The 115,343-nt window shown below is 55.6% G+C and carries 80 protein-coding genes, 2 tRNA genes and 9 pseudogenes (1 of these 91 only partly in view); 34 read left to right on the top strand and 57 right to left on the bottom strand.

The genetic code is table 11. The annotated features are described in order from the left end of the window. Positions 1 to 1,201 carry the 5' portion of a glucose-6-phosphate dehydrogenase gene (zwf, locus tag AC4PCC_RS09265; RefSeq protein ID WP_492127179.1) on the bottom strand. The gene continues 275 nt to the left of window position 1, outside the view, so 1,201 of the gene's 1,476 nt are visible here — the first part of the coding sequence; it begins with the start codon at positions 1,199 to 1,201; its stop codon lies off the left edge, out of view. 382 nt (positions 1,202 to 1,583) lie between these two features. Here zwf and AC4PCC_RS09260 point away from each other — a divergent pair, with 382 nt between their 5' ends. Both AC4PCC_RS09260 and pyk read left to right on the top strand, forming a co-directional pair. After that, a complete protein-coding gene (locus tag AC4PCC_RS09260) occupies positions 1,584 to 2,444 on the top strand; it encodes a MurR/RpiR family transcriptional regulator (RefSeq protein ID WP_492127178.1) in 861 nt (286 codons plus the stop codon). Positions 2,445 to 2,555: 111 nt separating this feature from the next. After that, complete coding sequence (gene pyk / locus AC4PCC_RS09255; protein WP_492127177.1) at positions 2,556 to 3,998, top strand: pyruvate kinase; 1,443 nt, start codon at positions 2,556 to 2,558, stop codon at positions 3,996 to 3,998. Positions 3,999 to 4,090: 92 nt separating this feature from the next. Here the strand turns inward: pyk and lpxM are convergent, their stop codons facing one another. The 3 genes from lpxM to znuA all read right to left on the bottom strand — a co-directional run bounded on the left by lpxM (position 4,091) and on the right by znuA (position 7,475). Beyond that, on the bottom strand, positions 4,091 to 5,059 hold the full coding sequence (lpxM, locus tag AC4PCC_RS09250; RefSeq protein WP_067701156.1) for a lauroyl-Kdo(2)-lipid IV(A) myristoyltransferase: 969 nt from the start codon (positions 5,057 to 5,059) through the stop codon (positions 4,091 to 4,093). 129 nt (positions 5,060 to 5,188) lie between these two features. Next, positions 5,189 to 6,514: a murein DD-endopeptidase MepM gene (gene mepM, locus AC4PCC_RS09245; RefSeq protein WP_492127176.1), complete on the bottom strand. Its 1,326-nt coding sequence runs from the start codon at positions 6,512 to 6,514 to the stop codon at positions 5,189 to 5,191. A gap of 13 nt (positions 6,515 to 6,527) precedes the next feature. Next, the gene (gene znuA, locus AC4PCC_RS09240; RefSeq protein ID WP_492127175.1) at positions 6,528 to 7,475 is read right to left on the bottom strand and encodes a zinc ABC transporter substrate-binding protein ZnuA; all 948 of its coding nucleotides are present in this window, start codon (positions 7,473 to 7,475) and stop codon (positions 6,528 to 6,530) included. Positions 7,476 to 7,552: 77 nt separating this feature from the next. Between znuA and znuC the strand changes: the two genes are divergently transcribed. Then, positions 7,553 to 8,305: a zinc ABC transporter ATP-binding protein ZnuC gene (gene znuC, locus AC4PCC_RS09235; RefSeq protein WP_492127174.1), complete on the top strand. Its 753-nt coding sequence runs from the start codon at positions 7,553 to 7,555 to the stop codon at positions 8,303 to 8,305. Beyond that, the gene (znuB, locus tag AC4PCC_RS09230) at positions 8,302 to 9,087 is read left to right on the top strand and encodes a zinc ABC transporter permease subunit ZnuB (RefSeq protein WP_492127173.1); all 786 of its coding nucleotides are present in this window, start codon (positions 8,302 to 8,304) and stop codon (positions 9,085 to 9,087) included. The genes znuC and znuB overlap by 4 nt, the downstream gene beginning before the upstream one ends. A 161-nt stretch (positions 9,088 to 9,248) precedes the next feature. Here znuB and ruvB read toward each other — a convergent pair whose 3' ends face one another. From ruvB to aspS, 6 genes are all read right to left on the bottom strand, one after another. Continuing rightward, positions 9,249 to 10,253 carry a Holliday junction branch migration DNA helicase RuvB gene (gene ruvB / locus AC4PCC_RS09225; RefSeq protein WP_067701141.1) on the bottom strand — a complete coding sequence of 335 codons (1,005 nt, stop codon included), beginning with the start codon at positions 10,251 to 10,253 and terminating at the stop codon, positions 9,249 to 9,251. Positions 10,254 to 10,261: 8 nt separating this feature from the next. Then, positions 10,262 to 10,879, bottom strand: a complete 618-nt coding sequence (gene ruvA / locus AC4PCC_RS09220; RefSeq protein ID WP_067701137.1) for a Holliday junction branch migration protein RuvA — start codon at positions 10,877 to 10,879, stop codon at positions 10,262 to 10,264. An 87-nt stretch (positions 10,880 to 10,966) separates the two neighbouring features. Beyond that, positions 10,967 to 11,491 carry a crossover junction endodeoxyribonuclease RuvC gene (gene ruvC / locus AC4PCC_RS09215; RefSeq protein ID WP_067701134.1) on the bottom strand — a complete coding sequence of 175 codons (525 nt, stop codon included), beginning with the start codon at positions 11,489 to 11,491 and terminating at the stop codon, positions 10,967 to 10,969. A 43-nt stretch (positions 11,492 to 11,534) separates the two neighbouring features. Further along, positions 11,535 to 12,278, bottom strand: a complete 744-nt coding sequence (locus tag AC4PCC_RS09210; RefSeq protein WP_067701131.1) for a YebC/PmpR family DNA-binding transcriptional regulator — start codon at positions 12,276 to 12,278, stop codon at positions 11,535 to 11,537. A gap of 89 nt (positions 12,279 to 12,367) precedes the next feature. Further along, entirely contained in the window at positions 12,368 to 12,814 is a 447-nt protein-coding gene (gene nudB / locus AC4PCC_RS09205) for a dihydroneopterin triphosphate diphosphatase (protein WP_492127172.1), read from the bottom strand. Next, the gene (gene aspS / locus AC4PCC_RS09200; protein ID WP_492127171.1) at positions 12,815 to 14,614 is read right to left on the bottom strand and encodes an aspartate--tRNA ligase; all 1,800 of its coding nucleotides are present in this window, start codon (positions 14,612 to 14,614) and stop codon (positions 12,815 to 12,817) included. It lies immediately after the preceding gene. Positions 14,615 to 14,896: 282 nt separating this feature from the next. On the opposite strand from aspS, the gene AC4PCC_RS09195 reads away from it, so the two are divergent. The 8 genes from AC4PCC_RS09195 to AC4PCC_RS09160 all read left to right on the top strand — a co-directional run bounded on the left by AC4PCC_RS09195 (position 14,897) and on the right by AC4PCC_RS09160 (position 21,259). Next, positions 14,897 to 15,460 carry a hydrolase gene (locus AC4PCC_RS09195; protein WP_492127170.1) on the top strand — a complete coding sequence of 188 codons (564 nt, stop codon included), beginning with the start codon at positions 14,897 to 14,899 and terminating at the stop codon, positions 15,458 to 15,460. 88 nt (positions 15,461 to 15,548) lie between these two features. Beyond that, a complete protein-coding gene (locus AC4PCC_RS09190) occupies positions 15,549 to 16,373 on the top strand; it encodes a DUF72 domain-containing protein (protein WP_492127169.1) in 825 nt (274 codons plus the stop codon). Positions 16,374 to 16,478: 105 nt separating this feature from the next. Beyond that, complete coding sequence (locus tag AC4PCC_RS09185; protein WP_492127168.1) at positions 16,479 to 16,874, top strand: MAPEG family protein; 396 nt, start codon at positions 16,479 to 16,481, stop codon at positions 16,872 to 16,874. Positions 16,875 to 16,991: 117 nt separating this feature from the next. Continuing rightward, a complete protein-coding gene (gene cmoA / locus AC4PCC_RS09180; RefSeq protein ID WP_067701113.1) occupies positions 16,992 to 17,732 on the top strand; it encodes a carboxy-S-adenosyl-L-methionine synthase CmoA in 741 nt (246 codons plus the stop codon). Then, positions 17,729 to 18,697, top strand: a complete 969-nt coding sequence (gene cmoB / locus AC4PCC_RS09175; protein ID WP_492127482.1) for a tRNA 5-methoxyuridine(34)/uridine 5-oxyacetic acid(34) synthase CmoB — start codon at positions 17,729 to 17,731, stop codon at positions 18,695 to 18,697. The genes cmoA and cmoB overlap by 4 nt, the downstream gene beginning before the upstream one ends. Before the next feature lie 248 nt (positions 18,698 to 18,945). Then, entirely contained in the window at positions 18,946 to 20,043 is a 1,098-nt protein-coding gene (locus AC4PCC_RS09170) for a glycerol dehydrogenase (RefSeq protein WP_492127167.1), read from the top strand. Between the two features lie 347 nt (positions 20,044 to 20,390). Then, positions 20,391 to 20,924 (top strand): hypothetical protein, encoded by a 534-nt coding sequence (locus AC4PCC_RS09165; RefSeq protein WP_492127166.1) that lies wholly within the window; start codon positions 20,391 to 20,393, stop codon positions 20,922 to 20,924. A gap of 179 nt (positions 20,925 to 21,103) precedes the next feature. Next, positions 21,104 to 21,259, top strand: a complete 156-nt coding sequence (locus AC4PCC_RS09160; protein ID WP_492127165.1) for a hypothetical protein — start codon at positions 21,104 to 21,106, stop codon at positions 21,257 to 21,259. A gap of 164 nt (positions 21,260 to 21,423) precedes the next feature. Here the strand turns inward: AC4PCC_RS09160 and AC4PCC_RS09155 are convergent, their stop codons facing one another. Both AC4PCC_RS09155 and cutC read right to left on the bottom strand, forming a co-directional pair. Further along, positions 21,424 to 22,233, bottom strand: coding sequence for a hypothetical protein (locus AC4PCC_RS09155; protein WP_492127164.1), 810 nt, complete (start codon positions 22,231 to 22,233; stop codon positions 21,424 to 21,426). Positions 22,234 to 22,446: 213 nt separating this feature from the next. Beyond that, positions 22,447 to 23,202 carry a copper homeostasis protein CutC gene (gene cutC, locus AC4PCC_RS09150; RefSeq protein ID WP_492127163.1) on the bottom strand — a complete coding sequence of 252 codons (756 nt, stop codon included), beginning with the start codon at positions 23,200 to 23,202 and terminating at the stop codon, positions 22,447 to 22,449. A 100-nt stretch (positions 23,203 to 23,302) separates the two neighbouring features. On the opposite strand from cutC, the gene AC4PCC_RS09145 reads away from it, so the two are divergent. Beyond that, complete coding sequence (locus tag AC4PCC_RS09145; protein WP_492127162.1) at positions 23,303 to 24,451, top strand: MalY/PatB family protein; 1,149 nt, start codon at positions 23,303 to 23,305, stop codon at positions 24,449 to 24,451. A gap of 3 nt (positions 24,452 to 24,454) precedes the next feature. Here the strand turns inward: AC4PCC_RS09145 and AC4PCC_RS09140 are convergent, their stop codons facing one another. Next, a complete protein-coding gene (locus tag AC4PCC_RS09140; RefSeq protein ID WP_492127161.1) occupies positions 24,455 to 25,015 on the bottom strand; it encodes a VOC family protein in 561 nt (186 codons plus the stop codon). Positions 25,016 to 25,324: 309 nt separating this feature from the next. Between AC4PCC_RS09140 and AC4PCC_RS09135 the strand changes: the two genes are divergently transcribed. Then, a complete protein-coding gene (locus AC4PCC_RS09135; protein ID WP_492127160.1) occupies positions 25,325 to 25,453 on the top strand; it encodes a hypothetical protein in 129 nt (42 codons plus the stop codon). Between the two features lie 203 nt (positions 25,454 to 25,656). Continuing rightward, positions 25,657 to 27,387: an arginine--tRNA ligase gene (argS, locus tag AC4PCC_RS09130; protein WP_492127159.1), complete on the top strand. Its 1,731-nt coding sequence runs from the start codon at positions 25,657 to 25,659 to the stop codon at positions 27,385 to 27,387. Between the two features lie 89 nt (positions 27,388 to 27,476). Here the strand turns inward: argS and AC4PCC_RS09125 are convergent, their stop codons facing one another. The 16 genes from AC4PCC_RS09125 to flhC form a co-directional block, all read right to left on the bottom strand. Then, the gene (locus AC4PCC_RS09125) at positions 27,477 to 30,320 is read right to left on the bottom strand and encodes an RHS repeat domain-containing protein (RefSeq protein ID WP_492127158.1); all 2,844 of its coding nucleotides are present in this window, start codon (positions 30,318 to 30,320) and stop codon (positions 27,477 to 27,479) included. 405 nt (positions 30,321 to 30,725) lie between these two features. Then, the gene (flhE, locus tag AC4PCC_RS09120) at positions 30,726 to 31,160 is read right to left on the bottom strand and encodes a flagellar protein FlhE (RefSeq protein WP_492127157.1); all 435 of its coding nucleotides are present in this window, start codon (positions 31,158 to 31,160) and stop codon (positions 30,726 to 30,728) included. Further along, a complete protein-coding gene (flhA, locus tag AC4PCC_RS09115; RefSeq protein WP_492127156.1) occupies positions 31,160 to 33,241 on the bottom strand; it encodes a flagellar biosynthesis protein FlhA in 2,082 nt (693 codons plus the stop codon). The genes flhE and flhA overlap by 1 nt, the downstream gene beginning before the upstream one ends. Next, positions 33,241 to 34,386 (bottom strand): flagellar biosynthesis protein FlhB, encoded by a 1,146-nt coding sequence (flhB, locus tag AC4PCC_RS09110; protein WP_492127155.1) that lies wholly within the window; start codon positions 34,384 to 34,386, stop codon positions 33,241 to 33,243. The genes flhA and flhB overlap by 1 nt, the downstream gene beginning before the upstream one ends. Positions 34,387 to 34,737: 351 nt before the next feature. Continuing rightward, complete coding sequence (cheZ, locus tag AC4PCC_RS09105; RefSeq protein ID WP_492127154.1) at positions 34,738 to 35,382, bottom strand: protein phosphatase CheZ; 645 nt, start codon at positions 35,380 to 35,382, stop codon at positions 34,738 to 34,740. Between the two features lie 9 nt (positions 35,383 to 35,391). Continuing rightward, the gene (gene cheY, locus AC4PCC_RS09100) at positions 35,392 to 35,781 is read right to left on the bottom strand and encodes a chemotaxis response regulator CheY (RefSeq protein WP_067701075.1); all 390 of its coding nucleotides are present in this window, start codon (positions 35,779 to 35,781) and stop codon (positions 35,392 to 35,394) included. A gap of 42 nt (positions 35,782 to 35,823) precedes the next feature. Continuing rightward, positions 35,824 to 36,873 carry a protein-glutamate methylesterase/protein-glutamine glutaminase gene (locus tag AC4PCC_RS09095; protein ID WP_067701072.1) on the bottom strand — a complete coding sequence of 350 codons (1,050 nt, stop codon included), beginning with the start codon at positions 36,871 to 36,873 and terminating at the stop codon, positions 35,824 to 35,826. Next, positions 36,873 to 37,745, bottom strand: a complete 873-nt coding sequence (cheR, locus tag AC4PCC_RS09090) for a protein-glutamate O-methyltransferase CheR (protein WP_492127153.1) — start codon at positions 37,743 to 37,745, stop codon at positions 36,873 to 36,875. Before cheR ends, AC4PCC_RS09095 begins: the two co-directional genes overlap by 1 nt. 84 nt (positions 37,746 to 37,829) lie before the next feature. Then, positions 37,830 to 39,383 carry a methyl-accepting chemotaxis protein gene (locus tag AC4PCC_RS09085; protein ID WP_492127152.1) on the bottom strand — a complete coding sequence of 518 codons (1,554 nt, stop codon included), beginning with the start codon at positions 39,381 to 39,383 and terminating at the stop codon, positions 37,830 to 37,832. A 46-nt stretch (positions 39,384 to 39,429) separates the two neighbouring features. After that, entirely contained in the window at positions 39,430 to 41,109 is a 1,680-nt protein-coding gene (locus AC4PCC_RS09080) for a methyl-accepting chemotaxis protein (RefSeq protein WP_492127151.1), read from the bottom strand. A 153-nt stretch (positions 41,110 to 41,262) separates the two neighbouring features. After that, entirely contained in the window at positions 41,263 to 42,930 is a 1,668-nt protein-coding gene (locus AC4PCC_RS09075; protein ID WP_492127150.1) for a methyl-accepting chemotaxis protein, read from the bottom strand. A gap of 202 nt (positions 42,931 to 43,132) precedes the next feature. Then, a complete protein-coding gene (gene cheW / locus AC4PCC_RS09070; protein WP_067701057.1) occupies positions 43,133 to 43,630 on the bottom strand; it encodes a chemotaxis protein CheW in 498 nt (165 codons plus the stop codon). A gap of 24 nt (positions 43,631 to 43,654) precedes the next feature. Continuing rightward, on the bottom strand, positions 43,655 to 45,649 hold the full coding sequence (cheA, locus tag AC4PCC_RS09065) for a chemotaxis protein CheA (RefSeq protein WP_492127481.1): 1,995 nt from the start codon (positions 45,647 to 45,649) through the stop codon (positions 43,655 to 43,657). Between the two features lie 10 nt (positions 45,650 to 45,659). Continuing rightward, positions 45,660 to 46,700 (bottom strand): flagellar motor protein MotB, encoded by a 1,041-nt coding sequence (gene motB / locus AC4PCC_RS09060; RefSeq protein ID WP_492127149.1) that lies wholly within the window; start codon positions 46,698 to 46,700, stop codon positions 45,660 to 45,662. Next, positions 46,697 to 47,584 carry a flagellar motor stator protein MotA gene (gene motA, locus AC4PCC_RS09055; RefSeq protein WP_067701049.1) on the bottom strand — a complete coding sequence of 296 codons (888 nt, stop codon included), beginning with the start codon at positions 47,582 to 47,584 and terminating at the stop codon, positions 46,697 to 46,699. The genes motB and motA overlap by 4 nt, the downstream gene beginning before the upstream one ends. 133 nt (positions 47,585 to 47,717) lie before the next feature. After that, the gene (flhC, locus tag AC4PCC_RS09050) at positions 47,718 to 48,248 is read right to left on the bottom strand and encodes a flagellar transcriptional regulator FlhC (protein ID WP_492127480.1); all 531 of its coding nucleotides are present in this window, start codon (positions 48,246 to 48,248) and stop codon (positions 47,718 to 47,720) included. On the opposite strand from flhC, the gene AC4PCC_RS09045 reads away from it, so the two are divergent. Continuing rightward, positions 48,216 to 48,299 (top strand): helix-turn-helix domain-containing protein, encoded by an 84-nt coding sequence (locus AC4PCC_RS09045; protein ID WP_492127479.1) that lies wholly within the window; start codon positions 48,216 to 48,218, stop codon positions 48,297 to 48,299. The two genes, flhC and AC4PCC_RS09045, sit on opposite strands and share 33 nt — an antisense overlap. Here AC4PCC_RS09045 and flhD read toward each other — a convergent pair. The 6 genes from flhD to AC4PCC_RS09015 all read right to left on the bottom strand — a co-directional run bounded on the left by flhD (position 48,296) and on the right by AC4PCC_RS09015 (position 54,604). Beyond that, the gene (gene flhD / locus AC4PCC_RS09040) at positions 48,296 to 48,649 is read right to left on the bottom strand and encodes a flagellar transcriptional regulator FlhD (protein ID WP_492127148.1); all 354 of its coding nucleotides are present in this window, start codon (positions 48,647 to 48,649) and stop codon (positions 48,296 to 48,298) included. The two genes, AC4PCC_RS09045 and flhD, sit on opposite strands and share 4 nt — an antisense overlap. A gap of 930 nt (positions 48,650 to 49,579) precedes the next feature. Next, positions 49,580 to 51,004 (bottom strand): alpha,alpha-trehalose-phosphate synthase, encoded by a 1,425-nt coding sequence (otsA, locus tag AC4PCC_RS09035; protein ID WP_492127147.1) that lies wholly within the window; start codon positions 51,002 to 51,004, stop codon positions 49,580 to 49,582. A 31-nt stretch (positions 51,005 to 51,035) separates the two neighbouring features. After that, entirely contained in the window at positions 51,036 to 51,788 is a 753-nt protein-coding gene (gene otsB, locus AC4PCC_RS09030; RefSeq protein WP_492127146.1) for a trehalose-phosphatase, read from the bottom strand. A 602-nt stretch (positions 51,789 to 52,390) separates the two neighbouring features. Further along, entirely contained in the window at positions 52,391 to 53,572 is a 1,182-nt protein-coding gene (locus AC4PCC_RS09025; protein ID WP_492127145.1) for an HD-GYP domain-containing protein, read from the bottom strand. 135 nt (positions 53,573 to 53,707) lie between these two features. Then, positions 53,708 to 54,307, bottom strand: a complete 600-nt coding sequence (locus tag AC4PCC_RS09020; protein WP_492127144.1) for a helix-turn-helix transcriptional regulator — start codon at positions 54,305 to 54,307, stop codon at positions 53,708 to 53,710. Positions 54,308 to 54,316: 9 nt separating this feature from the next. Then, the gene (locus AC4PCC_RS09015; RefSeq protein ID WP_492127143.1) at positions 54,317 to 54,604 is read right to left on the bottom strand and encodes a hypothetical protein; all 288 of its coding nucleotides are present in this window, start codon (positions 54,602 to 54,604) and stop codon (positions 54,317 to 54,319) included. Between the two features lie 709 nt (positions 54,605 to 55,313). Here AC4PCC_RS09015 and umuD point away from each other — a divergent pair. Then, entirely contained in the window at positions 55,314 to 55,733 is a 420-nt protein-coding gene (gene umuD / locus AC4PCC_RS09010) for a translesion error-prone DNA polymerase V autoproteolytic subunit (protein WP_492127142.1), read from the top strand. A gap of 2 nt (positions 55,734 to 55,735) precedes the next feature. Beyond that, positions 55,736 to 56,998, top strand: coding sequence for a translesion error-prone DNA polymerase V subunit UmuC (gene umuC, locus AC4PCC_RS09005; RefSeq protein ID WP_492127141.1), 1,263 nt, complete (start codon positions 55,736 to 55,738; stop codon positions 56,996 to 56,998). A gap of 66 nt (positions 56,999 to 57,064) precedes the next feature. Here umuC and AC4PCC_RS09000 read toward each other — a convergent pair whose 3' ends face one another. Beyond that, positions 57,065 to 59,449, bottom strand: a complete 2,385-nt coding sequence (locus tag AC4PCC_RS09000; protein ID WP_492127140.1) for a beta-glucosidase — start codon at positions 59,447 to 59,449, stop codon at positions 57,065 to 57,067. 252 nt (positions 59,450 to 59,701) lie between these two features. Here AC4PCC_RS09000 and AC4PCC_RS08995 point away from each other — a divergent pair, with 252 nt between their 5' ends. After that, positions 59,702 to 60,010, top strand: a complete 309-nt coding sequence (locus AC4PCC_RS08995) for an EthD family reductase (RefSeq protein WP_492127139.1) — start codon at positions 59,702 to 59,704, stop codon at positions 60,008 to 60,010. Positions 60,011 to 60,150: 140 nt separating this feature from the next. Here AC4PCC_RS08995 and hemB read toward each other — a convergent pair whose 3' ends face one another. Further along, positions 60,151 to 61,128 (bottom strand): porphobilinogen synthase, encoded by a 978-nt coding sequence (gene hemB, locus AC4PCC_RS08990; protein WP_416248481.1) that lies wholly within the window; start codon positions 61,126 to 61,128, stop codon positions 60,151 to 60,153. A gap of 398 nt (positions 61,129 to 61,526) precedes the next feature. Here hemB and AC4PCC_RS08985 point away from each other — a divergent pair, with 398 nt between their 5' ends. Next, positions 61,527 to 70,046 carry a glycoside hydrolase family 94 protein gene (locus AC4PCC_RS08985; RefSeq protein ID WP_492127478.1) on the top strand — a complete coding sequence of 2,840 codons (8,520 nt, stop codon included), beginning with the start codon at positions 61,527 to 61,529 and terminating at the stop codon, positions 70,044 to 70,046. Between the two features lie 126 nt (positions 70,047 to 70,172). Here the strand turns inward: AC4PCC_RS08985 and AC4PCC_RS08980 are convergent, their stop codons facing one another. Further along, a complete protein-coding gene (locus AC4PCC_RS08980) occupies positions 70,173 to 70,649 on the bottom strand; it encodes a YciE/YciF ferroxidase family protein (RefSeq protein WP_067701013.1) in 477 nt (158 codons plus the stop codon). A 445-nt stretch (positions 70,650 to 71,094) separates the two neighbouring features. Here AC4PCC_RS08980 and AC4PCC_RS08975 point away from each other — a divergent pair, with 445 nt between their 5' ends. Next, the gene (locus tag AC4PCC_RS08975) at positions 71,095 to 72,474 is read left to right on the top strand and encodes a cation:proton antiporter (RefSeq protein WP_492127477.1); all 1,380 of its coding nucleotides are present in this window, start codon (positions 71,095 to 71,097) and stop codon (positions 72,472 to 72,474) included. 4 nt (positions 72,475 to 72,478) lie between these two features. Continuing rightward, the gene (locus AC4PCC_RS08970; protein ID WP_492127138.1) at positions 72,479 to 74,662 is read left to right on the top strand and encodes a putative bifunctional diguanylate cyclase/phosphodiesterase; all 2,184 of its coding nucleotides are present in this window, start codon (positions 72,479 to 72,481) and stop codon (positions 74,660 to 74,662) included. 6 nt (positions 74,663 to 74,668) lie between these two features. On the opposite strand, the gene exaC is transcribed toward AC4PCC_RS08970, so the two are convergent. Together exaC and AC4PCC_RS08960 are read right to left on the bottom strand one after the other, a co-directional pair. Further along, complete coding sequence (exaC, locus tag AC4PCC_RS08965; protein WP_492127137.1) at positions 74,669 to 76,189, bottom strand: acetaldehyde dehydrogenase ExaC; 1,521 nt, start codon at positions 76,187 to 76,189, stop codon at positions 74,669 to 74,671. A 213-nt stretch (positions 76,190 to 76,402) separates the two neighbouring features. Further along, positions 76,403 to 77,125, bottom strand: coding sequence for a glutamine amidotransferase (locus AC4PCC_RS08960; protein ID WP_492127136.1), 723 nt, complete (start codon positions 77,123 to 77,125; stop codon positions 76,403 to 76,405). Between the two features lie 293 nt (positions 77,126 to 77,418). Between AC4PCC_RS08960 and AC4PCC_RS08955 the strand changes: the two are divergent. Further along, positions 77,419 to 78,243, top strand: a pseudogene (locus tag AC4PCC_RS08955) (CoA transferase); the annotation flags it as partial. 103 nt (positions 78,244 to 78,346) lie between these two features. Here AC4PCC_RS08955 and AC4PCC_RS08950 read toward each other — a convergent pair. From AC4PCC_RS08950 to AC4PCC_RS08940, 3 genes are all read right to left on the bottom strand, one after another. Further along, positions 78,347 to 78,901: a TorD/DmsD family molecular chaperone gene (locus tag AC4PCC_RS08950; RefSeq protein ID WP_492127135.1), complete on the bottom strand. Its 555-nt coding sequence runs from the start codon at positions 78,899 to 78,901 to the stop codon at positions 78,347 to 78,349. 49 nt (positions 78,902 to 78,950) lie between these two features. Continuing rightward, complete coding sequence (gene ghrA / locus AC4PCC_RS08945; RefSeq protein ID WP_492127134.1) at positions 78,951 to 79,892, bottom strand: glyoxylate/hydroxypyruvate reductase GhrA; 942 nt, start codon at positions 79,890 to 79,892, stop codon at positions 78,951 to 78,953. A gap of 89 nt (positions 79,893 to 79,981) precedes the next feature. Then, a complete protein-coding gene (locus tag AC4PCC_RS08940) occupies positions 79,982 to 81,448 on the bottom strand; it encodes a peptide MFS transporter (RefSeq protein WP_492127133.1) in 1,467 nt (488 codons plus the stop codon). Positions 81,449 to 81,677: 229 nt separating this feature from the next. Here AC4PCC_RS08940 and AC4PCC_RS08935 point away from each other — a divergent pair. Next, positions 81,678 to 81,765 (top strand) — tRNA-Ser (locus AC4PCC_RS08935). A 113-nt stretch (positions 81,766 to 81,878) separates the two neighbouring features. Then, a pseudogene (locus AC4PCC_RS08930) lies at positions 81,879 to 82,016 on the top strand (IS256 family transposase); the annotation flags it as partial. A 142-nt stretch (positions 82,017 to 82,158) separates the two neighbouring features. Here AC4PCC_RS08930 and AC4PCC_RS08925 read toward each other — a convergent pair. The 4 genes from AC4PCC_RS08925 to AC4PCC_RS08910 form a co-directional block, all read right to left on the bottom strand. After that, entirely contained in the window at positions 82,159 to 87,165 is a 5,007-nt protein-coding gene (locus AC4PCC_RS08925) for an RHS repeat domain-containing protein (RefSeq protein ID WP_492127132.1), read from the bottom strand. Between the two features lie 141 nt (positions 87,166 to 87,306). Next, the gene (locus AC4PCC_RS08920; RefSeq protein WP_492127131.1) at positions 87,307 to 87,744 is read right to left on the bottom strand and encodes a hypothetical protein; all 438 of its coding nucleotides are present in this window, start codon (positions 87,742 to 87,744) and stop codon (positions 87,307 to 87,309) included. A 23-nt stretch (positions 87,745 to 87,767) separates the two neighbouring features. Next, positions 87,768 to 89,042, bottom strand: a complete 1,275-nt coding sequence (locus tag AC4PCC_RS08915) for a TULIP family P47-like protein (protein WP_492127130.1) — start codon at positions 89,040 to 89,042, stop codon at positions 87,768 to 87,770. Positions 89,043 to 89,052: 10 nt separating this feature from the next. Next, positions 89,053 to 90,618 carry a TULIP family P47-like protein gene (locus tag AC4PCC_RS08910; RefSeq protein WP_492127129.1) on the bottom strand — a complete coding sequence of 522 codons (1,566 nt, stop codon included), beginning with the start codon at positions 90,616 to 90,618 and terminating at the stop codon, positions 89,053 to 89,055. Between the two features lie 948 nt (positions 90,619 to 91,566). Here AC4PCC_RS08910 and AC4PCC_RS08905 point away from each other — a divergent pair. Continuing rightward, a tRNA-Ser gene (locus tag AC4PCC_RS08905) sits at positions 91,567 to 91,654 on the top strand. Positions 91,655 to 91,713: 59 nt separating this feature from the next. On the opposite strand, the gene phoH is transcribed toward AC4PCC_RS08905, so the two are convergent. From phoH to efeU, 4 genes and pseudogenes are all read right to left on the bottom strand, one after another. Continuing rightward, on the bottom strand, positions 91,714 to 92,502 hold the full coding sequence (phoH, locus tag AC4PCC_RS08900) for a phosphate starvation-inducible protein PhoH (protein WP_492127128.1): 789 nt from the start codon (positions 92,500 to 92,502) through the stop codon (positions 91,714 to 91,716). A 450-nt stretch (positions 92,503 to 92,952) separates the two neighbouring features. Continuing rightward, positions 92,953 to 94,239, bottom strand: coding sequence for an iron uptake transporter deferrochelatase/peroxidase subunit (gene efeB, locus AC4PCC_RS08895; protein ID WP_492127127.1), 1,287 nt, complete (start codon positions 94,237 to 94,239; stop codon positions 92,953 to 92,955). A gap of 6 nt (positions 94,240 to 94,245) precedes the next feature. Next, positions 94,246 to 95,356, bottom strand: a pseudogene (gene efeO, locus AC4PCC_RS08890) (iron uptake system protein EfeO). Between the two features lie 53 nt (positions 95,357 to 95,409). Next, on the bottom strand, positions 95,410 to 96,243 hold the full coding sequence (gene efeU / locus AC4PCC_RS08885) for an iron uptake transporter permease EfeU (RefSeq protein ID WP_492127126.1): 834 nt from the start codon (positions 96,241 to 96,243) through the stop codon (positions 95,410 to 95,412). 1,430 nt (positions 96,244 to 97,673) lie between these two features. On the opposite strand from efeU, the gene AC4PCC_RS08880 reads away from it, so the two are divergent. Beyond that, entirely contained in the window at positions 97,674 to 99,155 is a 1,482-nt protein-coding gene (locus AC4PCC_RS08880; protein ID WP_492127125.1) for a pyocin-S2/colicin E7-DNase domain-containing protein, read from the top strand. A 1-nt stretch (position 99,156) separates the two neighbouring features. After that, positions 99,157 to 99,417: a bacteriocin immunity protein gene (locus tag AC4PCC_RS08875; protein ID WP_492127124.1), complete on the top strand. Its 261-nt coding sequence runs from the start codon at positions 99,157 to 99,159 to the stop codon at positions 99,415 to 99,417. Between the two features lie 149 nt (positions 99,418 to 99,566). Here the strand turns inward: AC4PCC_RS08875 and AC4PCC_RS08870 are convergent. The 5 genes and pseudogenes from AC4PCC_RS08870 to tnpA all read right to left on the bottom strand — a co-directional run. After that, a pseudogene (locus AC4PCC_RS08870) lies at positions 99,567 to 99,848 on the bottom strand (transposase domain-containing protein); the annotation flags it as partial. A gap of 39 nt (positions 99,849 to 99,887) precedes the next feature. Further along, positions 99,888 to 101,205: pseudogene (locus AC4PCC_RS08865) on the bottom strand (transposase). A 52-nt stretch (positions 101,206 to 101,257) separates the two neighbouring features. Continuing rightward, positions 101,258 to 102,559, bottom strand: a pseudogene (tnpC, locus tag AC4PCC_RS08860) (IS66 family transposase); the annotation flags it as partial. Positions 102,560 to 102,578: 19 nt separating this feature from the next. Next, positions 102,579 to 102,926 (bottom strand): IS66 family insertion sequence element accessory protein TnpB, encoded by a 348-nt coding sequence (gene tnpB, locus AC4PCC_RS08855; protein ID WP_492127123.1) that lies wholly within the window; start codon positions 102,924 to 102,926, stop codon positions 102,579 to 102,581. After that, positions 102,923 to 103,450: pseudogene (tnpA, locus tag AC4PCC_RS08850) on the bottom strand (IS66-like element accessory protein TnpA); the annotation flags it as partial. The pseudogene tnpA and the gene tnpB, both read right to left, overlap by 4 nt. Before the next feature lie 18 nt (positions 103,451 to 103,468). Here tnpA and AC4PCC_RS08845 point away from each other — a divergent pair. The 4 genes and pseudogenes from AC4PCC_RS08845 to AC4PCC_RS08830 all read left to right on the top strand — a co-directional run. Beyond that, positions 103,469 to 103,945: pseudogene (locus AC4PCC_RS08845) on the top strand (recombinase family protein); the annotation flags it as partial. 112 nt (positions 103,946 to 104,057) lie between these two features. Then, the gene (locus tag AC4PCC_RS08840; protein WP_492127122.1) at positions 104,058 to 106,124 is read left to right on the top strand and encodes a lipase family protein; all 2,067 of its coding nucleotides are present in this window, start codon (positions 104,058 to 104,060) and stop codon (positions 106,122 to 106,124) included. Then, positions 106,108 to 106,872 (top strand): hypothetical protein, encoded by a 765-nt coding sequence (locus tag AC4PCC_RS08835; protein ID WP_492127121.1) that lies wholly within the window; start codon positions 106,108 to 106,110, stop codon positions 106,870 to 106,872. Before AC4PCC_RS08840 ends, AC4PCC_RS08835 begins: the two co-directional genes overlap by 17 nt. A 131-nt stretch (positions 106,873 to 107,003) precedes the next feature. Then, positions 107,004 to 107,444: pseudogene (locus tag AC4PCC_RS08830) on the top strand (Tn3 family transposase); the annotation flags it as partial. Between the two features lie 393 nt (positions 107,445 to 107,837). On the opposite strand, the gene putP reads toward AC4PCC_RS08830, so the two are convergent. Then, complete coding sequence (gene putP / locus AC4PCC_RS08825; RefSeq protein WP_492127120.1) at positions 107,838 to 109,322, bottom strand: sodium/proline symporter PutP; 1,485 nt, start codon at positions 109,320 to 109,322, stop codon at positions 107,838 to 107,840. Between the two features lie 418 nt (positions 109,323 to 109,740). Between putP and putA the strand changes: the two genes are divergently transcribed. Continuing rightward, positions 109,741 to 113,691: a trifunctional transcriptional regulator/proline dehydrogenase/L-glutamate gamma-semialdehyde dehydrogenase gene (gene putA / locus AC4PCC_RS08820; protein ID WP_492127119.1), complete on the top strand. Its 3,951-nt coding sequence runs from the start codon at positions 109,741 to 109,743 to the stop codon at positions 113,689 to 113,691. Positions 113,692 to 114,142: 451 nt separating this feature from the next. After that, positions 114,143 to 114,505: a hypothetical protein gene (locus tag AC4PCC_RS08815; RefSeq protein WP_492127118.1), complete on the top strand. Its 363-nt coding sequence runs from the start codon at positions 114,143 to 114,145 to the stop codon at positions 114,503 to 114,505. Positions 114,506 to 115,343: the final 838 nt, after the last annotated feature.

Below are 115,343 nucleotides of genomic sequence, written 5' to 3'. Positions count from 1 at the left end.
TTTGCAGGTTATGCTTATGATCAAGCCCTGGCACCTTGTTGAGGATCTGAATATCCACGCCCTCATCGGGCTGCAAACGGATGGTCAGCTTGTTCTGCGGCAGTTCCTGCCAGGACTCTTTGAACAGGTTCAGCGCGGGGTTTTTAAAATAGACCACCACTTCAGAGCACTTGGTCGGCAGACGCTTACCGGTACGCAGGTAGAAAGGCACGCCTGCCCAGCGCCAGTCGTCGATATCCACGCGGATAGAAACGAAGGTTTCGGTGCTGCTGGATTTGTTAGCATCCTCTTCTTCCAGGTAGCCAGGCACTTTTTTGCCCTGCACAAAGCCGGAGGTGTACTGGCCCCGCACGGTTTTCTCGCGCACGTTAGTATGATCGATGCGGCGCAGCGAGCGCAGAACTTTCACTTTCTCGTCACGAATGCGGTCAGCCGAGAGATCGGCCGGCGGCGACATGGCAATCATCGTCAGGACCTGTAACAGGTGGTTCTGGATCATATCCCGCATCTGGCCAGCTTTGTCGAAATAGCCCCAGCGCCCTTCTATCCCCACTTCCTCCGCCACGGTGATCTGCACGTGATCGATGGTGCGGTTGTCCCAGTTAGACGCGAACAGCGAGTTGGCAAAGCGCAGCGCCAGCAGGTTTAAAACCGTCTCTTTGCCCAGGTAGTGGTCAATACGGAAGACCTGGTTTTCCTCGAAATATTCGCCAACCTGGTCGTTAATTTCGCGTGAGGTCTCCAGCGACGTCCCCAGCGGTTTTTCCATTACCACGCGAGCGGGCTGGGCGTTGAGCTTCGCGGTGCCCAGGCCTTTACAAATCGCCCCAAAGGTACTTGGCGGCATGGCGAAGTAGTTGATGGTGACGCGGTTTTTCTGGTCGAGCATTTTACCCAGTTTAGGAAAATGCGAAGAGTCATTAACGTCAAGGTTGCAGAAGTCCAGACGATTGCTGAGCTTGTCCCACAGCGCCTCGTCAATTTTCTCCTTCATGAAGGTTTCAAGCGCTTCGCGAACCACCTTGGTATAAGCGGCCTTATCCCAGTCGGCGCGACCCACGCCAATAATGCGCGACTCCTCATGGATCTGCCCGGCTTTTTCCAGCTGATACAGGGAAGGCAATAGTTTCCGGCGCGCGAGATCGCCTTTGGCACCGAAAATAACCAGATCGCATGCCTGAGCCGTTTGTGTAACCGCCATTATAATCTCCTCGTTGCAGGACGAGCCTGACCTGCTGATTCCATAAACATCCAGGCTCTTATTATCATTCTCTTTCAATACAATGTACTGCTTTTGGCCGGTCCACGTAAACCTGACCGCTCTGTAACAGCACAGAGTATGCCATTTAAGCCGATTATATCGACGATACCGCCCTCAGGTCGGTTAGTTCATTCGTTCTTTTCAACGGTTTTGTGTCTGATGTCCGCGCTAAAAATACGATGTAGCTCAAACTCTGGCAAAATAAACTGCGATTGCCGTCTCAAAGCTGCCGCTGCCTGTTTAGCCCATTGTATATTCTCTACAAATTGACATCGATTTCTCCTTTGAATGAAATCGTCAGAAAAGATGAGCGAAGCACGCCATGAATATGCTGGAAAAAATTCAGGTCACCCTGCTCCACCTGAGCAAATCCGAACGTAAGGTCGCGGAGGTGATTCTGGCCGCCCCGGAATCGGCCATCCATGCCAGTATTGCCCTGCTGGCCCGCGAGGCGGCGGTAAGTGAACCGACCGTGAACCGCTTTTGTCACAGAATGGGTACCAAAGGCTTTCCCGACTTCAAACTGGTACTGGCGCAAAGCCTGGCGAACGGTACCCCCTATGTCAGCCGGCATGTCGAAGAACAGGATAGCGCCGGAGCGTATCTGCAAAAGATTTTTGAATCGGCCATGGCCGGTCTCGACAGAGCGAAAAACAGCCTGGACGCCGTGGCCGTCAATCGCGCCGTCGACCTGCTTACGCAGTCGAAAAAGATCGCCTTTTTTGGCCTTGGCGCGTCTGCCGCCGTGGCTCACGATGCCATGAATAAATTTTTCCGCTTCAATGTACCGGTGATCTATTCCGATGATATTGTGATGCAGCGCATGTGCTGCATTAACAGTGCGGAAGGCGACGTGATCGTGCTTATCTCGCACACCGGGCGTACTAAAAATTTAGTCGAACTGGCGCAGCTTGCGCGGGAAAATGATGCTACCGCGCTGGCTATTACCTCGCCGGGGTCGCCCTTAGCGCTGGCAGCCACGCTGGCACTAACGCTTGACGTGCCGGAGGACACTGACATCTATATGCCGATGGTCTCCAGGCTGGCACAGCTCACGGTGGTGGACGTGCTGGCGACGGGGTTTACGCTGCGTCGGGGAGCCAGTTTTCGTGATAACCTCAAGCGGGTAAAGTCGGCGCTAAAAGAGTCACGTTTTGAAAAAGAGCCGCTCACGCCGGGTTAACTGCCCGAAGAGGCACAGAGGTTAATCATTCGTGGCCCGCCCGATAACAAGCGCTCACCTTTACCGGGGTTGCTGTGGCAACACCCCCTTATAACGTCAATGGAGTTATACATGTCAAGACGTCTCAGAAGAACCAAGATCGTTACCACGCTGGGTCCCGCTACCGATCGCGATAATAACCTCGAAAAAGTCATCGCCGCGGGTGCCAACGTTGTCCGTCTGAACTTCTCGCATGGTACGGCTGAAGATCATCTTCTCCGGGCGAATAAAGTGCGTGAAATCGCCGCGAAGATGGGGCGTCATGTGGCGATCCTCGGCGACCTGCAGGGGCCAAAAATTCGCGTCTCAACCTTCAAAGAGGGCAAGGTGTTCCTGAACATTGGCGATCGCTTCCTGCTCGACGCCAGCCTGGGGAAAGGTGAAGGCGACAGCGAGAAGGTGGGTATCGACTATAAAGGTCTGCCCGCCGACGTCGTGCCGGGGGATATTCTGCTACTGGACGACGGCCGCGTGCAGCTTAAAGTGCGCGAGGTCCAGGGCATGAAGGTCTTTACCGAAGTGACGGTGGGCGGCCCCCTTTCCAATAACAAAGGGATCAATAAGCTGGGCGGCGGCCTGTCTGCGGAAGCCCTCACCGAAAAAGACAAAGCGGACATCCTGACTGCGGCCAAAATCGGCTGTGACTATCTGGCCGTCTCCTTCCCGCGCTGTGGTGAAGACCTCAACTATGCCCGCCGCCTGGCGCGTGATGCCGGTTGTGATGCAAAAATCGTCTCCAAAGTTGAGCGTGCCGAAGCCGTTGCCAGCCAGGAGGCGATGGACGATATCATTCTGGCCTCTGACGTGGTGATGGTTGCCCGTGGCGATTTAGGGGTAGAGATCGGCGATCCCGAGCTGGTCGGTATCCAGAAAGCCCTGATCCGCCGTGCCCGTCAGCTTAACCGCTCGGTGATTACCGCCACCCAGATGATGGAGTCGATGATCACCAACCCGATGCCGACCCGCGCAGAGGTAATGGATGTGGCCAACGCCGTGCTTGATGGCACCGATGCGGTGATGCTCTCCGCCGAAACGGCGGCCGGACAGTATCCGGCTGAAACCGTCTCCGCAATGGCAAAAGTGTGCCTGGGGGCGGAAAAGATCCCGAGCATCAACGTGTCCAAACACCGGCTCGACGTGCAGTTTGATAATATCGAAGAAGCCATCGCCATGTCGGCAATGTATGCCGCTAACCATCTCCAAGGCGTTACGGCCATTATCACCATGACCGAGTCGGGGCGTACCGCGCTGATGACCTCGCGCATTACCTCCGGCCTGCCGATATTCGCCATGTCCCGCCATGAGCGCACGCTGAATCTGACCGCACTGTATCGCGGCGTGACGCCGGTGTTTTTCGACAGTGACAAGGATGGCGTCGCCGCAGCGCATGACGCCACTGACCTGCTGCGTGATAAGGGCTTTCTGATGTCCGGGGATCTGGTGATTATTACCCAGGGCGACGTGATGAGCACGACCGGTACCACCAATACCAGCCGTGTGCTGCGCGTGGAGTAGCGGCGCGATAGCCTCAGGCGATGTCGTGCAGCTTTAACCCGCACGGCGCTGGAGACGATTAAGGGCGGAATTTCCGCCCTTTTTACTGCGCACTACTTAGGATAGAGGTCCTTACGCCGGTAAGGTTCGATATCCCCCTCTTTACGCGTTTTCAGCAGCTTGAGGATCCAGGTGTACTGCTCGGGATGCGGGCGCACGAATACTTCCACCTCTTCGTTCATCCTCCGGGCCAGCGTGGTATCGTCGGCCTCCAGCAGGTCATCCATCGGTGGCCGCAGCAGGACGTCCAGCTGGTGCGTTTTGCTGTTATAAACCGGAAACAGCGGCACCACCCTGGCACGGCACACCTTCATCAGCCGCCCTACGGCAGGCAGCGTCGCCTTGTAGGTGGCAAAGAAATCGACAAACTCACTGTGTTCAGCACCGTGATCCTGATCGGGCAGATAGTAGCCCCAGTATCCCTGACGGACCGAGCTGATAAAGGGTTTGATGCCGTCATTGCGGGCATGCATTCTGCCACCAAAGCGACGGCGGATCGCGTTCCAGACGTAGTCCATCAGCGGATTGCGCTGGTTATGGAACATCGCCGCCATTTTCTGCCCTTCCGAGGCCAGCACCATAGCCGGAATATCGACCGCCCAGCCGTGCGGGACAAGGAAAATCACGTTCTCCCCCGCATCGCGACAGCTGTCAATGATTTCGCGGTTATGCCACTTAATGCGCGGACGGGTATGCGCAGGACGCAACGCCAGCTCAGCCATCATCACCATTGACTGTGGTGCAGTGGCAAACATATCGTCGATGATTTTTTCCCTTTCTGCTTCAGGAAGCTCAGGCAGGCAGTAATACAGATTAATCTGTGCCCGACGTCGTGCGCTTTTCGCAAATTTTCCCGCCAGCCGCCCCAGCGCGCCCAGCAGCGGATCGCGGAGGCGGGCTGGCACCCAGGCCAGTCCGGCACAGCAGCCAATCGCCAGCCAGTTGCCCCAGTAGCGCGGCATCAGAAAGGATTTCTGAAAAACGGGGATAAATTCAATGCTGCTTTTTTTGCTCTTTTCCATGCACTCGCCTCAAACAATAACCGGCCTATGATAGTGCCGACGGGCGATAATGCAATGCCCCATCATTTTACGGATAAAACGAAAAAGCCGGCGGGAGCATCCCGTCGGCTTAAGAAAAATCCGCTAAGCCTATTTGAAGCGCAGCTGCGGCATCACTTCCCGGACCTGGGCCAGATAAGCACTGCGCTCACTGCCGGTCAGGCCTTCCATCATTGGCAGCTTCGCCGTCAGTGGATTGACCGCCTGATTATTGATCCAGATTTCATAATGCAGATGGGGGCCGGTTGAGCGTCCGGTGTTGCCGGTTAAGGCGATACGATCGCCGCGCTTGACCTTCTGACCCGGCTTCACCAGCAGCGTTTTCAGGTGCATATAGCGGGTCATATACTGGCGACCGTGACGGATGGCAACGTAGTTCCCTGCCGCGCCGCTGCGCTTAGAGACGATAACTTCACCATCGCCCACCGCCAGCACTGGCGTGCCGATTGGCACCGCGAAATCAACGCCCTTATGCGGCGCAATGCGCCCCGTGACCGGGTTCAGACGACGGGGGTTATAGTTTGAGGAGATGCGATACTGTTTAACCGTGGGGAAGCGCATAAAGCCGCGGGCAAGCCCGGCGCCGCTGCGATCGTAGAACTTACCGTCATCGGCACGAATGGCATAATAATCCTTGCCGCCGCTCTCCAGGCGTACCCCTTTGAGCTGACTCTGCTGGGTCTTGCCATCCATCATCTCGCGGGACATCAGTACCGAGAATTTGTCACCGTGGCGCAGCTTGCGGAAGTCCATCTGCCACTGGAGGGCTTTGATCACCGCACTGATTTCCCCACTGCTCAGCCCTGCCTGTTTGGCGCTGGTGACAAAGCTGCCTTCAACCGTGCCGGAAAGCACGCTGCTTTTCCACTCGCCTTTCAGCATTTCAGAACTGACTTTGAAGGTATCGCCCGAGCGATCGTAGGTGCGGGTTTCGCGATGGGAGGCTTCCCAGGTGAGGCGCTGTAGCTGGCCGTCATCGGTCAGCGTCCAGGAAATTTGCTGGCCTACCTGTAAGTTACGCAGGTCTTTATCGGCTTTAACCAGCTGAGCGATGTCGCCCATATCAATGCCGTACTGATTCAGAACGCTACTCAGGGTATCGCCGGAGGACACGACATAGTCGTGCGTACCGGTTTCATTCTGCACGTCTTCATCTATTTCATCTTTAGGTACGTCATCTTCAGGGGCGGGCGTATCCTGATCGAGAGGTTCACTGGCCTCCGGCAGCAGCTTACGCAGCTGATTTTTATCCATCTCAATCGTTTTTACGATGGGATTTTCATCAGCGGTATGATGGACATAAGGCCGCCAGACAGAGACGGCCAGAGTAACAGCGGTAAGTGAACCCAGCATAATGCGGTGGGTTCTTGGCAATGTGTTGAACGCCATGGCGACAGCGCGGGCAATCTGCTGCACGTATTATATTCCTCTAGTCTCCTTTCAGGCAGCTCGCGTACTGGGTGGACAGCTGTGAGAGGAATTTCACATAGCTGTCTCTGCCCGGAGTGATGGCGGTGCCCAGTGGGTCCAGCGTACCAGAACGTACGTCAGTCCCGCGGGCAACGGCCTCAATCACGGCTGGCCTGAACTGTGGTTCAGCGAAGACGCAAACGGCCTTACGCTCAACCAGCTCTGTTCGTATTTGATGTAGTCGCTGCGCGCCGGGTTGGATCTCAGGGTTAACGGTAAAATGTCCCGTTTGGGTCAATCCGAAATGTTTTTCAAAGTAGCTGTAGGCATCGTGAAAAACGAAATAACCCTTTCCTTTCACCGGAGCAAGCTGAGACTCGATTTGCGAATCGGCGGTAGCCAATTCTGCCTCAAAATGCTGCAGGTTCGCGTCTAGTTTGTCTCTGCTTTGCGGCATAAGTTCCAACAATTTTGCGTGGATTGCAACCGCAGATTGCCTTGCGATTTCTGGGGACATCCACAGGTGCATATTGTACTCGCCATGATGATGAGTATGCCCCGACTCTTCATGGGCTTGTGACCCCTCTTCATGCCCTTGATCGTCATCATCGGCACCCCGAATAAGCAGGGGTTTTATCGCCGGCAGCGCGGCCAGTTCAATGGATTTCCCGGCGGGCAGTTGTCCCACCGCTTTCGGCATAAACGCCTCCATTTCCGGCCCCACCCATACCACCAGATCCGCGCTGCGCAGGCGTTTGACATCAGAAGGCCGCAGGGCATAATCATGTTCGGATGCGCCATCAGGCAGCAAAACCTGGACAGGCGTCACGCCGTCAGCTATGGCAGCAGCAATGAAGCCAAGGGGTTTAACCGAGGCGACAACCGCCGCCTGGGCAGGCAGGGTCAGCGAAGCGGCAAAGGCAAGCCCCGCAAGGGAGGCGAAGGCGGGTTTAATTTTATGTAACATAATGCGTCATTCCATCGTGAGGGGTCGATGGAATGTGATATTATAACATTCTAAAACTTCTGCAACCTGTAATCACTATGACCTCACTGATAAGCCTTGAAAAAATTTCGGTCAGCTTTGGTGCTCGTCGCGTCCTCTCCGAGGTGTCGCTTACGCTTAAGCCGGGGCGTATTCTGACGCTGCTCGGCCCTAACGGAGCAGGGAAATCTACCCTGGTTCGCGTAGTGCTGGGATTAATAAAACCCGACCAGGGTAGCCTCCACCGCCCTGCGCAGCTCCGTATCGGTTACGTTCCCCAAAAGATCCATTTGGATCCCACGTTACCGCTGACGGTTGAGCGCTTTATGCTGCTGCGCGGCGGTGTGCGGCGCGCGGATATCGTCCCGGCGCTTAGCCGTGTCCAGGCCGCCCAGCTGCTCAACTACCCGCTGCAAAAACTCTCCGGTGGGGAGATGCAGCGCGTACTGCTTGCCCGCGCCCTGCTCAACGAGCCGCAGCTGCTGGTGCTGGATGAGCCGACTCAGGGCGTTGACGTTAATGGTCAGGTCGCCCTCTACGACCTGATAGACCAGCTGCGTCATGAGCTGAACTGCGGCGTGCTGATGGTATCGCACGATCTGCATCTGGTGATGGCCAAGACCGACGAGGTGCTGTGCGTGAATCAGCATATTTGCTGTTCCGGCACGCCGGAAGCCGTGTCGCAGCATCCTGAATTTATCGCCATGTTTGGCTCTCAGGGAGCCCAGCAGCTGGCAATTTATCGCCACCATCATAACCATCGGCACGATCTCCAGGGACGTATCGTTTTACGCAGAGGAACAGGTCAGTGATTGAACTGCTTTTACCCGGCTGGCTGGCTGGGGTGTTACTGGCGCTGGCGGCTGGTCCGCTGGGGTCATTTGTGGTCTGGCGCCGTATGTCCTATTTTGGCGATACCTTAGCCCACGCCTCCCTTCTGGGCGTCGCGTTTGGCCTGTTGCTTAACGTCAGTCCGTTTTATGCGGTTATCGCCGTCACGCTGTTACTGGCGATGGTACTGGTCTGGCTGGAGCGTCGTCCCCACCTGGCGATCGATACGCTCCTGGGCATTATGGCGCACAGCGCGCTGTCGCTGGGGCTGGTGGTGGTCAGCCTGATGTCAAATGTGCGGGTGGATTTGATGGCCTATCTGTTTGGCGATCTGCTGTCGGTGACCCCAACCGATCTCTACAGCATTGCGGCGGGCGTGGCCGTGGTGCTTACGGTACTGGCATGTAACTGGCGTTCGCTGCTGTCAATGACCATTAGCCCTGAACTGGCGCAGGTGGATGGCGTGAATATTCAGCGCAGCAAAATGGTGTTAATGCTGGTGACCGCGCTGACCATCGGCGTGGCAATGAAGTTTGTCGGCGCGCTGATCATCACGTCGCTGCTGATCATCCCGGCGGCCACCGCCCGTCGCTTTGCGCGTTCGCCGGAACAGATGGCCGGCATTGCCGTGCTGGTGGGGATAGTGGCCGTGTCGGCGGGCCTGAGCTTCTCTGCTACCTGGGATACTCCGGCGGGGCCGTCGGTGGTTCTTGGGGCCTCACTGATGTTTTTACTCAGCATGGCGGTCAAACCCCGCGTCTGAGATAACAAACAAAAAAACACCCTGACAGCATAACGCTGGCAGGGTGTTTTTTTTTCGGTCTCATCTGACCCGGGCATGCGCGCAATACCGCTCCACGTTGATCCGCCCGACGGTCGGCTTATCACCATCGCGCCCTCTCCCGCACTCTCCGGAACCGGAGTCTACTCTTCCCGGGTGATGCCAAAATGCTTATAAGCATGCTGAGTGGCGATGCGCCCGCGCGGGGTGCGCTGAATGAATCCCTGCTGGATAAGATAAGGCTCCAGTACGTCTTCGATGGTTTCGCGCTCCTCACCAATTGCCGCAGCAAGGTTATCCAGCCCCACCGGACCACCGGTAAATTTGTCGATGATCGCCAGCAGCAGCTTGCGGTCCATATAGTCAAAACCCTCGGTATCGACGCTCAGCATATCCAGCGCACGGGATGCCACCTCGCCACTCAGGCTGCCCGCGGCGCGCACCTCCGAGAAGTCCCGTACGCGCCGCAGCAGTCGGTTTGCGATACGCGGTGTGCCGCGGGCGCGACGGGCAATTTCCAGCGCCCCTTCCTCGCTGAGCGGCAGACCCAGGCAGGCCGCGCTGCGCGCCACGATATACTGGAGATCCTCAACGCGGTAGAACTCCAGCCGCTGCACGATGCCGAAGCGATCGCGCAGGGGTGAGGTCAGCGATCCCGCCCGCGTGGTGGCGCCAATCAGGGTGAAGGGCGGCAGATCCAGCTTGATCGAGCGCGCGGCAGGGCCTTCGCCAATCATAATATCCAGCTGGTAGTCCTCCATCGCCGGATAGAGCACCTCTTCCACCACCGGTGACAGCCGGTGGATTTCATCAATAAACAGCACGTCGTGCGGTTCAAGGTTGGTCAGCATGGCCGCGAGATCGCCAGCCTTCTCCAGCACCGGCCCGGAGGTCGTGCGCAGGTTTACGCCCATCTCGTTGGCAACGATATTCGCCAGCGTGGTTTTACCCAGCCCCGGCGGGCCAAAAATCAGCAGGTGATCGAGCGCATCGCCACGCATTTTGGCTGCCTGGATAAAAATCTCCATCTGCTCGCGAACGACCGGCTGGCCGATATACTCCTCAAGCAGTTTGGGGCGAATAGCCCGATCAATGACCTCTTCTTCATTGATGGTTCCCGGCGAGACCAGGCGGTCGGCTTCAATCATGCTTTACCTCAGATAGCTGCGCGCAGGGCTTCGCGAATAAGCGTTTCGCAGTCGGCATTCGGGCGATCCACTTTTGCGATCATCCGGCTGGCTTCCTGAGGTTTATACCCCAGCGATACCAGCGCAGCAACCGCTTCACTTTCCGCATCATTGGATACTGCGGCGTTTTGCACTTCGCTGGTCAGTGCGAAAGGTGCATCGGCAGCAAACAGATCGCCATGCATACCTTTGAAGCGATCTTTCATTTCTACCACCAGCCGCTCGGCGGTTTTTTTGCCCACGCCTGGCAGTTTGACCAGCGCAGCGATCTCTTCCCGTTCTACGGCGGTCACAAACTGCTGGGCAGACATGCCGGAGAGGATAGCCAGCGCAAGCTTAGGCCCCACGCCGTTCACTTTGATCAGCTCGCGAAACAGCGCGCGCTCCTGCTTGCTGTTAAAACCAAACAGCAGCTGGGCATCTTCGCGCACAACAAAGTGGGTGAAGATCACCGCTTCGTGGTTCAGTTCGGGAAGCTCATAAAAGCAGGTCATCGGCATATGTACTTCATAGCCCACGCCGTTAGCTTCCAGCAATACCTGCGGCGGCTGCTTCTCAAGAATAATGCCTCGTAAACGACCAATCACATCTTACCCCTTATCTTTTAGGCTACCTGCTGATGAGCATCAGTGCGGGGTTATAGCATAAAAAAAGCTGGATGGATATCCAGCCTCTCAGGAACGCAGGCGACCACGCGCCAGGTTAAGCTGCCCTTCTCCCATGCGGTTAGCATTCTGGCTAACGTGACAGTGGGTGATGGCGATGGCCAGCGCATCGGCGGCATCCGCCTGGGGGTTTGCGGCCAGCTTAAGCAGCGTTCTGACCATATGCTGCACCTGGCTTTTTTCCGCGCTGCCCGTGCCGACCACGGTCTGTTTCACCTGCCGGGCGGCGTATTCAAACACCGGCAGGTCCTGATTTACCGCCGCCACGATTGCCGCACCGCGCGCCTGACCAAGCTTCAGCGCGGAGTCCGCATTCTTCGCCATAAACACCTGCTCAATGGCAAAATATTCCGGCTGGAACTGGGTAATAATCTCGCTGACGCCTGCATAAATCAGCTTCAGGCGGGTGGGTAAATCAGTCACCGAGGTGCGTATACAGCCGCTGCCCAGATAGGTCAGCTGCCGTCCGACCTGACGAATCACGCCATAGCCGGTTATGCGTGAACCTGGATCGATACCTAAAATGATCGCCATCACGCGTCTCCGGCCAGAGGGATTTTAAGTGAGTGCAACGCCATTAAAGGGTTGCCGCCACCTCATCAGAGATGTCACCGTTATGGTAGACTTCCTGCACATCGTCACAGTCTTCCAGCATATCAATCAGGCGCAGCAGTTTAGGTGCCGTTTCAGCATCCATATCGGCCTTCATTGATGGGATCATCGTGACCTCGGCGGATTCCACGGCCAGTCCCGCCGCTTCCAGCGCATCCTTCACCTCACCCAGCGACTCCCAGGCGGTGAACACGTCAATGGCACCGTCATCATAGGTCACCACATCTTCCGCTCCCGCTTCCAGCGCTGCGTCCATTACGCTGTCTTCTTCCAGACCTGGCGCAAATGACACCACACCTTTACGGGTAAACAGGTAGGCGACGGAGCCGTCCGTGCCGAGGTTGCCGCCGGTTTTGGTAAACGCGTGACGTACTTCGGAAACGGTACGGTTACGGTTATCACTCAGGCACTCGACCATCACAGCCGTGCCGCCGGGGCCGTAACCTTCATAGATGATGGTTTCCATGTTGCTGTCATCTTCACCGCCCACGCCGCGCGCAATAGCACGATTCATGGTATCGCGCGTCATGTTGTTTGACAGCGCCTTATCCATTGCCGCACGCAGGCGCGGGTTGGAGGCGGCATCGCCGCCGCCCAGCTTGGCCGCCGTGACCAGCTCGCGGATAATTTTGGTGAAAATCTTACCGCGTTTGGCATCCTGAGCCGCTTTGCGGTGTTTGGTATTTGCCCATTTACTGTGACCAGCCATTAATTCCTCTCTCCTCGATCCCTCACAGGCTACCTCAATGATAACGCCTGGATAGTCAGATAATTTAAAACCGTCTTGCGGTCAGAAAGTTAATCCAAAAGTGATACAACAAATTCTTCAATTGCCTGGCGGTTACTCCAGGATTTCGTTAGCTGCGCGGCCTCTTCGGCGGGCAGCCAGCAAAACGCCAGGTGCTCGCTCAGCATGATATCCCGCTCCGCTGGCAGAGCAAGACTGAACCAGTGCTCGGCGTTATGCGTGATATCAGGCGCATAGCGGTGGCGGAAATGCGCGAAGATTTCGAATTCTATCTGACGCTGGCAGTCGCTGACTGTGAGCTGCTCAGCGTTGACGTCAATTCCCGTCTCCTCCCACACTTCGCGCACGGCGGTTTCAGCCAGCGTTTCCGCAGGCTCCTGACTGCCGGTAACCGACTGCCAGAAGCTGCTGTCATCCCGCCGCTGCAGCATTAGCACCCGCCGGGTATCGCTGGCGTAAATCACCACCAGCACCGATACCGGATGCTTAAAAGCCATTTACTCGCTCTCTGATGACGAATCAGACGCGCGGGCCTGCTGTTGTTTCACGACTTCAATGCCCAGTTCGCCCAGCGATGCCGGGTTCGCGAAGCTTGGGGCCTCGGTCATCAGGCAGGCTGCCGCCGTCGTTTTCGGGAACGCGATCACGTCACGGATGTTATCCGTGCCAGTCAGCAGCATCACCAGACGGTCGAGGCCAAACGCCAGACCCGCATGCGGCGGCGTACCGTACTTGAGCGCATCCAGCAGGAAGCCAAATTTCTCACGCTGTTCCTGCCCGGTAATGCCGAGAATGCCAAACACCGTCTGCTGCATCTGCCCATTATGAATACGCACGGAGCCGCCGCCGACTTCATAGCCGTTAATGACCATATCGTACGCGTTGGCAATAGCCGCTTCGGGAGCCGCTTTCAGCTCGTCCGGCGTCAGCTCTTTCGGCGCGGTGAACGGATGGTGCATCGCGGTCAGACCCTCTTCACCGTCATCCTCAAACATCGGGAAGTCGATAACCCACAGCGGCTTCCAGGCGGCAGCATCGGTGATGGCCAGGTCGCGGCCCAGCTTCAGGCGCAGCGCACCCAGCGCATCAGCCACCACTTTCGCCCTGTCAGCGCCGAAGAAGATCATATCGCCGTCGGCGGCGTCGGTCCGGGCCAGAATGGACTCAACGATGTCCGCATTCAGGAACCTGGCCACCGGGCTGGTGATGCCTTCCAGGCCTTTCGCGCGCTCATTGACCTTGATATAAGCCAGACCTTTCGCGCCGTAAATTTCAATAAACTTGCCGTATTCGTCAATCTGTTTACGACTGAGCTGTGCGCCGCCCGGCACACGAAGCGCCGCCACGCGACCTTTAGGATCATTAGCCGGCCCGGAGAACACCTTAAACTCAACGGTATTCAGCAGGTCAGCAACGTCCACCAGCTCCATCGGATTGCGCAGGTCCGGCTTATCAGAGCCGTAACGACGCATCGCCTCTTCGAAGGTCATTGTGGGGAAATCACCCAGATCAACGCCCTTCACGTCCTGCCACAGCTCGCGCACCAGACGTTCCATGATCTCACGCACCTGTGGGGCGGTCATAAACGAGGTTTCAACATCGATCTGGGTAAATTCAGGCTGGCGATCGGCGCGTAAATCTTCATCGCGGAAGCATTTGACCACCTGATAGTAGCGGTCGAAGCCCGACATCATCAGCAGCTGTTTAAACAGCTGAGGCGACTGCGGCAGAGCATAGAACTTGCCTTTATGTACGCGGCTGGGTACCAGGTAGTCGCGCGCGCCTTCCGGCGTGGCCTTGGTCAACATCGGCGTTTCGATATCCAGAAAGCCGTTGTCATCCATAAAGCGACGGACGAAGCTGGTGATTTTAGCGCGCGCCTTCAGGCGCTGAGCCATATCCGGGCGGCGCAGATCGAGGTAGCGGTACTTAAGACGGGCTTCCTCGCTGTTGACCTGATTGGAATCCAGCGGCAACGGCTCGGCGCGGTTGATAATGCTCAGGTCGGTGGCAAACACTTCGATCTCACCGGTCGGCATCTCGCTGTTTTTATTTTTATCGTCGCGAGCGCGGACGGTGCCGGTGAGCTGAATGCAAAATTCGTTACGGAGTTCAGAGGCCAGCTGGAAAGCTTCCTGACGGTCCGGATCGAAAAATACCTGTACGATACCTTCGCGATCGCGCATATCAATAAAGATCAGGCTGCCCAGGTCGCGGCGGCGGTTGACCCAACCGCACAGTGTCACTTGCTGGCCTACGTGGGACAGATTGAGCTGTCCGCAATAATCAGTACGCATAACGATATCCTTTAAACTTCGCCGCTCACGCGCAGCAGTTTTGTTGTCTCTGCCCATGCAGGCGATGCTGTCGCGAAAAATGGCGGCCATTATAATTGAAAAAGCCCGGCGCGATAAGAGCCGTAACCGCATCAACGCCCCCGAAAGCGGGCAAAATAGCCCGCAGACACCCCGCCTCTCATAAACGCTAACAAATTTCACCCTTTGCGAACATTGTTCTTATCGCAGAAAAAGCGGGATTAGCTGTATTCTCAATGGTTTCCCTTTTGCACCGGAGAGACGATGTTAGAGATAAATGCAGCTAAAACCGCACTGGTATTAATCGACCTTCAGGAAGGGATCCTGCCCTTTGCCGGTGGCCCACACAGCGCATCTGAGGTGGTCACCCGCGCCGCAACGCTTGCCGCGACGTTTCGCGCCGTCAATGCCCCGGTAGTGCTGGTGCGCGTGGGCTGGGCCAAAGACTTCGGCGACGCGCCGAAGCAGCCGGTCGATGTCAGCCACGGCGGTGCCTTGCCCGGGAACTGGTGGGTCTACCCCGCCGCGCTGGGCAAAGAGGAGAGCGACATCGAAGTAACCAAGCATCAGTGGGGCGCATTCTACGGCACCGACCTGGAGTTACAGCTGCGCCGACGGGGTATTGATACCATCGTGCTGGGCGGTATCTCCACCAATATTGGCGTGGAGTCCACCGCGCGTAACGCCTGGGAGCTGGGTTTCAACCTGATCGTCGCTGAGGACGTTTGCAGCGCGGGCAGCACCGACCAGCACGAGGGCAGCATGAAAAATATTTTCCCGCGCCTGGGCCGTGTCCGTCACTCCGCCGACATTATCGCCGCATTATAAGCTGACAGCCCGTCACGCCTGCTGACGGGTTGCACTCCGCTGCTGGCCTCGTTACATTTCCTGCTGGACGATACGAGAGGGAACGCCGGTGAAGCCTTTTTATCTTGGACTGCCGCAGTGGCAGCATCCTCAGTGGAAGAAGCTGGGTATTGCTACCCTTGCGGACTATGCCCGCTATTTTAACTGCGTAGAGGGTAATACCACGCTTTATGCCCTGCCGAGGCCGGAGATCGTGCAGCGTTGGTACGACATGACGCACGACGACTTCCGCTTCTGCTTTAAATTCCCGGCGACCATCAGCCATCAGTCGGCTCTGCGCAACTGTCAGGATCTCACCGCAGAATTTTTTAGCCTGCTCGCCCCGCTTGATGCGCGCATGGGTCAGTACTGGCTGCAGCTGCCTCCGGCTTTCGGCCCGGATGAGCTACCGGTACTCTGGGCATTTCTGGATACCCTGCCCTCTGGCTTTCGCTACGGCGTGGAGGTCCGTCATCCGGCATTTTTCACCAAGGGAGACGCTGAACGGGCGCTTAACCGTGGGTTGCACGACCGTGGCGTTAACCGGGTGATCCTCGATACGCGCGGCGTACATTCGGCAAAACCGAGTAATCCAGCCATTATCGAAGCACAGCGCAAGAAACCGGTACTGCCGGTGCATGCGGTGAAGACCGCCGATCAGCCGATGATTCGATTTATCGGCGGTGACGATCCCGGGGCTAATCTGGCCTGGTTTCAATCCTGGCGGGCGCTGCTGCCGCGATGGGCCGAACAGGGCCAGCCCTGGCTGTTCATCCATACCCCCGACATTGGCTTTGCACCCGACCTGGTTCAGGCTCTCTGGCCCACCCTGCAGGCGATCCTGCCGCAGTGCGGAGAAGCGCCGGACTGGCCGCAGCAGGCGCAGCTGTTCTGACGCTGAACGTCAGAAATCATCCTCAACGTGTCGCCATTCCCTGACAGATTGCACTTTCATCGCTATGATGTTGCCAGATATTTTTAATAAAACGATGGAGTTGGAATGGTCAGCGCCCTGTATGTTGTGCTTGGTGCCCTGTTTCTTATCAAGCTGTCTTTAAACGTTTCACGCCTGCGTCAGCAGTATCGGGTTGCCTGGGGTGACGGCGGATTTTACGAGCTGCAAATCGCGCTGCGCATTCACAGCGGTGCGGTGGGATTTATCCCGATCGCTGCCCTGCTGCTAATTAGTATGGAAATGAACGGCGCTGATATCTGGCTGCTGCATCTTACCGCGCTGTTTTTTTTCCTGGGCCGCCTGCTGCATATCTATGGCCTGCGCACCAGCACCCGGTTGTGGCGCAAGAATGGCACGACTATTTCCATTCTTTCGCTGCTGGGAATGGTGATTATCAATTTGATTTACCTGCCCTGGGACCTGGTTCTGACGCTGCGCTAACGCTAAAACGGGCAGGCGCTACCGCCCCGCCGATCGCCCCGCGTGGCAGAAAGGGTGCAGCCTGCGCCGCTTTCTGCCAGAATACCGCCTTTCCGTTTTCCTTTCGGACTTACCACTATGTCTAACCGCGATATGCTGTTCTCCGCGCCAATTGCCAAACTGGGTGACTGGACGTTTGACGAGCGCGTGGCTGAAGTTTTTCCCGATATGATCCAGCGCTCGGTGCCGGGTTATTCGAATATCATTTCGATGATCGGCATGCTGGCCGAACGTTTTGTCCAGCCCGACACGCAGATCTATGACCTGGGCTGCTCGCTGGGCGCGGCGACGCTCTCCGTGCGCCGTAATATTCATGTTAATGGCTGTAAGATTATCTCCGTTGATAATTCTCCGGCCATGGTTGAGCGCTGCCGCCGCCATATTGATGCTTTCCGGGCCGACACGCCGGTTGAGGTTATCGAAGCGGATATCCGAGATATCACCATTGAAAATGCCTCAATGGTGGTGCTGAACTTCACCCTGCAATTTCTGGAGCCCGCCGAGCGGCAGCAGCTGTTGAACAACGTCTGGCAGGGGCTGCGTCCCGGCGGCGCGCTGGTCCTGTCGGAGAAGTTCAGCTTTGCCGACCAGGACGTCGGTGAGCTGCTGTTTAACATGCATCACGATTTTAAACGAGCCAATGGCTACAGCGAGCTCGAGATCAGCCAGAAGCGCAGTATGCTGGAGAACGTTATGCTAACGGACAGCGTGGAAACCCATAAACAGCGGCTGCGTACCGCCGGTTTTGAACATGCTGAACTCTGGTTCCAGTGTTTTAATTTCGGCTCGCTGATCGCGCTTAAAGCAGGATCTGCCTGATGGATTTTGGAAATTTTTACCAGCTTATTGCCAAAGGTCCACTGGCCCACTGGCTGGAAACGCTCCCTGCCCAGCTTGCCGCCTGGCAACGCGAGCAGCTGCACGGTCATTTCAAAAACTGGGATCGATCGGTGGAGTACCTGCCTGCGCTGACGCCCGAGACGCTGGATTTGCTGCACGGCGTCAGCGCTGACAGCAGCCAGCTGAGCGATCGCCAGCGCGACGGTATTGAGAAACTGCTGCGTAATCTGATGCCCTGGCGTAAAGGTCCGTTTTCACTCTACGGCGTGAACATTGATACCGAGTGGCGCTCGGACTGGAAATGGACGCGCGTACTGCCGCACATTTCACCGCTGGCGGGCAGGACAATTCTGGACGTGGGCTGCGGCAGCGGCTATCACCTGTGGCGGATGGTGGGTGCTGGCGCCAGCCTGGCGGTGGGCATCGATCCGATGCAGCTGTTTTTATGCCAGTTCGAGGCGGTACGTAAGCTATTGGGCAGCGATCAGCGCGCGCATCTGCTGCCGTTAGGTATTGAGCAGCTTCCCGAACTCAAGGCGTTTGATACCGTTTTCTCTATGGGCGTGTTGTATCACCGCCGTTCACCGCTTGATCATCTGCTCCAGTTGAAAAACCAGCTGGTGAGCGGCGGTGAGCTGGTGCTGGAGACGCTGGTGATTGAGGGCGGCGAGCGGGATGTCCTGGTGCCGGGCGAGCGATATGCGCAGATGCGCAACGTCTATTTCATTCCCTCTACCGGTGCGCTGAAAGGGTGGCTGGAGAAGTGCGGATTCGAGGACGTGCGTATTGTGGATTATTCACGCACTACGACGGACGAACAGCGCCGTACCGACTGGATGGTGACCGGCTCACTCGCAGAGTTCCTTGACCCCGATGACAGTTCTAAAACCGTCGAGGGCTACCCGGCTCCGCTGCGCGCGGTACTGGTGGCGCGCAAGCCTTAAGACCGCGCCCGCTTTTTGCCCCGTACCCGCTGAGGCGGCACGCCCTGTGCCGCCTCAGATTAAGGCTATTCCGGATGATGTTGCCCTTAAACCCCGTTCGATTTCGCTCCGACGCCCTGACGTAGTTTTCAGCAGTTTCAACTTATGTGCAACTTTCCGAAAAGCGTTTTTTAACAAGCCACGACGCGATAAAAATACCAGGATAAAGGAGACACACTTCTGTTTTATTTCATTACAAGGAGTCTTGCATGAGTAAGTTTGTATTCTCTTCACCGCGGAAATATGTTCAGGGTGCAGGCGTGTTGGCCCAGCTGGGCGAGTACGTCGCCGAGCTTGGCAACAACGCGTTTGTGGTCGCGGACGACATCGTCTGGGGGCTGATTGGAAAAGATGTCGAAACCTCACTGAAGCAGAACAACATTGCGTTTCACTATCAGCAGTTCAATGGTGAAGCCTCCAGTAATGAAATTACCCGCCTGGCAGGACTGGCAAAAAACGGCGGAGCCAGCCTGGTCGTCGGTCTCGGCGGTGGGAAAACCCTGGATACCGTGAAAGCCGTCGCGGATGAACTGAAGCAGCCTGTGGTTATCGTTCCGACGATTGCATCAACGGATGCCCCCTGTAGCGCACTGTCGGTGATCTATTCGGATAGCGGCGTGTTTGAAAGCTACCGTTTCTACAGTAAAAACCCTGACCTGGTGCTGGTAGATACTCAGGTTTGCGCCCGTGCACCGGTCAGATTGTTCGCTTCCGGTATTGCCGATGGGCTGGCGACCTTTGTTGAGGCGCAGGCGGTAAAACGCTCGCACAGTAAGTCGATGGTCAATGGCGATCCGACCATTGCGGGCATGGCTATTGCCGAGGCCTGTGAAAAAACGCTGCTGACCTATGGGTTCAGCGCTTATCAGGCCGTCGAGAAAAAGCTGGTGACGCCCGCCGTGGAGGCCGTGGTTGAGGCGAATACGCTGCTTTCCGGACTGGGGTTTGAGAATGCAGGACTGGCAGGCGCGCATGCGATCCATAATGGTTTTACCGCCATCGAAGGCGATATTCATCATCTTACCCACGGTGAGAAGGTAGCCTATGGTACGTTGACGCAGATGGTGCTTGAGCAGCGTCCGGATGAGGAGATTGCCCGCTATATTCGTTTTTATCGCGCGATTAAGATGCCGGTTACGCTGAAGGAGCTGCATCTGGAAAATGAGAGCTGGGAGAATCTGGTGAAGATTGGCGCACTGGCCAATAACGAAGGGGATACGCTTAAGAATCTCAATCCGAATCTCAGCGCAGAGGATATTGCCAGCGCCATTCTGGCCGTTGATGCTTTCAGTCAGACGGTTAAATAGCGCCCTTTCGTTCAAGTCCTTCGTCGGCGGGTGGGGCCCGGCTGGCTAAGGTTTGGTGCCGTCGCCTACGGGTGGGGCCCGGCGCTACAAAAGCTGGAGGTGTCGCCTGGGGGTGGGGCCCGGTGCCTACAGGTCTGGTGCCGTCGCCTACGGGTGGTGCCCGGCGCTACAAAAGCTGGAGGTGTCGCCTGGGGGTGGGGCCCGGTGCCTACAGGTCTGGTGCCGTCGCCTACGGGTGGTGCCCGGTGCCTGGCGGTCCTCGCGCCGCGCATGGCGCGGTCCCTTCGCTCCGTTCGTCGACCTTTCGGACCGGGCATGACGGGACGTCCCTGTCCCGGCATGCCCTTGTGCCAGCATCCCTGCTGGCCCATCCGGGTCTTCCTCTCTACGCTCAGCGCTGCGGATTGCCTGTCACCAGGCCCCACCCGCCGGCTTACTACATTGTGCTGGCTGCGGTTAAGGGCGGTTCCGGGGTGACAGGAAACTCCTTGCCCGGTTTTATTGTGGAAAGAACCCTGCGTATTGATAAAAGTTCTTATCTGAAACGACTCAGAAGCCTGAGAGGTGGACAATCCCAGCGGATGACGGGCATTCCGCAGCGCTGCGGCGAAGACGGAGGGCCAGGCGAGGGCAGCAGGGATGCTGCACTCAGGGAGCGGCGGGCAGGACGCCCGCTCGCGACCGGGCCGTCCGGCCTGGCGTCGGAGCCAAAGGCACCACGCGAAGCGTGTAGCTGCGACGCCCGGCGAACGCTGGGATTATCCACCGGTCGTGCAGGTATTGCAGCCTGCACGACCGGCCTGCCAACAGGCAGGGTGTCGGATTGCCTGTCACCGGGCCCCACCCGCCTGCTCCTCTTGCATGGTGCTGGCTGCGGGTAACAACGGTTCCGGGGTTGCAGGAAACTCCTTGCCCGGTTTTATTGTGGAAAGAACCCTGCGTATTGATAAAAGTTCTTATCTGAAACGACTCAGAAGCCTGAGAGGTGGACAATCCCTGCGGATGACGGGCAATCCGCAGCGCTGCGGCGAAGACGGAGGGCCAGGCGAGGGCAGCAGGGATGCTGCTCTCAGGGAGCGGCGGGCAGGGACGCCCGCTCGCGACCGGGCCGTCCGGCCTGGAGCCGGAGCCAAAGGCACCACGCGGAGCGTGGCGTGAGGACGCCCGGCGAACGCTGGGATTGTCCACCGAAAAAGCCGATATTGCAGCTTCATGATGCCCGGCGAACGCTGGGATTGTCCACCGACACCGCAGCTATGGCAGCCCAAACAACTAACCGGCAAACGCTGGGATTGTCCAACGGAAAAACCGATATTGCAGCCGCATGGCAGGCCAACGCACAAGCCCTCAACGCGGCGTCGAAGACAAAGCCTGAATCGGTCAGGGGAAAGTCCGATCGCCCTCCTCTGCCCTGCCCGCTTTATCCCAATACTCAAAGCGATAGGCAGTCGTGATATCACGGCGAATCATTCCCGCCGGAAACAACTCCGTCTCGCGTGAATAGCTAAGCGTACAATTGCCGCGATCGTCCCAAAGCTGGCACTCATCAACTGTATGCAGCTGGCTCAAGGGCGATGTCGTCAGCGTACGTAGTATAAGCTCACGATCCTGGCTGTCATAACGCAGGAACATCCGGTTGCTACCCGAAAAGGAAGACGTCAGCTGATTCTTCTTATTCCACTGATAAATGCTCTCACCGTTCGCCAGACTGTCCGAACCGCGCGCAACGCTCTTAATCAACCGGAAACGTGCATCAAAACTGTTCGTTGTTGCGGTAAAACCTTTCACTCCCTGCAACAGGAAAGTATCGGTAGAACTGGTGATAGTGCCATTCCTGCCGGTCATATAGCTGATGATGCCCTCCTTGCGCGTCACCGGCTCAGCCTCGCCCGCCCTGATTACAAACACCGAAATGTCATACGCAGTTTGCCAGCCATCTTCAACGCGGGTGATGCTCTGCACCGCCTTCATCACCACATTGCCTTCATTTTTATCGACGCTAATATTCGCCTGGAGCAGCACGCCGCAGGCGTCAAACTTCGCCAGCATCCGCTTTTGCCGATCCACGTCCTTACCAAATTCACCGACGACCACCTGCTTTACCGGGCCGGTTGCGGTTCCACCCAGCACTAAAAGAGCATTGCTGTCGTTAATCTGCTGATAATGAGGCGGGCAGCCCGGCGTTGCCATTACAACACCCGTGTGCAGCAGGACAGCACAACAGGCACTTAGCAGAAGGGGTCTCATACAGGGTCTCGTCAGTAGGCAGGCATCCCTGCAAAGTATAATGGGATTATCCTGGGCGCAACTCTCGCCAGATAAAAAAAGCCCCACCAAAATGATGGGGCCTGGTACTTGCAAACATCACGTCGCTGAACTGGCGTGCTGCGCGGTAAAATCGTTTCAGGCGACGTTAATAGATGAACTGTGTAACATCGCGCCCTTCATGGCTTCAACCATATCACTGTCCACGCAGGTTCGGCTGAATTCGTCGGTCTCTGCCACCGAACTCATTGAAACACCCGCTTTGCGATAGCGCATTGGTGATGAAATTCGCTGGCTGGCCGAGCTGTGCAGCTCGCTGAGCCCGGCATCAATAAACTTTTGCAGGTTGCTGAGACGCACCCCTGCACCCGCCATGATGATTGGACCGCGAGTGGTGCGCGTTAGTTCCCTTAATAAGGGTAAACCACTTTCGGCGCTTTGCTGCTGCCCCGACGTCAGAATGCGCGCTACGCCAAGATCGGTCAGCTGTTGCAGCGCAGTCAGTGGGCTGTGGCAGAGATCGAACGCCCGATGGAAGGTCACCGCCATGCCATTACACAGCGCCATTACCTGCTTCATGCGCACAAGATCAATATGACCGTCCACATCCAGTACGCCGACCACCAGCCCTGGAAAACCCCGTTCCCGAATAAAATCGATATCAGATTTGATTTCCTCAAACTCGCCAGCGGAATAGCAGAAGTCTCCTCCACGTGGTCGGACTATCGGGTGGACCGGGATGGTCAGCCTCTCTCGAGCCTGCATCAGACTACCGGCAGAAGGCGTAAGCCCTCCCTCAGCCGGGGCAGAGCAAAGTTCGATACGATCGGCTCCGGCTTTTTCGGCCGCCAGTGCGCAATCGACTCCGTAGCAGCATACTTCCAGTTTACACATCCCATCCTCCTGTTAATGACCGCCGTCAGGTTGTGAAAATCACAGCTGATGTTTAATCTGCCTTAAGACATTAGTAATTATATTAACGGGAATCACTGACATGACATCCAGTTTTAATGAACGGATCGATCGCCGTCACAGCGATAGTGAAAAATGGCACAAATACGGGAACCAGGACATCCTCCCCCTGTGGGTAGCCGATACGGATTTCCGATCGCCAGAATGTGTGATTAACGCGTTAAAACAGCGTGTTGAACACGGCATCTTCGGGTATGGCATTACGCCGCCTGAACTGATTGATCTGGTTATTGCCCGTATGGCAGAACGCTACCAGTGGAAAATAGAGTCGGACTGGCTGGTTTTCCTGCCAGGAGTGGTCAGTGGCCTTAATCTTTCGGTCCGCGCCTTTACCGAGTCCCATCAGGGGACCATCGCGCCGACGCCTGTTTACCCACCTTTTCGCTCAGCGGCTAAACTGGCAGACCGTACGCAACTCAATGCGCAGCTGCGTCTGGAAAATCAGCGCTGGGTAATGGACTTGCTGGCGCTTGAAATGCAGATGACCGGCAACGAAAAATTGCTGATGCTCTGTAATCCTCAGAATCCGGGCGGCACCGTTTACCGACGTGAAGAGCTGGAGAGCCAGCTGCGCTTCGCTCAGCGCCACGATCTGATTGTCTGCTCGGATGAGATCCACTGCGATCTCATTCTGGAGCCGGGTCTGAAGCACATCCCTTTTGCCAGCCTCAGTGAAGACGCCGCGCAGCGCTCGGTTACGCTAATTTCTCCCTCGAAAACCTTCAATATTGCCGGTCTGGGCGCATCGCTGGCGATCATTCCTAATCCTGAACTGCGCAGGCGCTTTATGCAGCAGCGAAAAGGCGTCGTACCGCCCGTAGACATTCTTGCCTACGTAGCCGCCACCGCCGCCTGGCGCGATGGACAGCCCTGGCTTGATAAGCAGCTGGCCTATTTGCGTGGAACGCGCGATCTGCTAACGGCAGAGATTAACGCCATGTCGGGTCTGACGCTGTCTGCGCCGGAAGCCACCTATCTGGCGTGGATCGATGCCAGTCAGTTAAATGTGGCCAGCCCCGCGCTCTTCTTCGAGCGTCACGGGCTGGGATTCTCGCCGGGTCGCGATTTTGGTGATGATGCCTTTGTACGTTTCAACTTCGGCTGCCCGCGGGATATGATTAACGAAGCCCTGAAACGCATGAGAAACGCGGTCAGTCTAATGAATCGCTAGGGCTTACGCCCTTTCGCTTTCCACTATTTCCTTCAGGCTCCAGGGATGGAACTTGATGGTGATACTGCCATTCGACACGGCAAGCGTGGGATTGGGCAGCCGTTCACCTTCCCCCGCCGGTGCGCTGTTTTTTATCGTCACCCCAGGCTGCACCAGTCCGGTATCAGATAACAGCGCCAGCGCGCGGTTGCCCAGCTCGCTTTCTTTACCCCGCAATACGACCTCAATATGCTCCCAGCCTTCATGTCGGTAGAGCCGATTGCCCGGCCAGGGAAGCTCGACTAGTGTGATCGCCCGGGGGCCCACCATCAGCCCTTCCGTCAGTTCAAAAAGGGCAACGGGACGACCATTAATATTTTTTTCTGAAAATAGCGTGCCGTGCTGTAAAAAACCTTTTTTCCACCGTTCCGCCGTCGTAATCTGGTTACAGCGCACGGCAAGATGATCAATTTCAAGATCGACCAGTCTTAACCCCAGACTTGCTAAAAATTCATCCAGCGAAGTTAAAAAACGCGGCAGATCATTGATAAGGTCGGTTAACTCTTCTGCAATTGGGCCCGTCAACGGCTCCCCCTTCGATACTTAAGTTAAATTACTGATTATTTTCTGCACCCGCGTCCATATCGGGCCAGTAAAACCCTTTTTTTATCGAATTTCATCCTGAAAACATGATATATAAGCCATTCTTCACCCGATTATACCCAGCTTATGCTGGTTCAGTACCAGTTTTTGTTTTAGATAGTTACACTTAACTATATGTTTTCATTTAGTTAATTTACAAAAATGCGACTTTTCTTAATTCCTGTGCGGCATCTTCCAGGCTATTCTTATTTGAAACAGATTGATCGTGACTCTCACTCAAGGAATAACCCTATGCTTATGTTGCTACTTGTCATCGTGCTGGTTGCGATGATGGGATTTGCGCTGGTACGCCACTGGAAGGTACGGAATAATAAAAACACTATTTCCAGCCCTCACCGCACCCACCGTCGTCGTCCATAGCGATTTCCCGAGGGGAGACAGCCCATACTGTCCCCCTTCTCATCGCAGTGGCGGCTCCACTGCTCACACCGGCAAAAATGCCCAGGTTAGCCGTCATTTGCGACCAGCTTCATGGATAACTCCTTCCGAAATGCAGTATACTTCCCCCCTTATTTTTTTGCGCCCCGGCGCGCGGGTCATATCAGCATAATTAGGGTAATTCGGTGAATATTCAGACTCTTCTCTCAGAAAAAGTCAGTCAGGCGATGATCGCCGCAGGTGCTCCAGACGACTGCGAGCCACAGGTGCGTCAATCTGCCAGAGCACAGTTCGGTGCTTACCAGGCCAACGGCATCATGGCCGTGGCAAAAAAGATGGGCAAGGTGCCCCGACAGCTGGCAGAAGACGTCATTAAACATCTCGATCTGGCGGGCATCGCCAGCAAAGTTGAGATTGCCGGCCCTGGCTTTATTAACCTTTTTCTCGATTCTGACTGGCTGTCAACGCAGATCGATAGCGTCATTGCCGCTCCCCGCCTGGGCGTAACGCCGGTTGAGCCTCAGACCATCGTTATCGACTATTCCGCGCCTAACGTGGCAAAAGAGATGCATGTGGGTCACGTACGTTCCACCATTATTGGTGACGCGGCGGCGCGTACGCTCTCCTTCCTGGGGCATAAGGTTATTCGTGCTAATCACGTTGGTGACTGGGGAACGCAGTTTGGCATGCTGATCGCTTTCCTGGAAAAACAGCAGAATAAGCAGCACGGCGAAATGGCACTGGCCGACCTTGAAGGCTTCTACCGCGAGGCCAAACGCACGTATGATGAAGATCCCGCCTTCGCCGAACGTGCCCGTGGCTATGTGGTGAAGCTCCAGGGCGGTGACGAATACTGCCGCAGGATGTGGAAAAAGCTGGTCGACATCACCATGACGCAGAATCAGTCCATTTACGATCGGATGAACGTCACCCTGACGCGCAACGATGTGATGGGTGAGAGCCTTTATAACGATATGCTACCCGGCATCGTTGCCGATCTGAAAGCAAAAGGTCTGGCCGTTGAAAGTGAAGGCGCCACCGTGGTCTTCCTGGATGAGTATAAAAATAAAGATGGCGACCCGATGGGCGTTATTATCCAGAAAAAAGACGGGGGCTATCTTTACACCACCACCGACATTGCCTGCGCTAAATATCGCTACGAAACGCTGAAGGCCGACCGCATTATTTACTATATCGACTCCCGTCAGCACCAGCATCTGATGCAGGCATGGACCATTGTGCGTAAGGCGGGCTACGTGCCTGAGTCGGTGCCGCTGGAACATCATGCGTTCGGTATGATGCTGGGCAAAGACGGCAAGCCCTTCAAAACCCGTGCGGGCGGCACCATTAAGCTTTCCGACCTGCTGGACGAAGCCGTCGAGCGTGCCACCCGTCTGGTCAGTGAAAAGAATCCGGATATGCCTGCCGAACAGCTTCGCGCACTGGCGAACAGCGTCGGTATCGGAGCCATTAAGTATGCCGACTTATCGAAGAGCCGTACCACCGACTATATTTTTGACTGGGATAATATGCTCGCCTTTGAGGGCAATACCGCGCCCTATATGCAGTATGCCTACAGCCGGGTGCTGTCGGTATTCCGCAAGGCCGGTATCGGGGAAGGCGAGATAACCGGTCAGACGGTTATCCGTGAAGAGCGTGAGTCTGCCCTGGCCGTACGCCTGTTGCAGTTTGACGAAACCATCACCCAGGTGGCCCGAGACGGTACGCCGCATGTGATGTGCGCCTATCTGTATGATCTGGCCGGGCTGTTCTCAGGATTTTACGAGCACTGCCCGATTCTGACCGCTGATGATGAAGCGACGAAGCAGAGCCGCCTGAAGCTGGCGCTGCTGACGGCGAAAACGCTGAAGTTAGGTCTGGATACGCTGGGTATTGATACGGTAGAGAGAATGTAGCATTCCCGCAACGGTCAGGGTGCAGTACGCGCCCTGCCGTTTGCCTGTTGAAAGACGATTAAGTAGTCAGGTTACAGGCCCTCATGAGATCAGCCCCCTGATGACTTCATATATTTTGAAATTGGAAATTCCAGACTCCCCCTTCCATGTTCAATCTTCACTTCAGCTTCGGATGATTTTGTATACTTAACCCGTCCATACTGTTGACGACTGATATTTAATGCAGCCAATGCCCCCCTGAATTGATCGCCTGCATCAGGATGACGCGTCGTTTTTAACAGGCCCATATCATTGTCACCCTGAGCATCAAAACCTGTCGCGTATGCTTCAGGATCCGTCAGTTTCCCCAGAAGTCCCACGGTCGGGTTGTAATTTTCGACAAAACCGCTGTAGCAGGCGTATAAAGAAACGGCTTTAACCGTCGTGTGACTTTCCAACGCATCTATAGCCGCTTTATCAAGAAGTTCCACAGGGTTCTGAGAAAGAATAACAACACTTTGATGCCCTCTTTTGGGGCTGATTGCTCCATGATAGTCGATGATGACTTTATCAATATTTTTTAGCGTTTTTTTCCCTATACTGTTCCATGTATCAGTAAATTCTTTAACACCCGAGACATATGCCCCCTTTACATCGTGTCCCTTGTGCATCAAATAACTCATTTTTTTCTTCGAAAATTCCTGGGTTGCATAGGCTACTGAGCCAGGAAAAGAGGAGTAGGGATCGGGTTTAGCACTGATATAGAGAATATTATGCCTGGGCTTATTCTCTGCACGCGCTGTCGCCAGCTTCTCTTTGATATTAAATGGCAAATTAACTTTGGCTGGTGCATAAAGTGTTCTTAGCTCATCAGCGTTTTCTTTCTCCCAGGGGTCATCAGGACTTAACCCTGCTACATCCTTTAATCTGACTGGATTGTTCCTGACCATACAGAACAGGTTCTGCCCATCAATTGTTCCTGCCGGGTCAGCACTCAGCCATTTACCCACCCAACTCTGGTAATAACGGTAACCGTAATAATAGAGTCCCGTCGCATCCCGCTCTTTGCCCGAGTATCGCCGGGTTTTATAGCCGGCCTCCACCTGACTCCGTGCCGCCCACGCCGCTGTTCCACCAAAGGGGTAATACTCTTCAATGCTGATAAGCTTACCCTCGCTATCCACTTCCAGCCCGCTGCTGCCAATCAGATTGTCATAGCTGTAACGTAACTGATAGTTATCAATATCCGACGGTAAGCCAACGGCCCAGTACAGCACGCGCACCTGAGCACGTCCGGCGTCCCCCACCATCACCGTATGCAGGTCTTCTTTTAGCCTGTCCCCCTGATAAGTGGCGCGGAGTTCCAGTCCCGGCAAATACAGTGTGTGCTGCGTCTGGCTGCTGCTGCCATTCATCCTGGTGCTGATCTTGCTGGTACGCATCCCGTCACTAGCGTAACGGTATCGCTCATGATCGAAAGGGGTCTCCTCACGCGTTACCGCCGTGACCCGTTGCAACTCCCCACGCACATTCCAGTGCAGGTCTTGACCCAACAGCAGCTGTAACTGATGTCCGCCAGCGTCAAAAAAATCGTCAACCTGATTGATATCTCTGCTCAGGGAACTGAGCACCGCGCGATTACTCTGGGAAGATACCGTAATATCGGTGGTAAAACTGTTGCCTGTAGCGGGCGCGCTATGGCGGATTTGACAGAGATTATCACCCCGGTCATAGCGCCAGTAACGCGTGTATTGGGTATAAATATTGTCATCGGAGGGGAGCGGGATAAACGGAGCAGGCATCTGACGATACTGCTGGCTAATAGCGGCTATTTCACGTCCGGTCGCCTCGACCAACTGATACAAACTGTCATAAAGATAGTTATTTTGCGGCACGACCTTCTGATTGCGCCAGAACCGGGTCGCTTCTGCATCGTTGGCTACCTGTACCACGTTGCCCACCGGATCATAGGTATAGCGCAGGTCCTGTAGCAGGCTGGCACCGCTGGCATGCCCGACCGGACGTTCGGTTTTAATCCCGGTCAATCGCTGGCTTTCCCTCTCGTAAGTGTAGGTGGTCACCACACCATTGCCGTGGACTTCCCGCAATTTCTGGCCCGCAGCCGACCAGGTCAGGGAAGCCACGATAATCTGTTCACTTCCTCCCCGCAGCGTCAGCCAGCTTTCATGCAGCTGTCCGGCAATATCATACGCCATACGCTGCTGGTTACCGGTCGCATCTGTGGTCATCAATGTTGCCCCGGTGGTATCGACCCTACTCCGCGTAATGTAGACCTCCGGAACCAGCAGATCCTGCCAGGCCACCTCGTCCCTGTCCTGCCAGTCAGCATCGGCCCCCTCCCTTAATACCCGACGGCTCACCGAAAGCGGGATACCTGTCAGTGCGAGACTATCGATCTGACTGAGTCCCGCGGGGTCGTAGTGAGACACGCACTGACCCGTCAGATTCATCTCTTTCCCAGCTGATGCGTTGCTGGCCCAGATAAATCGCTCCGTGATACGGACGGCCTCTCCCGCAACCTTCTCACTAATGCTGAGAAGGCGACCGGGCAGATTGTCATCTTCATACTGGAAGGTTCGGGTGCTGCCAGTGGCCGAGATACTCAGAACCGGGCGACCCGCAATGTCGTTTAGACTGAGGGTGATACCCGCATCCACGCTGTCGATGCGCAGAGCATCACCCGTTAAGAGGGGCAGATAGCTGAAATTAGGCCTGACCCTGATGTCCCCCTGCTGCAGATCAAACAAACGTGGATCGATACTGTGCATGAGGTGTCCACGCGCATTGAAATGGTGTCGGGTGATACGCTCATCGGTCACTGTGAGTGAGTCCTGGTGACGGTGGTAGCGCAATGTACGTACCACCCGTCCCCGATTGTCCATTACTGTGACCTCCGGGGTATTGTGATATAAAGCATTGTCCGGGTACCGCATGGGCAGCCTCCAGGCTGAGTTAAGAATAATGAGATGAATAGAGGAATAGCTGAAGGTATTAAGGTATTAGGATAAGAGGATTAAACAGCGCGCTTATTTGGGTCTGTCATTGCAATAACAGTATAAAGAGATAATGAGAAGCCTGGGTGCCAAAAATTCGGCCTGGATGCCGACAGGTGAAGGTCAACATTGATAACGCAGGACCAAATCCGGCAGGAGAAAGGGACTGTTGCCAGGGAAGCTATCCGCAAGCGGGCGGGACGTAACTGCAAACCGTCACAATATTACTGTAGTGAGTATGGCTTGAAAATTACGATCCCTGTGCGTTAGCCAAGTATAAATGTGGTTTACCACGAGCCTGTAATTTAAATTGTGTATCTGCCTGTTATGGTCGCGTATTAAAACTTAACGGTAGTTCACCATCACTTCATTACTCAGTACCCGCAGGGGCTGATTCAACCTGCCCTTTCCCACTACGCCGTAAACAAAATGCAGGCTTTCTGACGCGCTGACGTTTGTCAGCCCCTTCGTGGTGCCGCTTGCGCCGTCAATAGCGACGCAGCGGCTCTCCGCACAAAGATGCACCCGCAGATCGCCCGGCGCCGGGCCGGTAAGCACATAGCGCCACTCGACCTCGGTCATCACGCCGCTAACCGGCTCCGGCGACGTTAATGCAGGCGAGGCCGCCTGCATACCGCGATTGATCATGCCGGGTCCGGCGCTGCTCGCCTGCCAGGCGCCCGCCGCCTGCGTGATGCACGGCAGCAGCAGCAGCCCCCACAATGCCTGTTTCATTACTACCCGCCAGGGGGCAGTGGCACGGCTCTTCGTCGGTTTCATCAGTGGCCTCCAATGGTTGAGGTCATGCGCATCTGGCGGTTTTCAGTTAGCTCCAGGTTAGAGATAACCATCAGCTGATGCAGATTACGGCGCAGGAAGCGGGCCAGCAGCGCCCGTAGCGGGTGGTTCACCAGCAGTACCGGCGGTGCGCCCAGTGACTCCTGATGCGCCAGCGCGCCCTGCGCCTGCGCCAGCAGTCGGTCCGCCAGACCAGGCTCCAGCCCGCCGCCGCCCTGTAGCGCCTGCAACAGCAGGCGTTCAAGCGTACTGTCCAGACCAATCACCTGAACTTCGCCGGTACCTGGGAACCACTGCTGGGTAATTGCCCTGCCCAGCGCCACGCGCACCACCGAGGTCAGCTCGTGCGGATCGGTCTGTATTGCCGCGTGTTCCGCCAGGGTTTCAATAATGGTGCGCATATCACGGATCGAGACGCGTTCGGACAGCAGATTTTGCAGTACCTTATGCAGGGTTGTCAGCGTGATAACGCCCGGGATCAGATCTTCGGTCAGCTTCGGCATCTCCTGAGTCACGCGATCCAGTAGCTGCTGCGCCTCCTGACGACCAAACAGCTCGCTGGCGTACTGTCCTATCAGGTGGTTAAGGTGCGTGGCAACCACGGTACTGGCCTCGACCACCGTATAGCCCTGGATCTGCGCCTGCTCTTTCAACGCACTGTCGATCCAAATCGCCGCCAGGCCAAAGGCCGGGTCAACGGTGGCTTCACCCGGCAGCGTTCCGGCTGCGGTGCCGGGGTTAATGGCCATCCAGCGTCCCGGGTAGGCATCGCCGCTGCCAATTTCCACGCCCTTCATCAGAATACGGTAGCGGGCCGGGGGCAGATCCATATTGTCGCGAATATGCACCACCGGCGGCAGGAAGCCCATCTCCTGAGCGAATTTCTTACGGATGCTGCGAATGCGGCCCAGCAGTTCGCCATCCTGTAGATGGTCAACCATCGGGATCAGCCGGTAGCCGACCTCCATTCCCAGCGAATCTTCAAGCTGCACGTCGGTCCATGAGGCCTCGACGTTGGCCGCCGTCTCAACGTTGGTTTTGCTTTGCAGCTGCGGCTCAGCTTTGGGTTGGGTCTCTTTGCCGCGTATGTACCAGGCCAGACCCAGCAGGCCGGCGGTAAACAGCAGAAAGACAAAGTTAGGCATACCGGGAACCAGGCCCAGCAGGCCCAGCACGCCCGCACTCAGCATCATTACCCGGGGGTTTTTAAACAGCTGGCTTACCATCTGCTCGCCAACGTCCTGATCGGTGCTAACGCGGGTCACGATCACACCCGCGGCGGTCGAAATCACCAGCGCCGGGATCTGCGCCACCAGGCCGTCACCAATGGTCAGCAGCGTATAGCTTTCCGCCGCGTGGCCGACGTCCATACCGTGCTGGATAACCCCCACCAGCAGGCCACCGACCACGTTAATCACCATGATCATAATACCGGCGATGGCATCGCCGCGCACAAACTTACTCGCCCCGTCCATCGAGCCGTAGAAGTCCGCTTCCTGGGTCACTTCAGCGCGGCGTTTTTTCGCCTCATCCTCACCCACCAGTCCGGCATTCAGGTCGGCATCGATCGCCATCTGTTTGCCCGGCATCCCGTCCAGCACAAAGCGCGCGCCAACCTCGGCAATGCGCCCTGCACCCTTGGTGATAACCATAAAGTTGATGATCACCAGAATAATAAACACCACGATGCCGATGGCAAAGTTACCGCCCACCAGAAAGTGACCGAAGGCTTCCACCACGTGCCCCGCCGCCCCGGCACCGGTGTGGCCCTCCATCAGGATAATACGGGTGGAGGCGACGTTCAGCGCCAGCCGCAGCAGCGTGGAGAAGAGCAAAATGGTGGGGAAAGCGGCGAATTCAAGCGTGCGCTGGGTGAACATTGCCACCAGCAGCACCATGATTGACAGCGCAATATTAAAGGTAAAGAGCAGATCGAGGATAAAGGGCGGCAGCGGCAGCACCATCATCGACAGGATCATCAGTATCAATACCGGCCCGGCCATCACCTGCCACTGGGTATCTTTAAAATTCGGTAACCGTAAAAGTGCGGCCAGATTCGCCATCAGTCGTTTTCTCTTGTGTCAAAGTCCAGCGCTTCCGGCACCGGTAGATTGTCAGGTTTTTTCGGAGCCAGGCCGCCTTCCAGCTTCCAGCGACGGAGCTGCCAGACCCAGGCCAGGACTTCTGCCACGGCGGCATATAACGTTCCCGGAATATGCTGGCCAATTTCACTGTGCCGGTATAGCGCACGCGCCAGCGGCGGCGCTTCCAGTACCGGAATGCGATGCTCTTTACCCAGCTCACGGATGCGCAGCGCAATATCGCCGGCCCCTTTAGCGACCACTTTCGGTGCGCTCATTTTGCGTTCGTCATACTGCAGGGCGACGGAGTAGTGCGTCGGGTTAGTCACGATAACGTCAGCCTTCGGCACGTCAGCCATCATCCTGCGCCGTGCGGCGGCCCGCATCTGCTGGCGGATACGCCCTTTAACGTGCGGATCCCCCTCCTGCTGTTTGTACTCGTCGCGAATATCCTGGCGGGTCATCCGCAGCCCTTTAAAATAGCTGTAGAGCTGCCAGAACACGTCAAATCCCACCATCGGTGACAGCCCCAGCACCACCAGCAGGCTGCACATCGCTATCATATTCAGCGCGCTGGCCAGCGCGGTAAAGGGTGCCTCGCTGATTAAGCGCAGCATGTCCGGCCAGTGAAGGCGCAGATACCCCCAGGTGACACAGCCTACCAGGATGGCTTTCAGCACGGCCTTCAGCAGTTCAGCCGCCGACTGCGCGGAGAATAATTTGGCCAGTCCCTTAATCGGGTTCATTTTGCCAAAGTCGACCTTGATCGCTTTGCCACTGATCACTACGCCGCCCAGCAGCATCGGCGCGGCGATGGCCACCAGTACCAGCCCGGCCATCATGGGCAGCAGGGCCATCACCGCCTGGGTGATCAAGTCGCCAATCTGGTGCAGCATCTGGCTGGTATCACTCACGACCGAGTGATTGAAGCTCAGCCCGTCCGTCAGTATCGCCCCCAGCTTGCGGCCCATGCTTTCGCCGCCAGTCCACAGGATACTTAAGCCTGCAACCAGCATCAGCACCGAGGTCAGCTCGCGCGAACGGGGGATTTGCCCCTCCTCTCGCGCTTTTTCTATTCGGTGGGGGGTAGCGGATTCGGTCTTCTCTTCATCGCTGTCCTGGGCCACGGCAGCTCACCTTTAGTACGGAATTTCAGGGGGTAGCATGCCAAACTGCCGCAGGAATAATGGCGCGAGTAAACGCGTAAAAAGGGGGTTATTTCACGGATGGTAAACGGGAAGGGAAAAACAGTGGGCAAAAGACGCAGAGGTTTGTCTCAGCGGGATATTAAACATCCACGCTGAGATCCCCCCTCTGCTCCCCTGATAGCGCAATCGCCACGACGCATGCCAGACGCCGTGGCCGTCAATCTGGCCACCGCCACGACGCGTGCCAGGCGCCGTGGCCGTCAATCTGGCCACCGCCACGACGCGTGCCAGGCGCCGTGGCCGTCAGTTTAGTGATCGCGACGGTCGGTTTTAGAAGCCAAGGCTGTCGAGCAGGTCATCCACCTGGTCCTGGTTCGCTACCACGCCCGGTGCCGTACCATTGATTTGTGGACCATTTAGCAGGCTGTCGGCATCCTTTTTCGCCCGACCCTGCTGCTCAGGAATATTTTCCAGCAGCACGGCCAGCAGCTGGCGCTCAATCTCCTGGATAACGTCCATCATGCGCTTGATCACCTGACCGGTCAGATCCTGGAAATCCTGCGCCATCATGATTTCCATCAGCTGGGCGTTGGTGAAGGCGGTGTGTTCCGGTACGGATTCAAGATAACCACGCGTATCCGTAACCAGAGAGCGGGCATCTGCCAGGTCTACAGGATGTTCAAACCATTCATCCCAGCGGCCTTTCAGCGCCTTCGCTTCTTTCTCCATCAGGTTCTGACGCGGCTGTGATGCCTCCACGCAGTTCAGAGCACGTTCTGCCGCCTGAGCGGTCATTTGTACTACGTAATCCAGGCGATCGCGGGCATCCGGAATGGCTTCTGCCGCTTCAGCAATCGCCTGATCCAGTCCCAGCTCACGCAGACTGTCGCGCAGCATCCGCGTCAGCGAGCCAATTCGGGAGATTATGTCATGGGCCGAGGCCGCATCAACATTTGGTGTCGGTAAAGTGGTCATCTCGGCTCCTTACATACCCAGCTTTTCGAAGATCTTACCTAACTTCTCTTCAAGCGTGGCCGCAGTAAAAGGTTTAACGACGTAGCCGCTGGCACCAGCCTGCGCAGCCGCAATGATGTTCTCTTTCTTGGCTTCAGCCGTCACCATCAGCACCGGCAGCTTGCCCAGCGTGGCGTCGGCACGAATCGTTTTCAGCAGTTCCAGGCCGTCCATATTCGGCATGTTCCAGTCGGAAACCACAAAATCAAACCCGCCTGCGCGCAGCTTGGTGAGCGCGTCAACGCCATCCTCGGCTTCTTCAACGTTGTTGAAGCCCAGCTCTTTTAACAGGTTACGGACGATTCGACGCATCGTGTTAAAGTCGTCGACCACCAGAAACCGCATATTCTTATCTGCCATACCTACTCCTGTTTTTTGTAGCCCCGCGGGACGGGCGCTGCGTTATATACGTAATGCCTGTCCGGCGCTAATTTTTGCCAGCATGTGCTGGCTGATTTGGTGAAGATCCACCACCTCACTGGCGCCCCCGAGGCCAATTGCCTCGCGAGGCATACCAAATACCACGCAGCTCGCTTCGTTCTGAGCGATGGTCCAGGCGCCTGCCTGATTCATTGCCAGCAAACCTGCCGCACCGTCATTGCCCATTCCGGTGAGGATCACGCCGACGGCGTTCCGACCGGCATACTGCGCCACTGATTTAAACAGGACGTCCACCGAAGGTCGGTGCCGGTTGACCGGCGGACCTTCGTTAAGCTTGACCTGATAGTTAGCCCCGCTGCGCGCCAGCTCCAGATGCATGGCGCCCGGCGCGATATAGGCATGGCCCGGCAGAATGCGCTCGCCGTCCTCTGCCTCTTTTACCGTTATCTGGCAGAGCTTGTTCAGCCGCTCGGCAAAAGAGCGGGTAAAGCCTGGCGGCATATGCTGAGTAATCAGCAGCGCCGGGCTGGTCGCCGGCAGCGGCTGAAGCACATGCCGAATGGCCTCGGTGCCGCCGGTAGAGGCTCCGATAGCAATCAGCTTCTCGCTACTCAGCAGCGGTCCGGCTTTCAACATAACCGGGGCGCTCTGCGGGCTGCGCATTTGCAGCCTGGCGCGTGAGGCCGCACGGACCTTATCGGCAATCATCTGGCTGTAGGCCAGCATCCCTTCGCGAATACCCAGCGAGGGTTTAGTCACAAAATCTACCGCCCCCAGCTCCAGCGCGCGCAGGGTAATCTCCGAGCCTTTGCCGGTCAGGGAAGAGACCATCACGACCGGCATCGGTCGCAGGCGCATCAGCTTTTCCAGAAAATCCAGTCCATCCATGCGCGGCATTTCCACATCCAGCGTCAGCACGTCGGGGTTGAACTGCTTAATCAAATCCCGCGCCACCAGCGGATCCGGTGCCGATGCCACCATCTCCATGTCAGGATGGCTGTTGATAATCTCCGTCATCAGCTGCCGCATCAGTGCGGAGTCGTCAACGCATAACACTCTGATTTTGCCCATTATCTTTCCTTAGTCAGTCCGTAGACCGTCTGGCCGCGCAGATAAAACTCTTTACTGATCTGGCTGAAGTTCTCTGAATGTCCGGCAAACAGGATCCCGCCGGGCTTCAACATCGGGACAAAGCGCCGCAAAATCTTCTCCTGCGTCTCTTTGTCGAAGTAGATCATGACATTGCGGCAAAAAATCGCATCAAACGGCCCCGGAACCGCCCACTCATTAGCCAGCAGATTCAACTGCGCAAAGGTGACCATATTGGCCAGTTCTGGCCTCACCCTAACCATCCCCGAATGGGGGCCGGTGCCGCGAAAAAAGAACTTCTGCATCTGCTGCGGTGACAGCGTGCGCAGCTCTTCCTGACGGTAGACGCCGGCCAGCGCCTTCTCCAGCACCTGGGTGTCGATATCCGTCGCATGGATCTGGAACTTACCCGGCCCGCTGCCCAGCGTTTCCGCCAGCGTCAGCGCAATCGAGTAAGGCTCCTCACCCGTTGAGGCCGCCGCGCACCAGACGTTAAAGGAACCGCTGCGCCGTTTGGCGTGTTCCGCCAGGATAGGAAAATGGTGCGCCTCACGGAAAAACGCCGTCAGGTTTGTGGTCAGCGCGTTAATAAACGCCTGCCACTCCGGGCTGTTGGAGTCACTCTCCAGCAGCGCAAGGTAACGACCAAAATCGTCGATACCTAACGTCCGCAGTCGGCGAACCAGGCGGTTGTAAACCATCTCCCGCTTGTGATCGGCGAGTACAATGCCTGCCCGCTGATAAATCAGCTGGCTGATACGCTTAAAGTGCGTATCGGATAACGGCAGGCGCTGCACCATCTGGGCCAGCAGCGTCGCGTTTTCCGTTGGCGCTAACAACGTCGATTTTTTCATCCTGATCCACCCTGCAATTTGCAGATTAAGGGGGTTATAAACGTCTTGTTTTCCCTGTAAGCCTGCGTTGCTACCTGTTCGGGCTTATCCTGCGGCATCCAGTGAGAATCGGCTCACCGTGTCGGTCAGATTATCAGCCTGTGCTTCAAGTGCTGCCGTGGCGGCTGCCGCTTCCTCAACCAGCGCGGCATTCTGTTGTGTCACCTGATCCATCTGGCCGACGGCCTGCGCGACCTGTTCTATTCCCCGGCGCTGCTCGTCAGACGCAGAGGCTATCTCAGCCATAATATCGTTCACGCGGGTGACCGACTGAACGATCTCCTCCATGGTTTCGCCCGCAGAGGCCACCAGCGTTGAGCCCTGATCGACCCGGCTAACCGACGCCTCGATCAGCCCTTTAATCTCTTTTGCCGCCTGCGCGCTGCGCTGGGCCAGGCTGCGAACCTCGCCCGCGACCACTGCAAAGCCCCTGCCCTGTTCACCTGCCCTCGCCGCCTCTACCGCTGCGTTCAGCGCCAGGATGTTGGTCTGGAAGGCGATGCCGTCAATCACGCTGGTGATATCGCCAATTTTCTTTGAACTGTTGGCGATGTCACTCATGGTGGTCACCACGTTGCGGGTCAGCGAGCCACCTTTAAGCGCCGTTGAGGAGGCCTCTTTGGTCAGCAGCGACGCCTGCCGCGCGTTGTCCGCATTGCCGGTCACCGTTGCCGTCAGCTGCTCCATGCTGGCTGCCGTTTCCGCCAGCGAGGCCGCCTGCTGCTCGGTCCGCGCGGAAAGATCGTTATTGCCTGAGGCAATTTCACGGATGCCGGTCTGCATGGCATGGCTGCCATCCCGCACGTTAGCGACCGTTTCAGCCAGCGCCTGCTGCATGGTCTGCAGGCTGATAAACAGCTGGCTAAGCTCATTGCGTCCTTCCGCCACGATACGGCCACCGAGGTTACCGGAGGCGATGCGCTCAAAGTGACCGCGCATATGCGCCAGCGGGCCGATAACGGCTTTTCTCACCCAGGTCACACCGGCCAGCGTCACCAGCAGCGACAGCAGTATGGTCGAGTAAAATATCGCCATCGACTGCGTGTAGAATCCCTTGCTCGCCTGGCTGGCATGGATGCGAAGCTTGTCGATATGCAGCATCCAGCGGTTGTACTGCGCCTGAAACTTGTCCTGCGTGCCCTGCGTGGGAGAGTTCAGGAAATCCTGCAGCTGGTAGTTCTGTAAATAGGCAATCAGCCTCGCCAGCTCCTGGGAGTACCCTTCATAAGCCCCCTTCATCTCCTTCTTCAGCACGCCGCCTTCTGGCGTCAGTGCCGGGATAGCTTCAAAGGTCTTATAAGCGTTATCGGCAGCATTCAGATCTTCCTGAGCCTTTGCCATTAAACTTGTTACCTGATCGCGCGGCATACTCAGTGCCGCACGGGTCCCGGCGCGGCTTAGCGTCAGGCGGGCGCTGAGTAAATCGGCCCAGGTCTGCCCCAGCGCGTCACGCTGGTTACCGCTGACCTCGACGTCATGCAAATTTTTCGCGTCCAGACGAAAAGAGTTAAACGACAATCCGCTGCTAACGATCTGCATCACGCAGAACAGGCCCAGTAAAAATATGATGGTGGTTGAGATGCGAATGCGGGCAAACATTGAAGTCTCCTGGTGTTGCCGCCCACCGCGGGCGGCTAAGGTCACGTTAAAAGGTTTCCCAGTTATCATTGGATACCGGTGCAGCCAGCGCTTTGCGTGACGTTACCTGCGGGGCGGGCACGACGCTTTGTGTTGTTCTGCTGACGTTAACGGCCTGAATGGCATTTTCTTTACGAATGCGGAAGACCGCGACGGCCTGGTTTAGCCTGGCCGCCTGCTCTTCCAGCGCCGCTGAGGCCGCCGCAGACTCTTCAACCAGCGAGGCGTTCTGCTGCGTGACCCGATCCATCTCGGTCACGGCCGTGCCCACCTGATCAATGCCGCGGCTCTGCTCATCGGAGGCGGAGGCAATTTCACCCATGATGTCGGTGACGCGAGTGACCGCGCTGACAATTTCCGCCATCGTTTCCCCGGCGCTTTCCACCAGCACCGAGCCGGTATCCACGCGGGTGACCGAGTCTTCGATCAGCCCTTTAATCTCTTTTGCCGCCTGGGCGCTGCGCTGCGCCAGGCTGCGTACTTCACCGGCGACCACGGCAAAGCCTCTGCCCTGCTCACCCGCACGGGCCGCCTCAACGGCGGCGTTCAGCGCCAGAATATTGGTCTGGAAGGCGATGCCGTCAATCACGCTGGTGATATCAGCGATCTTCTTCGAGCTGCCCGCGATGTCGTGCATGGTTTTGACCACGCTATCCACCACCTTGCCACCCTTCTCTGCGGTGCCGGAGGCGCTGAGCGCCAGTTTGGAGGCCTGACGCGCATTTTCGGCGTTCTGCTTCACGGTAGCGGTCAGCTGTTCCATGCTGGCTGCGGTCTGCTCCAGCGAGGCGGCCTGCTGCTCGGTACGCGAGGAGAGGTCGTTATTGCCGCTGGAAATTTCACTGGCGCCGGTATAAATCGCGTCGGAGCCATCACGCACTTCGCTGACGGTCTGCACCAGCGACTGCTGCATCTCATGCAGGCTTTTGGCCAGCTCGGACATTTCATTGCGTCCATCACACTCAACGGTCTGGGTCAGATCGCCGCGGGCAATGTGCCGGATATGGTCAATGTTGGTTCTCAGCGGACGCAGCAGCATGTTGCTGATGCCGCTCCAGGCCAGAATGATCACCGCCAGCGAGATAATCAGCACCAGCGCCAGTACCCAGATAGTCTGCTGGTAGGAGTGCTGACTGGCTTCAACTACGCCTGCGGTCAGCTGGTCATTGGTGTCCAGCCAGCTCAGATAGGATTTCTGAAAGCTGTCCTGGTAGCTCTGCGTCGGCTGGGCAACAAAGTCATCGAACCTGCCGGTGTTCATCATCACAATCAGGGCATCCAGCGCGTTATGAAGCTGCTTATAATCCGCCAGCATCACCTTCACGTTGTCCGCTTTTTTTCCCTGTTCAGTGAGCGCGGCGTTAAATATCGCCAGTGACTTATCCGCGTTATCCAGTTCCTGCTGCGCCAGCGCCATCAAATCGTTGACGCTGCTGCCCCCGCCGGTTTTCCCTGCATCCTGAAGATGACGAATACCGGAACGGTTGAGCGTGTTACGTGCCTGCACCAGCGAGACCCAGGCATTGCCCATCGCCTGCTGAGAGGCGCGCAGCCGCTGGCTAAAGGCAAAATTATCCCGATCATTTTTGACGGTCTGGAAAAACAGGCCTCCGGTACCCAACTGAAGAACAGCAAACAACACCAGCACGCTAACCAGGCCGGTAACGACTTTCACTCGCTTAAACATAACTACCTCTGAACAGGGGGCCAATTGGAAATGTTATCGGCAGCGGAGCGGGGATCTTTATTAAGGATTTGACTGATTGCTCAAAGGATAAACTTATGATTGGCAGAAATGCGCCGTGGGCCGGCGCATTTAATTATCGACGGGGGCGACGCATCAGAACGTTTCCCAGTTACCCTCCGTTGCGACTGGCGCGGCGACTTTCCCGGCGGTCAGCTGACGCTGCGGAGTAATTAACGCCGATGGCGCGGCCTTGATCGCCTGCGCCCGGTGCATACGGAACACCGACACGGCCTGCGTCAGGCGGCTGGCCTGCTCTTCAAGCGCGGCGGCGGCCGTGGCGGACTCTTCCACCAGCGAGGCGTTCTGCTGGGTCACCCGATCCATCTCGGTGACGGCGGTGCCCACCTGATCGATTCCACGGCTCTGCTCATCAGACGCCGACGCGATTTCACCCATAATATCGGTAACCCGGGTGACCGCATTGACGATATCATTCATGGTGTCACCAGCGGTGCCTACCAGCACGGTGCCGCTATCCACCCGCGAGACGGAATCTTCGATCAGCCCTTTGATCTCTTTCGCGGCCTGCGCGCTGCGCTGCGCCAGATTACGCACTTCTCCCGCCACCACCGCAAATCCACGGCCCTGCTCACCCGCACGGGCGGCCTCTACCGCCGCATTGAGCGCCAGGATGTTGGTCTGGAAGGCAATACCGTCAATTACGCTGGTGATATCGGCGATTTTTTTCGAGCTGCCCGCGATATCACTCATGGTTTTCACCACGCCATCCACCACCTTCCCGCCTTTTATCGCCGTTTCAGACGCGGTCAGCGCCAGCTTTGAGGCCTGACGCGCGTTCTCAGCGTTCTGTTTCACCGTGGCCGTCAGCTGCTCCATACTGGCCGCCGTCTCCTCAAGGGAGGCCGCCTGCTGTTCCGTACGGGCTGAGAGGTCGTTGTTACCGGCAGCAATTTCGCTGGCCCCGGTCAGAATGGCGTCTGAGCCGTCGCGAACGTCACTCACGGTACGCACCAGCGCCTGCTGCATCTCTTTCAGGCTGGCGGCCAGCTGAGCCATTTCATTGTGCCCTTCCACCTGAATATCCTGGGTTAAATCCCCGCTGGCGATCTGGCTGATATGCGCAATGTTGCTGTTTAGCGGCTTAATCAGTACGCGCTTCAGGCCAAACCAGCACAGCACGATCAGCGCGATAACCAGCAGCATCACCGCACCAATCATCCAGAGCATTGAGGTGTAGGCCGACTGGTTGTCCGCTACGCCCTGCATCATCAGCACGTTCTGCGCATCCCGCCAGCGGGTATAGGCCACCTGCATCGCCTGCTGCTTCTGTTCAATGTTCATTTTGAACATCTCGCTCAGCTGCTGGTTGTCCATCAGCTGCAGCATGCTGGCCAGCGCTTTGGAATAGAGGACATAGTTCTGTTCGAGGCTGGCCACAATGTGTGGATCCATTCCCCTGGTGGCGGGAAGCGACTGATAAAGCGTCCAGGATTTATCCGCACTGGCCAGCAGCTGCTTGCCCTGGTCGCTAATCATACTCAGCGATGAGATGCTGCTCTGTGCTAATTCATTACCCTGCAGGCGCAGCATGCCGCGGTTGAGGGCGATACGCGCCTGGTTAAGCGCGACCCAGGCGTCGGTAAATGCCGACACGTTTTCGCTGGCATTTTGCGCCACCGAAAAATTCGTTTTATCGCTGTTCAGCGCCTTAATAAACAGCCCACCGGCCAGCAGTTGCAGAGCGCCAAATACCAGCAGAACCAGCAGCAGGCTGGTGACAACCTTCATTCGTTTAAACATAGATACCCTTGGTGTTTTGAAATGGAACAACAGAGAATTTATCGGCACGGGCTGGTGGATCTTTATCCAGTGCAGCAGGGGAGAAGCGGAATATTATTTTGCTATCTAAGACAAACCTGGCGGCATCACGCGGGAGAGCCGTTCAAAATACAAAAAGGGCCGACAGAGAGTCTGTCGGCCCTTTTCACCCAGAGGGGAACGCTTACGCGCTGCGCAGGTTATCCACCAGCGCCATCTCGTCGCTGCTGAGCAGCTTCTCAATATCGACGAGGATCAGCATACGGTCACCCAGCGCACCCAGCCCGGTCAGGTACTCGGTTGACATGGTGACCGCGAACTCTGGTGAAGGGCGGATCTGGTCCTGCGTCAGTGACAGTACGTCGGAAACGCCATCCACAACGATCCCCACCACGCGATGCTCCAGGTTCAGCACAATCACGACGGTATTATCATTGTATTCCACATCCGGCTGCGCAAATTTCACGCGCAGGTCAATGATCGGGACGATAACGCCTCGCAGGTTGGTCACGCCTTTAATAAAGGTCGGGGTATTGGCGATGCGGGTAACCTGATCGTAACCGCGGATCTCCTGCACCTTCAAAATATCAATACCGTACTCTTCGTCACCCAGCGTAAATACCAGGAACTCCTGACCGACGGTTTCGCCAGCGATTTTAGTAACAGTTGCCATTCCAGTCATAATTCTACCCTTAATAGGTTAACGTCAGGCTGCGGCTCCCGCCACGCGCTTTTCACGGTTGAGAGACTGCAGTGCCGAAACGTCGACAATCAGCGCCACGCTGCCATCACCGAGGATGGTCGCCGCCGAGATCCCGGGCACTTTGCGATAGTTGCTTTCGAGGTTTTTGACCACCACCTGGTGCTGACCAATAAGCTGATCGACCAGCAGCGCATAGCGTTTTCCGGCGCTTTGCAGGATAACCACGATGCCCTGCGTCGCTTCGGTTTTCGCGCCCTGCACTTCAAACACGTTCCACAGCTCAACCATCGGCAGGTATTCACCACGCACTTCCAGTACGCGTTCGCCACCGGCCAGCGGATGCAGGTCGTCCGCCAGCGGCTGAAGTGATTCCATCACCGCGTTAAGCGGCAGAATAAAGACTTCGTTTGCCACGCGAACGGACATGCCGTCGAGAATGGCCAGGGTTAACGGCAGCAGAATGCGAATGGTGGTGCCTTTACCCTGCTTAGAGGCGATTTCAACGTGTCCACCCATCTCCTGGATATTACGTTTCACCACGTCCATGCCGACGCCGCGTCCGGAGACGTCAGTTACCTGTTCAGCGGTCGAGAAGCCCGGCGCAAAAATCAGCATGCCGACCTCTTCATCACTCATCGCCTCACTGACCGGCAGGCCCGATGAGAGCGCCTTAGCCAGAATACGTTCGCGATTCAGACCGGCACCATCGTCGTTCACTTCGATACAGATATTGCCGCCCTGATGCTCAGCGGAGAGCGTCAGTTTACCGACGGGGTTTTTGCCCGCTGCCAGGCGTTTGTCCGGCGACTCAATCCCGTGATCCAGGCTGTTACGCACCAGATGGGTCAGGGGATCGATAATGCGTTCAATCAGGCTTTTATCCAGTTCGGTTGAGCTTCCCTGAAGGATCAGCTCCACTTCTTTTCCGAGCTTGCTGGCCAGATCGCGTACCAGACGCGGGAAGCGGCTGAAAACGTATTCCATCGGCATCATGCGGATCGACATTACCGATTCCTGCAGATCGCGGGCGTTACGTTCCAGCTGCCCCATGCTGTTCAACAGATCGCCGTGCGCCACCGGGTCCAGTTCGCCTGAACGCTGCGCCAGCATCGACTGGGTGATCACCAGTTCGCCGACCAGGTTAATCAGTTGATCAACCTTCTCAACCGCAACGCGGATGCTGGTCGATTCGCTGGCCCTGGCGGCACCGGGCTTTTTCGCGCTTTCACGCTTCAGGGCGGGCGCGGCCTCGCTGACCACAGGCGGAGCCACTTCCGGCTTAGCTTCCACCTGTTCCACGACGTCGGCAATCGCCGGTGTCGCAGCGGGCCCGGCTGCGGCGGCGTCGATAAAGTTGATCTGTGACTCTTCAATAACGAAGCAGAGTACGGCCCGGATATCATCCGGATCGACCGTCGCATCCAGGGTGGCTTCCAGCGAGTTTTCGCCTTTAACCACGTCTGAGACGGTGCACAGATTGCTTAGTTCTTCCAGCATCAGCGGCACTTCACCCGGCTTCAGGTTACTCAGTACCAGACGCTGGCCCGCCGCGCTAACCGCAGGCTCAGCCGCCGTGGCGGCGAGCGTTTTCGGCGCTGGGATCACTTCACCCTTTGCTTCCAGCGCCAGCTGACGCAGCGCCTGACAAATGTATTCAAACGTCGCGGCATTGGGTTCCGTGGCGGTTTTATAGGCATCCAACTGTTCCTGCATAATATCTTTAGTTTCCAAAAACAGGTTGATGATATCGGTGCTCAGCTGCATTTCGCCGCGTCGCGCACCGTCGAGAATGTTTTCCAGAATGTGCGTTGTTTCCTGCAGTACGGTGAACCCAAAGGTTCCCGCCCCGCCTTTAATCGAGTGCGCCGCCCGGAAGATAGCGTTAAGCTGCTCCGAATCGGGTTCCTGCGGATCCAGCACCAGCAGGTGTTGTTCCATATCGGCCAGTAACTCATCGGCCTCATCAAAAAATGTCTGATAAAAATCGCTGATATCCATGCTCACGGTATCACCTCTGCTGTGAGTCGCGATCGGTCTGGGCCGCTGGCGCAGGTACCGCCGGGGCTAACGCCGCGTGGGTTACGTTGCTACCCGCAGGCTCGGCCGGTGAGGGTTGAGGGTCGGGTTTTTGGCCGGCGGCCATAGGAGAGGCCGGTGCCGCTAACTGTTTTAAACTGGCTGGATCGCTGTCGCTGACCTGCACCGCGTCACTTTCCGCATTTTCTTTCTCAATCTGCACTTCGGTGTCGTGGTTCAACACCAGCAGACTGATTCGACGATTTACCGCATCATCCGCGCCGCGGTTCTTTAACTTCATGGTGTCGGCCATGCCGATGACACGAATCATCTTCCCGCTGGCCAAACCGCCAACAATCAGTTCACGTCGCGAGGCATTCGCGCGATCGGCCGACAGTTCCCAGTTGCTGTAGCCCCGGTCACCGCCCGCATACTGAAAATCATCCGTATGCCCCGCCAGGCTGATCCTGTTTGGCAGGTCGTTCAGGACCGGCGCTATCCCGCGCAATATGTCGCGCATATAAGGCTCAACTTCCGCACTGCCGGTTTTAAACATCGGACGGTTTTCACTGTCGATAATCTGGATACGCAGCCCCTCTTCAACCAAATTAATAATCAAATGGGGACGCAGCGTGCGCAGCTTAGGATCGGCCTCAATTAGCTGATCCAGCCTCTCGCGCAGGCGGTTAAGACGGATCTCTTCCAGCTTGCGTTTTTGCGCATCCATATCGACCACCTTATGCACCTCACCCTGTTTCTGAGTGGGGTCATCGCCCCCACCCGGGATGGGGCTGTCGCTGTCGCTGCTGCGTGCGCCACCGGTCAGCGCCACCTTAAGGGGCGTTTTAAAGTAATCGGCAATTTTCACTAATTCCTGAGGGTTGGAGATCGAAATTAGCCACATCACCATAAAAAAGGCCATCATTGCGGTCATAAAGTCAGCGTAAGCAATCTTCCATGAGCCGTGTCCGCCCTCATGTTTCTTATGCTTTTTGCGCTTAACCAGCACAATGGGGTGATTGTTATGCTTCATGCGTCCTCGTCGGATGTCTGTTTCGCTGGTGATTTCGCGTTACGAACGTGCTCCTCCAGCTCGGTGAACGACGGGCGATCGGTGGAGTAGAGCGTTTTACGACCAAATTCAACGGCAATCTGCGGTGCATAACCGTTCAGGCTGGAGAGCATCGTGACCTTGATGCACTGCATCATCTTGGTGGTTTCCGCGCACTTTTGCCGCAGTACGCCCGCCAGCGGAGAGATAAATCCGTAGGCCAGCAAAATGCCGAGGAAGGTTCCGACCATCGCGTGGGCTATCAGGGCACCCAGCTCTGCCGCCGGGCGATCCGCTGAAGCCAGCGTATGCACCACGCCCATTACCGCCGCCACGATGCCAAACGCGGGCAGTGAATCACCGACGGTCTGAAAGGCCATTGCGGGCACTTCGCACTCGCTTTCGTAGGTTTCTATCTCTTCGTCCATCAGCGCTTCAATTTCAAAGGCATTCATATTGCCGCTGACCATCAGGCGCAAATAGTCGGTAATAAAGTCCACTAATCTCTTATCGGCAAGGATGCGTGGGTAATTAGAAAAAATTTCACTTTCCTGGGGGTTTTCAATATCGCGTTCGAGCGAAAGCATTCCCTGCTGGCGCGACTTCGCCATCAGGCGATAAAGCAGCGCCATCAAATCCATATAAACCGCTTTATTATATTTTGACCCGCGCATTAATAAGGGCATGGCCTTGAGGGTCGCTTTTATCGCTTTACCGTTATTCCCTACGATAAACGCGCCAATCCCTGCCCCACCGATAATTAACAGTTCTGAAGGCTGATAAAGCGCGCCGAGGTGGCCGCCGACCATCGCGAAGCCACCCAACACTGACCCCAGTACCAGAATGTACCCTAAAATAATTAACACAATAAATCCTTACGTCTGCCGACGCGTGGGTGAAAGATGAATCAGCGTGTAAAGACGCGTTAGCGGGGCTCGGGGCAAAAAAAAAGCAGCGGTTATTAACCGCTGCTGGATTCATTCCACCTGTCGAGCCCGATTAAACGGCTTGTTTAATCTGTTCATCCAGCAGTTGTGAAATGTTATCGGCAGGTTCTGCGATAAGTTTACGTCTTTTTACCGCGCGGGACGGCGGCTGGCACAGGCTGCAAACGAAGCTGCCAACGGGCTGGTGAGCATGGTTAATAAAGCTACCGCCGCAGCATTTGCAGTCAGACAGTTCGAGCATGCCGCTCTCAACAAACCGGACCAGGGTCCAGGCGCGGGTCAGCGCCAACAGCGGGCCTTCGTCCTGTTGCGGACACTGTTCGAGATAGAGACGGTAGGCTTTAATCACCGCGTCTACGCCCTGGCTCTGCCCGCTTTTGAGTAAAAACTGCCAGGCGTTACAGAACATGGAAGAGTGGATGTTCTGTTCCCAGGTCATAAACCAGTCGGTAGAGAACGGCAGCATGCCTTTTGGCGGCGGACTGCCGCGCAGCTCTTTATAAAGCTTTATTAATCGACCGCGGCTAAGCTGTGTTTCACTTTCTAACATTTGCAGCCGCGCACCCAGCGAAATGAGTTCCATCGCCAGCTGAATATCGCGCGCTTCCTGTACAATACTTTTCTCGCTCATTAGCTCGCTCTCTTTTTCGGCGTTGCTTCTTCTTTAGTCGTCACACTGCGTAATAAACGACTGGATAACAAAATGCCGGTATGGATTTGCTGTAAATCATCCACGCGAGACGCCTGCGTTAAACGTTTAATCGTATTGTTATCGTTAAAACGGAATTGACAGATCAGCTGATTAGTTTCGGCAAGCTTTACCATCTCTGGCAGCGTTAATTGCGCGAGCGTATCAGCCATTGCCTCGTCAATACCAAGGCGAAACATTGCAGAAGCTTTTTCCTGATTGATAAGGCGCTGAGCAAGTAATAAATATGAAAGATTAATATCGTAAATATGTTTGAGTAATTCTGATGCACCCATTTTTTTCCATCCTGACTAACACGACTTAAACGTTTGCGGGTTATGCCGCTACCTTGTTTGCTGCTTGGTAAATCTAAAAATGGCAAAAAACTAGTGGCAGAAGCCAAACGTTTGCGAAGCTGTTAGCCGCACTAAAGGCTGCTAAACAGAAAGTAGTCATTACTCATTTTGCCAGTTGCTGCTCCTTCGTTTTCGCTCTCTTCCCTGGCGCAATCCCTTGTCTGTTTCACACATCTTTTAAGACAATTCCGAAAACAAGGCAACTCTATCCGCTCTTATTTCGACATACAATGTGAGCCACCTCAAATTTTAGATAAAGTGTGACGCAGATCACACTTTATCGGAAATTTCTTGCCCAGGACCCTTTAGTAGCGCTTTTCATTAGGGCGCTAAGCAACCAATTCCTACCCTTTTTGTTAAAATTTAACATTTAATTATCATTTACAAATGAAAATGACTCTCTTTACGCGTATAAATCGGCAAAAAGGCGTGATGCAGATCATGATTAGAATAAAATATCGCTCTTACTCTAATTTTAGGTTGTTAATGCTAATTTATTGCCCAATCGCATGATGTTAAATTAATCACCCAGGGTGACTGTTCAGTATCAGTTGCAGTGCAGAAGTGTGACCTTACGCAGGTTCTTCTTAAGAAGTGAAAGCCTTTTGTAAGCCGCGCCAGGCTTGTGTTTGGGGTACGAAAATAGATGTAACTGATAGTTACATTAGAAAGGTGAATGTTTGGAGGTTTTTTTCAGGATAGGGGTTAAGTATCGGCGGCGGTGTCAATTTCTTTAGTAAAAACGGCATTTTTCTGTTTTTTTCTAATAAATGGCCCTTATTGCACACTTTATGTACGTGTATTTTGCCGGGCAGGCATAAAAAAAGGGCGATTTGCAATCGCCCTTTAAAACAACTGGCACGTCTTATGCTAGGTGTGGGAGGTCGCGGTGTCCGTATCCTCCTTCCCGGCGGCCGGACGGGCAGGAACGGCCTGCAAATCCTTCAGGTAGGTTTTACGCCAGTGGGTAATGTCGTTTTTGCGCAGCACGGCCATCATATCGTTATAGCGCGTGATACGTTCCTCCAGCGGCATCGTCAGCGCCTGGTTGAGCGCGGCGGCCACCTCATCACGATCGTAAGGATTAACGATTAACGCCGATGTCAGCTCATTGGCCGCGCCGGCGAAGCGCGACAGCACCAGCACGCCCGGATCTTCAGGGTCCTGCGCGGCAACATACTCTTTCGCCACCAGGTTCATCCCGTCACGCAGCGGCGTGACCAGGCCGATATCGGTCAGACGGAATATTTTCATCAGCAGGCGACGGTCGAAGTGCTGATTGAGGTAATAGAGCGGCGTCCACCCCAGGGTGCCGTAATGGCCGTTGATGCGCCCTGCTTCGGTCTCCAGCTGGTGACGGATATCCTGATAGGCCTGTACGTCACCGCGCGACGTTGGCGCAATCTGTGAATAGCGGATCTGGCCCCGGTGCTCGGGATAGTGTTCCAGCAGCGCCTCATAAGCGAGAAAACGCTCCGGTAGCCCTTTTGAATAATCCAGACGTTCGCAGGCAATAATATTCTTCGCATCCCCCAGATCCCGCTTCATTGCGGCCATTTTCGGCGGCAGCGGGCCTTCCGCCATCTCTTTAATACTGTCTGGCTCAATGCCGATAGGATAAACCTCAGTGGCAAAGCTACGGCCCAATGCCCGATGCTGTTTGCCGTCGCTCTCTACCTGCGTCATTAGCGACAGGCACTCTACAAAGGCCATGCGATCGCTCTCGGTCTGGAAACCCAGCAGATCGTATTCGCTCATCATCTCCAGCAGCTCGTTATGTGGCGGCAGAGCGTTGAAGATTTCGGGGGTTGGGAAAGGAATATGCAGGAAAAAGCCAATACGGTTGGTCACGCCCAGCTTGCGTAACGCGGCGGCAAACGGCAGCAGATGATAATCATGGATCCACAATACATCATCAGGCTGTAGCAGCGGCAGCAGGCGCTTTGCCAGCAGGGTATTGACGCTACAGTATCCGTCCCAGGCTTCACGCTGGAAATTCACTAAATCGAGACGGTAGTGGAAGGCGGGCCAGATAACGGCGTTCGAGAACTGCAAATAATAGAGATCGTAATCGTTCTGATTCAGTCCAAAAGAGGCGTAGGTCACGCTGTCCTGCTCGAACAGCTCCATTTCCTCGTCATCTTCACCGATCTCATTGATGTTACCGTTCCAGCCAAACCACAGTCCACCGGTGGTTTTCAGGGCATCCATAATGCCGACGGTCAAACCGCCCGCGCTGGTTTTGGAACCATCAGGTACAGCAATGCGGTTAGATACGACTACTAAGCGACTCATAACCTTAACTCCTTACCGACGTTGTTTCGTCTTAATCTAATTGTAATTGTATGTTTTCAAGCCAGTGATAAACGGCATTCACGTCCGGCAGCCGATAGCCTGCCTGCGTGTCGCCCTCACCCACTTTTATTGCGATGCCATCCCTGACATTGACCGCTTCAAATCCTGCCTCATCGGTCAGATCGTCACCTAAAAATACGGGCGTTCGTCCGGCAAACGGCGATTGCTGCATAAAGGCTGCAATCGCGGCGCCCTTATTCACGCCCTTTGGTTTTAACTCCACCACGCATTTACCGGGCTGCAGCGCCAGCATGGGGAAACGTTCGGTCATTGCCTGCGCCAGGGCCATGATTGCCTGCTGATAGTGCTCCGCGCCACGATAGTGCAGCGCAAAAGCCATCCCTTTCGCTTCAAGCTGGGTCCCCGGCATATCGGCTATGGCATCGTTCAGCCGCGTTGCCAGTTCGCTGGCAACCTCCTGCGGCAGCGACAGACGCTCAACATTGTCGCGGGCATCGCGGCGTTCAGCGCCGTGGACGCCAGCAAGGGGAAAATGGAGCGGCGCGGCCAGCGCATCCAGCTCGCTAATGGGGCGGCCTGAAACCAGCGCAACGGCACCCTCACAGGATGCGGAAAGACGTTTCAGGCTGGCAATTACGGATTGGGGAATAAACGCGTCATCCGGGCGGGGCTGAATGGCGGCAAGCGTACCGTCAACGTCGAAAAAGAAAGCATAGCGGCCCTCTTTATTCAGGGGCGGTACCTCATCATTCTGGGTGTTCACACGACTCCTCCTGCTAAATGGTTGTGATGTTGCGGGCCCTGGCCCACGGCGTCAGGCCGGTTCGACGCTGGCGCCGTGACGGATTTTCCTCATCCGGTCACGTGGGTCATTAAAGCGGGGCTGCAATGCGGGAGGCAGACCTGACGGGAAAGTCGCGGTCGCCAGAGTAAGGCGGGGGAGAAAAGCGTCCGTTTAAATTTCATCCTCTTTCTTAAACATTTTCTTTCTGTCATCTGGCTGCACTCTGGGTGCAACATGCCCGTTCCCGCTGCACTATGCGCAACATCGTTAGTTTTCAGTATAGTCACTGATCCCGTCTCTGCCAGACCGACTGGCGCTTATAAGCCCTTTTCTGACCTTCAGACTGTCAAAAAAAGCGTAATAAAGACATAGGATAAAGGCGAATTATGCCAGGAAGCGGTCGGGGAGAAAGCGCGGGTTAAGTGCAGGTATAAATGGGCATAACAAAGGGTATTAAGCGCCGCAGGAAATTAAGGGAAAACCACAGGAAGTTACGCGAAAAAGAAGCATACGGGACAAAAGCGGTGAAGGTAGGGGCATGAAAAAGTGAGTGGGTAAACTGGTCGCCTTTATTTATTACGTCAGGGGGCCAGCGGCACCATCCACAGTGCGTTCAGGTTAATACCGCTCCAGGTGGCAGACTCTTCCAGTCCGGCTATGCTGTCCCAGCAGTAGCGGCTACCCAGATCGACGATTTCCGGCTTTATCGGCTGGCGGGTGATTAGCGAAAAGAATACGCAGACCTTAGGTTGCAGCAGCGATTTCTCTCCCGGCTCGGCGATCACCGCAATGCGCCCGGACGCCAGCCTGACCACCGATCCAGGGGGATAGATCCCCACCGCCTTAACAAAAGCGTGAAATATCTGGCGGTCAAAGTGGCCTTCCCAACTCGCCATCTGGTGCATCGCCGCCGCCGGGTTCCAGCCTGCCTTATAGGGGCGGTCCGAGGTAACCGCATCATAGACGTCGCAGACGGCGGCCATGCGGGCCAGCAGAGAGATCCCCTCACCTTTCAGACCATGGGGGTAGCCTTCGCCGTTGATCCTCTCATGATGATGCAGGGCGACGTCCAGCACCTCAGTGTCACCGTTGCTTTTTCGCAGCAGCGACTCTCCGATCGCCGGATGCAGCTTCATCAGCTCAAATTCGTCATCGGTCAGCTTGCCCGGCTTATTGAGGATCTCCAGCGGAATGCCGGCTTTACCGACGTCGTGCAGCAGTCCGGCCGTGCCCGCCTGACGCACCTGTCGTTCATCCAGCTGCAGCTGACGCGCCAGTGAAACCATCAGCGCACACACTGCCACCGAATGCAGATAGGTATAGTCATCGTGCGTCTTCAACCGTACCACGCTCAGGAGAGCGGCCGGATGGCGGCTGATCGATCCGCCGATTTCATCCACCAGCGGCAGCGTGCTGTCGGTCCTGATGGTTTTCCCCATCCGGGCATTACTGAACATATCCATTATCTGCCCTCTGGCCATCAGACAGATAGCCTGCGCCTGCGCCACTTCGCTGTGCATACTGGCCTTAACGGGCACCGCCTGAGCGATAACGGCCTCTGTCGATGGCGCGACGTCAGGCGCACGGCCTTTATCCAGATCGATCCAGACTTCTTTAATGCCGTTCTCAACAATAATCTGAATTTGCTGTTCGGTGGTAAGCAGCATATCGTTGCGTACCAGCGGGTGTTTCAGCCAGAAGACTTCCAGTTTGTGCACGTACATCCCGATGCGTAATGCTTCTATCCCGATTCGACTTATCATCGCGCCCTCTGCCTGCTCCCCCATTCAGTACAGATATCGGCATCGTCCGAAAAACCTTCACCGCGTAAAATGATGTTCGTGCGCATTTACTAAAAATTTACGCTTCGGGCTCGCTATTGTAAGATCTGTGCCCCTTTACTTTTCGGGGGGGCTGCCGGGCGGTACCCCGTAAAAATCGTTAAGCAGAATGACCTTATCAAGATATTCACCTAAGCATAACAACGACTTATTGTTAATTCTTTTTATCCCCGCCTTTTTTATCGCGTTTAATTTGTAGTGTGAGATGGTTTTCACGGAGATATTCAGCGTCCTGCCGATATCCCCGGGCGTTTCACCGTGAAGCAGCAGGCAGATGATAATACGTTCAGGCAGGGATAGCGGGCAAATGGGCGGTACGCTGCGATTAAGATGCCTGATTATCTCCTCAGCCATCGCCTCTCCGCTCAATTTCCTGGAAACCAACATACTGAATCGGGTGCTATGTTTTATACTTTCCTGATAAGCATCGATTAATACCGCGCAGGTTTTTCTGGCGGAATAACTCTGTAAAATTCTCTCCATTTTCTCACGCTTATTGGAATCAATGATTATTGCGCGGGGACGTTCTCTTTCGTTTGGCTGCGCAATACTTTCTTCCTCAGGATCCGGTACGTAGGGATCATACCCCATCAAAGAAAGATGGACAGCCAGACCCAGCGTAAAATAGGCATCCTCAGAATATATACAGATTCTCATCGTTTTTTCTCAGGGTAAATATCCGTCAGGCGCTTTTTTTTCAATATAAAAATAGAAGGGCTTAATCATCTCCCGCTTCAAACAGTGGCCCTTAACTTCAAACGTCTCAACGCGCATGATAAAGTCGTGCTCAACGCCCAGCGTGGCCAGCCGCAGCTTCAGCGCCTGCATAACCTGCCATAGCCGCTGGCTGGATGATTTGAGGCCATGCAGATCCCAGACGTTATACATAATCTGCTCGTTCGTCACAATTTTCCCATTGGCATTTTCCAACAGAAACAGGAATAGCCTCATCATGGTTTCCCTGAGAATATAACAGCGTATCTTCCTGCTTTTTGAGTCAAAATTACTTAGCCTTCTCTGGGCTATTTCAAGCTGAACATTGCTCCCAATATAATATCCAACCAGCACTCTTTCCATAAACTGCCATCCTTTTTAGTAAATTGAATCACGCTACCCAGATGAACCACCTGCAACGGGGTATCTTATGTTACAGAAAGCGGTAAAAAACCAGTACCGCTTGAGCATGACAATAAACCATCAAACTATATGGCAGATTACTCCAGAAAAATAAGCATATTATTCCATGAGTGACGGCTTTCCCGTCCTTTATTAAAAGATTAATGATAATGAAGAGCGCATTTTCCGACATAATCCATAAATAAAGTCATAAATATATTATTTTGTTTTTCCTGGTTAAGCAGAATTAAACTCTGTTTCCGGTGTGGGATGAGAAAAACCGCCGCTCAAGTAAGTTATCCACATAATACCTCCCCTGCCTGAAACGTCAGATTGTTAAGCATCACTTCATTAGCCTCGTTATCGGTTTATCACTTATCCGTCAGCGTTATCCATTATCCATTGCCGGTTCACCCTGGGGGTAATTTACGCCAGGCTAAATTCCCTGCCTGTTCAAGCGCTTTCATAAATATTCCGGAAAGCGTCTTGATTGTGGCGCGTTTTTACAGATACTGTATATAAATACAGTTAACCCGGAAACACCATTATGCAGTTCATTTCGCCCGGAGAAATTAGCAGCACCCTGCTTCTACCGCTCTTTACCGAGCGCGTACCCTGCGGCTTTCCCAGCCCGGCCCAGGACTATGTTGAAGACCGGCTCGATCTCAACAAGCTGGCGATTAAGCATCCCAGCGCCACCTATTTTGTTAAAGTCAGCGGCGACTCCATGCGCGGCGCGGGCATTGGCGATGGCGATCTTCTGATTGTCGACCGCTCACTGACCGCCGAACACGGCGACATTGTGGTCGCGGCGGTTGATGGCGAATTTACCGTCAAAGAGCTGCGTACCCGCCCCTTTCTGCAACTCATGCCGCACAACAGCCTCTACACGCCGATTGTATTTCACAGCGAAGAGGAGCTGGAGATCTTCGGCGTGGTGACCTTTACCCTGAAAGCGCATAAGTAACCATGTTTGCCCTGGTGGATGTGAACAGCTTTTATACCTCGTGCGAAACCGTTTTTCGCCCCGATCTGCAGGGCAAGCCGGTGGTGGTGGTATCCAATAACGATGGATGCATTATTTCCCGATCGGCCGAGGCTAAAGCGCTGGGGATAAAGATGGGGGCACCCTACTTTAAACTGAAAGACGAGCTGCGCCGCCAGCAGGTGCACGTTTTCAGCTCCAACTACGCGCTCTATGCCGATCTCAGCAACCGGGTGATGACCACGCTCGCCGATATGGCCCCCTCCGTGGAAATTTACTCGATTGATGAAGCCTTTATCGATCTCTCCGGCGTCAGCCACTGCATGTCGCTGGCCGACTTTGGTCATCAGATGCGCAGTCAGATCTTAAAGAACACGGGCCTGACCGTTGGCGTGGGGATTGCGCAAACCAAAACGCTGGCCAAGCTCGCCAACCACGCGGCGAAAACCTGGCGCAAAACGGGTGGTGTTGTCGATCTCTCAGACGTCGATCGCCAGCGTAAGCTGCTGGCGCTGGTGCCGGTGGAAGAAGTATGGGGTGTGGGGCGGCGCATCAGTAAGTCACTCCATCAGATGGGTATCCACACCGCGCGTGATTTGGCTGACAGCGCGCTGTGGGTCATCAGGAAGCATTTTAATGTGGTGCTGGAACGTACTTCACGCGAGCTGCGGGGAGAACCCTGCCTCAGTATGGAGGCGATGCCCGCCACCAAACAGCAGATTGTTTGCAGCCGCTCCTTTGGCCATCGCATCACCCACTATAGCGATATGCACCAGGCTATCTGTACCTATGCCGAACGCGCGGCCGAAAAGCTTCGTCAGGAGGAGCAGTACTGCCGCTTTATCAGCGTTTTTGTCCGCACCAGCCCCCACGCGGAGGGCGAAATTTTCTACGGTAACCAGGCTTCCGGCACCCTGCTAACCCCCTCGAATGATACGCGCGACATTATTCGTACGGCCACGGAGGCGCTGGACAGGATATGGCGGGACGGTCATCGCTATATGAAGGCTGGCGTGATGCTGAGTGACTTCTTTAGCGAGGGCGTGGCACAGCTCAATCTGTTTGACGACAGGCAACCCCAGGCTAACAGCGAGGCGCTGATGGGCGTGATCGACCGACTGAATCAGTCGGGGAAAGGCAAAATCTGGTTTGCCGGGCAGGGAACGCAGAAAAGCTGGGCAATGAAGCGGGAGATGCTGTCCCCCGCCTGGACCACCCGTTATGCCGACCTGCCCGTTGCAAAGTGAATCATACACGGCGAGGCAGGCTACCGGACGCGCAAAGTCGATGTCCCGCAGCCTGCCCGCGCGGTGCTACAGCGCGTTGATCTGCTGCAAAACAGACTGTTTGACAGCCTGCTGCTTCGACGGGCTGTCGGCCAGTGTCGGCTGCTGCTGAAAGGCCTGATCGAGCTTCTCCCCCAGCGTTGGCGAACCGATTATCCAGGCATTGGTCGCCTCATCACCGATAACCGCTGCCACTACCCGGGCGGCCTCCTCCCAGGTCTGTATCGCTATCCACGGCGTATCAAGCGAGTAGGCAGGCGTGGCCGAGGTGACCCGCAGCGGCACCTCGGCCACGATATCCCGCGATGAGCGCCCTATTCGCAGCGTAAAAGGGCCTTCCAGCACCCAGTCCTGTCGGTCTTCGTCGTAGTATGAGAAGGCGCGCTTATCCAGCCGCAGGGTAACGGTTTTAGACTCCCATCCCTTCAGCGTCACCTTTTCAAAGGCCTTCAGCTCCTGCACCGGCCGGTCAAGACGTGCGACGTTATCCCCCACATACAGCTGCACCACCTCTTTGGCAGTTCTGTCCGAGGCATTGCGCAGCGTCAGGCTGATGGTCACGCTCTGCTGCTTATCAATGTCAAAGACCAGGGAGGACGGCGTGACCGGTCCATATTCGATTTTCGCGTAGGAGAGACCGTGGCCAAAAGGATACGCGGGCGCGATGCCTTTAGTGTCGTAGTAGCGATAGCCGACATAGATGCCCTCGCCAAAAATGACCGTCTTACTGTTGCCGGGAAAATTACCAAAGCTGGGCGTATCGGCATAGCGCACCGGAAAGGTTAGCGGGAGTTTGCCGGAAGGGCTGACTTTACCGGTCAGAATATCTGCCACGGCGTTGCCGCCCTGCTGGCCCGGCTGCCAGGCCAGCAGGATAGCGTCGACCTGGGGCTGCCAGGAGGCGATTTCAATCGGCGAACCGATATTTAACAGCACCACGACCTTTTTATTCTGCTGGTGAAAGGCAGTGGACACTTTCGCGATCATCGCCAGCTCATCCGGATGCACCGCCATCGTGTAGCTGTCGGCCCCCTCCGTTGAGCTGCGGCCAATGGCAATCAGCGCAATATCGCTTTTTTCCACCGCACGGCGCAGGGTTTTATCCAGGCTACCTTCATCCAGCCGTTGCTTATCCAGGGTATCCATAAAGGTCACGCCCGCATTACGCATCCCTTCCTGCAGGCTAACCCGCTGCTGCGGGTCAATATTGACCTCGGCGCTGCCGCCACCGGTGTCAAAAAAACGGTGAACGTTCTTGCCGAAGGCGGCAATGCGCTGACCGCGCCTGACCGGCAGCGTATGGTCACTGTTTTTCAGCAGCACCATAGAGTCCGCGGCCACCTCCCGTGCCAGCGCCGCAGGATCAGCCGGTGCAGCCTCCTCCGGCGGCATAGCCTGCTTAAACGCCTGGGTTTTCACCACCGTTTGCAGAATGCGGGTCAGGTTAGTATCAATCTGTTTTTCCGTCAGTGCACCGGACTTCAGCGCCGTGAGCACCACCTCCTGCGGGTCGGTATTGCGGGGAACAAACAGCGTGTCCTTTTGCGACTTCCCACCCGGCATATTCAAATCGTTGCCCGCCAGCAGCGCGCTCACCGGATCGGTCACGCCGTACCAGTCGGACATCACCATGCCGTTAAATCGCCACTGGTCGCGCAGGACCTGCGTTAACAGCCAGGTATTCTGCGAAGCGGCGGTGCCGTTAATCGCCGGATAAGAACTCATGATTGCCCAGGGCTGAGCCTCGCGGATCGCATACTCAAAGCCGGGAAAGTAGATTTCACGCAGCGCACGTTCGGAGACGATCTGATTAAGGGTCTGCCGACGGGTTTCCTGATTATTCGCCGCGAAGTGCTTTACTACCGCCCCCACGCCCTGCGCCTGCAGCCCACGAATATAGCTGGCGGCGATGCGCGCGTTCAGCAGCGGATCCTCAGAGAAGTATTCAAAATTGCGTCCATTACGCGGGCTACGCTGAATATTGATCGCCGGGCCAAGCATCAAGTCCACGCCCCTCTCCCGCGCTTCCCGGCCTATTGCACCGCCCACGCGCTGAATAAGCGCCGGATCCCAGCTGGCGGCCATCGCGATGGACACCGGGAAGCCAGTTGCAAAGCGCTTTGCGCCACCGGTCGGCCCGGCCCCGAGCCTGACCCCAACCGGCCCATCGGCAAAGACGATGGATGGAATGCCCAGACGGGGGATAGCCAGGGTGGCACCTGCCGCGCCCGCCACCTTCGCCGAGTTGTTCATACCGGTTCCGGTGACCAGCGCGGCTTTTTCCGCCAGCGTCATGGCGGCAATCACTCCCGATATGGAGGCGGTATCCGTAAGCTGGGGGACGCAAAAAGCGGCAGAAAAAGGCAGGGAGCAGGCGGCGAGCAGGCTCAGGCGAAGCACTCTTTTTTTCATATTAGTCCCTCAATCAGGGCATTCACCGCGGGTGAATGCCCTTTCCGTTATTCATCGTCTGGGATTAGACCACCTTTAGCCGTTGTTTTTCAGCGATCTGGCGCACAGAGATCGAATACGCAGCCGTCGAAGCGCACGGGCAGAGGGGCCTGCCCCGTAACGCTAATTACTCTGCATCCTGATTGACTATACTTATCTGGCTCGAAGACGCGCCCGCGAAGGTGCGACGATTTCCCTGTCAGGAGGAACGTTTTGATTAAATGTAGCGTGATGTACCCCAACACTGAAAATGCCCGGTTTGACTATGACTATTACCGCGATGTGCATCTGCCGCTGGTCGAGAAGAGAATGGGACACTACCTGGTTTCCTGGTCGATAGATAAAATCGTTGGCACGACCGAAGGCGAACCGGCGCCTTATATCGCGGCCTGCCATCTGATCTGTCATTCCGTTGAGGATCTGCAAAAGGGCATGGCCGACCATATTGACGAGATCGTCGGGGACGTTGCGAACTTTACCAACCTCACCCCGCAACAGTGGATTTCGGAAGTCGTGAAGTAAACCACCGCCGGTTCGGCATAAAAAAACCCTGTCAGCCTGAGGCTGACAGGGTATAGACGGCGCGCTTACCTCTCCCCGTCCCACCTGAGCAGCGCATTCTGCCACCGGTTGGATGGCAGCGTTTGAGCGTCGCCCGGCGATTACAGCAGGTTTTTTTCGGCCAGATCCAGCGCGAAGTAGCTGAAAATCAGGTCGGCACCGGCGCGCTTAATTGCGCCCAGGCTTTCCAGCACCACATCGCGCTCGCTGATTGCCCCGGCCTGCGCGGCAAACTTAATCATCGCGTACTCACCGCTGACCTGATAGGCCGCCAGCGGCAGATCGGTGCGCTCACGCACATCGCGAATGATATCCAGATAGGCGCCTGCTGGCTTAACCATCAGCGCATCCGCCCCCTGAGCCTGATCGAGCAGGGATTCGCGAATCGCTTCGCGGCGGTTCATGGGGTTCATCTGATAGGTTTTACGGTCACCCTTCAGCGAGGTGCCTGCCGCCTCACGAAACGGGCCGTAGAATGAAGAGGCGAACTTGGTGGAGTAGGACATGATCGCCGTATCGGTAAACCCGGCCTCATCCAGCGCCTGACGAATCGCCGCAACCTGACCATCCATCGCCGCCGAAGGTGCAATAAAGTCAGCCCCGGCGCGCGCGGCGGCAACCGCCTGCCTGCCGAGGTTCACCAGCGTGGCGTCGTTATCCACCCCGCGATCGTGCAGCACGCCGCAGTGACCATGGGTGGTGTACTCGCAGAAGCAGGTATCGGACATCACGATCATTTCCGGCACCGCATCCTTACAGATGCGCGACATACGCGACACCAGGCCATTCTCCTGCCAGCTATCACTGCCCGTCTCATCGGTATGATGTGAGATACCAAAGGTCATCACCGAACGGATCCCGGCTTTGGCGATACGCTCAATCTCGAAGGCCAGACGTTTTTCCGGAATACGCATCACGCCAGGCATGGCCTGGATCGCTTTGTAGTCATCAACGCCCTCTTCAACGAAGATCGGTAGCGCCAGATCGTTGATGCTGAGCGATGTTTCCTGGAAAAGTGAACGAAGAGAGGGGGACTGACGCAGACGTCGTGGACGCTGGCTGAGAGAGAAACTGGACAAAACAACCTCGGTTTAGCGGCTAATCACCAGCCCGAACGGCAGGCGGTGACGAAAAAATGAGTCTGCTAACAGTATACCTCCGCGTGCCCTCTGACAACGTTTGTGGCCTTCTTCCCACCCCGGACGGCACAGAATGTGTAACTTAGTGCGCGGCCTCGCACTTTCATGGATAAAGCGCTCGTCCCAGCAATGAGACTGCTATGCTCAGGTGACCAGGCCCTTCACCCCTGATCTTCGCCCTGACCCTCATCGGTGAAGTATCCGACCTGCCCTACTCTTCCAGACTTGTCTGTTATCACGCGTGCCATCCTGCCCTTACTTAAGCCCGGTGCGTACGTATAAGGAATTGATGCGTGAGAAACCCATTTAGCGGCAAAGCGATCGGGCAGCGCGTCCCGATGCCTGAAAAAAACGACTATGCCAGCGTTAAGCCGGAGCTTTACTCAGCAGAACAGATGGTGCGCTACGGCGAGAAACTGGCCCGTTCCCACCGTCTGACGCAGCAAAAACAGCCTTACTACCTGCTGAAAAGGCTGAATGATAACGAAGTAAGCCTGGCCGAAAGCTGTGAGGTTATCAGCCAGGGAGACAAAAGCAGTCGGGCACCGGCGGGTGAGTGGCTGCTGGATAACTTCTACCTGATTGAGGAACAAATCAGGCTGGTGCGGCAGCTGTTACCGTTTAATTTTGGTAAGGGGCTTCCGCAAATCGCCCTGCCACACTACGGCCCGCGCATCTACGATATTGCGACCGAGGCGATCGTACACAGTGACGCCCACTGGGATCTCAGTCTCCTGGCGCGGTTTATCACCGCTTATCAGACGGTAAGCCCGCTTACGCTGGGCGAACTTTGGGCGCTGCCGGGCATGCTGCGCCTGGCGCTGATTGAAAACCTGCACCGGGTGGCGATCGACGTCGCCCACGCCCACCAGCAGCGCGCACTTGCTGAGGAGTGGGTCAGGCGCATGCTGGAGTGCGAGGAGAACGATCCGGCCAACCTTATCGTGGTAATGGCAGAGATGGTGCAAAGCCAGCCGCCGGAGAGCAGCGCATTTATTGCGGAGATGATCAGAGGGCTACAGGGTCACGGCTCCCGTCTGGCGCTGCCGCTGCTGTGGGTGGAAAAACGCATCGCCGAAGCCGGGCTAACCTCTGCCGAGCTGGTCAGTCGCTTTAACCAGCAGCTGAGCAGCAATCAGCTCTCCGTCAGCAACAGCATCAGCGGGCTGCGCCAGCTCAATGAAATTAACTGGGCCGATTTCGCCGAGTCGGTAAGCCTGGTGGAGCAGTGCCTGCGCCAGGATCCGGCCAACATTTACGCCCAAATGCATTTCGATACCCGGGATAACTATCGTCATCATATCGAGGTCCTGGCGCGCCACAGTGCCTTTAGCGAAGAGGCCGTTGCCCGTAAAGTGGTGGTGCTGGCGGGCGTGGCACCGGCAGATAGCGTCAGGCGGCACGTAGGCTATTATCTGGTCGGCAAGGGTCGGGCAGAGCTGGACAGCGTGCTGAACGCACATTTTCATCCCCTTTCGCTGCTGCGCAGTCAGCTCAATCAGACGCCGCTGCTGTGGTGGCTGGGAAGTATGAGCCTGCTGGTCATGGCCTTTAGCACCGAACTTCTTTTTCACGGCTATCGCCAGGGAATGGGGTGGTCGCTGCTACTGCTGACGTTACCGGTCATCGTGGTGGTTAGCCAGTTCACCGTCGCGATGCTGAGCGAAACCCTGACCCGTAGCCGTAAGCCTGAGCCGCTGCCGCGCATGGATTTTTCCGCCGGTATTCCGGCCACGTGTCAGACGCTGGTGGTGATCCCCTGCCAGCTGGGCAGTGAACAGCATATTGATGCGCTGGTAAACCATCTGCACATCTGCTACCTGGGGAATGCACAGCCTAACCTCTACTATGCGCTGCTGACGGACTTTCACGACAGCGCGGTCCAGCAGGCGCCAGAACACCCGGCGCTGCTGGCCTATGCGGCCAACAAAATTGGCGCGCTGAACCGGCTTCATCCGCGCGACGGTGCGCATGACAGGGCATTTACGCTGCTGCACCGCGAAATAATTTGGAACCCGGCACAGGGCGTCTGGATGGGTTATGAACGCAAGCGCGGTAAACTCTATGCCCTGCATCGCTGGCTGCGCGGGCAGGATACGCCGTTTTCGACCATCGTCGGGGCCAGTCAGTCAGTGCTGGCGGCGGTGAAATACATTATTACCCTGGACAGCGATACGCTGCTGCCCAGGGAGATGGCGCATCAGATGATCGCGGCGATGGCGCATCCCCTCAATCTGCCTGTCTGGGACGCGCATCGCCTGCGGGTCACGGAGGGTTACGCCATCCTTCAGCCGCGCCTGGCGGAGGAGATCCCAACGGGCGGTCAGGGCCGCTACGCTGCACTGTGCAGCGGCGAGCCGGGCATCGATCCCTACTCGGCCATCTCTTCGGATATCTATCAGGACCTGTTCGGAGAAGGATCCTTTGTCGGCAAGGGCATCTACGATGTGGATATGTTCATGCTGGCGACCCATAACAGCTGCCCGGAAAACCTGGTGCTCAGCCACGATCTGCTGGAGGGATGCTACGCGCGTTCCGGCCTGCTAAGCGATGCCGTGCTTTATGAGCAGTACCCTAACAATTACCTGGCGGATGTGGCGCGCCGCTATCGCTGGACGCGTGGCGACTGGCAGTTGCTTAACTGGCTGCGGCTAAAAGTGCGACGGGCTGACGGCAGCCGGGCTGATAACCCCCTCAGCCACCTCTCCCGCTGGAAACTGCTGGATAATTTACGTCGGAGCCTGGTGGCACCCAGCCTGCTGATTACGCTGTTTTATGCCCTGTCGCCAGCCCCTGATGCGCTGTTATGGCTGGCCTGTCTGCCCGTTGCCCTGCTGCTGCCGACCGTTGCCGCGCTGGTCATCGGCCTGCTGAAGAAAAATCGCCGTAATCCCCTCTATCAGCATATTCGCGCCGTGCTGCGCGGAACCCGTAGCCAGCTGCTGACCACGGCGATGCAGATCGCTACGATGCCGCATCAGAGTCTCTACTCGCTGCGGGCGATTGCCGTCACGCTGTGGCGTCTCGGCGTCAGCCACCGCTATTTACATGAGTGGGTCGGCTCTGACGCCGGAAGAAACCGCTCAGCGCCGTCTGTGATCGCCTTTTATCGCGTCATGTGGATCAATCCACTCGCCGGTATTCTCCTGCTGCTGATTAGCGGTTTATCACCGCCTCCAATGATGGCTATCGCGCTCTTACTCTGCCTGTGCTGGGTTGCGACGCCTGCCGTGCTGGCGTGGCTGAGCCGCCCGAGAACCGTGGCAAAACAGCCGCTCAGCCAGCCACAGCGAAACTATTTACGGCAGATTGCCCGCGAAAACTGGGCCTTTTTTGACACCTTTGTTACCGCAGAGGAGAACTGGCTGCCGCCGGACAACGTCCAGGAGATCCCCCAGCGCCGCGTGGCGCATCGCACCTCACCCACCAATATCGGGCTCTCGCTGCTGGCCACGATGACCGCACGGGATTTTGGCTACCTGACCCAGCAGGAGGTGCTGCTGCGCATCACCCAGACGCTGGATACGCTGGATAAACTCGAGCACTATCGCGGCCATCTCTATAACTGGTACGACACCCATACGCTACAGCCGCTCCATCCGCGCTACGTCTCCAGCGTCGACAGCGGTAATCTGGCCGGTCATTTGCTGACCCTCAAAACCGGGATAGCGGCCTGGCGTTACGCGCCCATTCTGGATATTCCCAGCGTGCTGGCCGGCGTGGATGACACACTAAGATTGCTGCAACATGAGGTGGGGGAGAAAATGCCCGCCGCCCTTAAGCCGCTGCGTCAGCGTTTACAGATAGCCCACCGTCAGCCGCCGGATAAGGTCCTGCCCGAGCTGATTATCATGCGCGAGCTTGCCGCTGCGCTGCTGAACGACATGCCCGCCCTGACCCGTAGCTGGCTGCAAAACCTTCATAAGCAGCTTGAAGCGGTCTGTGAAGAGTGGCAGCTCATGGCAGGATGGCGCGCCCCACGTGAGTCGGTTACGCCCTTCCCCTCACTGCTGTGGCTGGTGGAACAGCACGAACAGGTTGCCCCGGGGGCGAATGAGGCACTGCGCACCGCGAGGTTGGTTGCGCAGAAAAGGCTGGCTATGATTCATGAGCTGGAGCTGCGGCTGGATGACCATGCCACCATGGATTTCCGCTTCCTGTATAACGCGACCACTAACCTGCTGAGCGTCGGCTACGACTGCGAGTCCAGCAAACTGGATAGCGGGCACTACGATCTGCTGCCGTCTGAAATTCGCCTGACTAACTATGTCACCATCGCCACCAATCAGCTGCCGCTGAAGAGCTGGTTCGCACTGGGCCGCCTCTATACCGAGATCAATGGCGATCCGGTGCTGATGTCGTGGAGCGGGTCAATGTTTGAGTACCTGATGCCACAGCTGGTGATGCCGCTCTGGCCGGATACCCTGCTTTCCCGCATGTGCCAGACGGCGGTGACGCAGCAAATTGCCTGGGGCAAGGCGCACCGTATTCCCTGGGGAATTTCCGAATCGGCCTGGTATGCCTTTGACAATCAGCACAATTATCAGTATCACGCCTTTGGCGTACCGGGGCTGGGGCTTAAGCGCGGCCTGAGTCAGGATATGGTCATCGCGCCTTACGCCACGCTGCTGGCGCTGCCGGTGCACGCCCAGGCAGCAATTAAAAACCTCCAGAGTCTGGAAAAACTGGGCGCACATGGCGTCTACGGATTTTACGAGGCGCTCGATTTTACCGCTTCACGCCTGCCGCAGGGGCAGTCACAGGTGATCATTGAGTCATGGATGGCCCACCACCAGGGTATGGGCTTTCTGGCGCTGTCGAATCTGCTGCTGGATGCGCCGATGGTAAAACGCTTTGCCGCAAATCCCGATTTCGCATCAGCGCGCCTGCTGCTACAGGAGCGCGTGCCAACCACGGTCGAGCTGTTCACTCGCCGCCGTAAATTTGAGTCAAATGAGGGCACGCTTCAGCAGCCTGCGTTGGAACAGCGTGAGTTCAGTGACGTCAATACGGCCTTACCGGAGGTCCAGCTGCTGGGGAATGGCCAGTACCACTTGATGGTTACCCTCGCTGGCGGTGGTTACAGCCGCTGGAATAATCTGGCCCTGACCCGCTGGCGGGCGGATGGCACAAAGGATAATCGGGGCACCTTCTGCTATCTGAGCGATCCACAGAGCGGTGAAGTCTGGAGCAACACCTGGCAACCGACGGGTAACAAAGGCGCGCAGTACCATGCCCTGTTTACCGATGCGGGGGCGGAATTCCGCGTCACCACCGGCTCACTCAGTATCCACAGCCATATTGTCGTCTCGCTGGAAGACGATGTTGAACTGCGACGAATCACGCTAACGCACCGTGGTCGTCGCGCAAGGACAATTGAGCTTACTACCTACGCCGAGGTGGTGCTGGCACCGGCCAGCAGCGAACTGGCGCATCCCACCTTCAGCAACCTGTTTGTGGAAACCACCCTGCTTCCGGCGCTGGAGGGCATACTCTGCCATCGTCGTCCACGGGAAGCCGCAGAACAGATCCCGTGGCTGTTCCACCTGGTGGCGATTAACGGTTCGGTTGGCCGGGAAACCTCCTTCGAGACGGATCGCGCCGCCTTTATTGGCCGTGGTCGCACCCCTACCACACCACTGGCGCTGACCCGGCCTGGGCCACTGGGGAACGGTGCCGGGGCGGTACTGGACCCGATTATGGCAATCCGCCAGCGTATCCGCCTGAAACCCGGCGTCCCGGTGGTGGTCGATGTGATGTATGGCGTAAGCAGCAGCCGTGATAGCAGCCTGGCCCTGATGGAAAAATATCGCGACCGCACCATCGCCGATCGGGTATTTGAAATGGCATGGTCCCACAGTCAGGTGGTGCTGCGGCAGCTGAATGCCAGCGAAGGCGACGCCATGCTGTTCAACCAGCTTGCCTCTGCGGTTATTTTCCCGGTCACGGAGATGCGGGCGGACCGGGAGGTGCTGAGCCGCAACCGGCGCGGACAGTCGGGGCTGTGGGGCAATGCGATTTCTGGCGACCTGCCGATAGCCGTGCTGGCCATCGGCAGTGAAGATAACCTCGGCATGCTGAAAACGCTTATCGAGGCGCATCATTACTGGCAGCTGAAAGGGCTGGAGGTGGATCTGGTTATCCTCGTACAGACGCGTGGAGGTTATCAGCAAAGCCTGTTTACACTGGTAACCAGCCTGATCGCGTCCGGCCCGTCCGCCGCCCTGACGGATAAACCGGGCGGCCTGTACGTGCGCAAAACCGAACTGTTAAGCAGCGAAGATCTGACGCTGCTGTTCAGCGCCGCCAGCCTGGTTCTTGACGACAGTCGCGGCAGCCTGGCGGATCAGCTGACCCAGCCGATACAGATGCCGCCGCAAACGCTACAGCTTATCCCCCTGATCCCCCGCCTGCCCCGGCCTGATTACCCGGCTGATGCGCTGGCGTTCGACATTTCTCAACTGCACTTTTTTAACGGCCTCGGCGGCTTTAGCCAGGACGGCCGGGAGTATTGCATCGTGCTGAAAGCGGGGCAAAGCACCCCTGCTCCCTGGTCCAATATTCTCGCCAACAAGGATTTTGGCAGCGTTATTTCCGAAAGCGGTCAGGCCTACAGCTGGTTTGGCAACGCGCATGAATACCGGATCACGCCATGGGAAAACGACCCGGTCAGCGACAGCTCGGGTGAAGCCCTTTATCTGCGGGATGAGGAGAGCGGCGAATTCTGGTCACCCACGGCCTTACCCGCCAGAACCGAATGCGACTACGTAACCCATCACGGCTTTGGCTACAGTCAGTTCAGCCATCAGTACAGCGGTATCGCCAGCGAACTGCGGGTGCTGGTGGCAAGAGATGCCCCGGTAAAACTGGCCGTGTTAACCCTCTCTAATCATTCAGGCCATACCCGCAGGCTCTCGATGACGGGCTACGTGGAGTGGACGCTGGGCGAGCATCGCAGTAAGACGGCGCTGCATGTGGCAACCACACCGGCCAGGGTGGTGAATGGCTGCGGTATCCTGGCGACCAATCACTATCGCGATACCGACGCCGGGCGAACGGCGTTTATCGCGTTAACCGGCGTTCACTGCTCGGTAACCGGCGACCGCCGTGAGTTTATCGGCCGCAACGGGTCACTCAGCAAGCCCGCAGCGCTGGGCATGCAGCGGCTTTCTGACAAGACCGGCGTGGGATTAGATCCCTGCGGCGCCGTTCAGTCGGCGACGACCATTATCGACGGCGATCAGCGCACCTTTATCTTTATCCTCGGCGTGGGTGAGGATCGGGCTGAGGCGGAAAGGCTGATTGAGGTCTGGCTGGATGAGGCGAAGGTCAGAGAGGAGCTGGCGGGTATCCACGACTACTGGCACCACATACTGGACAAGATCCAGCTCTACACGCCCGATGCGGGCGTCAACCTGCTGGCAAATGGCTGGCTGCTTTATCAAACCCTGGCCAGCCGTATTCTGGCGCGCAGCGGTTATTATCAGTCCGGCGGCGCCTGGGGTTTCCGCGATCAGCTCCAGGATTGTCTGGCGCTGAGCAATGCTCTGCCCGAGCGGCTGCGTGAACAGATCCTGCTCTGTGCCAGCCGGCAATTTACCGAAGGCGATGTGCAACACTGGTGGCATCCTCCAACCGGCCACGGCGTACGCACCCGCTGCTCAGATGATTTCCTGTGGCTTCCGCTGGCGATCTGCCACTACGTGGAGACCACGGGGGACAAAACCCTCGTTGAGGAACAGGCGGGATATCTGGAGGCGCGTCAGCTGGAACCTAACGAGGAGTCCCTCTATGAACAGTCGGCTGTCAGTACCCTGAAAGAGTCAGTCTGGCTGCACGGTATTCGCGCCATCAAACGCGGCCTGGTTTTCGGTGAACATGGCTTACCGCTGATGGGCTCCGGGGACTGGAATGACGGCATGAGCCAGGTTGGGATTGCCGGACGCGGTGAGAGCGTCTGGCTGGGTTTCTTCCTTTATACGGTACTGCGGCGCTATGCGGCACTGGCGGAAACGCTGGGTGATAATGACACCCTGACGCTCTGCCGGGATCAGGCGGACAAGCTGCAAAAGAATCTCCAGGCGCACAGCTGGGATGGTGAATGGTACCTGCGCGGCTATTTCGACAGCGGGGAACCCCTGGGTTCACACCTCAGTAAAGAGTGTCAGATTGACGCTATCGCGCAGAGCTGGGCGGTGCTCTCGGATGCAGGCGATGCCCAGCGCACGGCGATGGCGATGAAGTCGCTTGACGATAAACTGGTTGATAATGACAACGGGCTGATCAAACTGCTTACGCCGCCTTTCGACGGGAACGGCCCCGATCCGGGCTATATTCGCGGCTATCTGCCGGGGGTGAGGGAAAACGGCGGCCAGTATACTCACGGTGCCATCTGGGCAATTATGGCCTTTGCGGAAATGGGTGACAGCGAGCGAGCCTGGCAGCTGTTTGCACTGATAAACCCGATAAACCACAGCCTGACGCCGGAAGCCACGCAGCGTTATAAGGTCGAACCCTATGTGATGGCTGCGGATGTTTACTCCGTTGAGCCGCATATCGGACGCGGAGGCTGGAGCTGGTATACCGGCTCGGCGGGCTGGACCAGCCGTCTGCTGATCGAAGCCCTGCTGGGCATTAAACGCCGGGGCGAAGGCTTAACGATTCACCCGCATATGCCTTTGGCATGGCCGGCGCTGACGCTCACCTGGCGTGAAGGCACCAGCCGTTACCATATTGAGGTCATTCGCGGCACGGCGGATTATGAACTCTGGATGGATGGCGTAAAGCTGGAGGAGGCGATAATCCCACTGAGCGTCAGGGGCGAGGAGCATCAGGTTAAAGTCATTCTCGCGGGATAAACGAAAGGTCACTGTGGCCGGGTAAAGGTGAGGGGCGTATAACGCCCCGTCGGGGCGATGCTGCGGGAAGAAACAGGGTATGAGTAAAGGCCAGACGCCAAACGCCTGGCCTTTATCCTGTGGGTGTTATGCCGCAGCCTGAGCGATCTGGGTCAGTTTTTCATCGGTACTTTTTTCTTCCGCCAGCGTCTCTGCCAGCAGCTTAGCCGCGTCCTTATAGCCGAGCTTTAACGCCATGGCGTGCAGCGTACCGTAGGTGGCAATTTCATAATGCTCCACCTTCTGTGCCGCACCAATCAGCCCGGCATCTAAAACCTCTCCCTTCTCGACGGTATCGATCAGTTCCTGGGCTTCTTCTGCCAGCCCTTCCAGCGCATGGCAGGTCATACGTTTGATTTTCACCCCTTCGGTGACGTCCACCAGCTGCTGAATGCGCTCTATTTGGCCGCGGGTTTCTTCAAGGTGTTTATTAAAGGCCGCAACAAGCGTCTCACTGGTGGCGGCGCGCGCCATTTTCGGCAGGGCTCGGGTTATCTGTTTTTCTGCACTATAAATATCTGACAGGTCATGTATAAAAAGTTCTTCTAAAGTAGTAATAGACATAATCGGCTCCGGAATAATAAATTAAGGCCAGGAATTAATATAAACTCTGACCAGCATGAAATAATAATCTCGGTAACGTAGATAATAGTAGGTGATAAAAAGACAATGCGAGGCTTATTAATTAAAATACATTATCTGAGCGATAAAAGAATAATTAAAGCGTTAATTAATCATCGGGTTATGTTTTATTATCGGCATTTATTCTTTATGTGATGCATTTAACAGAATTATCGTCAAGGTTGTCGGGGGCAATGCCTCTATCCCGCGCCTTTTACGGCATCTTGCCGGAGGTTTGTTTTCTCTTTTCACGCGTCTCGCTGGGTCTAAGGCCTGCAATCTGTTGCAAAGACTGAAAAAAATATGTTAATTCAAGCAGATATTATGCCGCTTTCCGCATTGTCGTCCATACTTATCGCAGTGATTTTGCCGCAATAAAGGAGTAATGATGGAATTTCTGGGTTGGACTGCCGCAACCGGTGGTTTATTACTGTTAATGTCGCTGGCGTCCGGGTGGATTAACCGCGGACCTATCACCACCTTTGCACTTTACCTTATCGCCGGGGTGATCTGCGGCCCCTGGGTGCTTGATCTGCTCCAGGTGGATGTCGCCGCGCATGCTGAGCTGGCCAAAAACCTGACCGAGATCGCCATGGCCGCCTCGCTGTTTATCACCGGGCTGAAGCTGCGTCTGCCTTTACGGAGTCAGGGCTGGCGCATGGGTATGCGTCTGGCGTTTCCAGGCATGCTGCTGACGGTAGGCGGCGTGACGCTGGCCGCGCATTTTCTGACCGGCCTCTCCTGGCCGCTGTCGCTGGCCTTTGGCGCAATTGTCGCACCAACGGACCCGGTGCTGGCCAGCCTGATCGCGGTTAACGATGCCCGGGATGATGATAATCTGCGCGTCTCGCTCTCCAGCGAAGCGGGCATGAACGACGGAAGCGCCCTGCCGCTGCTGATGCTGGCAATGCTGCTGCTAACCACCCAGGGCGATCTGACGCTGGCGATGTTCAGCCACTGGGCCCTGATCGATGTTTTATGGGCTATCGTCGGCGGCATCGCGATTGGCTTTCTGCTGGGACGCTTCGTCGGTCAGTATGCGACGCATTTACGTTATACCCACCAGGACGTTGCGCCTAATGACTTCCTGGCACTGGCGCTGATTGCGCTCAGCTACGCTGCGGCACAGTCACTTGATGCCTCAGGCTTTCTCGCCGCCTTTGCCGCAGGTGTCGGTCTGCGACGCGCTGAAATGCGCGTGACCCGTCGGCAGCCAGCGGATGCGTTTAAGGACAGCGATAACCGCCCCCCCGCTGAGCTGATGGTTAACCCGCATATTCGTCACGAGTCAGGCGAGCCGAACGCCGCCAGCTCCGTGGGCCTGGTAGTGGGCGATGCCCTCTCCTTTGGCGATATGATTGAAAGGCTGTTTGCCGCAGGGATTATTATCGTGCTGGGCATCACCCTGGCTCACCACTGGGATCCAGTGGGCCTGCTGATGGGGCTGCTGCTGTTTGTGGTGATTCGCCCTCTGTCGGTGTGGGTGGCCACCATTGGGATGGGTGCGCCGCGCAAGCAGAGGCTGATACTGGGATGGCTGGGTATTCGCGGCATTGGCAGTATCAACTACATTGCATGGGCTTACACCCACGGCCTGGGGGGCGATGAGGCGAACCGCATGGCCAATATGGCCTTTACGCTGATTGTTGCCAGCGTAGTGGTACACGGCATTTCCGTAACGCCGCTGGTCAACTGGCGTCAGGCTAAGGTTGACGCAGCGGCTAAAGCTGCCGCAGAGGCCGCAGAAAAAGAGAAATCGCACGGGTAAACAGATGAAAATATCAGACAGTTTTCGCGCGCACTTCCTGCGTGAGATCCTCGCGCCCCTGGTGCTGGTGCTGCTGATTACCTTTCTCGGCGCGGGCTATGCTGTCTACTGGGCCACGTCAAAAAGTAATGCCGAGGCCGCGGCGCGTCAGCACCATATTATTCAAACGTCTCTTTCCCAAAGCCTGAGAGAGATGATAATCCAGCATCGCAGCCTGGCGCTGTGGCAGCCGCTGGCGCGCCATGTGCAGCATACTCCGCCTGACCAGGCCTGGCTGGATCAGAACGTGGGCGCATGGCTTTCAGGCATGTTTGGTCATCAGCGGGTTGATATCCTGCGTCCTGACGGCCAGCCGGTCTACCTGTGGGAAAATGGCCGCAGCGTGCCCCCCGACAGCGCGATACCTGTCAGGCCGGCCGTGGCGACTGCGCTTACCGGGCTCAGCCACGCCGTTTCCGGCCTGAAAGCGCGCCGTGAAAGCGTGGGATTCGCGCTGATTGATAACCGCCCCGCTGCGCTCGCGGTGGGAACCATTGATGGCGACCCCGCCCAGCCTCGTCGCTTTGTGCTGGTCAGCATCCGCTTTCTGGACGGCGCTTTTCTCGACGCCCTGTCACAGCGCAGCCAGCTTAAGGGGCTTTACTATGCTGATAAGGCTCCTCTCCGTCATCTTACGGCTAACTACCCGCTGATAAGCCCGGCTGGCCAGCCACTCGGTTACCTGGCGTGGCAGGCAGACAGGCCGGGCACCCGGATGCTGGGCGTCATCGCCCCGCTGGTCGTAGCCGTGCTGCTGATTATTACCCTTATTTGCACGATGATGATCCGCCGCCTCTGGCTCTCCTCACTGCGGCTCTCTCAGTCGCTGCTCCAGCTCAGCGCCAGCGAAGCCCAGGCGCAGCACCTGGCCTTCCATGACGTGCTGACCGGCCTGCCAAACCGTGCGCTGGTTGAAGAGCGTCTTGCCCAGACGCTCGGCAGGCGGATGCGGGATCCTGACGGCGACAAGGTGGCGCTGCTGCTGCTGGATCTCGACCGTTTTAAACTGGTCAACGATACCTACGGTCATCATGCGGGCGATGACTTAATTATTGAGGTGGCGCAGCGGCTCACGCAGCGGGTGGGCGAACAGGATACCGTGGGGCGCCTCGGCGGCGATGAATTTGTGGTTATCCTGTCGGCCGTGGCGACCTCTGCGGAAGTAGAGAGGCTGTGTGAGCGAATAGTGGAGGATATCTCCCGCCCTTTCATCCTGCTGGGAAGTGAAACCTGGATTGGCGTCAGTATCGGCGTCATGCTGGTAAGCGGAGAGCATACCGACCGCGCCGAGATCGTGCGCAAAGCGGACATCGCGCTCTACCAGGCGAAGAGTCAGGGGCGGAGCCAGTATCAGTTCTTTGATCCCTTGATGGATGAATCCATCAAAACGCGCCTGCAGGTGGCGACCGATCTGCGTCAGGCGCTGCTGCATAAGCAGAACCTGGCGGTTTACTACCAGCCGCAGATGGATATCTCTGGTCAGAAAGTCGTTGGGCTGGAGGCACTTATACGCTGGGATCATCCGGTGCTGGGGGCCATTCCTCCCGGTGAGTTTATTCCGCTGGCGGAGGAAATGGGGCTGATTATTCAGCTCGGTGAGTGGGTGCTGCGTGAGGCCTGCCGCGTGTCACTGGCATGGCCCGATCTGCTCATTGCGGTTAATGTCTCTCCCCTGCAATTTCGCTCGCCGGGGTTCGTCGAACATTTCGAAGCGATTGTAAAGCAGGAGAATACCCTGCCTTCACGCATCGAACTGGAAATTACCGAAGGCGTGCTGATAGAAGAGAGTAAGGGCGCGAAGAAGATTATGAGCCGTCTGCGTGAAGTCGGATTCCATATTGCGCTGGACGATTTTGGCACCGGTTATTCCAGCCTTAATTACCTGAGCCATTTTTCAGTCGATAAGATCAAAATCGACCGTTCGTTTACTCAGGCGCTGGGGGTGACGGAAAACTCCATGGCGATCGTTGAGTCGGTCGTCAGGCTGGGCCAGGCGATGGGACTGGTGGTTACCGCAGAGGGGGTAGAGACCAGCAGCCAGATGGCGGCGCTGGCCGAAGCAGGCTGTAATCAGCTTCAGGGATATCTTTTTTCGCAGGCAGTACCCGAGGGCCAGATTGCAACGCTACTGGCCCGTGAGGAGGAGTAAGCCAAATCAGAAAAAGCCCAGCGGCTCGGTGCTGTAACTGATTAGCAGGTTTTTGGTTTGCTGATAGTGATCGAGCATCATTTTATGGTTTTCCCGTCCGATGCCCGATTTCTTGTAGCCACCAAAGGCCGCATGGGCGGGATAAAGATGATAGCAGTTGGTCCACACGCGTCCGGCTTTGATGCCGCGGCCCATGCGATAAGCCCGGTTGATATCCCGCGTCCAGACGCCTGCGCCCAGGCCGTAAATGGAGTCATTGGCAATAGCCAGGGCTTCAGCCTCATCTTTAAAGGTGGTAACCGCCACCACCGGCCCGAAGATCTCTTCCTGGAAAATGCGCATACTGTTATTCCCCTTCAGCAGCGTCGGCTGAATGTAGTAACCGCCTGACAGCTCTCCTTCCAGTTTCTCCACGCCGCCGCCGGTCAGCAGCTCTGCACCCTCTTTATGGGCGAGATCGAGATAGGAGAGGATCTTGTCAAACTGCTGCTGCGACGCCTGCGCGCCAACCATCGTCTCGGTGTCCATCGGATCGCCACGTTTAATCGTTTTGATGCGCTTCATCACGGCTTCCATAAAGGGCACATAGATTGACTCCTGCACCAGCGCGCGCGACGGGCAGGTACAGATCTCGCCCTGATTCAGGAAGCCCAGCACCACCCCTTCCGCCGCTTTGTCAATAAAGCCCGGTTCGGCCTGCATAATGTCTTCAAAGAAAATGTTCGGTGACTTCCCTCCCAGCTCGACGGTTGACGGGATCAGGTTCTTCGCCGCCAGCTCAAGGATATGACCGCCGGTAGCGGTAGAACCGGTGAAGGCGACTTTCGCAATGCGGGGGCTGCTCGCCAGCTCTTCACCCGCCTCGCGCCCAAAGCCGTGCACCATATTCAGCACGCCTTTAGGCAGCAGATCGCCGATCAGCTCAACAAACAGCGAAATGGAGAGCGGCGTTTGCTCGGCAGGTTTAAGGATCACGCAGTTACCCGCCGCCAGCGCCGGAGCCAGCTTCCAGGCGGCCATCAGCAGCGGAAAGTTCCATGGAATAATCTGCGCTACCACGCCCAGGGGCTCATGAAAATGATAGGCAGCAGTGAACTCATCAATCTCTGCCGCTCCCCCTTCCTGCGCGCGAATACAGCCCGCAAAGTAACGGAAATGGTCCACCGCCAGCGGCATATCGGCGGCCAGCGTTTCACGCACCGGCTTGCCGTTATCCCAGGTTTCATTGACGGCGAGATACTCCAGATTCTCCTCCAGTCGATCGGCAATTCTCAGCAGCGTCAGCGAGCGCGTCTGCACCGAGGTTTTGCCCCAGGCCTCAGCGGCGGCGTGCGCTGCATCCAGTGCCTTCTCCACATCCTGGCGGTCGGAACGTGGAAACTGCCCCACCGGGGAGCCGTTGATCGGTGAGCTATTGGAAAAATATTCGCCGTTTACCGGCGGGACAAACTCACCGTTAATATAGTTGCCGTAGTGCGACTGAAGAACGATCAGCGAATCTTTTTGGCCCGGATATGCGTAACGCATCTTCTTCTCCCCTGGGGTCGTACGCCCCGCCTTAGTTAACATTGGGATAACTTACTATTAACATTATTGCTAAGCGAGAGAATGGCAGAGCGTCACGGATGAAACTGTGATCGGGAGTGAGAATTGGCAAAATCTGGATCTAAGTGTGAAGTACCGCACAGACAAAAGGAGAAATGAATAAAGGGCGCGGATAGCGCCCCTTTCAGTCAGCCCTCAGGCAAACAGGCTGTTCTGACGATGGCGGGGCCAGAAGTTCAGCAGTAGCTGACGGGCCCAGGTGGGTTCCGCCTGGTGTGACATCAGGCTGCTCACCTCGCGCTCGCGCTGCGCGTTTTCCATGCAGGCAGTCATAATACTGCCGGTAAATTCCGGATGGAACTGTACCGATATCGCCTGCGGGCTGTAGCGGATGATCTGGCAGTCATCCAGCGCAGAGACGGCCAGAACCTGCGCCCCCGGCGGCGGCTGTAGTACCGACTGACGATGGGAAAGCCAGGCAGAAAAATGCGTCGGCAGCGCACCGAGCAGCGGATCGTGGCGATCGCCGTCAACCGTGGTGAGCTGCTGAAGCCCTCTCTCCCAGCCGCGCGGGTTATCCCCGACCTGGCCGCCGAGGGCATAAGCCATAAGCTGATGCCCGTAACAGACGCCCAGCAGGGGCAGATCGTGCTCAACCGCGCTGCGGATCCAGGCGGCGGTGCGCTCGCTCCACTCCGCATGATCGGTCACCATCGCCCAGGAGCCACTCAGTATCGCCGCCGCAACGGAGGACGGCGCAGGAAGCTCATCCCCCAGGTCGGGACGAATGACAATGTAGTCCTGTGGCTGCAAACTCAGTGCGTCCACAAACCAGTGCTGCTGCTCGCCCATCTGCGCACTGACGCGCTCGGGCGGCGTTTCGAGCTGAATAATTGCTAAGGGAAGCGAAGAAGACATAAGGTTAAGGGTTCCTTTTGGTGATCTCTGACGCACACCTGACGCAAATCTCAGGATTCCGAACCTTATCATGGCAAGCTGCCGACAGCTTGTCACATGACTTATAGTGAGAGCTAATGCAGAAAATGACATAAGGCGCTGCAGGTTGCAGCGCATCCCGAAGCATTATTTATACATCTATAAATAGCGCAAGAAAGAAGGAAACTATGGATAACCGCCTGATGACGTCCCTGTGGCTATCGCTCTGGCAGGGCTTGCATAGCAATGACGCCTCGCCGCCTGCCGTGGCGTTTACCACCGGGGAACGGCTGCAATCGGCCTGGCCGGTCACGGAGCTGGGCATCAGAGTGCTTGACCTGACGCGGATTATTGCCGGGCCGGTCGCCACGCGCTTTCTCGCTGGGCTGGGGGCTGAGATTCTGCGCCTGGATCCGCCTGGCTGGGAAGAGGCTTCCCTGGAGGAGGAGATTACCCTCGGTAAACGCTGTGCGCGTCTGAATTTGAAATCGAAAGAGGGTCGGAAAGCTTTTGAGACCCTGTTAGCGCAGGCGGACGTGCTGGTTCACGGTTTTCGTGCCGATGCGCTACCCCGGCTTGGCTATGACACCGATGAATTGCAAAGGCTATCGCCGGGACTTATCAACGTCAGCCTGAACGCCTGGGGCTGGAGTGGCCCGTGGCGCAACCGCAGGGGATTTGACAGCCTGGTCCAGATGGGCTGCGGTATCGCCGACTATGGGCGGGGAGGAGACGTAAGCACGCCGCCCTCCCCCCTGCCGGTTCAGGCGCTGGACCATGCCACGGGCTACATGATGGCAGCCTCCGTGCTGAAAGGCTTGCGGCAACGACGGCGGCATAATATCGGTTTTACCGCCCGCCTCTCGCTGGCCAGAACCGCTCTGCTACTGACCCAGCGCCCTTACCCCGTCGCTGATCGGCCCGCAGGCCTGGGCGCTGACGTACCGGGCGATCTGAATGCCGAAACTGAGATCGCCGCCCGGGGAATTGGCTATCGCCTGAACGCCCCGGTCTGGCTGCCCGGCACGCCGCTGATCTGGTCACGACCCGCCTCGCCGCTGGGGTCGTCGGCACCATGCTGGTCTAATACTTCCAGTTAGGATCACCGGCCAGCTTTTGCCTCGCTGTCTGTTCCCCAAACGGCCCCCTGTCAGGGCTGATGCAAAGGCCAGGACCCTCGCCCGATTTCAGCCTTTCCCCACCTCAGCTTTCGTTATCTTCTTCCAGTTCGTCGCGCATTGCCTGTAGCGCTTCGCGGGTGATCGCCGCCAGGGTGCGGTAAAATGCCGTTGTGGCATGGGCTTCAACCTTGCCGAGGAACTGACCGCACCACGGCAGCAGGTAGTCATCAAACAGGGTGATCTGCGCCGCAAACTCATCCGCTTCCGACTGGTCCTCCAGCCAGGAGGAGGCCAGCAGCAGCGCGCCAATATGGTCGGCCGGCGCATCACTTAGCGGCATGCCGCGGCTTTGCAGAAAGCGCCGCACCTCAGACTCATCCGGTCCGTTTTCCCAGTGCGAACCATAGGGCGGCACGCTGCACTCACTGCCCACAAACAGCGCATTGTAGTCCGTTGCCAGCGCCTGGGGATCGCTGTTCTGTTGCAGACGCAGCAGCAACTCGTCCTGCTCCAGCGGCCAGTGCTGTTGCAGCTTGCCTTCACGCAGGAGCGTGAACAGCGGAACCAGCAGGGGATCCTGAGGCTGGCGGTTATACAGCGAGCCCAGCAGGCGGCAGAGGATTGAAAATTCATTCATAGTAAGTCTCATCATAAGTAAAATGTGACAGGGTCACGTACGGACGCATTCAGTAGCCGCGCGACAGGTCGACGCGGCCTGACGGCATCTGCCCCGCCTCGCGCAGGCGGATGGCCTGTGCAATATAGTCCATCGCATCGTCAGGTAACGTTACAGCGGCATTATGGGGCGTAATGGCAATGGCCGGATGCGCCCAGAAAGGGTGCTGTGTATCCAGCGGTTCACGCGCAAAGACATCCAGCGCGGCGGCCTTTACCTCACCCGCGCCGATAGCGGCCAGCAAATCATCCTCAACCAGATGCGCGCCTCGCGCCAGATTAAGAATAAATGCCTGGGGTTTTAACTGCTGCATCAGCTTCCGGTTCAGTATACCCGTGGTCTGCGGCGTATTGGGCAGCAGATTGATCAGCACCTGACAGCCGTTCAAGAACGCGTCCAGCTGATCGTCACCGTAAAAACTGCTGACCCCGGGCAAATCCTTCGGTGAACGGCTCCAGCAGCGCACCGGGAAGCCCCAGGCCAGGAGGCTCTCCGCCACGCTGCCGCCCAGTACGCCCGCCCCCAGAATGCCGACGCCGAAGTCGCTGCGGGAATAGTTTGGTCGCGGCTGCCACAGGCTATGCGTTTTTTGCTGCTGATACTCCGTAAAGCGGCGGAACCAGCCCAGCACGTGATATACCGCGTATTCCTGCATCTGACGGGCCATGCCGGTATCTTCCAGCCGGAACAGCGGCACCCCGGCGGGCAACATAGCGGGATACTGTCTCAGCTGCGCGAGAATATCATCAACGCCTGCGCCCAGTGCGAATACGCCTTTTAACGCCGTGCGCCCCGTTAGCATCTCTACCGGCGGCTGACGTACCAGCGCATAGTCGGCGGGCGCATCGTCGCCGGGTGTCCACTGGCGAATACGCGCCTGCGGCAGGCGCTGCTGCAGACCCGCAATCCATTTATCGGCGCGAAAGGATGGGTGATAAAAAATGACGTCCACGTATGATCTCCTCTTTTTTATCAGGCTCGGGTAAAAACGCGCGGATGGCAAGCAACAATCCCGGGATACGCAAGGCATCCCAGGGTTTATCAGCGTGCGACAGCAGGCTCAATCAGCCTGCGCAACAGCGGCATAAGCATCAGCAGGATCAGCCCGACCGCCGCACTCCCCCAGCCGAGCAGGCTGAAAATATGGCTGTAGCCCGGATTAGTCAGGAGCGGCGTGCTGCCGCTGTTTTCGGGCATCAGACCTGACACGTATCCCGCCAGCACCGATGCCACGCCGGTAACCATCATCCAGCAGCCCATCATAATTCCCTGATAGCGGGCCGGAGCCAGCTTGCCGATCATTGCGTAGCCGATCGGTGAGAGCAGCAGTTCACCGATGCTTTGCAGTACATAGCTGATGACAATCCATTTAAACGCCACCTGGCCATCACCGCCCGCCAGCAGGATCCCCAGCGGCAGTACCAGCATCCCCAAACCAATAAAGAACAGCGATGAGGCAAACTGCAGGGGGATGTCAATGCGCCAGCCGCGCTCGCGCAGATTGCGGAAGCCCAGCGCCAGCAGCGGCCCGCCGATAACAATCACCAGCGTATTGATATTTTGTACCCACTGAGGAGCAATCTTTATGCCGTAAACGTTCAGGTTGATATTGTGCTCGGTAAACAGCATCAGTCCCATGGGGGCCAGCTGATACAGCGTCCAGAATACCAGCGAACCCAGCGCCAGAATCAGCCAGGCCGTCATTTTACGCTGCTCCTCGCGCGGCCTGTGGCGCAGAGTGGTAAACGCCAGCAGCAGGAAAATAATCACCCCCAGCCCGATGACAAAAGCGCCGGTAAAGCTGGCGTGGGTTAGCATTAGCCGCACAAGTGGCACCAGCACCGCCAGAATGATCGCTCCTCCCACCATCCGCAGCCTGAACTGGCTTTTACTGACGTGCAGCAGCGGCGTGTCAATATCTGCCAATATTTTCCAGCACAGCAGCGAAATGACGATGGCGACCATATTGCCCAGGGTGGCGAACAGGAACAGCGAATGATAATGCTCGCTCAGCTGAAAGTAACCTGCGCCGGTAAAGCCCAGAAAGAAGCCGAGATTCATCCCGGCATAGTTCCAGAGAAAAGCGGTCTCGCGGCGGTTATCCTCAGGTTTAAAACGCTGGGTAAGCATCATATTAATGCAGGTGACGTTCAGGCCGCTGCCGGTCAGGAACATCGCCAGCCCCCAGTACAGCCCTTCTGCGGTTTGCCCGGCGAGCACCCAACAGCCGATAACCTGTAAAAGCATACCCAGCACAAAGAGAATACGGTTGCTGAGGAAGCGTCCGCCAAGATAGCCCCCGAACAGGTGCAGCCCGTAGTTGAAAGCGCCAAAAACGCCCATCATGGCGTTGGCCTGCCCTTCGCTAAATCCCAGACGTTTGGTGGCGTAGAGCACCAGGGTCGAATAGAGCACGGCAAAGCCGAGGGTGGCGAAGATCTGAATAAAGAACAGCGCCCCGGTGCCACGAATGGCGGCGGTATCAGTATATTTAGCAGCGGTATTCACAACAGCCCTCATGATTATCTGATGCAGAAAAGTGCATCATTATGCACAGAGCGCCGCATAATTACCTTTATGGATGCGGACTTTTCATGATTTATCCGGCTATTTGCCTGTTTAAGCAGCAACATGCTGTAAAACTGACTAAACGAACGGGAAATTTCACAAAGGGAGTTGACCCTGCCCCGGCTTTTACCTACATTAGCGCCCAGGCACAGTGTGCCAGCAAAAATACGGTGAGGTGTCCGAGTGGCTGAAGGAGCACGCCTGGAAAGTGTGTATACGGCAACGTATCGAGGGTTCGAACCCCTCTCTCACCGCCATATTAAATGAGAAAGCCTGAGCGAAAGCTCAGGCTTTTTCGTTGCTAATCTATAATTTAAATTGTGTATATGCCTGTTTTTGAAATGTTCACTCCAATAACGGAGACAGGCAAATGAACGATGAAAAGAAACTTAAAGCCCTCTCGGCTAAACTGGCTAAAAGCCCTCAAACCAAAGCCGGCCTTAACCAGTTTTTACGTATGCTTATTAAGCTTACCATCGAAACAGCCCTGAATGCTGAACTGACTGACGACTACCCCAAAAAATGGAGTATGCCAATCAGGAACTGGCAATGGGCCGTTTTATCATCGAGTTCGGTGACCGCCTGAGCGATCACCTGTAATAGAGTGGCAGTGACACAAAGTTATTTACAGGGTCTGGGAACAGAATATTTTAAAACCAGTTCCGCCATTTACCGGGCACTGGTGCTCGCCTCGCCAACATTTCCGGGACTAAGCTAATCATCTCAGGCTTTATATCCGCATGATAAACATGTGCTTCCGAAAGATAGTTGACCCCCTGAACGCTATCAGATGCTTCACTCATACTATTTCTCAGTAATGTCGAATCATCAAAGAAGTTCGCAAGCCCTGATCGGTTGTCCCACATATTATCAATAAGGGAACTTCCTCTAACTCTTCCGCCTCTGATCATATATAAATTGCCTCTTCCACTAAGTGATGCTGTATTAAAACGAATAGCCCCCTCCAGACGCTCTGCAACAATCAAGGCCGGCTGGCTTCCAATCATACTTCTACCACCCGTTCCGGTAAAATCTGTCGATGGTCTGAATCCATATTTCAATATGTGATCAGGGGACGTTAGATCAGCGCGATAAAGAGGACGCCGAAAGCCACCATTTCTTTCAAGTAAACCTACTTCATTTAAAAGTGTGCCAGTACCAGCTTCTACAACATCCCCCCCTCCTCTCAGCCGCAGAGGGCCCCCTCCCACACTCTGTGCTCTCGTCAATCTTCTCACGCCTGATGCAGACAGCAGGGCACCGCCAGCAGCCAGCCCCATTGCCATGGACGTCCAGCCCAATACAGAGGAGGCCTCCGGGTGACTATCTTCCAGCGTAATAGCGGCCAGCGCCGTAGCGTCCGCCGCCACGCCCAGTCCACCAGCAACAAGCGTCGTAGTGGAGGCCGCACCAACTGCCGCCATAATACCTCCCGCCGCCGCTATCGCCAGTCCGCCGGAAAGCAACGCGGCCCACAACCCGGCAACGGTGAAAGCGGCCGACAGCACGCCCCATAAATAATCCGGCCGCCCCAGATGCCCTGATGGGTCAGTGAAATTCACCGGATCACCCGCGCAGTACGCGTAAGGGTTTATTCCTCCACTTCCGAATGGACTCATACTGTCCGGACAGGTAAAGCGCATCAGCGCTGGGCTGTAAGCCCGGTAGCCGTTGCCCAGATGATACACTCTCGTTAGCGGGTCAGGATGCTCGCCGTTAAATCCTGGCAGGCCGTCTACGGCTTTTCCGCTGCCGTACGGTATTCTGCCGTGCAGTTCTGCATCCTTCTGGCTGACATCGCGGGACCATAACAGGCTGCCGTGCTGGTCGCCTGCCGTCAGGGTCAGCCTGTCTCCGTCGCTGACTCCCACACAGGCGTGTCCGGTTTTAATCAGACGTACGTTTTTATTCTCCTGCACCCGGGTTTCGTTAACCCGCTCGCCGCCCCGATAGTAAAGCTGACAGGAGTCCGTCGCACTGACGCTCTGGCTGACCAGCCGGCCCAGGGCATCATAGCCGTAGCCACCGGAGACGCTATTTCCGCTGACGCTGACCAGCCTGCCGAGGACATCATATGCGAGCGTTCTACCCGCCTCGTCCTGCGTCATGCGCCCTTCTGCGTCGTAGTTCAGCGTGACGGTTTGCGGATATTTATCATGCGTGTGCGTCACCGATGTTAGTTGCGTTGGGTCATTGCTGTTCGTGTAGCAATATGTTGCTGTATCGCTGCCATCGTCTGCCAGCGTGGTAATGACGGTTATGAGGTTGTTCAGGGCATCATACTGATATGTTTGCGCCTTTATGTCACAATCGTAAGCATCCTGCGGCAAACTCACCCCCAGGACCTTATATGTGACCAGACGGTTACGGGCGTCATAAGTATATGCCTCCTTCCTCACCGTCATTCCGCCCCACTGCGTGACACGCTCCGTCACCAGGCTGTTCAAGGTCCAGCCCTGAGTAACCGTCAGCGTATGAGAGGTCTTGCCGTCGGTGATGGTTCTCACGGTCTCCCGGCTGGCGTCATCATACGTCAGCGCGGTGGTGAACGTGACCTTCGTTGCCTGGTCCGTCACAGTGTACGAACTCAGCCGCCCCAGAGGATCGTATTGCAGGTCAGTTGTCAGGTCATTATCTTTTGTTTTGATAAGTCGCCCTGAGTTGTCCCGCTCGTAGTTCGTCTCTTTTCCGGTAATATCTGTGTATCTGTCTACCGCCCCGGCCAGGGTGCGGACATAACCGGCCTCCCGGATAGTACCGGCCTGAGTAAATTTTTCGGTTTTCAGGCTACCGGATGGGTACAGGATATGCTCTGTCGTCGTACTGCCTTCTGTCGCCGTCAGCAGGCTTTCGGTGCCCGGATCCCAGATGAATGCCTGCCTCAGCTCGTCCGCAGTCATGCTGCTGACGATGTCACCCAGCTCGGGGATACAGGTGTAAGCCACTTTTTTCCCTGATGGCAGGGTGACAGAGGCGGGCACCGACGACATACCGCTGTAGGTAAACATGGTGGTCCGGCCACCGCTGACCCGTAACGTCAGGCGCCCGAGGCCGTCAAATGTCTGCGTTCCCAGGATCCAGGTTTTTATCCGACCATCAGCGTCCGTTCCGGTCACACTGATGCTGACCACCTCCTTGCCGGTAAGGTGTGGCGCATACAGACGCCTGATGACGGTGCCGTCGGGCAGGGTTTGAGCCAGTACCCGTCCAAATGCGTCATAAGTATATTGTGTTCGCCTGCCGTTTTCGTCCGTTACCTGCCGCAGCTGACCCGCGCCGTCCCACTCAAAGTTCCGCTCGGCTGCAAAACCGTTCCCTGTGATTTTTTCCCGGCGCGGCAGATAATTTTTTTTGTCCAGTTCGGTGAAGCGCGTCGTCGTGTCGAGGTTTATACTGCCAATGCTGCCCTTAGCAAAATCGGCCTGCGTCAACTTCACCGGGTCATGGGTCTGCCTGACCAGCACGCCATCAGATGAGCTCGTGTCCCGCAGGTTGCCCCAGCCGTCATACTCAAATACGGTGCGGAAAATATACTGCTCTTCCGGTGCACTGGTCAGCCAGTCACTGGCCGCGCCGTATGTCACCTCACCCGTTGTATCATAATTCTGCGACGACACTTCAAACCATCGTTTCGAATTATCAGTATCCAGGCGTTCCCGTCCGATTTCCCGGCCTGCGCCGTCAAACCGGAGCCGAATCTGATTACCTGCAGGGCCGGTTTCGGTGGTCACCGGCCCGCGGCTGTCAATGGCATACGACCATACGGATTTCTGCTCATATGGCGTTTCGGGGGCTGATGTGCAGGTCAGTACGCGACCAGCCCTGTCGTATGTGTAATTCACCGTCACGCCCCGGGCGTCACTTTTTGACAACAGCAGGCCCAGAACGGAGTGTCGCAGGCTGGAACAGGTGATTGACAAACCATCATGCGTGGTAAGGGTTGCGGACTGGAACAGCCCGGCATCCCGGGATTCATAGGAAAAGACTTCCGTGCGGCTATATGATGCAGCGTCCGCCTTTTCAGCATCAGGCGTCAGGGTGATTATCCGCTTTTTTTCCCTGCCACAGGCCACGGGATTACCCAGGTCGTCATAATATTCACGGGAGACAACGACCCTCACACTGCCGGAAGTTTCCGTTACCCTGTCGCCCGCCACGAAGTAACCGTTGTTTAATATATTCTGCCGCTTTTTCCATGTATGTATCTCAACGGTAACGGGTTCATCCCCCCTGATCCTGAGGGGGGTGACCGTTTTTCTTTTCAGGTAGCGGGTGAAGCCGTGAGGATCTGCCGGGCAGAAATCTCCTTCACCCTGAGCCGGATAGTAAACATATTCCGTGATGGTGCCGTCCGGCGCAGTCTGGCGCAGCGGGTTTCCCGATTCGTCAAACTGCCAGCGTGTGATACGCGTCCGGGTACCACTGTCATCCTGCCAGGTCTCGGTCTTCATGCACGGCAGCAGATACTGACGGGGCTGCTCATTCAGTTTCGCACCGGAACTGGCAGGATATGCCGTGGTGATGGTGTACGTTTTTCCATCCCTGAGCGCACTTTCAGATACCTGCAGATGGAAGCTGTTGTAGCGCCGCGTCACCGCACAGAGCACGCGTCTGCCGCTGGCGTCCAGAATATTTTCCGTCGAGCCGTAAAAGTAACCCGGGCTCAGGGGAAGTGTCAGGCCGAGATCCATATCAGGCTGCCATTCCGCATGGGGGCCAGGCCTATTTCTGCCAAGATAATTTTCCTCCGTCCACATCCATCGCGTTTCCGTCCTGGCCTGTTCCCCACCGGGTTCAATGATATGGGTGGACACGCGGGGCAGTGGAGCCAGACCCATACCATCCGGAAATGCCATACCTTCGGAATAGGGGTATACCACCTTCTGCCTCAGCCCCGTAGGGGATTCCATACCGGTGAGAAACCGGGGTTCCCGCTTCGTCTCGTAGGGATTAAGTACGTCATAGGAAAACTTCCAGACCAGCTCAGGAGTATCAGCGTGGCTGGTTACGCTCCGGAGCACCCCATCCCCGAGGCTGAAAACGATATCATATCCGTACGCCGAACTGTCTGGCAGCACCCTGAAGGTCGTGACGGCGGACTTCGCATCTGGATAGACCACACTGCACAGGAGGATCTTCTTTTCCTCTTTCCACTCACTCACACCTGACAGGCGATATTTGGTATATATCCTCTCCCAGCCAAGTTCTAGCCGCCGCCCTCCGGGGTCTTCAATACGCGTTGTATAAGCCATGGAGTCCAGTATCGTAAGGGTTTCAACGAGGCCGGACTTATGAATAATTTGATATCTCGCGCCAGGATCATCCGTCTTTTTAAAGATAAAACTCCTGAACCTCTGCTGTATGACGGCATTACCACTGCTGCTGATGCGATACTCTTCACCGGTTGAAAGGTACAGCTTACGAGCCCGGCTGTCATAACGGCTGAGGTTCAGGGTAAATCCCCGGCCAAACCCCTCATCTTCGGATGACAGAGGAGAGTAACTCAGATTCAGTGCCAGGCAAGGCCCGGCAAGATCCCCGGTGCGCAGACTGATCAGTGGCAGACTGACGTTAAACAGCCCCGTGCGCGGATTCACGCCGCCCTTAATGGCGCTGATAAAGTTTCCGGCAGCGGAATAGAATGAAGGTGACGACACAGATAAGTACTCCTCAGAAAATGATAACGGGTCCGATCCTGCCCCAGGTTAATGGAACTGACCGGACTGATAATGGAAATGCCAACCCCCTCCCTGGAGTGCTGTGCATCACAAGGCAGCACAGCACGGTCGCAGAGGCGCTCAGTCCTTCTTGTTATTCAGAAAAAAACACGATGGGAAGTCCGACAAATAAGTGGTAGACGCGATGACAGAGCCGGCTTCATTGCGAAACGTTACACAGATGCTGGCGTTTTCACTGAACTCAGCCACGTCAACTCCGATGAGATTGGTATTGTTCTTATATAACTTGCCGACCACTATAAATTCACAGTTATCCGGGTTTTTTTCCAGCACTCCCAGCGTGAACCTCCTGTTATCCAGGTAGTCACAGAGGATGATATTTTTAGCCTTTACAGCGTCTTCTACTTCTCCCGCCGTTACCTCAATGTCATTGCCACTTTCGTCCGTCACCCTGAAAACAATATAAAACCGATTGATTTTGTCCGCATGTCCCCGTCCGCCAAACTCGTCGACGACAGCAAGCTGGCTAATATATTTAACTTTTTCAATAAAGCTCATAGTCCCTCCGGCACCAGCCGTATTCAATCCTGCATATAGAAATTATCTGCCAGCCCGCAGCTGCTGTAACGGGCATCCGTGTTAAACGTTACCGGGAATACATCAAAATCAATCCTGTATCCGAACTCAAAAAGCAGCGAATCCAGCTGGCTTTTAATGCCTTTCACCAGCGCATCCACCACCCAGCCACCAAATACCCAGAAAACCAGAGCGGCCGTGTCGTGTGTATCACAGTGAAAAGTGGGCCGGTTGACATCTTCAAGACTGAGCGTGTAGTGGCCCCCCGTCTCAGTTAACCGCAAGGTATAAATGCCGGATAAGTCAAATGACACATAACTGCTGTAAGAGACCACGTCGCAGCGACCGCTGGCGTTATTGAGGATGATCCTGTTATCCAGCACCTCAACGTTAAGGCTGTTAAAATAAGGGGTATAGCCATCCAGACTGTTTAACGAAATGCTGCCATTGTTTTTGATTACGTTATCGTCGTTGAGTAAAAACTGGCTGATATTAGAACCTTCAAACACGCCAGGCAGCCCCGCAAGCACAACGTGCTTCATAAACGTACGCTGAGACAGCATAAATCCGATGCTGCCGCCTTCCCGTATAAGCTCTGAATCAAAAATCAGTTGAAGGGAGTTCGTAGGTGGAGGAGAGGGATTATCTGCCAGTACGCCCAGCACAGCCATACAGCCCAGCGCCCCTTTTGTTTTTTCATTGTAGGCATACTGCAGCAGATGCAGTTTCAGCCATGAGACATCGCTCCCTGCTGAAATATCCATAATTTCGGCGAAGATGAACGCAAGTTTATCCTGACCGGCGACCAGCATATCCGCCATCATGCGGCAGTACATCTGAGGAATAATGGAATCTGAAGTCGGGAACAACTGGTTTGTATCAGGGTTGAGCACTACAACGCTGCCATCACCTGCCGTAGGAGAGGTTGCATCCACACGGGCAAAATTAAACTTCAGGTGAGTGGTATCGTCGTCAGCTCCCGCGTTAACAAATGCCAGTTCCACCTGAAGCTTCGGGCACAGCCCGTCAACGGGTGCGTCAACATGCCTGCCGAGAATATTCGCCTCCATTTTTCCGGTACTGACAGATGTAATAATATTAATCCGCTGCGCATCCCCGCCCGGCACAATTTCCCAGCCAGCAAACTCACCGGAAATTTTATTGCCTTCAACATCAGACCAGATGAACTGACCAAATGCTTCGCGGGACGCGGTTTTCAGCTTCTTGTTCAGCTCAGCACATGACACGGCGCAAACCATGTCCCAATTGTAAATATCCATGATATGCTCCCTATTTAAGTTCAAGTCCGATAACGAAGCTGTCGGCCAGGGATGCAGATTTCAGTTCCGTATTGTTTATACCGGGCCAGACGCTGGTGCCGGTTATGCTTCGGGCAAAATTGTGAAAAGAAGGCACATCGCTGTAATTGCTTTTATATATCTGTTTCATTATTTCCGGCGTCACGCCCCCCAGGGTGAGAACCCCGCTCAGTGAACCAAATATTTTGGTATAATTAAAAAGGGTTACGGCTCGGGTGGATTTCCCGGCAGCAATCTCTAAAACGGCTACAGCGACTTCTTCTTCATTGATCAGATTATCCAGATCATCCTGCTCAATTTGTGTAATATCGAATAGGGTCATTTCTTCAGCAACATCTTCAACTATAGTGGTCGCTGCCCTTGTTGCTACCCAGCCAGCCATCGCAGTCCCAAGGGAGAAAATAGCGGCCAACCCAGCAACAATATCCATCGTGAGTTCAATCACATTCACCCAACTGTCAAATTTGCATGAGCAGGAAACCTGTGCGCTCCCCAGTCCGCCCCCGTCCGGTACAAAAACAGGCTGCCCGCTGGCATTTTTTTCCACTTTGTACCTGAAATTCTGCTCCACGGACATGTAAGCAGTGACGCCGGGTTTGGGGCGGTGATGTGCCCCTAAAATGCTGAGATGAATGAAATCGGACTGCAAATCAAGGATAAAACTGTTCTTCGGCAGCGTGGGAGAGAAGGTGTTTCCATTACCGTCATCAAAATCCTGCCAGACCATCTCCCTGGTGTTGCTCAGGGACAGGCCGGTATCGCTGAGGGTAAAGTCTTTTTCGCTGGAGCCTTTTACAACGCTGACTGCAGCCTTGAGCAGCATATGCTTCACAAACGTGGCCTTACTGATAACCAGCGCCAGGTTCCCGCCAAATTTTTTTACCAGGTCAAGCGCATGAATATCGATACTCTGCTGAAGGTTGCTGGTATCCGTCTTACCGTCAATCAGCGTCAGCACGCCAAATCCGGTTGTATTACCGTCCAGTGAGCTGTTGGCCGCATAGCTATAGGCAGAAGGGTAAAGCCACTGGAAGTCACTATTCCCAGCCTCCAGGCCTAAAAGAATGACCGAGAAAATCTGTCCGAATTGGTTGACATTGTCGTTGAACCACTCGTGGAATAAATCCGGCACAACTGAAGAAAGCCCGTCCTTGCTCATATCAGGGCCGGTAAAATGATACTCGGTAACAACCACCGTATTATTGGCATCAATCATTAGCTGATGGCACAGAGTGTACTCTGTAATTTTATCCTCCCCCGACGCCCATTTATCGGGACTGGTCTGGATACCTTTCAGCAACACTTCTATTTCAACGTATGAAGCATCACTTCCGTCATTAACGTTTACTTCTTTACCTGCATATTTAACGGAGCCGTTGCTGATTTCACACCGGATATTAATCTTTCCGCCACTGGCATTATTGCTTATCTCCCATTTACCCCATTTTCCGACAAGGTCAATCTCAGTACCTAAAACACTGTCACTGGCCGAAAATTCAGGCGGATAAAGCCTGTCGGTATTAATAATTGCATTCATGGTATTCAGGTCGGTGATGCTGGCTACGTCCCATCCGGCGGTTGATATATCAGTCATGGTTGTTTCCTTTTTTTTAAATTAAACTCAGAGGTGCAACATTCAGAGCCTCAAATGTTATCATCGTGCTATGCAAAAGGGAGTCATCTTACCAGCGACAATAACTTGCCGGCATAATAATATCGGCCGCATTAACTTCTCTGCATGAATATATAAATAGCACACCTCACTCATATAAACCCCTTATTTCATGATAACTATCGGGTTATAATATTTTTTCAACAGGCGTTTCAGGCTGATAATAACTCACAATTTGGGCTCAGGGCTGTGTTCTCCGGATTGAAAAAAGGTAATTCCGAAAAGTGAATGCATCAAAATTACATCAACCTGCCACGAAAAAGGAAAAAAACCTCTATAATTATCCGGTCAATAATGCAACTGCATTCACATTATTTTATTTTTTTTGGGGGCTATCCGCTAACCATTTTCTTCATGGCGGTAAGTAACCTCCTGAAGCTAAATTATTATTCAACCGTTTACTTAAGCTGAGGCAGTCGGAAAGAGGGTCTGTATAAGACGTTTTCTTATATTTATCTTAAAACTCAGAGTATGTTCTCATTTTAATGCAATACCGAGGACAAACTGTCTGCCAGAAGAGCGCACACAGGTTCAGCGTTGCTACTCCTGGAAATATCGCTGTATAAACGGACGACCCGGCTGAGGGCTTGCGGCCTCACATTAACGCTTAGTAAAGAAATACGCCGCACCTGAAATGAATCCTTTAACAGCAGCGCTTAAAATAATTTTCGGTTGGTAAACAGGCGCCTGGCGGATAGCGCACCAGCGGCTTAAGCAGATAGAATAAAAGGGAAAAATTTTTCTTGACCGGCGGGGTGTGACTCCCTATAGTAGCGCCCCGTTGCCCTCTGGGGCAAGGCAGTAAAAAAATACGGTGAGGTGTCCGAGTGGCTGAAGGAGCACGCCTGGAAAGTGTGTATACGGCAACGTATCGAGGGTTCGAACCCCTCTCTCACCGCCACATTAAATGAGAAAGCCTGAGCGAAAGCTCAGGCTTTTTTGTTGTCTGCTTATAGCCGTTTAGCCGTAGGCCACCAGCGTACGCTGGCACAGCTGCGAGCGCACGCAATCCTCTTTACCAAAACGTACCACGCCAATCATGTCATCCTCCACAAAGCGGGACAGCGCATCGCTCAGGCCGGACTGCACATGGGACGGCAAATCACACTGGGTAATATCGCCGTTGACGATAACGGTTACGTTTTCCCCGAGGCGCGTCAGGAACATTTTCATTTGGGCGGCGGTGACGTTCTGCGCCTCATCGAGGATCACCACGGCATTTTCAAAGGTGCGTCCGCGCATATAGGCAAAGGGGGCTATCTCCACCTTGCCGATTTCGGGTCGCAGGCAATACTGCATAAAGGAAGAGCCGAGACGTTTAACCAGAACGTCATAGACGGGCCGGAAGTAAGGGGCGAATTTCTCAGCAATGTCACCCGGCAGGAAACCCAAATCTTCATCTGCCTGCAACACCGGTCGCGTAACGATAATCCTGTCAACATCCTTGTGGATCAGGGCCTCTGCCGCTTTGGCGGCGCTTATCCAGGTTTTGCCGCAGCCCGCTTCGCCGGTGGCAAAGATCAGCTGCTTGCTTTCTATGGCTTTAAGATAGTGCGCCTGAGCCTCATTTCGGGCTTCAATCGGCGAATGGTCGCGGGTATCTCGCGCCATGCCAATCGCGTCCAGCCCACCCATTTGCACCAGCGAGGTGACCGACTCTTCCTCGCGCTGACGGTGACTGCGCGAATCGCTACGCAGTACGCGTTTAGCTTCACGGCGCGCTTTGATCACTGCTTTCTGTCTTCCCATAGTGGCACCTTACAGTTGGTTTCATCTCCCGCATCAGAATGTCAGATGCGATTACGTGAACGCTTTAGAGGTTTTAGTGGCTTCCTTGTAAGCCTTGAAAGGCCGCTGGATATAATGCAAAGCAGAGCATGCGCTAAGCCGGGCATCGTTGTGGAGCAGAGACGGCACGTTGGCCTTTAATGCGTGAATGAGAAGAGGATAGATCGTTGAGGTTGAACCACCTTCGCATGAGAAAGCGATAACGGTATGGCTGTGACGCTTGTATCGGTGACAGGACTTTACCATTCGCGATCTCCGTGATGATTCAGACAACACCCTTATGTACCGCTTAATTAAGGTGCAACAGATCACGGACGGATTCAACATGTTTTTTAACAACTAATGCAACAATTATTATCATAGTGAGGAAAAGAGACCACCCGCCGGCTACGCTGGCAGGTGGCAAAGGCGTCAGGTGCTCAGTAATGCCTGCCCCAGGAAGTGCTGGCGGTCCTCCACGCCCGGCAGGACAAAGAAGTACCCCCCGCCCGCGGGCTTGATATATTCCTCCAGCGCTTCGCCGTTAAGACGGTTCTGTACGGTGAGAAAGCCTTTCTCCAGATCGTGCTGATAGCAGACGAACAGCAGCCCCATCTCCAGCTGACCGGCCAGCGAAACGCCCAGCGAATAGCTGTAACCCCGTCGCAGCATCAGGCTGCTTTGCGTGGCAGGCGTGCGGGGATTGGCAAGACGAATATGCGCATCCAGCGGGGTGATATTTCCCTCCGGATCGCTGGCATAATCCGGCACGTCGCGCTCATGCTGCATGCCGAGCGGCGCACCACTGTGCTTAACCCGGCCAAAAATCGTCTCCTGTTCGCGCAGCGGGGTGCGATCCCAGAACTCAACGTGAAAGGGAATAATGCGGGCTACCTGATAGCTGCCGCCCACCGCCCACGCTGGCTCGCCCTGCTCCTTTGTCACCCACACCACAGAATCCATCAGACCTGAATCTGCCGTATCCGGGTTGGCGGTGCCATCCTTAAAGCCAAGCAGGTTGACTGGCGTCTCTTTCCCCCTGCTACGCGCAGCATGGTCGGAGATAAAGCCTTCCCGACGCCAGCGAACGCTGAGCAGATCCGGTGAGTGTTTAATAATATCTCGTAGCGCATGAATAACCGTGTCATTGGTATTCGCACAGATTTGTAGCAGCAGATCACCATGACACAAACTGGCATCAAGCGCGTCGTTTGGAAAACGCGTCATCGGCTGGAGCTTAAGCGGCTTATGCGCCTGCAGGCCATAGCGCTCGTCAAACAGCGAATGCCCAACCGATACGGTGATAGTCAGGTTATCCGGGTAGATGCGATCGCCGAGAATACCGGAATCCAGCGGCGGCAGACGTGGATTGGTCACCTGCGGTGCCTCACCTCCCTGCGTTAAGAAAGCGATGCGGTCCGTCAGCAGCCTGAACAGGCGAGTCAGATCGTCCCTGTCGCCTGCCAGGACGTCAAAGGCGACCAGCATCATCGATGCCTGCTGAGGGGTAACCACGCCAGCCTGATGCGGACCGAAAAAAGGCTGCGCCTCCAGCCGGGCATTGGGCGACAGCGCCCCCGGCGAAAATGATTTTTCCCCGGAAGCGCCCTGTACAGGGCAGCCGCCCCCCACCGCAAACGCGCCGCCGATCAGCCCCATTCCTTTCAGTAAACGACGGCGCGACGGCAGCGCCGCGTCGTCAACAGGTTTGCTTGCCATTGCGGATTAATCCAGACCCAGCGTACCACGCAGCTTCGACAGGTCTTCCGCCAGCGTGGTGATGGGGCCTTTCATGGCGTTACGGTCAGCGGTGGTGAGCTTATCGTAACTCTCATAGCCATCTTTGGTGCGGTACTTAACGAGTATCGCATCCACTTTGCTGAAGTTAGCATCAACCTTTGCCAGCAGAGCCGGGTCGGCTTTTTCCAGCGCAGGTCGCAGGAGGTTAACGATTTTCTGTGCGCCATCGACGTTCGCCTGGAAGTCCCACAGGTCGGTACGGCTGTAGCGATCTTCTTCACCGGAGATTTTGCTGGATGCCACTTCTTCAATCAGACCCGCCGCACCGCCCACCACTTTGCTCGGGGGGAAAGCCAGTTCATCCACGCGTTTTTGAAGGTCTAGCGTGTCGGTATAGAGCGGGTCAGCATAGGTATCCATGCCTTTGGTGCTGTTGTCGCCGAAAAGCGCCTTCTCAAGACGGTGGAAGCCGGTAAATTTAGGGTCTTCTGCCTTTTTCTCGTAATCGTCTTCACGGGCGTCAATTCTGCCATCCAGATCGGAGAACAGCTCTGCAATGGGTTCGATACGCTCATAGTGGCGACGGGTGGGCGCATAGAGCGCCTTCGCTTTCGCCACATCTCCCGCTTTTACCGCATCGGTAAACGCTTTAGTGCCGGTCACCAGCTCGGCGATCTCACGGGTGACATAGGCTTTATAAGAGGCAATCGGTCCGACAAGCTGCATGACCGTCAGAGGGCTTACTGCCCTTCACAATCAGCTTACCTTTGGTATTGCTCAGCAGGCCGCAGGTCATATCATATTCACCTGCTTCAAGGTTGGCGGTGAGCTTTTGCGTAAAGCCAGGTGCAATGTTCTCGCGCTCTTCGACCACCATTACCCCTTTGAGGATCTCCCACTCCAGCCCTTTCTGGCTGTGGTTCTGAATAATGAACTGGGTCTTACCTGCGTTAACGGTGACGGTCATCGGATCGCACTGTTTGTCGTTAACGGTGATATGAACCTGAGGAATCTCTGCGGCCATCGTCGTACTGGACGCAGAGATCAGGCTAAGGAGCGCAGCGCTCAGCGCATGTTTGCGAATACGGAGTGTCATAGTCAATCCCTGTAAAAAGTGAAGGTACCCGTTATACGGGCCAGAACAAAAGTCTATCGGGCGGCACGTAATGTTTCGGCCTGCGTACGCACTGGCATAAAGAACAGCAGCAGCGCAGGCAGCAGATAAATCCACCAGACCGCCACTTCACTGACGCTGGGAGATTCCTGATAGCCAAAGACGCCTTCAAGCAGCGTACCGATCAGGCTGCTGGTAGAAAGCTGGTTGCTCATGTTGAATGCAATATCCTGGAAATGATTCCACAGGCCCGCTTCATGGAACGCGCGAATAGCTCCTGCCGCCAGCCCGGCGGCCACGAACAGAATAAACAGGCTGGTCCATTTGAAGAAAGCGCCCAGGTTGAGGCGTACCCCGCCCCAGTAGATGAGCATTCCCAGCACAACGGCGGTCGCCAGGCCCAGCATGGCCCCCAGCGGCGGAGCGATGCCGACATCCTGCTGGAAAGCTGCCAGCAGGAAGAAGACCGATTCCAGGCCTTCACGGGCGACTGCGAGGAAGACCATAAATATCAGTGCCCAGCCGCTGCTGTTCCCTTTTCGCAGCGCGTTATCCACCGCCTGTTCCAGTTCGGCTTTTACATTGCGGGAGACTTTACGCATCCAGAATACCATCCAGGTGAGGACGACGACGGCGATGACCGCCACGATGCCTTCAAACATTTCCTGCTGTTTTTGCGGGAATTCACCGGTGGTTTCGTTGATAAAGTAGCCAACGCCCAGGCAGAGCGCAGCGGCAACAAACACCCCGGCCCACATGGCACCAAACCATTGACTTCTCTGCGTACGTTTCAGGTAGCTGGCGATAAGGCTGACAATGAGCGCCGCTTCAAGTCCTTCACGTAACATGATCAGAAAGGGTACAAACATGCAAACGCCCTCAGGTGCGAAAAATAAATTCAGTTCCAGTAAAGAAACGTAAATCGAAACGATACCGATTATCATTATCGTGCAAGAAAAAACAAGAGGCCGTCCGGCTATTTTCACGTTTTGCCTGGAAGCATTGAGTGCCAGTGGGTGATATCTCTTATGGCAGTCAGTGAATTTTTCGGATAGTTGTTGTCGGGGTACGATGCCTGACGAGCCGGTGGATAGTCCCAGCGGTTGCCGGACTGCACTATTTGCTGTGCCGGTGGATAATCCCTGCGGTTACTGGTGGGTTGTGCTGGCTGCAATTTCTGCTGTGCCGGTGGATAATCCCCGCGGGTGCCGGGCGTCGCAGCTACAGGCTTCGCATGGTGCCTTTGGCTCCGACTTCAGGCCGGACGGCCCGGTCGCGAGCGGGCATCCCTGCCCGCCGCTCCCTGAGTGCAGCATCCCTGCTGCCCTCGCCTGGCCCTCCGTCTTCGCCGCAGCGCTGCGGAATGCCCGTCACCCGCAGGGTTTATCCACCTCTCAAGCTTCTGGGCCGCTTTGAGTAAAACCGTTTATCTGTCCGCAGGCTGCTGAGCCGCTTCCAGAAACCGTTTATCTATCCGTAGGCTGCTGAGCTGCTCCGATAAAACCGTTTATCTGTCCGCAGGTTTCCCAGCCTGTCCCCGTTAAGGTTTGCTCTCGCGCAGGATTCGGCTCACTTTTCGATTTAGTTTTTGGTGCCGCTATTTAGGTCATTTATCTGCACCACGAAAAACCAGTCACAACAAACTGTGCACTCTCAGTCTTCGGATTTTCTTCAAATCCCAACTATTTTGGTCATTGCATATTTCCTGTACGCATTCATGTCTGGCAAAGAGTTTCCGGGAATCTCCGACACCGCCCTTAACCGCAGCCAGCACAAAGCAGTAATGGGGGATTAGGGATCAACGGAACAATAAACGTTGTTAAGGAGTCAATTTAAACAGCCATTTATTTATTAGACAATAAGTTATGTGTCTTAATCGGACTTTCTCATTTATTATCTTCTGTCTGTTCAGACTTCTTTGTTTGTCGGCGCTGATTAATACACTCTTTGAAAAATCGATAGCTTAGACATCACATTTCACTCAGCCTGTCTGGATCGCGCATCTGAATATTGACACAGATCAATGAACATCTTCCCTAATGGGATAATTTGAAAACTGTATATAAAAGCATGTTTTTACGCACAGTTTTTTTGATTCTGATTCGACAGGAGGCATCTATGGGTGGAAATGGAGGCGACAATGCCCACAATAATCAGTTTGGCGGTGATAGGGGTGGAGCTACGGGGGGCGTAGCGGGTTCCGGTGGACCCAATAGTGGCAATGGATGGAGCACCACCACCGATCCCGGTGGCTGGACGGTGCACCACTATACCGGAGGCGGGGGGGGGACCAGTAGCCATGGAAATAGCGGTGGGCGCGGCAAAAGCGGATCGGCTGCGGGCAGAAGCCAACCAGAAAGCGGTGGAGGCTTATCGTCAACAGCGCAAAGAGGAGCTGGAAAATTACCTGAAGGAGGCGATGGCTGCGGCCAATATTAAATCAGCAGAGCAACTGAAACAGGAAATAGAAGCGGCCCTGCAGGCGATAAATATTCCATCAATTGACCGGCAAAGACTGGATATTGATGAATTACTCAAAGCCATTGAGAGTTCCATTCCGGAAATCACTGCTCCGGAGATCACGGTTCCCAAACCGGAAATAACTATCCCGTCGTTTAATTTCCCCGCACCACCCTCTTTGCTGCCGCAAAAAAGCCTGGCGGAGCGGCAGGACTGGGCGCAGTTCCAGCTTACCAAAGCGGGAACCGTGGTGCTGAGAGGTTTTTCTTCCGCAGAATCACCGACTCGTTCGCCACTCAGTTTTGCCGGGCACCAGACCGGCAGCGTGACGTTTTCGGGAGAGGCGGCCGATCAGCTCTGGCAACGGGTCACAGAAGTCCGTCAGGCATTGAGACAAGGCAGCCACTCCCTGCCTGCGGCAGCGATGCTGGCTGCCATCAGCTTTGATGAGAGTGATATCAGCACGGTGATGCTGGCAGGAGAGGTGCTGGGTCTGCCGTCAGAAGCGGAGCTGAGGCAGCACGATACGGTGGCACTTTCCCTGACTGCGCAGCTGGTACAACGTGATAATCAGTTAGGGATTGCGCTGGTGCGGCACCCACAGCCCGTTGCCGTGCCGGTGGTCCAGATGTCGATGTGGCCGGATGCGGATACCGGTTTTTATCGTTATGAACTGAGGGATAATGCCGGTATTCGTGTGCCGGTGTTGATTACGCCGGATAAAGCGCCGGGAACGGAACCGCTGTCACCGGAGGTACCGGAAATCCCTGAAGCGATTATTCATACGGGAAATCAGAGCGGCAGCCAGCCAGCGCCGATCATTGAAACACTCCCTCCCGCAGGGGATACCGGCTACCGGGAACTGATTCTGGTGCCGCCAGCCGCTTCCGGCCTGAAGCCGATCTATATTATGTTCAATAACCCGCGCAATTTGCCGGGTGAAGTCACGGGGTTAGGGCAGGAGGTGAGCGAAAACTGGCTCAATCCCGCCAGTAAAGAAGAAGGTGCGCCAGTCCCGGTTCAGATAGCGGATAAACTGCGCTGGCGGACCTTCAGTAGTTTCGACCGCTTTCGTAAGGCGTTCTGGATGGAGGTAGGGAATGACCCTGAGTTAAGCAAACAATTTAGAGGTAATAATCTGGACAACTTAAAAAATGGATATTCTCCTTTTACTCCTACATCAGAACGCGTTGGAGGAAGAGTTCGGTTTGAACTTCACCACATAAGACCGATCAAAGATGACGGCGCTGTTTATGATGTTGATAATTTAGGTGTAATGACACCAAAACGTCATATTGATATCCATAAAGAGGGTAAGTAAGATGGAAAAAAACATTATCTCAGAATATACAGAAGCAGAATTTTTAGATTTCGTCAGAAAAATTTGCAAAGCTTCTGATTACAAAACAGAAAAGGATCATACTGACGCCGTTTTGACATTTGAAAATTTATCAGAACATCCTAATGGTTCTGATCTGATTTATTATCCTAAGGATGGTCAAGATGATAGTCCTGAAGGAATCGTAAAAGAGGTCAAAGAATGGCGAGCCGCCAACGGCAAGTCCGGTTTTAAGCAGGGATGACCACCTGGTAAACCGCCTTATGGCTGTTAAGTATTAAAGGTCATTTTAATAACGTCCGGCAAACGAGGGCTTGCCGGACGTTTTCTTTGATGGTTGGTTTTCATCCAGATTGATTTTCTGTAAGCGGCTCACCTGAGCCGTATTGACGTTTATTCAGCAGTAAGGTCGACTTTCCATGGCAGCAGATCTCGTACCCGATTAGCTGGCCAGTCCTGGATATGGCCGAGGACGTAACGCAGCCACGCCTCCGGATCCACGCCGTTCAGACGACAGGTCCCGATCAGCGAGTACTGTATTGCCGCACGCTCACCACCGCTGTCTGACCCTGCGAACAACCAGTTTTTTCGCCCCAGGGCGACACCACGCAGCGCGTTCTCCGCGATGTTATTGTCGATCTCCGCCCACCCGTTACTGCAGTACAGGTTCAGCGCATTCGGTAAGTGTCAAGATAGTTGGCACCCCCGGTTAATTTATGCCACCTGTTTTTCCCGCTCCGGATTCAATGTCACCACGCCTGCCGGCTGCCAGTTTCTTGTCCTTCCTGACCAGCGTTCCGGATGGACCGAACGGGCCGACCGGTATACTTCATCGCGCCTCCGCAGTATCTCCCTGTCTTCACCCCGGTGTCGCTGCGACGGCGTTACATAACGGATACCACTGTGCCGGTGTTCCCCGTTATACCACCGGGTAAATCTCTCCACCCAGTCCCGCGCTTCTTCCACCGTTACGAACCCTGATGACGGCCAGTCCGGTACATATTTCAGCGTCCTGAACAGCGACTCCACATGTGCGTTATCGTTACTTACCCGCGGACGGCTGTGAGACGGGGTTATCGCCAGTTCCTGAAGCTTCACCTGTAATGTCTGTGACTTCATCGCCGCGCCATTATCCGCATGCAGCACCAGCGGCTGGCGATAACACCGTTCCCGCAACACGCTGCGCTGGATTAATGCGGCCGCCCCCGTCGATGCGCTTCGCCATGCCGCCGCAGCACCCGGTAAAACGAGGACTCGCTCGCCAGATATCTCCCCTCATCCGCCAGTCGCGGCACGATTTGCGACGGCGGCAGGCTGGCATATGCCGGCTGATGACACACCGCCAGTATCTGCTGCTCTTCCTCTGCCGTTAAGCGGTTGCCCGGCGCCGGCCTTATTGCCCCCGGCCGCCCGTCTTCCGCACTCTTGTGCCATCGCCGCCAGGTGCGTTCACTCAGGTTGATTTCCCGCAGAGCAACGGACAGTCGCGCACCATTTGTCATGGCTTCGCGAACATAACCACTTAATGCCGCCCGTTCCGGGACCGGCGTCAGTCGTCCCCGTCCGTTTCCCCGTAATAGTCCTGCAACCGCTTTCGCAGCACCAGTATCGCTGCCGCCTCCGCCAGGGCTTTCTCCTTACGGACCAGTTCGCGTTTAAGTTGCTTAATCTCTTTCTGGCTTTGCCTGAGTGCGGCTTTATCATCAGGTGAAGATATCTGCAAAAAGCCTTGTTTCCACTGACTTATCTGCTCAGGGTGGAGGCCTTTTTTACGGCAATATTGTGCAAGCTCCGTTTCAGTGAGCGTGGCGATTCAAACAATGACAGCCAGACGGGCTTCCGCTGGCCATTGTTCTGTGGTTTTGTCTGCGCCGGGCACCGGTTTCCCCTCTGCTTTTGCCTGATTACGCCAGTTATAGAGGGTAGTTTCCGATATTCCTTCCAGTTGAGCAACCGCCGTGACGGTCATGTTGTAAGGTGGCAGTAATTTAGCCAGTGCTGCTGATTTTCGTTCGGGCGAAATGCGTTTCATGGTGTTTCCCCACCGCCCCATTAGAGTTTTTGATGGGGGTGACAACTATCCTGACAGAGGGGGCATTCCACTGTTTCAGCATGTAGGCGAACGCCTTCGCTGTATCTGAGTGGCGCGACAGCACCTTCATCTGCGCCTGTATCCAGTCGTACAACGACTGCATCAGCGGCACCGTTCTGGCTTTTCTGACCGCCAGCCTTGCATCCGCCGGGCTGCCGCGGATCTCCGCTTCGATGGCGTACAGCTCACCGATACGTTTCAGCGCTTCGGTTGTGATATCGGTGGGGATACGGGCGTGGACGTCGTGGATTTTCCGACGGGCGTGCGCCATACACGCCGCCTCGGTTATGCGCCCATCTTCGTAAAGCGCATTGTAGCCACCGTACGCATCGGCCTGCAGGATACCCCTGTATCCAGCCAGATGTTGTTGTGGATGAACACCTTTGCGGTCCGGTGAGTACGCGAACCAGACCGCCGGTGGCATCTGTGAACCCGCATTGCGGTCATCGCGCACGTACACCCACAACCGGGCCGTCCGGGTTTTGCCGCTACCCGGCTCCTGTACCGGCACCGGGATGTCATCGGTATGCACCTTCCCCGGCATCAGCACATACTGGCGCAGCAACTCCTCGAGTGGCTCCAGCAGTTCGCTCACCGCACCGGACCAGCGCCCCAGCGTGGCACGACTCAGCTCCACGCCCTGTCGGCGGTATATCTCCGACTGCCGGTAGTGAGGCGTATGTTCTGCGAACTTCGCCGTGACGATGCGTGCCAGCAGCCCGGGGCCCGCGTAGCTGCGCTCAATGGGTTTTGATGGCATGGAGGCCTGAACGATGTGGTCACACCGGCAACAGGCCTGCTTTGGTCGCAGCGTTTCGATAACCTTAAAGGCACTGCTGATGAGCTCCAGCTGCTCTGAGATATCGCAGCCCAGCGGGCTGAGGTCGCCTCCGCATGACGGGCAGACTGTCTCCGCTGGCGGCAGCGTGCGGGTTTCACGCGGGAGTGATGCCGGCAACGGTTTGCGGGCTGAAGACTGGCGCAGTGGCTGCGGCATAACCGGATCATGCTGCTCGCCCAGTACCTCCGCCATCTCTTCCTGCAGGGCAGTGATACGCTCCTGCGCCTCACATACCTGACGTTCCGTTTTCTGGCGCAGTTTTTCTGAGCTTTTGCCGAACTGCATACGCTGCAGTTTGACGACCAGGGCTTTCAGCCGGTTGATTTCGCTGGCATAAGCCGCCACCCGCTGTGAGAGCACGCGGTTATACTCCACCATCTGTTGAAGGCTTTGCTGCTGAGCATCCAGCAGTGCCCGAAGTCGGGCATTTTCGTCGAAGAGTGAACGTTCCATATCCCTACTTTACAGCAGGTTATATGCGTATTCCAGGACGTTCCGTTCGCTGCGGATGTTTCCAGTTTATGCCCTCAAGCAGCATTGCCAACTGGGCGGGTGTCAGATGAACTTTCCCGTCACGGGTCACCGGCCAGACGAAGCGTCCGCGTTCCAGCCGTTTGATGAACAGGCACAGGCCGTCAGCATCAGCCCACAGCACTTTAATCATGTCGCCACGGCGGCCACGAAAGATAAATACCTGTCCGGAGAACGGGTTATCTTTCAGCGCATTCTGCACCTTTGATGCAAGTCCATTGAACCCGTTACGCATGTCGGTGATCCCGGCTACTATCCAGATACGTGTTCCCGCCGGCAACATATTCATTGTGTACCGGCTTTCATTTCACTGATCAGCATGTGCAGAAGCTCGGGAGTCAGACTCCCGCGGATGCGCAGTATTCCGGAGGGTAGCTCCAGCTCGCAGCAGGTTTCTGTGACGGAGTGTTGCGGCATAACCAGCGTCGGTTGTTCAGCTACCATCGTGGTTTCAGTCAGAGTGACAGGCAGAAGCAATGGCCCGTCACCCCGCGGGCGCAGAAGCCCATGTCTGTAAAGGTTACGCCAGTTGAACAACAGGTTGTCGTTGATACCATTCTCACGTGCCAGTTGCGCGACATTGGCACCGGGCTGAAGCGACTTTTCTGCCAGGGTGATTTTAAATTCATAAGGAAAGTTGGGGCGACGTGCCCGTTTACGTGCAACAGGTTCAGGGACGTCCGATACTTCAGTCTGGATGGTTGCGGATCGCGCGCGGTAAAGCAGGGATTCGAGTTTCCCGGGAGTGATGTCAGCAGGTAACGGCCAGCTAATCCCCTGTTTTCTGAAGCGAACAAAGAGATCACAGACGGTCTACATGTGCCGCTTACTATTGAGGAGCGCATCAGTGGCTCCGTTGCTGCCAGTGAGCGGCCGGGATTTACCCGTTTGCTCGACAGAATGGAAAATGGTGACGTGCTGATTGTCACCAAACTGGATCGTCTTGGACGAAATGCTATGGATGTCAGAAAAACGGTGGAACAGCTGGCTGCATCGGGTATCAGGGTTCATTGTCTGGCGTTGGGTGGCGTTGATCTGACCAGTCCAGCGGGGAAAATGACCATGCAGGTGATTTCTGCCGTAGCGGAATTTGAGCGCGATCTGCTGCTTGAGCGCACACACTCGGGCATCGCCCGGGCCAGAGCATCAGGGAAACGATTTGGACGCCCCTCTGCCCTGAATGATGAACAGAAAAAATCGGTACTGGAACGGCTCAGTACGGGAATGTCTGTGAGTGCTGTGGCCCGTGAATTTGGAACGACCCGACAGACTACCCTCAGGGTAAAGACGGCTATTCCAGCAGCGTAAACCTCCATGCCTGGCAGAATCAGTCGTTTCTTTGTCCCGGAACAATGACGATAAAATATCGTCTGGTTACGATGGAATGTTATTTATACATAAAAATGTGCAGGGATTCAGCATGGAAATTATTGGCGACAACACCTGTATTACCAGCATCAGGCCCAAAAGTAAGGTTGTTTACTGTCGCGGTGATCCGCATAAATACTGGCTTGAGCTTCAGTTCGTGGATGAGAACAACAATCCGGTTACCGGGCTGAATGTGCAGCTGGAATACCACCCGCTGGCCTCTGCAAAGGAGGTCGCTATGTGGAAAAAATATGGTAACCACGACTACAATCTCACGCCGCCGCCTAATCCGCCCGCCGGGGTGACCGACAGCCAGGGACTGGTTCGCTTTGATGACCTGTACTGGATTACGGTTGATGTAAAGGTTGACGGCCAGCAGCTGGCTGATGAGATGGAGAGGCGATCACTGGGACTCCGGCGTAACCCGAACAGCCAGCCGGTGACCAATAATATATTCAGACCGGAAACCCGCGACCCGTCATGGCGCACTGACGTGCAGGAGAAAGCTGAGGCCAGCGGGCATACACATCACTATGTCACCATTGGGGAGCTGTGCGACCGGCTGCCGGAGATCGAGGGCTGGACTGAGCCGGATCCGCCGAAGTTTCATTTTCCACCGGGACGGTCACTGAAAGGCACAGAGATAGCGCGGGAGGCACTGGAGAAGTGGCACGTTATTGAGATCTGTCCGTTTCGGGCGTGGGTGCTGGATCTGCATGATACGAAAGAGTATGACCTCGCCAACGGGCTGAACCTCGGCATCATGGCCGACCTTGCCTATTCAGCCGAAAAAGAGAATAAAACAGTCGATTACTTCTTCCGGCAGAAATGTCTGGACCTGTCCTGCATCCCGCAGTTTGCCGAGTTTCCGTCTTATTTTCATACGCTGTCGGTGGACGTGCCGTTCCGCGATCGTTATCTGGCACCTGTATATCTGAATACAAAGGACAGTGAGTCATCGGAAGGTGATAGCCGCTTTTTTACGGTCGAGTGCGATGCCCATGTGCTGGTTGCGTGGTGCGGAACGGACAGCCTTCTGAATGCCCTGACGGATGCCTCATTCGGGCCGAAGAAGTGCCTGCCCGAGCTTGCCGGTGCGGGTAATATTCACGGCGGTTTTCTGGAAGCTTATGAGCTGGCTAAACGGAAATTTAAGGACGAGTTTGATTCAATAAAAGCTGTGATAAAAAATCAGAAATCTTTATTTGTTTGCGGTCACAGTCTGGGTGGTTCCCTGGCACTGCTGTATGCCGCCGAAATGAAAGATAACTATCCGGTACTGTACACCTACGGGATGCCGCGCACGTTTACCCGCGCGGCAATGCCGTTTCTGAACAGCATCACCCACTACCGCCACGTCAATGATAACGACACCGTGCCACAGGTGCCGCTGGAAACAGATATGGACAATCTGTTCTGTCAGACGCTGGGGCCGCTGGGCGACAAGCTGGGCTTTAACTGGCTGGCTACGTCGGTTGCCGGTCTGCCGGTCTCTCTCTGGCAGAAAGACATGGAGTTAAAAACGGGGATACGGCTGAAAAAAGACCCGTACTGGCATCACGGCAACACCGTCGTCTTCTTCCGGGCGCAGCAGTGTTCGATGAAACTTACCAGCCCGAACAGGAAGAGTCTGGTTGATGGTGAGGTATATGTCCGGCATTTTGTGCCCGTTAAGCTCTTTCTGGTGCCCTCCCTGAACGATGAGTGTCTGAAAGCAACCGGCGAGCATCAGGCGGCGTTTATCCAGTGCCTGAACCCTAACAGTCTGGCAAAGACCTTTTCGAAGAACACCAACCCCACGCTGGACGGCCTCGGTACCGATCCGCGCAGCCATTCGATGGCGCACCGCTACCTGCCCTATGTCCATAATCAGGTGCTGGAGCTGGCCGATCCGGCGCGGAAGATGAGCAGGAAAGCGATACGGGAAAAATTCCGGGAGGAAGTTGAGAAAAGCGCGGCCTACAGCAATCCGGATGAGGTTGAGCGTAACCGGCAGTTCATTGCCCTCCAGAACATGCTGTCGGTTACGCTGCACCGGACACAGGCAGAGGAAACCGGGAAGAATGCTCTGCTCCGCTTTACGGCGGTAACGGAGGAAGAAGTTGAATTTTCTATCTAAAATCGCCGTATTTTTGCCTGCTGTCGTGTTGCTATCAGGGTGTGATGGGCGTACGGACCAAACGCTGTTACCGCCGGATAATGCGCGGCGGGTGACGGTGGCCATCAGGGTGCCTGAGGGTATTACGCTGCTGCCGATGCAGATGCTTTACCGCTCCGAACGGTGTAAGAGCAAAGACTATAATTCGAGTAATGAAGCCTATGAAATTCGGGGGTTTAACGGTTTTAAACAGGCGTTCAGACCGCAGGGTAGCGGCGATCTCTGGCAGCAGAATATCGCCATTGACGGCGGCGGTCCATGCCAGTGGCAGCTTAACTCTCTGCGCGTCAGCTTTAAGATTTCTGACAGCAACCCTCTGGTGAAGGGGAAAAAGGTTATTGAAACCAGCTATATCTTTGATTTTGATGATTACGGGCTTAGTGACGGATACGGAACAGGAAGGGCGAAAGAGGCCAGTGGAGACCTTGATTTAAAGACGGATTTTTTCCCGATGGAGACCCATTTTTCTGATAACGATATTAGCCTGAAGTTTTTCGGAGGGGATACCGGGTCTGAAAAGTGGCGTAGACGTTTCCGACTTCATGATACTCAAAATATCCTCATTGAACCGATAGTTCACCTTGATAAAGTTGTGACGTTGGAGCCACCTGATAAACCTGGTAATTGGATGGCAATGTACCCCGATGGTAGTCGTTCAGAAATTCCTCGCATCGATCCGGATTATGACAAGTTAATGTCAATGAAATAATCGAAGAATGAATCGAGTAAAAGGATCTTCTTGAGATCCTTTTTTTACATCTTCGGTCTCCGAACTCACTCATTTTGTAAAATGTCGCATTTTGCAGCTTCGCTCCCACTGGGCCAAACTGGCGACAAGCCGACCAGCCGACCAGCCTGGCGCAGGCTATAGTCGAAATCGGCCGCGCCGATAAAACCATCCATATGCTGACTTACCTCGACGATGAAAACAAGCGACGAAGAACGTTGCAACAACTCAACCGTAAAGAAGATCGACATGCAGTGGCCAGAAATGTTTTTCATGTTAAATGAGGAGAACTGAGACAGGCTTACCGCGAAGGCCAGGAAGATCAGCCTGGCTCATTAGGTCTGGTGCTCAATATTATTGTTCTGTGGAACACTATTTACATGGATGCAGCGATCCAACAGCTCAGACACGAAGGTTATCCGGTTCAGGATGAAGACGTTGAAAAACTTTCGCCATTACAGTGCGGGCATATCAATATGCAGGGGCGCTATTCATTTACGGTGCCGGAATCCGTCAGTAAAGGTGAGCTGAGAGCTTTCAATGAAGAAGTGTAATTTGTTGATTAATAGATTAATGACCATTTAAATTGACTGCTTAACGGCGTTTACTGTTCCGTTACTCCCCAAACCCCTAATGAGCAGACGGGTGGGGCCCGGTGACAGGCAATCCGCAGCGCTGAGCGCAGTGAGGAAGACCCGGATGGGCCAGCAGGGATGCTGGCACAAGGGCATGCCGGGACAGGGATGTCACGTCATGCCCGGTCCGAAAGGTCGACGAGCGAAGCGAAGGAACCGCGCAACGCGCGGCGTGAGGACCGCCAGGCACCGGGCCCCATCCGTTGGCGACGGCACCAGACTTTAGCCAGCCGGGCCCCATTGGCGATTGGCGAATGCAACAGGCCTTTAGTCAGCCGGGCACCAGGCACTTAGCGCACCACGCCCTCTCACTTAGTCGGCGCTAAACTCCGCCTCAGCCTGCTCGAATCGCTGCTGCGCCGCCGCCGACGGCTCTGGCCCCAACAGGCTAAACAGCACGATAGCAATAGTACTAAACAGGAAGCCCGGGATGATCTCATACAGATCCAGCCACCCGTACTGCTTCCAGATAAGAACCGTGGCCGCACCGATAATCATTCCCGCCAACGCGCCGTTACGGTTCATCCGCTTCCAGACCAGTGAAAGCAGCACCACCGGCCCAAACGCCGCACCGAAGCCCGCCCAGGCGTAGCTCACCAGACCCAGAACGCGGTTCTGTGGGTTTGATGCCAGCGCAATCGCTACCACCGCCACCAGCAGCACCATCATCCGCCCTACCCACACCAGCTCACGCTGGGTCGCACCCTTGCGCAAAAAGCTCTTGTATAAATCTTCGGTTAGCGCGCTGGAACACACCAGCAGCTGACAGCTGAGCGTGGACATCACCGCCGCAAGAATAGCGGAAAGCAAAATACCGGCGATCCAGGGGTTAAACAGGATCCTCGCCAGCTCAATGAAAATTCGCTCGCCGTTATCCGCTACGCCCGCTGCCTGCTCAGGATGATTATGGAAGTAAGCAATACCAAAGAATCCTACTGCTACCGCGCCTGCAAGACAGAGCACCATCCATGCCATACCAATACGACGGGCGCTGCGAATGGAGCGGTGAGAATCGGCCGCCATAAAACGCGCCAGAATATGCGGCTGGCCGAAATAACCCAGCCCCCAGCCTAGCAGCGAAATAACCGCTACAAAATTCAGGTTTTTTAGCATATCCATATTCTCAGTGCTCTGAGCCCGGATAACCGTTAGCGCATCACCCAGCCCGCCAACGGCGGAGATAACGATCACCGGCGTCAGGATCAGCGCAAAAATCATCAGGCTGGCCTGCACCGTATCGGTCCAGCTTACTGCCAGGAATCCACCGACAAAGGTATAGATAATAGTGGCCAACGCCCCCGCCCATAGCGCGGTTTCGTAACTCATGCCAAAAGTGCTTTCAAACAGGCGCGCACCGGCCACAATGCCCGACGCGCAATAAATGGTGAAGAATACCAGAATAATCAACGCTGAAATCACCCGCAGCAGCTTACTCTTATCTTCAAACCGGCTGGTAAAGTAGTCAGGTAGCGTCAGCGCGTTATCGTGATGTTCAGTCTGGACCCGCAGACGTCCTGCAACAATTTTCCAGTTCAGCCAGGCCCCCAGCGTCAGACCGATGGCAATCCAGCTTTCGGAGATGCCAGAAAGGAAAATGGCACCCGGCAACCCCATCAGCAGCCAGCCGCTCATATCGGATGCTCCGGCAGAGAGCGCCGTAACCACGCTGCCCAAACTTCGACCGCCAAGAATGTAATCGTCAAAGTTTTTAGTTGACCGCCAGGCGATAAAACCAATTAACACCATGCCAAAGATATATACGCAAAAGGTCACCATCATTGGTGTACTTGCTGTCATTGAAATTCTCCATTTATTATTTTAAATGCGCAGTGCCCGGGGTTGCACTGGCGGTGCCACCGGAACGTAGCGGCCCCTTCCTGTCAACCCAGCGCAGGTATCCTGCCGTAAAGGGTGTAAGCGCACAAACGATTTAACACATCAGTTACAGTAACTTCACCCCATGTCACAGACTCAACAATAAAAGGTTGCACCGGATCACAACCCGGTAAGTTACACCTTAAAAAAGACCTTAAATATCCAGATACTACCCGTAAACACCATTCTGGCGCGATACTTGCAGCAATAACTATGCCGCTTTTCAAAACAGCGTTTTTATCGCTTACTCAGAGGCGTATTTAACAAGGTTGCACAAAGTTGCAACTTAAGTGATATTGCTCATTATCGTCGTCATTTATCATTTCAAGGAGCTAGAGGCATGGGCACAACTACCATGGGCGTGAAGTTGGATGAAGCCACGCGCGAGCGCATCAGGCTGGCTGCGGGTCAGATTGATCGCACCCCACACTGGCTTATTAAGCAGGCGATTTTTAATTATCTTGAGCAGTTGGAAAATGGCGCAGCCCTGCCTGAAATCCCTTCTCAGCTGATGACGCAGGAGGGGGATGAGCGCTCAGAAGATGAGCAGCATCAGCCGTTCCTTGAGTTTGCCGAGCATATTCTTCCGCAGTCCGTGACCCGTGCCGCGATCACCGCCGCCTGGCGCCGCCCTGAAAATGAATCCGTGGCGATGATGCTGGAACAGGCGCGCCTGCCTGCTCCCCTGGCGCAGCAAACCCACCAGCTCGCTTACCAGCTTGCTGATAAGCTTCGGCACCAGAAAGGTGCAACCGGACGCGCCGGGATGGTGCAAAGCCTGCTGCAGGAGTTCTCTCTCTCCTCTCAGGAGGGGGTGGCCCTGATGTGTCTGGCTGAGGCGCTGCTGCGTATACCGGACAAGCCGACCCGCGATGCCCTTATCCGCGACAAAATCAGCAACGGTAACTGGCACTCGCATCTGGGCCGCAGCCCCTCACTGTTCGTCAATGCAGCCACCTGGGGTCTGCTGTTTACCGGACGGCTGGTATCCACCCATAACGAAGCCAGTCTCTCCCGTTCGCTTAATCGCATTATCGGTAAAAGCGGCGAACCGCTGATCCGTAAAGGTGTGGATATGGCGATGCGCCTGATGGGCGAACAGTTTGTGACCGGGGAAACCATCGCTGAAGCCCTGGCAAATGCCCGCAAGCTGGAGGAGAAAGGCTTCCGCTACTCATACGACATGCTCGGTGAAGCCGCCCTGACGGCGCAGGATGCAAAAGCCTATCTCCTCTCCTATCAGCAGGCGATTCAGGCCATTGGCAAAGCCTCCAACGGTCGCGGCATTTATGAAGGCCCCGGGATTTCAATTAAGCTTTCCGCCCTGCACCCTCGCTACAGTCGCGCCCAGTACGAGCGCGTGATGAGCGAACTGTACCCGATCCTGAAATCCCTGACGCTGCTCGCTCGCTCCTACGATATTGGCATCAATATTGATGCCGAAGAGGCGGACCGGCTGGAGCTGTCGCTGGATCTGCTGGAAAAACTCTGTTTCGAACCGGAGCTGGAGGGGTGGAACGGCATTGGCTTTGTGATTCAGGCCTACCAGAAGCGCTGCCCGTTCGTCATCGACGCGCTTTGCGATCTGGCTCAGCGCAGCCGCCGCCGACTGATGGTTCGTCTGGTGAAGGGTGCCTACTGGGATAGCGAAATAAAACGCGCGCAGATGGAGGGGCTGGAGGGCTATCCGGTTTATACCCGCAAAATTTACACTGATATTTCCTACCTGGCCTGTGCCCGAAAGCTGCTGGCCGTACCGAACCTGATCTATCCGCAGTTTGCCACCCATAACGCCCACACGCTCGCCGCTATTTATCAGCTGGCGGGTAACAACTACTATCCCGGCCAGTATGAGTTCCAGTGCCTGCACGGCATGGGTGAACCCCTGTACGAACAGGTGGTGGGCAAAGTATCCGACGGTAAGCTCAACCGCCCCTGCCGCATCTATGCGCCGGTTGGCACGCATGAAACCCTGCTGGCCTACCTGGTGCGCCGACTGCTGGAAAACGGCGCGAATACCTCCTTTGTCAACCGCATCGCCGACAAGACGCTGCCGATTGACGATCTGGTGGCCGACCCGGTCGAAGAGGTGGAAAAGCTGGCGCGCAGCGAAGGCGGCGTGGGCCTGCCGCACCCTAAAATTCCTTTGCCGCGCGATCTCTACGGCAGCGCGCGCGTTAACTCTTCCGGGCTGGACCTGGCCAACGAACACCGTCTGGCCTCGCTGTCGAGCGCGCTGCTTAACAGCGCCATGGAGCCCTGGCACGCGGTGCCGGTGATTGACGGTGAGCGACAACCGGGTGAACCCCTGCCGGTCCTTAATCCGGCCGAGCCGGGCGATATCGTCGGCTATGTACACTACGCCAGCGAAGCCGATGTCTCCACCGCGCTGGACGCCGCCGTCAGTGCGGGGCCGATCTGGTTCGCCACCCCACCGCAGGAGCGTGCGGCCATCCTGTCGCGGGCGGCGATGCTGATGGATGGGCAGCTACAGCGGCTGATTGGCATACTGGTGCGCGAGGCGGGTAAAACCTTCAGCAACGCCATTGCCGAGGTTCGCGAAGCCGTCGATTTCCTCTATTACTATGCCGGACAGGTGCGGGATGATTTCGATAATGAAACACACCGACCCCTCGGTCCGGTCGTCTGCATCAGCCCGTGGAATTTCCCGCTGGCCATCTTCACCGGACAGATCGCTGCCGCGCTGGCGGCAGGCAACAGCGTACTGGCAAAGCCTGCCGAACAGACGCCTCTGATTGCCGCCGAAGCGGTAGCCCTGCTGCACGAGGCAGGTGTACCGGTCGGCGCGCTACAGCTGCTGCCGGGCAAGGGCGAAACCGTCGGCGCCCAGCTTACCGGGGATGACCGCGTGCGCGGCGTGATGTTCACCGGCTCGACGGCGGTAGCGACCCTGCTACAGCGTAATCTGGCAGGCCGTCTCGATCCGCAGGGTCGTCCGACGCCGCTGATTGCCGAGACGGGCGGGATGAACGCGATGATTGTCGACTCCTCAGCGCTGACCGAACAGGTGGTGATTGATATTGTGGCTTCAGCCTTTGATAGCGCTGGGCAGCGCTGTTCGGCCCTGCGTCTGCTGTGCGTTCAGGAGGACGTGGCGGAACACCAGCTGCAAATGCTGCGCGGTGCGATGGCCGAATGTCGCATGGGCAATCCGGAACGCCTCTCTACCGATATTGGCCCGGTCATTGATGCCGAAGCGAAAGAGAATATTGAGCGTCATATTCAGGCGATGCGCAGCAAGGGGATGAAGGTTTACCAGGCGGCAGTGCAAAATCAGCTCGATGTTAAAGAGTGGCAGAGTGGTACCTTCATTCAGCCCACGCTTATCGAGCTGGATAGCGTCGCCGATCTGGACAAAGAAATCTTTGGTCCGGTACTGCATGTGGTGCGCTATACCCGCAGCCAGCTTCCGCAGATAATCGCGCAGATTAACCAGTCAGGCTACGGTCTGACCCTGGGCGTGCATACCCGTATAGACGAAACCATTCATCAGGTGACCAACAGCGCCCGCGTCGGCAATCTTTATGTTAATCGCAATATGGTTGGCGCGGTCGTCGGCGTGCAGCCTTTTGGCGGTGAAGGCCTTTCCGGCACCGGGCCAAAGGCGGGTGGCCCGCTGTATCTGTACCGGCTGCTGTCGCACCGCCCTGATGGCGCGCTGCGCGTCACGCTGGATCGTCAGGACGGTGAGTACCCGGTCGATGCAGCGCTGCGCCCCTCCCTGCTGGCTGCGCATCAGGCGCTGACCGCGTGGGCGCAGGATAAACCTGAACTGGCGAGTCTTTGCGCCCGCTATGCCGAACTGAGCCAGGGAGGAACGGTTCGGCTGCTGCCGGGTCCTACGGGAGAGCGCAACACCTTTGCCCTGCTGCCGCGTGAGCATATTTTATGCCTGGCGGATACGCAGGAGGATGCGCTGACGCAGCTGGCGGCCGTTACGGCAACGGGCAGCCGGGTACTGTGGCCGGAAGATGAGCTGCTCCGCAGCCTGTTTAAAACGCTACCGGAGGCGGTGCAGGCACGGATAGATTTCGCGACGCAGCCGTTGGAAAAAAACAGTAGCTTTGACGCGGTGATTTTCCATGGCGATGCCGACAGGCTGCGCGAGGTGTGTAGAGCGGTGGCTGAACGCGAAGGCGCGATTGTGTCGGTACAGGGCTTCGCGCGCGGCGAAACCAACCTGCTGCTGGAACGCCTGTTGCTGGAGCGTTCACTCAGCGTCAATACGGCCGCGGCGGGTGGCAATGCCAGCCTGATGACCATCGGCTAACCGCATCATGGCGGTGTCGGGCATTTCCCCGACGCCGTCGTAATGTTCAAGGTGTTATTAGCGATCCCTGCCTTTTGCTACAGGCCTTAAATCTGCCTGACTGGCCTGTACGCAATTATCCCACCTGCCATAATCAATTATATTTCCAGCAGACATTGATATTGATATGACCGCCCTGCATTTTTTGACCGTCAGAATTGGATTATTTATTCTTGATGAATGGTTATAAAAATCAGACTGTTTTTAGCCTGTTGTGTTAAAAAAGGACTAATTAAAAATAGATGAAGTCACCTGTTCTTTAAATAAATTTCCCCATTTGGTACATTAAACAACAATTAATAATATGCAAATATTTCAATATTACTATTCAAATCACATAAAAAATAATTAGCATTGTCGGTTTAATTTTATTTAAGTATTATCTGCTACAGGATAAAAAAGGAGGCATGGTGTGTTGATGATTCTGGACGTGTTTAATCACTCAATACTTTATAAGAGAAAGCGAGTAAGATTTACAAGAATGGAGTTTTCATTTATGTTATTTCTTATCAACAGGCGTAAAAGCAGTCCATTTCAAACGGAAGAAATTATTGAGTATATCTGGAAAGACCGTAGTCAGGTCATTATCAATAACAACCTAAATCAGCTAAGCTATAAAGTCAGGAAGAAAATATCAAAACTTGATGACTTCCTGACTTTAGAAATGAAGCGAAACAAAGAAAACAGAATAGTTAATAATAAAAAGGTGGTTATCCTGACATTAAACAACAGATTTTTAGCAAAGGTTATCGCCAATTTATTTAAGGAGGTCTAGTTAAAATATTCAATAGAAGGTCTGTTTAAGACCATTTAGCCAGAGTAATAAACCCCCTACATTATATTGAGACGGTTATATATCACTCTGACCCGACGCTGGCATCAATGGTTTAAATTGAGCATGGGGAGAGCCCTTTTGCTGTGGCAAATGAAAAATTTACCAACATCTGTGATAGTCCCTCGCGATGTCACTCTGTTTGAGCGGGTGTAACATTACTACGATGGAAGATCGCGATAACCGGCTCGGGTTGGATGATATGAAAGTCAGGGTGAACGATTATTTTATGCTGATTTAATTATCAGGATAAATTACAGTAACTGAGTTTCGTCATAACAGGAGGGAAGAATAATAAGGTGTATTAAGAAAGCATTTAATTTAAACCCAAAAATAACGTTAAACCACAGAAAAAGACCGGTGCCGCGAGGATTTTCAACCTGATAATTCAGAATACCTCCTACCACGGCGTGTCTGTTATGATTGTTTTTCTAAAATGAAAAAGGCATGAGTAAATTGGATTTTAATTATTAAATGGAGAAAGTTCCAGATGAAAAAATAATTACTATAATGTATTATAGTCTGCAATATACGTAACCAGCGCATCTATACTATCATTTCTCAGCGAGTGTAAAAGTAGTGGCAAAAAGGTTTCTCTCCAGGACGCCGTTATGAATATAAGCACCCTCAAGGGCATAAGCCATATTGATTGAGATTACGTAGGATCGGTGGAGAAAATCCTAAGAAAAAGATATCTCAACCGAGGAGCGCTATCATCTGGCAGGTGAAGGGGCGTCATAAATTGACGCCCCTGTTATCCTCTATATCAGGTAAAGCGATG

The sequence above is a fragment of the Erwinia sp. L03-1 genome (genome assembly GCF_058686115.1).
Note: the sequence above shows the minus strand (reverse complement) of the source record. Positions and strands in the feature narration are given on the sequence as shown.

What these genes read in the sequence shown, in the direction of transcription:
- AC4PCC_RS08980 (WP_067701013.1), bottom strand. Translation starts at nt 70,649, where the DNA reads ATGTCTATTACTACTTTAGAAGAACTTTTTATACATGACCTGTCAGAT.
- nudB (WP_492127172.1), bottom strand. Translation starts at nt 12,814, where the DNA reads ATGGCTTTTAAGCATCCGGTATCGGTGCTGGTGGTGATTTACGCCAGC.
- cheZ (WP_492127154.1), bottom strand. Translation starts at nt 35,382, where the DNA reads ATGACCACTTTACCGACACCAAATGTTGATGCGGCCTCGGCCCATGAC.
- AC4PCC_RS09095 (WP_067701072.1), bottom strand. Translation starts at nt 36,873, where the DNA reads ATGGGCAAAATCAGAGTGTTATGCGTTGACGACTCCGCACTGATGCGG.
- pyk (WP_492127177.1), top strand. Translation starts at nt 2,556, where the DNA reads ATGTCAAGACGTCTCAGAAGAACCAAGATCGTTACCACGCTGGGTCCC.
- AC4PCC_RS08950 (WP_492127135.1), bottom strand. Translation starts at nt 78,901, where the DNA reads ATGAATGAATTTTCAATCCTCTGCCGCCTGCTGGGCTCGCTGTATAAC.
- AC4PCC_RS09195 (WP_492127170.1), top strand. Translation starts at nt 14,897, where the DNA reads ATGTTAGAGATAAATGCAGCTAAAACCGCACTGGTATTAATCGACCTT.
- AC4PCC_RS08975 (WP_492127477.1), top strand. Translation starts at nt 71,095, where the DNA reads ATGGAATTTCTGGGTTGGACTGCCGCAACCGGTGGTTTATTACTGTTA.
- ruvC (WP_067701134.1), bottom strand. Translation starts at nt 11,491, where the DNA reads ATGGCGATCATTTTAGGTATCGATCCAGGTTCACGCATAACCGGCTAT.
- AC4PCC_RS09185 (WP_492127168.1), top strand. Translation starts at nt 16,479, where the DNA reads ATGGTCAGCGCCCTGTATGTTGTGCTTGGTGCCCTGTTTCTTATCAAG.
- otsA (WP_492127147.1), bottom strand. Translation starts at nt 51,004, where the DNA reads ATGAGTCGCTTAGTAGTCGTATCTAACCGCATTGCTGTACCTGATGGT.
- cheA (WP_492127481.1), bottom strand. Translation starts at nt 45,649, where the DNA reads ATGGATATCAGCGATTTTTATCAGACATTTTTTGATGAGGCCGATGAG.
- AC4PCC_RS08970 (WP_492127138.1), top strand. Translation starts at nt 72,479, where the DNA reads ATGAAAATATCAGACAGTTTTCGCGCGCACTTCCTGCGTGAGATCCTC.
- AC4PCC_RS09025 (WP_492127145.1), bottom strand. Translation starts at nt 53,572, where the DNA reads ATGATAAGTCGAATCGGGATAGAAGCATTACGCATCGGGATGTACGTG.
- AC4PCC_RS09015 (WP_492127143.1), bottom strand. Translation starts at nt 54,604, where the DNA reads ATGATGAGGCTATTCCTGTTTCTGTTGGAAAATGCCAATGGGAAAATT.
- AC4PCC_RS09210 (WP_067701131.1), bottom strand. Translation starts at nt 12,278, where the DNA reads ATGGCTGGTCACAGTAAATGGGCAAATACCAAACACCGCAAAGCGGCT.
- znuA (WP_492127175.1), bottom strand. Translation starts at nt 7,475, where the DNA reads ATGTTACATAAAATTAAACCCGCCTTCGCCTCCCTTGCGGGGCTTGCC.
- cheR (WP_492127153.1), bottom strand. Translation starts at nt 37,745, where the DNA reads ATGAAAAAATCGACGTTGTTAGCGCCAACGGAAAACGCGACGCTGCTG.
- exaC (WP_492127137.1), bottom strand. Translation starts at nt 76,189, where the DNA reads ATGCGTTACGCATATCCGGGCCAAAAAGATTCGCTGATCGTTCTTCAG.
- AC4PCC_RS09085 (WP_492127152.1), bottom strand. Translation starts at nt 39,383, where the DNA reads ATGTTTGCCCGCATTCGCATCTCAACCACCATCATATTTTTACTGGGC.
- efeB (WP_492127127.1), bottom strand. Translation starts at nt 94,239, where the DNA reads ATGGCAAGCAAACCTGTTGACGACGCGGCGCTGCCGTCGCGCCGTCGT.
- putP (WP_492127120.1), bottom strand. Translation starts at nt 109,322, where the DNA reads ATGACAGCAAGTACACCAATGATGGTGACCTTTTGCGTATATATCTTT.
- lpxM (WP_067701156.1), bottom strand. Translation starts at nt 5,059, where the DNA reads ATGGAAAAGAGCAAAAAAAGCAGCATTGAATTTATCCCCGTTTTTCAG.
- AC4PCC_RS09125 (WP_492127158.1), bottom strand. Translation starts at nt 30,320, where the DNA reads ATGCGGTACCCGGACAATGCTTTATATCACAATACCCCGGAGGTCACA.
- AC4PCC_RS09160 (WP_492127165.1), top strand. Translation starts at nt 21,104, where the DNA reads ATGCTGCTCTCAGGGAGCGGCGGGCAGGGACGCCCGCTCGCGACCGGG.
- znuC (WP_492127174.1), top strand. Translation starts at nt 7,553, where the DNA reads ATGACCTCACTGATAAGCCTTGAAAAAATTTCGGTCAGCTTTGGTGCT.
- AC4PCC_RS08880 (WP_492127125.1), top strand. Translation starts at nt 97,674, where the DNA reads ATGGAAATAGCGGTGGGCGCGGCAAAAGCGGATCGGCTGCGGGCAGAA.
- putA (WP_492127119.1), top strand. Translation starts at nt 109,741, where the DNA reads ATGGGCACAACTACCATGGGCGTGAAGTTGGATGAAGCCACGCGCGAG.
- cutC (WP_492127163.1), bottom strand. Translation starts at nt 23,202, where the DNA reads ATGTGTAAACTGGAAGTATGCTGCTACGGAGTCGATTGCGCACTGGCG.
- AC4PCC_RS08910 (WP_492127129.1), bottom strand. Translation starts at nt 90,618, where the DNA reads ATGAATGCAATTATTAATACCGACAGGCTTTATCCGCCTGAATTTTCG.
- efeU (WP_492127126.1), bottom strand. Translation starts at nt 96,243, where the DNA reads ATGTTTGTACCCTTTCTGATCATGTTACGTGAAGGACTTGAAGCGGCG.
- ruvB (WP_067701141.1), bottom strand. Translation starts at nt 10,253, where the DNA reads ATGATTGAAGCCGACCGCCTGGTCTCGCCGGGAACCATCAATGAAGAA.
- AC4PCC_RS08840 (WP_492127122.1), top strand. Translation starts at nt 104,058, where the DNA reads ATGGAAATTATTGGCGACAACACCTGTATTACCAGCATCAGGCCCAAA.
- AC4PCC_RS09080 (WP_492127151.1), bottom strand. Translation starts at nt 41,109, where the DNA reads ATGTTTAAGCGAGTGAAAGTCGTTACCGGCCTGGTTAGCGTGCTGGTG.
- flhA (WP_492127156.1), bottom strand. Translation starts at nt 33,241, where the DNA reads ATGGCGAATCTGGCCGCACTTTTACGGTTACCGAATTTTAAAGATACC.
- motB (WP_492127149.1), bottom strand. Translation starts at nt 46,700, where the DNA reads ATGAAGCATAACAATCACCCCATTGTGCTGGTTAAGCGCAAAAAGCAT.
- AC4PCC_RS08960 (WP_492127136.1), bottom strand. Translation starts at nt 77,125, where the DNA reads ATGTCTTCTTCGCTTCCCTTAGCAATTATTCAGCTCGAAACGCCGCCC.
- umuC (WP_492127141.1), top strand. Translation starts at nt 55,736, where the DNA reads ATGTTTGCCCTGGTGGATGTGAACAGCTTTTATACCTCGTGCGAAACC.
- cheY (WP_067701075.1), bottom strand. Translation starts at nt 35,781, where the DNA reads ATGGCAGATAAGAATATGCGGTTTCTGGTGGTCGACGACTTTAACACG.
- tnpB (WP_492127123.1), bottom strand. Translation starts at nt 102,926, where the DNA reads ATGAATATGTTGCCGGCGGGAACACGTATCTGGATAGTAGCCGGGATC.
- flhC (WP_492127480.1), bottom strand. Translation starts at nt 48,248, where the DNA reads ATGGAACTCATTTCGCTGGGTGCGCGGCTGCAAATGTTAGAAAGTGAA.
- AC4PCC_RS09170 (WP_492127167.1), top strand. Translation starts at nt 18,946, where the DNA reads ATGAGTAAGTTTGTATTCTCTTCACCGCGGAAATATGTTCAGGGTGCA.
- AC4PCC_RS09075 (WP_492127150.1), bottom strand. Translation starts at nt 42,930, where the DNA reads ATGTTTAAACGAATGAAGGTTGTCACCAGCCTGCTGCTGGTTCTGCTG.
- flhD (WP_492127148.1), bottom strand. Translation starts at nt 48,649, where the DNA reads ATGGGTGCATCAGAATTACTCAAACATATTTACGATATTAATCTTTCA.
- AC4PCC_RS09020 (WP_492127144.1), bottom strand. Translation starts at nt 54,307, where the DNA reads ATGAGAATCTGTATATATTCTGAGGATGCCTATTTTACGCTGGGTCTG.
- AC4PCC_RS09135 (WP_492127160.1), top strand. Translation starts at nt 25,325, where the DNA reads ATGCTTATGTTGCTACTTGTCATCGTGCTGGTTGCGATGATGGGATTT.
- aspS (WP_492127171.1), bottom strand. Translation starts at nt 14,614, where the DNA reads ATGCGTACTGATTATTGCGGACAGCTCAATCTGTCCCACGTAGGCCAG.
- AC4PCC_RS08920 (WP_492127131.1), bottom strand. Translation starts at nt 87,744, where the DNA reads ATGAGCTTTATTGAAAAAGTTAAATATATTAGCCAGCTTGCTGTCGTC.
- AC4PCC_RS09145 (WP_492127162.1), top strand. Translation starts at nt 23,303, where the DNA reads ATGACATCCAGTTTTAATGAACGGATCGATCGCCGTCACAGCGATAGT.
- AC4PCC_RS09000 (WP_492127140.1), bottom strand. Translation starts at nt 59,449, where the DNA reads ATGAAAAAAAGAGTGCTTCGCCTGAGCCTGCTCGCCGCCTGCTCCCTG.
- AC4PCC_RS08985 (WP_492127478.1), top strand. Translation starts at nt 61,527, where the DNA reads ATGCCTGAAAAAAACGACTATGCCAGCGTTAAGCCGGAGCTTTACTCA.
- umuD (WP_492127142.1), top strand. Translation starts at nt 55,314, where the DNA reads ATGCAGTTCATTTCGCCCGGAGAAATTAGCAGCACCCTGCTTCTACCG.
- cmoA (WP_067701113.1), top strand. Translation starts at nt 16,992, where the DNA reads ATGTCTAACCGCGATATGCTGTTCTCCGCGCCAATTGCCAAACTGGGT.
- AC4PCC_RS08875 (WP_492127124.1), top strand. Translation starts at nt 99,157, where the DNA reads ATGGAAAAAAACATTATCTCAGAATATACAGAAGCAGAATTTTTAGAT.
- flhE (WP_492127157.1), bottom strand. Translation starts at nt 31,160, where the DNA reads ATGAAACCGACGAAGAGCCGTGCCACTGCCCCCTGGCGGGTAGTAATG.
- AC4PCC_RS09155 (WP_492127164.1), bottom strand. Translation starts at nt 22,233, where the DNA reads ATGGCAACGCCGGGCTGCCCGCCTCATTATCAGCAGATTAACGACAGC.
- cheW (WP_067701057.1), bottom strand. Translation starts at nt 43,630, where the DNA reads ATGACTGGAATGGCAACTGTTACTAAAATCGCTGGCGAAACCGTCGGT.
- AC4PCC_RS09260 (WP_492127178.1), top strand. Translation starts at nt 1,584, where the DNA reads ATGAATATGCTGGAAAAAATTCAGGTCACCCTGCTCCACCTGAGCAAA.
- phoH (WP_492127128.1), bottom strand. Translation starts at nt 92,502, where the DNA reads ATGGGAAGACAGAAAGCAGTGATCAAAGCGCGCCGTGAAGCTAAACGC.
- AC4PCC_RS08915 (WP_492127130.1), bottom strand. Translation starts at nt 89,042, where the DNA reads ATGGATATTTACAATTGGGACATGGTTTGCGCCGTGTCATGTGCTGAG.